The organism is Streptomyces asoensis (genome assembly GCF_013085465.1).
Taxonomy (GTDB): Bacteria; Actinomycetota; Actinomycetes; order Streptomycetales; family Streptomycetaceae; genus Streptomyces; species Streptomyces cacaoi_A.
In genome coordinates, this window is sequence record NZ_CP049838.1 from 9,210,654 (window position 1) to 9,325,996 (window position 115,343).

At 71.4% G+C, this 115,343-nt stretch carries 85 protein-coding genes and 2 pseudogenes (2 of these 87 cut by a window edge); 38 read left to right on the top strand and 49 right to left on the bottom strand.

Translation table 11 applies throughout. The annotated features are described in order from the left end of the window. Positions 1–750: the 5' portion of a serine hydrolase gene (locus G9272_RS40890; protein WP_171401252.1), read on the bottom strand. 846 nt of this gene lie to the left of the window's left edge; the window shows 750 of its 1,596 coding nt (coding positions 1–750); it begins with the start codon at positions 748–750; its stop codon lies beyond the left edge, outside the window. Here G9272_RS40890 and G9272_RS40895 point away from each other — a divergent pair. Continuing rightward, complete coding sequence (locus tag G9272_RS40895) at positions 740–901, top strand: hypothetical protein (protein ID WP_171401253.1); 162 nt, start codon at positions 740–742, stop codon at positions 899–901. The two genes, G9272_RS40890 and G9272_RS40895, sit on opposite strands and share 11 nt — an antisense overlap. 54 nt (positions 902–955) lie before the next feature. Here the strand turns inward: G9272_RS40895 and G9272_RS40900 are convergent, their stop codons facing one another. The 5 genes from G9272_RS40900 to G9272_RS40920 all read right to left on the bottom strand — a co-directional run bounded on the left by G9272_RS40900 (position 956) and on the right by G9272_RS40920 (position 9,935). Continuing rightward, positions 956–1,921, bottom strand: coding sequence for a DUF1152 domain-containing protein (locus tag G9272_RS40900; protein ID WP_171401254.1), 966 nt, complete (start codon positions 1,919–1,921; stop codon positions 956–958). Positions 1,922–2,057: 136 nt separating this feature from the next. Beyond that, positions 2,058–3,422 carry an FAD-dependent oxidoreductase gene (locus G9272_RS40905; RefSeq protein WP_171401255.1) on the bottom strand — a complete coding sequence of 455 codons (1,365 nt, stop codon included), beginning with the start codon at positions 3,420–3,422 and terminating at the stop codon, positions 2,058–2,060. 132 nt (positions 3,423–3,554) lie between these two features. Continuing rightward, entirely contained in the window at positions 3,555–6,257 is a 2,703-nt protein-coding gene (locus tag G9272_RS40910; protein ID WP_171401256.1) for a SpoIIE family protein phosphatase/ATP-binding protein, read from the bottom strand. Between the two features lie 51 nt (positions 6,258–6,308). Then, positions 6,309–8,903 carry a SpoIIE family protein phosphatase gene (locus tag G9272_RS40915; protein WP_171401257.1) on the bottom strand — a complete coding sequence of 865 codons (2,595 nt, stop codon included), beginning with the start codon at positions 8,901–8,903 and terminating at the stop codon, positions 6,309–6,311. 369 nt (positions 8,904–9,272) lie between these two features. Next, positions 9,273–9,935 (bottom strand): lipoprotein, encoded by a 663-nt coding sequence (locus G9272_RS40920; protein WP_171401258.1) that lies wholly within the window; start codon positions 9,933–9,935, stop codon positions 9,273–9,275. A gap of 211 nt (positions 9,936–10,146) precedes the next feature. Here G9272_RS40920 and rpmG point away from each other — a divergent pair, with 211 nt between their 5' ends. From rpmG to G9272_RS40935, 3 genes are all read left to right on the top strand, one after another. Next, positions 10,147–10,311 carry a 50S ribosomal protein L33 gene (gene rpmG, locus G9272_RS40925; protein ID WP_020129621.1) on the top strand — a complete coding sequence of 55 codons (165 nt, stop codon included), beginning with the start codon at positions 10,147–10,149 and terminating at the stop codon, positions 10,309–10,311. Positions 10,312–10,465: 154 nt separating this feature from the next. After that, the gene (locus G9272_RS40930; RefSeq protein ID WP_171401259.1) at positions 10,466–11,002 is read left to right on the top strand and encodes a cysteine hydrolase family protein; all 537 of its coding nucleotides are present in this window, start codon (positions 10,466–10,468) and stop codon (positions 11,000–11,002) included. 438 nt (positions 11,003–11,440) lie between these two features. After that, on the top strand, positions 11,441–12,868 hold the full coding sequence (locus G9272_RS40935) for an alkaline phosphatase family protein (protein WP_171401260.1): 1,428 nt from the start codon (positions 11,441–11,443) through the stop codon (positions 12,866–12,868). Positions 12,869–12,890: 22 nt separating this feature from the next. Here G9272_RS40935 and G9272_RS40940 read toward each other — a convergent pair whose 3' ends face one another. Further along, positions 12,891–13,298, bottom strand: a complete 408-nt coding sequence (locus tag G9272_RS40940) for a cupin domain-containing protein (protein ID WP_171401261.1) — start codon at positions 13,296–13,298, stop codon at positions 12,891–12,893. Positions 13,299–13,636: 338 nt separating this feature from the next. On the opposite strand from G9272_RS40940, the gene G9272_RS40945 reads away from it, so the two are divergent. The 5 genes from G9272_RS40945 to G9272_RS40965 all read left to right on the top strand — a co-directional run bounded on the left by G9272_RS40945 (position 13,637) and on the right by G9272_RS40965 (position 20,615). Continuing rightward, on the top strand, positions 13,637–14,440 hold the full coding sequence (locus G9272_RS40945; RefSeq protein ID WP_171401262.1) for a hypothetical protein: 804 nt from the start codon (positions 13,637–13,639) through the stop codon (positions 14,438–14,440). Between the two features lie 193 nt (positions 14,441–14,633). Further along, entirely contained in the window at positions 14,634–16,649 is a 2,016-nt protein-coding gene (locus tag G9272_RS40950) for a DUF1996 domain-containing protein (protein WP_171402389.1), read from the top strand. A 189-nt stretch (positions 16,650–16,838) separates the two neighbouring features. Further along, a complete protein-coding gene (locus G9272_RS40955; protein ID WP_171401263.1) occupies positions 16,839–18,599 on the top strand; it encodes a tetratricopeptide repeat protein in 1,761 nt (586 codons plus the stop codon). Between the two features lie 59 nt (positions 18,600–18,658). Beyond that, positions 18,659–20,050: a diacylglycerol/lipid kinase family protein gene (locus tag G9272_RS40960; protein WP_437184345.1), complete on the top strand. Its 1,392-nt coding sequence runs from the start codon at positions 18,659–18,661 to the stop codon at positions 20,048–20,050. Next, positions 20,043–20,615, top strand: a complete 573-nt coding sequence (locus G9272_RS40965) for a phosphatase PAP2 family protein (protein ID WP_171401264.1) — start codon at positions 20,043–20,045, stop codon at positions 20,613–20,615. The genes G9272_RS40960 and G9272_RS40965 overlap by 8 nt, the downstream gene beginning before the upstream one ends. 24 nt (positions 20,616–20,639) lie before the next feature. Here G9272_RS40965 and G9272_RS40970 read toward each other — a convergent pair whose 3' ends face one another. Then, entirely contained in the window at positions 20,640–21,317 is a 678-nt protein-coding gene (locus tag G9272_RS40970; RefSeq protein ID WP_437184346.1) for a class I SAM-dependent methyltransferase, read from the bottom strand. A gap of 149 nt (positions 21,318–21,466) precedes the next feature. Between G9272_RS40970 and G9272_RS40975 the strand changes: the two genes are divergently transcribed. Beyond that, positions 21,467–21,640, top strand: a complete 174-nt coding sequence (locus tag G9272_RS40975) for a hypothetical protein (RefSeq protein ID WP_171401266.1) — start codon at positions 21,467–21,469, stop codon at positions 21,638–21,640. 10 nt (positions 21,641–21,650) lie between these two features. Here the strand turns inward: G9272_RS40975 and G9272_RS40980 are convergent, their stop codons facing one another. The 3 genes from G9272_RS40980 to G9272_RS40990 form a co-directional block, all read right to left on the bottom strand. Next, the gene (locus G9272_RS40980) at positions 21,651–22,838 is read right to left on the bottom strand and encodes a cytochrome P450 (RefSeq protein WP_171401267.1); all 1,188 of its coding nucleotides are present in this window, start codon (positions 22,836–22,838) and stop codon (positions 21,651–21,653) included. Between the two features lie 138 nt (positions 22,839–22,976). Further along, positions 22,977–24,656, bottom strand: a complete 1,680-nt coding sequence (locus tag G9272_RS46510; protein WP_437184347.1) for an NlpC/P60 family protein — start codon at positions 24,654–24,656, stop codon at positions 22,977–22,979. A gap of 239 nt (positions 24,657–24,895) precedes the next feature. Next, positions 24,896–25,243, bottom strand: coding sequence for a helix-turn-helix transcriptional regulator (locus G9272_RS40990; RefSeq protein WP_171401268.1), 348 nt, complete (start codon positions 25,241–25,243; stop codon positions 24,896–24,898). A gap of 125 nt (positions 25,244–25,368) precedes the next feature. On the opposite strand from G9272_RS40990, the gene G9272_RS40995 reads away from it, so the two are divergent. Next, positions 25,369–26,136, top strand: a complete 768-nt coding sequence (locus G9272_RS40995) for an ANTAR domain-containing protein (protein WP_171401269.1) — start codon at positions 25,369–25,371, stop codon at positions 26,134–26,136. Between the two features lie 231 nt (positions 26,137–26,367). Here the strand turns inward: G9272_RS40995 and G9272_RS46290 are convergent, their stop codons facing one another. Beyond that, a complete protein-coding gene (locus G9272_RS46290) occupies positions 26,368–26,724 on the bottom strand; it encodes a CAP domain-containing protein (RefSeq protein WP_367398573.1) in 357 nt (118 codons plus the stop codon). Between the two features lies 1 nt (position 26,725). Here G9272_RS46290 and G9272_RS46295 point away from each other — a divergent pair, with 1 nt between their 5' ends. Next, positions 26,726–27,016, top strand: a complete 291-nt coding sequence (locus tag G9272_RS46295; RefSeq protein WP_367398574.1) for a hypothetical protein — start codon at positions 26,726–26,728, stop codon at positions 27,014–27,016. A gap of 1,229 nt (positions 27,017–28,245) precedes the next feature. Here G9272_RS46295 and G9272_RS41005 read toward each other — a convergent pair. From G9272_RS41005 to G9272_RS41040, 8 genes are all read right to left on the bottom strand, one after another. Continuing rightward, positions 28,246–29,235, bottom strand: a complete 990-nt coding sequence (locus tag G9272_RS41005) for a zinc-dependent alcohol dehydrogenase family protein (protein WP_171401271.1) — start codon at positions 29,233–29,235, stop codon at positions 28,246–28,248. Beyond that, positions 29,232–30,119 carry a carbohydrate ABC transporter permease gene (locus G9272_RS41010; protein WP_171401272.1) on the bottom strand — a complete coding sequence of 296 codons (888 nt, stop codon included), beginning with the start codon at positions 30,117–30,119 and terminating at the stop codon, positions 29,232–29,234. The genes G9272_RS41005 and G9272_RS41010 overlap by 4 nt, the downstream gene beginning before the upstream one ends. After that, on the bottom strand, positions 30,116–31,078 hold the full coding sequence (locus tag G9272_RS41015) for a carbohydrate ABC transporter permease (RefSeq protein WP_171401273.1): 963 nt from the start codon (positions 31,076–31,078) through the stop codon (positions 30,116–30,118). The genes G9272_RS41010 and G9272_RS41015 overlap by 4 nt, the downstream gene beginning before the upstream one ends. 80 nt (positions 31,079–31,158) lie before the next feature. Beyond that, entirely contained in the window at positions 31,159–32,511 is a 1,353-nt protein-coding gene (locus tag G9272_RS41020) for an ABC transporter substrate-binding protein (protein ID WP_171401274.1), read from the bottom strand. 81 nt (positions 32,512–32,592) lie between these two features. After that, the gene (locus tag G9272_RS41025; protein WP_171401275.1) at positions 32,593–33,354 is read right to left on the bottom strand and encodes a DeoR/GlpR family DNA-binding transcription regulator; all 762 of its coding nucleotides are present in this window, start codon (positions 33,352–33,354) and stop codon (positions 32,593–32,595) included. A 533-nt stretch (positions 33,355–33,887) separates the two neighbouring features. Then, on the bottom strand, positions 33,888–35,093 hold the full coding sequence (locus G9272_RS41030) for an aldo/keto reductase (RefSeq protein WP_171401276.1): 1,206 nt from the start codon (positions 35,091–35,093) through the stop codon (positions 33,888–33,890). Positions 35,094–35,139: 46 nt separating this feature from the next. Continuing rightward, positions 35,140–35,838 (bottom strand): flavodoxin, encoded by a 699-nt coding sequence (locus tag G9272_RS41035; protein ID WP_171401277.1) that lies wholly within the window; start codon positions 35,836–35,838, stop codon positions 35,140–35,142. A 68-nt stretch (positions 35,839–35,906) separates the two neighbouring features. Further along, positions 35,907–37,181: an FAD-binding oxidoreductase gene (locus G9272_RS41040; RefSeq protein ID WP_253268093.1), complete on the bottom strand. Its 1,275-nt coding sequence runs from the start codon at positions 37,179–37,181 to the stop codon at positions 35,907–35,909. A gap of 1,086 nt (positions 37,182–38,267) precedes the next feature. Here G9272_RS41040 and G9272_RS41045 point away from each other — a divergent pair. Together G9272_RS41045 and G9272_RS41050 are read left to right on the top strand one after the other, a co-directional pair. Beyond that, positions 38,268–38,879 (top strand): flavin reductase family protein, encoded by a 612-nt coding sequence (locus tag G9272_RS41045; protein WP_171401278.1) that lies wholly within the window; start codon positions 38,268–38,270, stop codon positions 38,877–38,879. Positions 38,880–38,903: 24 nt separating this feature from the next. Then, positions 38,904–39,305 carry a hypothetical protein gene (locus G9272_RS41050; protein WP_367398575.1) on the top strand — a complete coding sequence of 134 codons (402 nt, stop codon included), beginning with the start codon at positions 38,904–38,906 and terminating at the stop codon, positions 39,303–39,305. 36 nt (positions 39,306–39,341) lie between these two features. On the opposite strand, the gene G9272_RS41055 is transcribed toward G9272_RS41050, so the two are convergent. Both G9272_RS41055 and G9272_RS41060 read right to left on the bottom strand, forming a co-directional pair. Further along, positions 39,342–40,316: a helix-turn-helix domain-containing protein gene (locus G9272_RS41055; protein ID WP_171401279.1), complete on the bottom strand. Its 975-nt coding sequence runs from the start codon at positions 40,314–40,316 to the stop codon at positions 39,342–39,344. Positions 40,317–40,636: 320 nt separating this feature from the next. Then, entirely contained in the window at positions 40,637–42,892 is a 2,256-nt protein-coding gene (locus G9272_RS41060; protein ID WP_171401280.1) for an ATP-binding protein, read from the bottom strand. A gap of 772 nt (positions 42,893–43,664) precedes the next feature. On the opposite strand from G9272_RS41060, the gene G9272_RS41065 reads away from it, so the two are divergent. The 4 genes from G9272_RS41065 to G9272_RS41080 are packed head-to-tail and all read left to right on the top strand — an operon-like array spanning position 43,665 to position 50,447. Further along, on the top strand, positions 43,665–45,095 hold the full coding sequence (locus tag G9272_RS41065; protein ID WP_253268280.1) for a hypothetical protein: 1,431 nt from the start codon (positions 43,665–43,667) through the stop codon (positions 45,093–45,095). Further along, positions 45,092–46,486 carry a VWA domain-containing protein gene (locus G9272_RS41070; RefSeq protein ID WP_171401282.1) on the top strand — a complete coding sequence of 465 codons (1,395 nt, stop codon included), beginning with the start codon at positions 45,092–45,094 and terminating at the stop codon, positions 46,484–46,486. The genes G9272_RS41065 and G9272_RS41070 overlap by 4 nt, the downstream gene beginning before the upstream one ends. A gap of 44 nt (positions 46,487–46,530) precedes the next feature. Continuing rightward, the gene (locus tag G9272_RS41075; protein ID WP_171401283.1) at positions 46,531–47,655 is read left to right on the top strand and encodes an ATP-binding protein; all 1,125 of its coding nucleotides are present in this window, start codon (positions 46,531–46,533) and stop codon (positions 47,653–47,655) included. Then, on the top strand, positions 47,652–50,447 hold the full coding sequence (locus tag G9272_RS41080; protein ID WP_171401284.1) for a DUF5682 family protein: 2,796 nt from the start codon (positions 47,652–47,654) through the stop codon (positions 50,445–50,447). The genes G9272_RS41075 and G9272_RS41080 overlap by 4 nt, the downstream gene beginning before the upstream one ends. Here G9272_RS41080 and G9272_RS45650 read toward each other — a convergent pair. The 3 genes from G9272_RS45650 to G9272_RS41095 form a co-directional block, all read right to left on the bottom strand. Next, positions 50,440–51,417, bottom strand: a complete 978-nt coding sequence (locus G9272_RS45650; RefSeq protein ID WP_253268095.1) for a hypothetical protein — start codon at positions 51,415–51,417, stop codon at positions 50,440–50,442. The genes G9272_RS41080 and G9272_RS45650 overlap by 8 nt on opposite strands. A 686-nt stretch (positions 51,418–52,103) precedes the next feature. After that, the gene (locus G9272_RS41090; RefSeq protein WP_171401285.1) at positions 52,104–57,290 is read right to left on the bottom strand and encodes a family 43 glycosylhydrolase; all 5,187 of its coding nucleotides are present in this window, start codon (positions 57,288–57,290) and stop codon (positions 52,104–52,106) included. Between the two features lie 230 nt (positions 57,291–57,520). Continuing rightward, positions 57,521–59,041: a glycosyltransferase family 39 protein gene (locus tag G9272_RS41095; protein WP_171401286.1), complete on the bottom strand. Its 1,521-nt coding sequence runs from the start codon at positions 59,039–59,041 to the stop codon at positions 57,521–57,523. A gap of 128 nt (positions 59,042–59,169) precedes the next feature. Here G9272_RS41095 and G9272_RS41100 point away from each other — a divergent pair, with 128 nt between their 5' ends. Together G9272_RS41100 and G9272_RS41105 are read left to right on the top strand one after the other, a co-directional pair. Beyond that, entirely contained in the window at positions 59,170–59,850 is a 681-nt protein-coding gene (locus G9272_RS41100; protein WP_171401287.1) for a response regulator transcription factor, read from the top strand. Further along, the gene (locus G9272_RS41105) at positions 59,837–61,306 is read left to right on the top strand and encodes a sensor histidine kinase (RefSeq protein ID WP_171401288.1); all 1,470 of its coding nucleotides are present in this window, start codon (positions 59,837–59,839) and stop codon (positions 61,304–61,306) included. The genes G9272_RS41100 and G9272_RS41105 overlap by 14 nt, the downstream gene beginning before the upstream one ends. Before the next feature lie 78 nt (positions 61,307–61,384). On the opposite strand, the gene G9272_RS41110 is transcribed toward G9272_RS41105, so the two are convergent. Continuing rightward, positions 61,385–62,530, bottom strand: a complete 1,146-nt coding sequence (locus G9272_RS41110) for a PucR family transcriptional regulator (protein ID WP_171401289.1) — start codon at positions 62,528–62,530, stop codon at positions 61,385–61,387. Positions 62,531–62,759: 229 nt separating this feature from the next. On the opposite strand from G9272_RS41110, the gene G9272_RS41115 reads away from it, so the two are divergent. Continuing rightward, positions 62,760–64,541: an FAD-binding dehydrogenase gene (locus G9272_RS41115; RefSeq protein WP_171401290.1), complete on the top strand. Its 1,782-nt coding sequence runs from the start codon at positions 62,760–62,762 to the stop codon at positions 64,539–64,541. A 130-nt stretch (positions 64,542–64,671) separates the two neighbouring features. Then, positions 64,672–68,046 carry a pyruvate carboxylase gene (locus tag G9272_RS41120; RefSeq protein WP_171401291.1) on the top strand — a complete coding sequence of 1,125 codons (3,375 nt, stop codon included), beginning with the start codon at positions 64,672–64,674 and terminating at the stop codon, positions 68,044–68,046. Positions 68,047–68,064: 18 nt separating this feature from the next. On the opposite strand, the gene G9272_RS41125 is transcribed toward G9272_RS41120, so the two are convergent. After that, positions 68,065–69,036 (bottom strand): STM4015 family protein, encoded by a 972-nt coding sequence (locus G9272_RS41125; RefSeq protein ID WP_171401292.1) that lies wholly within the window; start codon positions 69,034–69,036, stop codon positions 68,065–68,067. Positions 69,037–69,421: 385 nt separating this feature from the next. On the opposite strand from G9272_RS41125, the gene G9272_RS41130 reads away from it, so the two are divergent. Next, complete coding sequence (locus G9272_RS41130) at positions 69,422–70,579, top strand: M23 family metallopeptidase (RefSeq protein ID WP_171402394.1); 1,158 nt, start codon at positions 69,422–69,424, stop codon at positions 70,577–70,579. 33 nt (positions 70,580–70,612) lie between these two features. Here G9272_RS41130 and G9272_RS41135 read toward each other — a convergent pair whose 3' ends face one another. Further along, on the bottom strand, positions 70,613–72,643 hold the full coding sequence (locus G9272_RS41135; protein ID WP_171401293.1) for a trypsin-like serine peptidase: 2,031 nt from the start codon (positions 72,641–72,643) through the stop codon (positions 70,613–70,615). 1 nt (position 72,644) lies between these two features. Beyond that, positions 72,645–74,498: a peroxidase family protein gene (locus tag G9272_RS41140; protein WP_171401294.1), complete on the bottom strand. Its 1,854-nt coding sequence runs from the start codon at positions 74,496–74,498 to the stop codon at positions 72,645–72,647. Between the two features lie 417 nt (positions 74,499–74,915). On the opposite strand from G9272_RS41140, the gene G9272_RS41145 reads away from it, so the two are divergent. Further along, the gene (locus tag G9272_RS41145) at positions 74,916–75,779 is read left to right on the top strand and encodes a leishmanolysin-related zinc metalloendopeptidase (protein WP_171401295.1); all 864 of its coding nucleotides are present in this window, start codon (positions 74,916–74,918) and stop codon (positions 75,777–75,779) included. Between the two features lie 48 nt (positions 75,780–75,827). Here G9272_RS41145 and G9272_RS41150 read toward each other — a convergent pair whose 3' ends face one another. Next, entirely contained in the window at positions 75,828–76,754 is a 927-nt protein-coding gene (locus G9272_RS41150; RefSeq protein ID WP_171401296.1) for a GNAT family N-acetyltransferase, read from the bottom strand. Positions 76,755–76,952: 198 nt separating this feature from the next. Between G9272_RS41150 and G9272_RS41155 the strand changes: the two genes are divergently transcribed. Then, complete coding sequence (locus G9272_RS41155) at positions 76,953–77,675, top strand: FAD binding domain-containing protein (RefSeq protein WP_171401297.1); 723 nt, start codon at positions 76,953–76,955, stop codon at positions 77,673–77,675. 24 nt (positions 77,676–77,699) lie between these two features. Here the strand turns inward: G9272_RS41155 and G9272_RS41160 are convergent, their stop codons facing one another. Both G9272_RS41160 and G9272_RS41165 read right to left on the bottom strand, forming a co-directional pair. Continuing rightward, on the bottom strand, positions 77,700–78,752 hold the full coding sequence (locus G9272_RS41160; protein ID WP_171402395.1) for a DUF6745 domain-containing protein: 1,053 nt from the start codon (positions 78,750–78,752) through the stop codon (positions 77,700–77,702). A 42-nt stretch (positions 78,753–78,794) separates the two neighbouring features. Further along, positions 78,795–79,121, bottom strand: coding sequence for a hypothetical protein (locus G9272_RS41165; protein ID WP_171401298.1), 327 nt, complete (start codon positions 79,119–79,121; stop codon positions 78,795–78,797). Positions 79,122–79,310: 189 nt separating this feature from the next. Here G9272_RS41165 and G9272_RS41170 point away from each other — a divergent pair, with 189 nt between their 5' ends. The 5 genes from G9272_RS41170 to G9272_RS41190 are packed head-to-tail and all read left to right on the top strand — an operon-like array spanning position 79,311 to position 84,575. Then, on the top strand, positions 79,311–80,270 hold the full coding sequence (locus G9272_RS41170) for an STM4015 family protein (RefSeq protein ID WP_171401299.1): 960 nt from the start codon (positions 79,311–79,313) through the stop codon (positions 80,268–80,270). Between the two features lie 11 nt (positions 80,271–80,281). Next, the gene (locus tag G9272_RS41175; RefSeq protein WP_171401300.1) at positions 80,282–81,451 is read left to right on the top strand and encodes an STM4014 family protein; all 1,170 of its coding nucleotides are present in this window, start codon (positions 80,282–80,284) and stop codon (positions 81,449–81,451) included. A gap of 7 nt (positions 81,452–81,458) precedes the next feature. Further along, positions 81,459–82,286: an STM4013/SEN3800 family hydrolase gene (locus G9272_RS41180; RefSeq protein ID WP_171402396.1), complete on the top strand. Its 828-nt coding sequence runs from the start codon at positions 81,459–81,461 to the stop codon at positions 82,284–82,286. Continuing rightward, positions 82,283–83,647: an STM4012 family radical SAM protein gene (locus tag G9272_RS41185; RefSeq protein ID WP_171401301.1), complete on the top strand. Its 1,365-nt coding sequence runs from the start codon at positions 82,283–82,285 to the stop codon at positions 83,645–83,647. The genes G9272_RS41180 and G9272_RS41185 overlap by 4 nt, the downstream gene beginning before the upstream one ends. Positions 83,648–83,657: 10 nt before the next feature. Next, positions 83,658–84,575 (top strand): STM4011 family radical SAM protein, encoded by a 918-nt coding sequence (locus G9272_RS41190; RefSeq protein ID WP_171401302.1) that lies wholly within the window; start codon positions 83,658–83,660, stop codon positions 84,573–84,575. 6 nt (positions 84,576–84,581) lie between these two features. On the opposite strand, the gene G9272_RS41195 is transcribed toward G9272_RS41190, so the two are convergent. The 5 genes from G9272_RS41195 to G9272_RS41215 all read right to left on the bottom strand — a co-directional run bounded on the left by G9272_RS41195 (position 84,582) and on the right by G9272_RS41215 (position 92,184). Then, entirely contained in the window at positions 84,582–86,609 is a 2,028-nt protein-coding gene (locus G9272_RS41195; RefSeq protein WP_171401303.1) for a glycoside hydrolase, read from the bottom strand. A gap of 124 nt (positions 86,610–86,733) precedes the next feature. Then, entirely contained in the window at positions 86,734–88,779 is a 2,046-nt protein-coding gene (locus tag G9272_RS41200) for a beta-galactosidase (RefSeq protein ID WP_171401304.1), read from the bottom strand. Positions 88,780–88,899: 120 nt separating this feature from the next. Next, positions 88,900–90,237, bottom strand: coding sequence for an ABC transporter substrate-binding protein (locus G9272_RS41205; protein ID WP_171401305.1), 1,338 nt, complete (start codon positions 90,235–90,237; stop codon positions 88,900–88,902). A 92-nt stretch (positions 90,238–90,329) separates the two neighbouring features. Then, positions 90,330–91,253 carry a carbohydrate ABC transporter permease gene (locus G9272_RS41210; RefSeq protein ID WP_171401306.1) on the bottom strand — a complete coding sequence of 308 codons (924 nt, stop codon included), beginning with the start codon at positions 91,251–91,253 and terminating at the stop codon, positions 90,330–90,332. 4 nt (positions 91,254–91,257) lie between these two features. Next, positions 91,258–92,184: a carbohydrate ABC transporter permease gene (locus tag G9272_RS41215; RefSeq protein WP_171401307.1), complete on the bottom strand. Its 927-nt coding sequence runs from the start codon at positions 92,182–92,184 to the stop codon at positions 91,258–91,260. A 293-nt stretch (positions 92,185–92,477) separates the two neighbouring features. On the opposite strand from G9272_RS41215, the gene G9272_RS41220 reads away from it, so the two are divergent. Then, positions 92,478–93,470 carry a LacI family DNA-binding transcriptional regulator gene (locus G9272_RS41220; protein WP_216377902.1) on the top strand — a complete coding sequence of 331 codons (993 nt, stop codon included), beginning with the start codon at positions 92,478–92,480 and terminating at the stop codon, positions 93,468–93,470. A 114-nt stretch (positions 93,471–93,584) separates the two neighbouring features. Here G9272_RS41220 and G9272_RS41225 read toward each other — a convergent pair whose 3' ends face one another. From G9272_RS41225 to G9272_RS41245, 5 genes and pseudogenes are all read right to left on the bottom strand, one after another. Continuing rightward, positions 93,585–94,238: a lysophospholipid acyltransferase family protein gene (locus G9272_RS41225; RefSeq protein WP_057606716.1), complete on the bottom strand. Its 654-nt coding sequence runs from the start codon at positions 94,236–94,238 to the stop codon at positions 93,585–93,587. A 102-nt stretch (positions 94,239–94,340) separates the two neighbouring features. Further along, positions 94,341–94,742, bottom strand: a pseudogene (locus tag G9272_RS41230) (response regulator transcription factor); the annotation flags it as partial. Between the two features lie 27 nt (positions 94,743–94,769). Further along, positions 94,770–94,922: pseudogene (locus tag G9272_RS41235) on the bottom strand (twin-arginine translocase TatA/TatE family subunit); the annotation flags it as partial. Positions 94,923–94,938: 16 nt separating this feature from the next. Next, positions 94,939–95,514, bottom strand: coding sequence for a TerD family protein (locus G9272_RS41240; RefSeq protein ID WP_020129565.1), 576 nt, complete (start codon positions 95,512–95,514; stop codon positions 94,939–94,941). A 231-nt stretch (positions 95,515–95,745) separates the two neighbouring features. Beyond that, a complete protein-coding gene (locus G9272_RS41245; protein ID WP_171401310.1) occupies positions 95,746–96,390 on the bottom strand; it encodes a hypothetical protein in 645 nt (214 codons plus the stop codon). Positions 96,391–96,686: 296 nt separating this feature from the next. Between G9272_RS41245 and G9272_RS41250 the strand changes: the two genes are divergently transcribed. After that, entirely contained in the window at positions 96,687–97,667 is a 981-nt protein-coding gene (locus G9272_RS41250; RefSeq protein WP_171401311.1) for a threonine ammonia-lyase, read from the top strand. Positions 97,668–97,798: 131 nt separating this feature from the next. Here the strand turns inward: G9272_RS41250 and G9272_RS41255 are convergent, their stop codons facing one another. Both G9272_RS41255 and G9272_RS41260 read right to left on the bottom strand, forming a co-directional pair. After that, complete coding sequence (locus tag G9272_RS41255) at positions 97,799–100,699, bottom strand: poly(A) polymerase (protein WP_171401312.1); 2,901 nt, start codon at positions 100,697–100,699, stop codon at positions 97,799–97,801. Then, complete coding sequence (locus G9272_RS41260; protein ID WP_171401313.1) at positions 100,699–102,420, bottom strand: RNA ligase family protein; 1,722 nt, start codon at positions 102,418–102,420, stop codon at positions 100,699–100,701. The genes G9272_RS41255 and G9272_RS41260 overlap by 1 nt, the downstream gene beginning before the upstream one ends. Before the next feature lie 173 nt (positions 102,421–102,593). Here G9272_RS41260 and G9272_RS41265 point away from each other — a divergent pair, with 173 nt between their 5' ends. Further along, a complete protein-coding gene (locus tag G9272_RS41265; RefSeq protein ID WP_171401314.1) occupies positions 102,594–103,172 on the top strand; it encodes a chloramphenicol phosphotransferase CPT family protein in 579 nt (192 codons plus the stop codon). Positions 103,173–103,238: 66 nt separating this feature from the next. Here the strand turns inward: G9272_RS41265 and meaB are convergent, their stop codons facing one another. The 3 genes from meaB to G9272_RS41280 are packed head-to-tail and all read right to left on the bottom strand — an operon-like array spanning position 103,239 to position 108,201. Further along, complete coding sequence (gene meaB, locus G9272_RS41270; RefSeq protein ID WP_171401315.1) at positions 103,239–104,225, bottom strand: methylmalonyl Co-A mutase-associated GTPase MeaB; 987 nt, start codon at positions 104,223–104,225, stop codon at positions 103,239–103,241. A 5-nt stretch (positions 104,226–104,230) separates the two neighbouring features. Continuing rightward, positions 104,231–106,405: a methylmalonyl-CoA mutase gene (gene scpA, locus G9272_RS41275; RefSeq protein WP_171401316.1), complete on the bottom strand. Its 2,175-nt coding sequence runs from the start codon at positions 106,403–106,405 to the stop codon at positions 104,231–104,233. Continuing rightward, the gene (locus tag G9272_RS41280; RefSeq protein WP_171401317.1) at positions 106,405–108,201 is read right to left on the bottom strand and encodes a methylmalonyl-CoA mutase subunit beta; all 1,797 of its coding nucleotides are present in this window, start codon (positions 108,199–108,201) and stop codon (positions 106,405–106,407) included. Before G9272_RS41280 ends, scpA begins: the two co-directional genes overlap by 1 nt. Before the next feature lie 176 nt (positions 108,202–108,377). Here G9272_RS41280 and ppk2 point away from each other — a divergent pair, with 176 nt between their 5' ends. Continuing rightward, entirely contained in the window at positions 108,378–109,268 is an 891-nt protein-coding gene (gene ppk2, locus G9272_RS41285; RefSeq protein ID WP_171401318.1) for a polyphosphate kinase 2, read from the top strand. Between the two features lie 27 nt (positions 109,269–109,295). On the opposite strand, the gene G9272_RS41290 is transcribed toward ppk2, so the two are convergent. After that, entirely contained in the window at positions 109,296–110,714 is a 1,419-nt protein-coding gene (locus G9272_RS41290; RefSeq protein WP_171401319.1) for an amidohydrolase family protein, read from the bottom strand. After that, complete coding sequence (locus G9272_RS41295; protein ID WP_171401320.1) at positions 110,711–111,901, bottom strand: CoA transferase; 1,191 nt, start codon at positions 111,899–111,901, stop codon at positions 110,711–110,713. The genes G9272_RS41290 and G9272_RS41295 overlap by 4 nt, the downstream gene beginning before the upstream one ends. Before the next feature lie 205 nt (positions 111,902–112,106). Between G9272_RS41295 and G9272_RS41300 the strand changes: the two genes are divergently transcribed. The 4 genes from G9272_RS41300 to G9272_RS41315 form a co-directional block, all read left to right on the top strand. Continuing rightward, positions 112,107–112,421 carry a DUF6400 family protein gene (locus G9272_RS41300; protein WP_171401321.1) on the top strand — a complete coding sequence of 105 codons (315 nt, stop codon included), beginning with the start codon at positions 112,107–112,109 and terminating at the stop codon, positions 112,419–112,421. Continuing rightward, positions 112,408–112,665 carry a hypothetical protein gene (locus G9272_RS41305; RefSeq protein WP_171401322.1) on the top strand — a complete coding sequence of 86 codons (258 nt, stop codon included), beginning with the start codon at positions 112,408–112,410 and terminating at the stop codon, positions 112,663–112,665. Before G9272_RS41300 ends, G9272_RS41305 begins: the two co-directional genes overlap by 14 nt. A gap of 224 nt (positions 112,666–112,889) precedes the next feature. Next, on the top strand, positions 112,890–114,638 hold the full coding sequence (locus tag G9272_RS41310; protein ID WP_171402397.1) for an enoyl-CoA hydratase-related protein: 1,749 nt from the start codon (positions 112,890–112,892) through the stop codon (positions 114,636–114,638). 73 nt (positions 114,639–114,711) lie between these two features. Next, a protein-coding gene (locus G9272_RS41315) for a hydrogenase expression protein HypE (protein ID WP_171401323.1) crosses the window boundary here: on the top strand, positions 114,712–115,343 show its 5' portion. The gene runs 442 nt beyond the window's last position; the window shows 632 of its 1,074 coding nt (coding positions 1–632); the start codon lies at positions 114,712–114,714; its stop codon lies beyond the right edge, outside the window.

Sequence of the window (115,343 nt, forward strand, 5' to 3'; positions counted from 1 at the left end):
CGCGGCCTCGTAGTCGGCGAAGAGGGAGCTGGTGGAGTCCATCCCGGCGGGCTTGTAGAGGGTGTCCTCGGAGAGCTTCTCCCAGGTCGTGCCCTCGGCGTCCGCGACCGCCTGACCGGCCGCCGTCGGGCCGTAGTTGGTGTAGGCGTAGGAGGCGCGGAACGGGGCCAGTGGCTCGTACCGGAGGTGGTTGAGAATGTACCTGCGGTCGTAGCCGAGGTCCTCCAGCAGATCGCCCGCGTGGTCGGGCAGGCCGCTGCGGTGGGCGAACAGATCGGCCACCGTGACGTTCCGCGTCACCCACGGGTCCTTGAGGGCGAAGCCGGGCAGATGGGCGGCCACCGGGTCGTCCCAGCCGATCTTTTCGTCGCCCTCGCCCACCGCTCCGGCGACGACGGTCGACGCCAGTGGCTTGGACAGTGACGCCAGCTCGAACACCGTGTCGGGGTCGATCCGGGCGGACCGGCCTTCGTGGCGGACGCCGAAGCCCTTCAGGTAGACGACCCGGTCCTTGTACACGACGGCGACCGAGACCCCGGGCACGCCCGTCCGCTCCATCCCGTCCCGCACGATCCCGTCGAGCTTCCCCACGGCCGCGTCCACCTCCGCCGCCGTCAGCTGCGGAGGCGGCTGGGGCGGGGGAGCGGCGGCGAGGACACCGGGGACGAGCAGCAGCGCGGCCACGGCCAGGGCCGCCCGGGCCTTCCCTCGGTGGCGTGTCGTCGTCTGCCGAACACCCATGCAGACCATTGAACGCCTCGCCGGGAACGGTGTCCTGCCGAGACGTGCGCACCCGGCCGGGCGCCGCCGGCGCACCGCTGCCGCTCAGTGGGGCATGTTCATGTCGGGGTTCACGGGCGAGGGGGCGGTCGTCGGCGGCCGCGACCTCGCCGCCCGCTGACGCCCGGCGCACCGCCGCCCGCGCGGCACCGCCGGCCGTACCGAGGGGCGAGGCTCAGTGCGGGAAGGCGCGCGGCTGCCGCAGCAGGGGGAGTTCGTCGCGGAACTCCTCGATGCGGGAGCTGATCTGCCGCATCAGGACCGTGCCGGCGAGGCGGTCGAGGTAGAGGTTGCGACGGGCCAGGCCGGGCGCGTCGACGCAGAAGTACAGCGCCATGAGCGGATTGACGAACAGCTCGCTGTCCTTGGTCCGCTCGGTGAACCGTACGTCGCCGAAGGCACCGCGCACGGCGGCGGCGACAGAGCCGTTGACGATGCTCGGGTGGCCCGGGGTGCAGGCCTGGGCGTCGGCCACGGCGTCCAGGTAGAGGGCACCCTCGGGGCTCTGGTGCGACAGCGAGAACGCGCCGAGGTAGGCGCCCTCGCGGTCCAGCGCGGCCAGGTTCTCCAGGACCAGGGAGTGGTTCACCCCGTGGTGGGCGTCCACGCCGAAGCCGAGACAGGCCACCAGCCGGTGGGGGACGTCGTCGAGGTCGTGCACGGCGGCGAGGCTGGCCATGTCCTCCTCGGGCGTGCCCAGCCCGTGCTCGTCGCCGCGCATCAGGATGTCGGTCCCGCCGTCCACCAGGACGACGGCGTCCACTCCGCCCAGGTGGTCGAGGAGCGCGCGGTAGGCGGCTCGCAGGGGTTCCACTCCGGTGCGCGGGAAGGCGTACACCGTGGCGGGGAGGTCGTGCCGGTCGAGCCAGCGGGCCAGGGTGCGCTCGGGGAAGTAGTCGCCGCGGGTGGGGATGTCGGGGTGGATGGCCGCGACGTCCGGCTGGAGCCAGACCTCGGAGGGCAGCCCGTACAGGTCGGCGAAGGAGAGGTTGGCCAGATGGACCTCCTTGCCCGCCGAGCGCAGGGCGAGTGCCAGCGGCAGGCCCGCGTACACGTCGAAACCGCCGCCCGCACCGGCGATGAGCACCCGGCGCGCGTCGCGCAGCCGGGTGAAGAGGGCAGGCTCGTGGAGGGAGAACACCCGGGGACGCTAACAGGTGTCGATCATGCGGCCCAACAGGATTACGTCAACCGCCCTGAACCGTGGGCGGGTTGGGGTTCGGCCGCCGACCGTGGCCGGAGTGACCCGCCGTGGCGACCGAACCCCACGCCCAGGACTACGCGCCGCTCTCCCGCAGCATGTCCTCACGCTCGACGATCTTCACGCGCTCGCGGCCCTGCGGCTCGCCCAGCGCCTTCTCGGCGGCGTCCAGCTTGTACCAGCCCTCCCAGGTGGTGAAGCGGACGTCGCGCTCGGCGAGGAACGTCTCCACGGCCGCCGGCTCGGGCGAGGCGGGCGTGTGCAGACGGCCGTTCGCGTGGTCGTCCAGCAGGTTCGACACCGTCTCGTTGGCGTCGCCCTTGGTGTGGCCGATGAGGCCGACCGGACCGCGGCGGATCCAGCCGGTGACGTACGTCGACTGCAAGTGCTCGCCGGACTCCTGTATGACGCGGCCGCCCTCGTCCGGGACCGTGCCCGAGTCGAGGTCCCAGGGCAGCTTCGGGAGCTTGTCGGAGAGGTAGCCGACGGCGCGGTAGATCGCCGTGACGTCCCAGTCCTTGAACTCGCCGGTGCCCTTGACGTTGCCGGTGCCGTCGAGGGCGGTGCGCTCGGTGCGCAGACCGACGACCTTGCCGTCCTCGCCGAGGATCTCGGCCGGCGACTCGAAGAAGTGCAGGAACAGCTTGTGCGGGCGCTCGCCGACGTCGCGGATCGCCCAGTTCTCCAGCGTCTTGGCGACCATGTCGGCCTGCTTGTTGCCGCGCCGCGTGGCGATGGAGCCGTCGTCGTAGTCGATGTCCTCGGGGTCGACGATGACCTCGATGGTGGGGGAGTGGTCCAGCTCCCGCAGCTCCATCGGGGAGAACTTCGCCTGCGCCGGGCCGCGGCGGCCGAAGACGTGGATCTCCAGCGCCTTGTTGGCCTTCAGGCCCTCGTGGACGTTGGCCGGGATCTCCGTCGGCAGCAGCTCGTCCGCCGTCTTGGCCAGGACGCGGGCCACGTCGAGGGCGACGTTGCCGACTCCCAGGACCGCGACCTTCTCGGCCTCGAGCGGCCAGGTGCGCGGTACGTCCGGGTGGCCGTCGTACCAGGAGACGAAGTCCGCGGCGCCGTAGGAGCCGTCCAGCTCGATGCCGGGGATCGACATCTCGCGGTCGGCCGTCGCGCCGGTGGAGAAGATCACCGCGTCGTAGAAGGCGCGCAGGTCGTCCAGGCTGATGTCGGTGGGGTAGTCGACGTTGCCGAAGAGGCGGATCTGCGGCTTGTCGAGGACCTGGTGCAGGGCGTTGACGATGCCCTTGATGCGGGGGTGGTCCGGGGCGACGCCGTAGCGGATCAGGCCGAACGGGGCCGGCATGCGCTCGAAGAGGTCGATGGAGACACCCGGGTCGGCGGCCACATCGGACTTGAGCAGCGCGTCGGCGGCGTAGATCCCGGCGGGGCCGGCTCCGACAATGGCTACCCGCAGGGGGCGGGGCATGATCAGGTTCCCTTCGAGTGGCGACAGATCGACTCGGGGGAAGCCTAAACTAAGGCAAACCTTACCCGGTACGCGGGTCCGGTCTATGGACTCATAAACATCATTTATGAGTGGAGTGGCGGCCGACTCGCCTCACGGCAGCGGCTGTTCGGCCCAGATGACCTTGCCCTTGGCGGTGTAGCGGGTGCCCCAGCGTTCGGTCAGCTGCGACACGAGGAACAGCCCGCGGCCGCCCTCGTCGGTCATGGCCGCGTACCGCAGGTGCGGTGACGTGCTGCTGCTGTCGGCGACCTCGCAGATCAGGGTGCGGTCGCGCAGCAGACGGACGCGCACCGGGGCGCTGCCGTAGCGGATCGCGTTGGTGACCAGTTCGCTCAGGATCAGTTCCGTCGTGAAGGACAGGTCCTCCAGGTCCCAGCGCGCCAGCTGCCGCGCCACGGCCGCCCGCACCTCGCCGACCGCCGCCGGGTCCACCGGCACGTCCCACTCGGCGACCCGGTCGGCGCCCAGCGCCCGGGTGCGCGCGACGATCAGCGCGATGTCGTCGTTGGGGCGGGGCGGCAGAAGGGCGTCCAGGACGGCCTGGCAGGTCCCCTCCGGCGGACCGTCGGCGCCCCGCTCCAGGGCGGTGCGCAGCAGCTCCAGACCGGTGTCGATGTCCCGTTCCCGGTCCTCCACCAGCCCGTCGGTGTACAGCACCAGCGAGCTGCCCTCGGCGAGCTCCAGCTCGACCGTCTCGAACGGCAGCCCGCCCAGCCCGAGCGGGAGTCCGGCGGGCACCTCGAGGTACTCGACCCGGCCGTCGGGGTGCACCAGCGCCGGCGGCGGATGGCCGGCGCGGGCGATCGTGCAGCGCCGGGAGACCGGGTCGTAGATGGCGTACAGACAGGTCGCCCCGGAGACGGGCGCGTCGGTGCCGTCGTCGGCGACCGCCTCGTCCTGGTCTATGCGGGCCACCAGCTCGTCCAGCAGGCCGAGGAGTTCCTCCGGGGCCAGGTCCAGGGCGGAGAAGTTGTGCACCGCGGTGCGCAGCCGGCCCATGGTGGCCGCCGCGTGCAGCCCGTGGCCCACCACGTCACCGACGACGAGGGCGACCCGCGCTCCGGACAGGGGCAGCACGTCGAACCAGTCGCCACCCACACCCGCCTGCGCGGGCAGATAGCGGTAGGCGATGTCCAGGGCGTTCTGTTCGGGCAGGGTGCGCGGCAGCAGGCTGCGCTGGAGGGTGACCGCCATGCCGTGCTCGCGGGTGAACCGGCGCGCGTTGTCGATGGAGATCGCGGCCCGCGCCACCAGCTCCTCCGCGAGCACCACCTCGTCCGGGTCGAACGGATCGGGCCGTTCCGAACGCCAGAAACTGACCACGCCCAGAATCAGGGACCCGGCGCGCACGGGCACGGTGATCAGCGAGTGGATGCCGAACTCCACGACCTGCTCGGTCCGTTCGAGGTCCTGGGCGCGCCAGCCCGGCGCCTGGGCGAGACGGGCCTCCAGCACCGCCCGCGCCTCGCCGAGACTGCGTGCCTGCGGGGCGGAGTCCACGAACCGGATCCGCTCGCCCACCGCGTACAGCGGCGCGCCCTTGCGGATCGCGCTCACCGCCGTGCGCCGCAGCGTGCCCCGGCCCCCCGGCTCCTCGCCCTCCAGGACGGCGTCGAACAGATCCACGGTCGCGAAGTCCGCGAACCTCGGCACGGCCAGCTCCGTCAGCTCCTCGGCGGTCCGGGCGACGTCCAGGCTGGTCCCGATGGCCACGCCGGCCGCGTACAGCATGTCGAGGCGCTCGCGGGTCGCCTCCGCCCGGCCCGACAGGGCGCGCAGCTCCGTGGAGTCGCGCAGGGTCGCGACACTGCCGGCCGGTCCGCCCGCCAGGTCGGTGGGCCGCTGATTGATCGCCAGCAGCCGCTCCCCGACCAGGTGTACCTCGTCGGTGACCATCCGCCCGGAGGCCAGCAGTTCGGCGGTGTCCCGGTCGAGTCCCAGATCGAGGACCTGGCGTCGTTCGGCGTCCGGGGGCAGGTCGAGCAGACGCTGCGCCTCGTCGTTGGCGAGCAGCAGGTCGCCCTCGCCGCCGACGATGATCACCCCTTCCCGTACGGAGTGCAGGACCGCGTCGTGGTGCTCGTACATCCGGGTCATCTCGCGCGGGCCCAGGCCGTGGGTCTGGCGCAGCAGACGGCGGCTGACCAGCGCCGTGCTCGCCGTGGCCAGGGCGAGGGCGACCGCGGCGCTGCCGAGGACGAGCGGCAGCTGCCGGTCGGCGTTGCCGCCGACGTGCGCGGTGGTGATGCCGGACGACACCAGGCCGACCACTGTCCCGTCGGCCGTCTTCACGGGCACCACGGCCTGGACCAGCCGGCCGATGGTCCCGTTGACCTCTTCGACCACGACGCCGCCGTCCAGGGCCGGCTGGAAGTTCCCGACGAACTTCTTGCCGATGCGGTCCGGCTTGGGATGCGTGTAGCGGATGCCGTCGGTGTTCATGACGACGAGGAAGTCCATGTCGGAGGCCTTGCGGGCGGCCTCGGCCTTGGGTTGGAGCACGGCCGTCGGGTTGGGGCTGTTCAGCGCCTCGACGATGCCCGGCGAGTTGGCGAAGGTCTGCGCGACCGCGACGGAGCGGTTACGGGCCTCCTGGGTGGTGTCGTGGCGCACCTGGAGCAGCAGCGCCACCACGGCGGCCACGACCAGCAGCAGCACGATGACCACTTGGAGAACGAACACCTGCGCGGCGAGACTGCGCCCGCCCAGTGCGGACTCAGGCGTACGCCGGACCCGCAGGCTCCGGGGTCGACGGGCCGGCCGGGCATCCGAGCGCCCCAGGAGTCGGACCATGTGCCATGTCTACACTGCCGGGCCGCGCGAGGCGAGGGGCGTCACGCACGGTCACGGACCGTGTCCCGCACGCTTGCCGTGGGTGACTTCCGCCGCCCGCCGGGTGGCCAGCAGCAGCGCGATGTCGTCCGCCCGGTCCGCGGCCTGCCGGGCCGTCGCGGTGAGCCGGTCGGCGACGTCCGCGAGGGAACGGCCGGGAGGAGCGTCGGCCGCGGGCCCGGCAGTGTCGGTCTCGGCCGGCGGACCCCCGGCCCCGGCCAGGGCCCGGCGCAGATCCGTGATGCCGTCGTCGATGTCGTGGCCGGGACGCTCGACCAGCCCGTCCGTATAGAGGGCGAGGATCGCGCCCGGCTCCAGCCGCAGCTCCGTCACCGGGTAGTGGGCGCGCGGGTCCACCCCGAGCACCACGCCGCCGGGCAGTTCCACGACCTCGGTTCGGCCGTCGGGGTGGCGCAGCAGCGGCGGCAGGTGCCCGGCGCGGACCGCCCGGGCCAGACCGGTGGCCGGGTCGAGCCGGACATAGCAGCAGCTCGCGAACTGGCCGGGGTCCAGGTCGATGAGCAGGTGGTTCGTGCCGCCCATGACCTCCTCGGGCGGCCGGTCGCCCAGGGCGAACGCCCGCACCGCGCTGCGCAGCTGTCCCATGGTGGCCGCCGCCTGCACGCCGTGCCCCTGTACGTCCCCGATGACCAGGGCCAGCCCGTCCCCTGCCTCCACGACGTCGTACCAGTCGCCGCCCACGTCCATGCCCTCGGTGCCCGGCAGATAACGCCCTGCGGTCTCCACGCGCGCGTGCTGCGACAGCCGCTGGGGGAGGAGGGCCTGCTGGAGCCCTCGGGCGAGGGCGGCCTCGGTGTCGTAGCGCTGCGCCTTCTCCATCGCGTGGGCGATCAGCCCGGCGAGCGCGGTCAGTACCGTGCGTTCCTCGGAGCCGAAGCTGCGTGAGCGGTCGAAGCCGAGGATGCACGAGCCGACCGGGCGGCCCGAGGCGATCAGCGGGAGGAAGGCGCGGGCGCCCTCCGACGCGTCGAGGTCGATGCCCGGATAGGCGTCCGCCAGCTGCTGCATCGAGTCGAAGAAGAGCGGTCGGCCCGTGGTGAGGGTCTCCACGCCGGGCAGCCGGGCGTCCAGCCCCACCCCTTCGAAGGGGGCCAGGAAGCCTTCGGGGAAACCGGACTCCCACGCCAGATACAGGTGCCGCTCCTGGAGCAGGTAGATGGCGAGCCGGCGGCCGCCGAACGCGGGCAGCAGCTCCTGCATCACCACGGCCGACACCTGGCGGGCGGTCACCGCCTCCGTCAGCGCGATGGCCAGGACGATGGGCCGGTAGAGCGAGGCGGTGGTGTCGGGGGCGGGGGTGTCCGCCTCCGAGGGCTCGGGGACCGTGTCGTTCGGCACGCGGTTCGACGGGACCGCCTTGCAGGTGACGAGATCCGCGCCCGGGTAGAGGGACACGCGCAGCCAGTCCCCCTCGTACGGCCGGGGGACGGAGGGGGGGTCGGTGGTGACGGGAAGCCGCACATGGAAGTGTGCGGGCTCCGGCGACAGCAGGGCGCCGCGCAGATGCTCCTCGAACGTGGGCTGGTTCAGCCACGGTACGGCCTCCCACAGCGACCGGCCGACCAGCTCGTCCCGCGGCACGCCCAGGAGGTGCCCGGCCCGCGCATTGGCGTAGACGACGAGCCCCAGCCGGTCGAGACAGAACACCCCCTCCGGGAGGAGGTCGGCGGCTCCGTCGGCGAGGGCGCCCGGGCCCGGATCGAGGAGGACGCCGGCGATGGGGCGGGGCAGGGCGGAAGACGCGGCGGGCGCATCGCCCGGCGGGTCGGTCGCCACGCCCGTCGCATCCCACAGCTCGAGGAGCCGCAGCCCGCCCTCGGTGGTGCGTACCTGGAGCGGCAGCGGCGGCGGCCGGCCCCGGGCCGTCCGGTGCAGCAGGCCCGGCAGCCGGTGGGCGTCCGTCGGGTCGACGGCCCGGGCCAGGGCTTCCAGCGTGCCCGGGAACTCGTCCGGGGGCAGACCGAGCAGGGTGCGTGCCTGCTCGTCGAGCGTGACGACGTCGGTCGCCGGGTCCCAGGAGAACCGCCCGACGCGCCCCGGGGCCGGTCCTGCGGCCGGCGGCCGTACGCACAGCGGCTCCTCGTCCCAGGTGACGGCACCGCCGTCCGCCCCCAGCCGCAGCAGGGCCGCTCCCAGCGCGTCCGCCACCGCCGTCAGCCGCTCACGCTCAGCCTGCACCTCCGCCGCGTCGGCCGCCGCCGGGCGCAGGACGGCCAGCACCCCGAACGACCGCCCGTCCGCCACGACGGGTACGTACAGCGAACCGAACTGGAAGGGCAGGCCCGCCGCGAGCTGCGCATAGTGGCGCATCATCTCGGTGGCGTTCGCCAGCACCACCGGCACACCCGTCCGGTAGACGTCGGCCACCGGGAACGGCCGGTCCATGTGCACCCTCCACCAGGGGCGGAACAGCGGACCGGGCAGCCCCGCGAGGACCGCGAGGCGCAGCAGCCGGGACGTGGTCGAGCACAGGTACACGCCACCGGTGTGGCCGCCCGTCGCCCGCAGCGCGTCCGCCACGGTCCCGGTCAGCAGCGCGGGCGGTGGCCCGGACGGCTTCCGCTCGTTTCCGGCGCTCCCAGTCATTCGGCCCTACCTCGTCCGTGCGCCGCCGCTTGGGCGACACAGTAAGAATGCGCCACACCTGGCCGGATGTGCATCCGCGCGACCTCGGAGAGAACGGATCCGGGCGGGATGACCGGCACGCCCTGGGCGAGATTCTGCCGGGCGCCTGCTCCTGGACGGCGCGGAGGGACGGTTACGCCACTACGCCGAACGCACTGTGGTCGCGCCTGCCACGGGGTGCGGCCGGCCCGGCCCCGGCCCGGTCGACCGCCCTCGACGGGTTCTCCACCGACGGGCGGCTCACCGGGGCGCGCGAGCACGGTGGTCGTGCCTGCGTCGGGGCGCGGCCCGCCTCGGGGTCCGGTCCGGCCGGGTCCGGGTCCGGGACGGTCAGCCGGTGGTGGTGTGCAGGGTGCTCTTGGCCAGTTCGTAGGCCGGGAGCATCGCCTCGTGCTCCGCGGTGTCCATGCCGCCCAGGTGCAGGACGACGGGACCCTCGGACGTGGTGACGGCGAGCGCGTGCTCCTTCTTCGTCTCCTCGAGGAGTTCGCTCGTGGTGACGTACGCGACCTCGGTGCCGGTGATGTCGCCCGCCTTCACCGTGCTGTACCGCGCCCCGCTCGCCCCCTGCTCGGCGGCCACGAAGTCCTCCAGTACGGCCCGCGCGTCGGTGTCGCCCGGCTCACCGGTCCACACGCGCAGGAACCCGATCTTCCCCGCGGGCTTGGCGTCGACCTCGCAGGCCATGGTGACCGGGCCCTGACGCAGGAAGGCGTCGGCGAGGTCGGCCAGATCGCCGGTGGCGGTGCTCGTCCCCTCGGCGTCGACGGCCTCGGCCTTCCAGAACTCGGCGATGTCGAAGGTGACGGGAAGTTCGCAGGCGGACCCGGAGGCCCCGATGGACCCGCCGCGCTGCGCCACCTTCGCGGTCGTCGTCGCCGACGCCCCGGACTCCCCCGACGCGGCGTCCGGGTCGGCCTCCTCGGCCGCGCATCCCGTCATCAGCCCCGTCAACAGGGCCGCCAGCGTCAGCCCCTGCCCCACGTTCCCCACGGTCCCCGCCCCAAAGCGCACTGCTGTGTCTCCTCTCGACGCCGGCGCGATACCGGCGGAGCACTGTAACCGAGGAGGTCGTGGCCCCCGCCACCGAGATTCGCCGCCAGGGCGGCCGCTGCCGGGGAATGTCCCGGCCCCGCCCCCTGTTGTAGCGCGTGACTGACATGCACCGATCAGTTGGTGCGAGTCGGTGTGAGAGGAGGTCCCCATGGCCCGCAGTACGGCGCGCCCCGTCATCACCCTCAGGTCCACCGCCGGAACCGGTGTCACCTACGTGACGCGCAAGAACCGTCGCAACGACGCCGACCGGCTGGTCCTGCGCAAGTACGACCCCGTCGCCGGACGGCACGTCTCCTTCCGAGAGGCGCGATGAGGCCGGCGTCGGCCCGGCAGGGCTGAGCGGCGCCGACCCGAGACAGCAGAGCGGCCGGGGTCCCGGACAGGGACCCCGGCCGCTCTCTCGCGCGACGTCGCGCGGACGAGTGACGTGCCGTCATATTCACGCTCCGCTGGGAATCCATAGCGGCATGAGCAAGACCGCGCTGATCGTCATCGACATGATCAACACCTACGACCACCCGGATGCCGACCTGCTCCTGCCGTCGGCCCGCAAGGTGGTCCCGGTGGCCGCCGGTCTCCTCGACCGGGCCCGCCGCGCCGGCGAAGCCGTCGTCTACGTCAACGACAACTTCGGCCAGTGGCGCTCCCACCACGGCGAACTTCTCGACAAGGCCCTCTCCGGCCCGCACGCCGGACTGGTCGAACCGCTGATGCCCGACGAGGGCTCGCTCTTCGTCGTCAAGGCACGGCACTCGATCTTCTTCGAGACCCCGCTGTCCTACCTGCTCCATCAGGAGGGCATCGACCACCTCGTCCTGTGCGGACAGGTCACCGAGCAGTGCGTCCTGTACTCGGCCCTCGACGCCCACATCCGCCACTTCGACGTGACCGTCCCCCGGGACGCCGTCGCCCACATCCACGCCGATCTCGCGGACGCGGCGCTGGTGATGATGGAGCGCAACATGGGGGCGAGGGTGGCCGACAGCGGGGATCTGTGGACCTGAACGCCCCCGCGCCGCAAGCCGTCTGACGGACGGTCCGTTCGGTGCCGCGGCCGCGATCTCCGCGTTCCGGCCCGGGCGGGCGGAGAGCGAACCGGGCGCCCGTTGCGCACGGGGCACGGGCCGCCGCCTTTCTCTGCTTCCCGCTTCCGCGACTTCTCCGCCTCCGCAAGATCCACCGGCTTCCGCGACTTCTCCGCCTCCGCAAGGTCCACCGGCTTCCGTGACTTCTCCCCTCCGCAAGGTCCACCGGCTTCCGTGACTTCTCCGCCTCCGCAAGGTCCACCGGCTTCCGCGACTTCCTCCGCTTCCGCGACTTCTCCGCCTCCGCTATCTCCCCGCGGCCGCTACTTCCCCGCTTCCCCGCTTCCCCGCTTCCCCGCTTCCCCGCTTCCCCGCTTCTCCGGTTCCACTTCCTCCGCTCACCAAGGGGCACCACACATGGCCGAGTTGACCCGTCGCAGACTTCTGGGCTCGACCGCGGGCGCGCTGGGCGCCGCCGCAGCTCTCTCCCTCCTCCCGCCGAGCGTGCAGAAGGCCGTCGCGGCCGGACCGTCCCGCCGTGGCTCACTCGCCGATGTCGAACACGTCGTCCTGTTGATGCAGGAGAACCGCTCCTTCGACCACTACTTCGGCACCCTGTCCGGTGTGCGCGGCTTCGCCGACCCCGACGCGCTCACCCTCGAGACCGGCCGTTCCGTCTTCTACCAGCCCGACGCCGAGAACCCCGCGGGCTACCTGCTGCCCTTCCACCTAGACACCCATACCTCCAGCGCCCAGGCCATCCCGTCCACGAGCCACGCCTGGTCGGTGCAGCACGAGGCGTGGAACGGCGGCCGGATGGACCGCTGGCTGTCTGCCCACCGCACGGCCGACGGCGACAACGCCCCCTACGTCATGGGCTACCACACCCGCGAGGACATTCCGTTCCAGTTCGCCCTCGCCGAGACCTTCACCGTCTGCGACCACTACTTCTGCTCGGTCCTCGGCCCGACCTGGCCGAACCGCCTGATGTGGATGACCGGCACCATCGACCCCGACGGCGCCCAGGGCGGGCCCGCCGTCCGCAACTCCGCCCCGACGCCGTTCAGCTGGACGACCTACGCCGAGCGGCTCCAGGCGGCCGGGGTCGACTGGAAGGTGTACCAGCAGGAGGACGACTACGGCTGCAACCTGCTGGAGCAGTTCGACACGTTCAGGAACGCGCGACCGGGCTCCGAGCTGTACGAGCGGGGCGTCCGGCCGCAGCCGGAGGGCACCTTCGAGGACGACGCCCGGGCCGACCGGCTGCCGACCGTGTCCTGGCTGGTGCCACCGGGGCACCAGTCGGAGCACCCCGACTACCTGCCGGCGGCCGGCGCGGACTTCGTCGCCTCCAAGCTCGAGGCCATCGCGGCCAACCCCGAGGTCTGGCGCAAGACCGCGTTCATCCTCAACTACGACGAGAACGACGGCCTGTTCGACCATGTGCCGCCGCCGACCCCGCCCGTGGGCACGCCCGGCGAGTTCGTCGGCGGGCTGCCGATCGGCGGCGGCTTCCGGGTCCCCGCCATCGTCGTCTCGCCCTGGACCGTGGGCGGCTGGGTGGCCACGGAGTCCTTCGACCACACCTCGACCCTGCGGTTCCTGGAGAGACTTACGGGGGTCATGGAACCCAACATCAGCGACTGGCGGCGCAGCGCCTTCGGTGACCTCACCTCCGCCTTCCGCTTCGCGTCCACCAGTCCGCTCGCGCCGACGCTGCCCGACGACACGGCGGAGCAGCTGCTGAAGGCGAAGGAGGAGGTCGCCACCCTGCCCAAGCCCACGCTGCCGGGCGCCGAGCAGTCGTTCCCGTTCCAGGAGACGGGCCCCAGGCCGCAACTCTGACCTGGACGAGGCACGCCGAGCGTCAGCGGTACGCGACCCGGGCGGGCGGTTCTGCGCGCGTAGACAGCGGACTGCCCTGCGGAAGGAAGAACAGGGCGCAGATGCGCAGCGGTTCCGGCTCCCGGTTCTCCGCCATGTGCACGCCCCGCGGCCCCACCGGTTCGACGATGCATCCGCCGGTGGGTGTCACGCACTCGGATCCGTCCGCCAGGGTCCGGGTCAGGACGCCCGCAGTCACCACGGCGACGACCCGGCCCTCGTGGTAGTGCCAGGGCAGCGAGTGGCCCGGCGGGATCTCGTAGTCGGCGACCACGACCCTGGTGTTCTCCGGTGCGGCCAGGGCGAGCCGTTCGGTGAGCAGACCGTCGGCGAGCAGGGTCGGTACGGGTTCGGCGGTGGGGCGGGCCTCGACGGGCGACGATCGGTTCACGCGGCGGTCGTCCGGGGCGGGCGGGGGCCGGGGGCGCCGGGGCCGGTCGGGCCCGCTGTGCGACGTAACCTGGCCGGGGTCATGTTCCGCTGGTCAGTGCGTTCCACAGAAGTGACATTAACCCACTTGAGTTACGGTGACGTGACCGGGTGTCATCGAGCGCACCGGTGGCCTGCCGCCCCGCGCGCCTCCCCCGGATCTCCCGGCCGTCCCCGACCGGGGCCTGGCCGAAATGTGAGGTAGACGGCCTGTGCGGGAGTGATCCTCGCAGGCCGGCTTTGCGTCCTCCAGAGCGTGAATCGTATGAGACATCATGCGACGAGTGTTTGGGGGAGACCTTGAGCATCCTGCGTCCGGACGTGGAGCGGCCTCGCGAAAGCCGTGCCGGGGACGAGCCGCGCGCCGGCCGTTCCGAGGGTGGGCCGCGCGGTGGCGCGCTCGCCCGTGCCGCCTGCTTCGTCGGCCGGACGCTGCGGGGTGAGTGGTACGGCATCGTCGTCGACCCCCTGCGGCAGTTGCGCCGACGCGGGCCCGCCGCGCTGCTGCTGGCCTTCGTGGCCTGCGCGGGCGTGATCTTCTTCCACGCCATTGCCCAGCACCCCCTGGGCGAGACGGTGGTGCGCGTTCTCGGCGGGGTGCAGGGCGACCTGCCGCTGTGGCTCGCCCTGCTGCGCACCCCGGTCTCCCTGTACGTCCCGGCCCTCGATCTGCCGGTGTGGGCCGGCATCACCCAGCTGTTCCTCGCCTTCGCCCTGGCCGAACTCGCCCTCGGCCGCCGCAGGACCCTGCTGATCGCCTACGCGTCCACCCTGGCCGGCACCCTCACGGTGCGGGTGATGCTGGCGATGGGGCCGGGATGGTGGGGCCTCGGACTGCCGCCCGAGGTCGGACAGGTGCTCGACACCGGCCCGTCCGCAGCCGTCGTCGGACTGTTCACCTATCTCTCGGTCGTCCGCCGCGCGCCCATCGTGTTCACGCTCACCGGCGGTTCGATGGTGTTCGAGTCGATCGCCAAGCCCAACCTCGCCGGCGGCGAACACCTCATCGCGGTGGCCGCCGCCATCGTCCTCGGCCTGCTGCACGAGCGGGGCCGCCACCGACGGCAGACCGCCACGAACGCGCAGGACACGGCGTCCGCCTGAGATCTTGCTATGAATTCGTGGTGCGGTTGAACACTCCTGCGTCCGCTTGCGTATAGGGCCGGGGGATCTCATGCCCATGGCCGCCGACGACGCGTAGGAGCACTCCTTGGTACAGAACAGGCGCAGACGCCAGACGGGCGGGCGACGCGCGACTTTCGCGGCGCTGGCGCTCATCATCGGCGGCGGTGGGCTGATGGGGGTGAACGTCTATGCCTCGGCCACCGAAGACGGCTCCGACGGCAACTCCGGACAGGGCGGCAACAGCGCCGTCACCATCGACTGCCCGGACGTCGGCGACAAACTGACCACCGTCCCGGACCAGGCCTCGGCCGAGGTCGACGGCGAACTCGCCCAGCTGGACGAGCAGATCGCCGCCGCCTACCGCCAACTCCAGGAGTCGGCGGAGTCGGTGCGACAGGACGCCGACTTCGCCGACAACGCGGTCATGAACCCGTTGAAGGAGAAGCGCGGCGCGACGATCCAGCGCATCGCGGAGGCCATCGACCGGGCCGGTGACCGCCCCGAGGGCCTGGAGGACCTCGCCGCCTGCACCCTGCGCGCCAACGACGACCAGGCCGACGAAGGCGCCGACGGCAACGGCGACGAGAACCAGAACGGCGACCAGGCGGGCGACGACCAGAACGGCGGCGGCGACCAGCAGGGCGACGAGGGTCAGCAGGGCAACGGCGGTCAGGCCGGAAACGGCCCCGTCGCCGCGGACTACGCCGACATCAACGCCGTCCAGCCGACGCAGCAGACCCCGGATCCCAGCTCCGGCCCCTCCCGCGGCACCTTCGCCACCAGCTGCGGAGTGAACGCGAACGGCTTGTTCAACTCCGACAACGTGATCGTCGCCCCGGGCGTCACCAACGGCGCCCACCACTTCCACGACTACGTCGGCAACCAGTCCAACGACGCCTTCGCCTCCGACGACGACCTGGCGAACGCCGACACGAGCTGCGTCGACCAGGGCGACAAGTCCACCTACTACTGGCCCGTGCTGCGCCTTCAGAACGGCAACCAGGAGCAGGACGCGCAGAAGCCCGGCGGTGGCATCGAGGGCAACGCCGGCGAGATCGTCACGCCCAAGGAGGTCACCCTGACCTTCGTCGGCAACCCGCGTGAGAAGGTCACCGCCATGCCCCGGCTGCTCCGGGTCATCACCGGCGACGCCAAGGCCTTCGTCAACGGCACGGCCAACGCCAACGCGTCCTGGAGCTGCACCGGCTTCGAGGACCGGCAGCTGAAGGACAAGTACCCGATCTGCCCGTCCGGCAGCGACGTGGTGCGCACCTTCCGTTTCCAGAGCTGCTGGGACGGCAGCAACATCGACAGCGCCAACCACCGCACCCACGTGGCCTTCGCCGCCGCCGACGGCACCTGCCCGAACGGCTTCAAGGCCGTTCCGCAGCTGGTGCAGCGCATCGTGTACGACGTCGACGCGCCGAGCCTCCAGGACGGTGGCAAGACCACTCCGTTGTTCGCGGTGGACTCCTTCCCGGAGCAGCTGCACAAGCCGGTGACCGACCACGGCGACTTCATCAACGTCTTCGACGAAGACCTGATGGGCGAGATGGTCGACTGCATCAACGACGGCCGCACCTGCGGCGCCGGCACCGACCCGGGCTCCGACGACGGCGCCGGCAACGGTGACGGCAACAACGGCGGCAACAACGGCGGTGCCGGCAACGGCGACGACAACGGCGGTGTCGGCAACGGCGACGACAACGGTTCCGGCGACGACGGAAACGCCGGAAACGGCAATGGAAACGCCGGCAACGGCGACGACAACGGTTCCGACGAGGGCACGCAGGAGCCGTCGCAGGCCCCCGAGGCGCCCGCGACCACCGAACCCGCCGACAACACCGAGCCCGACGCGGGCGACAACGGTTCCGGTGGCGCCGCCGTGACCACCGACCCCCGCGTCTACACGAAGCCGTCGGCCAAGGCGGCCACCTCGGCGCCCGCCGCCGGTTCGGGCGGCGAGATCGGCTCCCCGGCGACCGCCGCCCCCGCGGCCACGCCCGAGCAGTCGCAGACCCCGGCCGGCACGGGTGCCGACACGACCATCCCGGGCGGGACCGAACCCCAGGCGGTCCAGGGCGGTCTGGCCGAGACCGGCGCCAACCTCTGGCCCGCGGCCGCCGGCGGGCTGCTGGTGATCGCCGGCTTCGGCGTTCTGTTCCGGAACGCACGCCGCAAGTACTGAGATTCCGTACTGGGATTCCGTACTGGGATTCAGCCACTCCACCGAGGGCCCGTCGGACTGCCGACGGGCCCTCGGTGCGACCCATGAGTCCCCGCGCCCCCGTACGGGTGCTCCCGCACCCGAGCCACCGCCCCCGCGCCGGACCGCGCGGTATACGTCGTTCGAAGCGCGCGCGACGATGGGAGACCCATGGAGCACACGGCGTCCACACAGCACACGGAGTACGCGACGTCCGGGGAGTACTACGACCTCGGCACGCACGGCCGGTCCGTGACGACCTCGTCCGCCGAGGCCCAACTGTGGTTCGACCGCGGACTGGTCTGGTCGTACGCCTTCCACCACGAGGAGGCCGTCGCCTGCTTCGAGGCAGCGGTCCGCGCCGACCCCGACTGCGCCATGGCCCACTGGGGCATCGCCTACGCGCTCGGCCCCAACTACAACAAACCCTGGGAGTTCTTCGACGACCAGGACCTCGCACGGACCGTCGCCCGTACGCACGACGCGGTCGAACTCGCCCACCGGAAGGCCGAGGCCGCCGCTACCCCCGTCGAACGGGCCCTGATCGGCGCGCTGCGCGCCCGCTACCCGCAGACCCGCCCCGCCGAGGACTGCTCGGTGTGGAACGAGCCCTACGCCGACGCCATGCGGGCGGTCCACGAACTCGCCCCCGACGACCTCGACGTCGCCGCCCTGTACGCCGACGCCCTGATGAACCTCACCCCCTGGCAGCTGTGGGACCTGCGCAAGGGCCGGCCCGCCGAGGGCGCCCGCACAACGGAGGCGAAGGCGGTGCTCGACCGTGCGCTGGCCGACGGGGCCGCGGCCGTACATCCGGGCGTCCTGCACTTCTACATCCACCTCATGGAGATGTCGCCCACTCCCGAGGCCGCCCTCCAGGTCGCCGACCGGCTGCGCGGCCTGGTGCCCGACGCCGGTCACCTCCAGCACATGCCCTCGCACCTCGACGTGCTGTGCGGCGACTACCGGCGCGTCGTCACGGACAACACCGCCGCGATCGCCGCCGACGAGAAGTACCGGACGCGCTCCGGCGCGATGAACTTCTACACGCTGTACCGCTCGCACGACTACCACTTCAAGATCTACGGCGCGATGTTCCTGGGCCAGTACCGGACCGCGCTGGAGACCGCGGAACGTCTCGAAGCCTCCATCCCGGAGGGGCTGCTGCGGGTGCAGAGCCCGCCCATGGCCGACTGGCTGGAGGCGTTCCGCACCATGCGGTTCCATGTGCTGATCCGCTTCGGCCGCTGGCAGGACGTCCTCGACGTGCCGCCGCCCGCCGACCCGGTCCTGCACAGCGTGACCACCGCGATGCGCCACTACGCCCGCGGTGTCGCGCTCTCCGCCACCGGCCGGGCCTCCGAGGCCGAGGCCGAGCGCGCCCTGTTCCGCTCGGCGGCCGACCGGGTGCCCGAGACCCGGATGCTGTTCAACAACACCTGCCGGGACATCCTCGCGATCGCGTCCGCGATGCTCGACGGCGAACTGGAGTACCGCAAGGGCAACCACGACCTCGCCTTCGCCGCCCTGGAGCGGTCCGTCGAACTGGACGACCGCCTCCCCTACGACGAACCCTGGGGCTGGATGCAGCCCACCCGGCACGCGTACGGCGCCCTGCTGCTGGAGCAGGGGCGGATCGAGGAGGCCGAGGCGGTCTACCGCGCGGACCTCGGACTGGACGACACACTGCCCCGCCCGTCCCAGCACCCCGGCAACGTGTGGTCCCTGCACGGCTACCACGAGTGCCTGGTCCGGCTGGGCAAGGAGGCCGAGGCGCGGATCGTGGCCCAGCAGCTGAAGTTCGCCACCGCCCTGGCCGACGTACCCGTCCGGGCGTCCTGCTTCTGCCGTCTCGACACCGACACGGGCACCGGCACGGACACCGGCACCGGGACCTCGGTCACATCCGGGTGCTGCGCCATGGACAATTGATCGAGATCGTCGGCGCTGTCGACGCACAAGAGGGGGCCTCGGAGCATGGCGGGCGCACGGTGAACGAGACACGTGGGAAGAAATGGTCGCTGCCGCACATCGGCCCGGCGCAGCGGGACGCCGTCGCCCGCGCGCGGGGCTGGGCGCGGCTCGCCCTGGTGCTGGTCGCCGCCTGTGTCGCGGTGGTGATGGCGGGTGCGGGATCCGGCGGCTGGCTGGTTCTGTTCATCGGGTTCGTCCTCCTCGCGCTGGCGGGGGCGGGCGTGTGGTGGATGCTGGCGCACCGGGGCGGAGCCCGGCTGCTCGGGGGGCTGGTGGCCGTCACCGCCCCGGTCGGCGTGGTGGTGATGTACGCCTTGTCCGGCCTGTGGCCGGTGGCGGTGGGCGCGCTCGCGCTGTGGGCGGGGGCCCTGGCCTCGGCGCGGGCCTCGCTGCGCAGCGTGCGCCGTCCCAAGGGCATGCACGGCCGGAAGACCCCGCCGCCGCGCCGACCGGTCCTGATCATGAACGTGCGCTCGGGCGGCGGCAAGGTCGTCAAGCACGGCCTCGTCGAGCGTGCCGAGGCGCTCGGCGCCCGGGTGGTCGTGCTCGGCGCCGACGACGCCTACACCGACCCGGCGGCGGAGGCCCGACAGGCCATCGCCGAGGGCGCGGACCTGCTCGGTGTCGCGGGCGGTGACGGCACCCAGGCACTGGTCGCGGCCGTCGCCGCCGAACACGACGTGCCCTTCCTGGTGATCGCCGCCGGCACCCGCAACCACTTCGCCATGGACCTCGGCCTCGACCGCACCGACCCCACGCGCAGCCTCGACGCCCTCACCAACGGCGTCGAACTCCGCGTGGACCTCGGGGACGTCGGCGGACGGGCCTTCGTCAACACCGTCTCGTTCGGGGCGTACGCGGAGATAGTGCAGAGCCCCGACTACCGCGACGCCAAGGCCGCCACCGCACTCGACCATCTGCCCGACCTGCTTCAGGGCGAGGCCGGCCCGACCCTGGACGTCCAGACGGACGACACCCATGTGCACGCGCCGCAGGCCCTCCTGGTCAGCAACAACGCCTACGCCCGCGCCGACCCGCTCGGCGGCGGACGCCGGCCCCGGCTGGACGCCGGACTGCTCGGGGTGATCGGCGTCCGGGTGGAGGGCGCGGCCCAGGCCGCCGAACTCGCGCTGCTCGGCGAGCGCGCGGGCAGCATCACCTCGGTGACGTCCCGGCGCGTCGTCGTCGAGGCGGACCGCGAGCGCATCGCGGTGGCCGTCGACGGCGAGGCACTCGAACTGGCCACCCCCGTCGTGTGCACGGTACGGCCCGCCGCACTGCGGGTCCGGGTGCCCCGGCACCGCCCGGGCGCGGCCTACGCGCCCCCCACGGTCGACTGGCGGCGCATCGTCCGCCTCGCGCTCGGCCATCCCGACCCTCGCACGATCAAGGAGGCCTACGATGTCTGACCGTCTGCCGAAGCTCCCCACCTCGCATCTGGTCCGTGACCTCGCGACCATGGACCAGGCCCTGTACGAGACGGTCAGTGTGACCAGAACGCCCACCCTGGACAGCGCGCTGCGCCGGCTGTCCGCGGCCGCCGACCACTCCAAGCTGTCCTTCGCGGTCGCCGCCGCGCTCGCCCTGCGCGGCGGCCGCCCGCGTCGCGCCGCGGCGCTCGGTGTCGCGGCCATCGGCGTCGCCTCGGCGACCGCGAACCTGCTGGGCAAGCAGCTCGTACGCCGCCCGCGACCGCACCGCGCCGAGGACTCGCCGTTCCCGGGGCGGCACGTGCCGATGCCGCACTCGGCGTCCTTCCCGTCCGGGCACACCGCCTCGGCCGTCGCCTTCGCGGCCGCGGTCGGTCCGACCCTGCCGGTCTCCGCGGTGCCGCTGGGCCTGCTCGCCTGCGCGGTGGGCTACTCGCGGGTCCACACCGGGGTGCACTACCCGGGCGATGTCGTGGCCGGAGCGCTGCTGGGCACGGGCTCGGCGGCGCTGGTCCTGGCGCTCACCGCCCGTAAGGACGCCTGAGAGAGCCGGGAGGCCCGAGCGGGCCTACTGCCTGCCGCAGTGGAGGAAGAGGTGGGGCTCCGGCACGGCCTCGGGATGGTCGGGGGTGAACAGCACGTTCTCCTCGGCCAGCACGGTCAGACCGGCCCCGGTGACCACGTCGACGAGATCCTCGCCGGCGAAGCTGGTCACCCGCACGGGCTGCCCCATGAACACGGCGTCGACCCCCACCACGTCCAGCGGCACGGTGGCGAGCGCGAGACTGCCTCCCGGCCGGAGCGCCCGGGCCAGCCGCCCGATCAGCTCGGACTGCTGCGCCCGGTCCAGCTGAAGCAGCGAGAAGTACACGCAGACCGCGTCCAACGAGCTTTCTTCCAGCGGAAGTTCACGTGCGTCGAGACACCGGAACTCCGCGTCGGGCACCTGCCGGGCGGCCAGCTCCACCATGACGGGGGAGACGTCGATGCCCAGCACGTGGTGGCCCGCCCGGACGAGGGTCTCGGCCGTCGGCCGCCCCGTCCCGCTGCCGACGTCCAGCACCCGACCGCCCGGGGCGAGCCGCCCCAGCAGCCACTCCAGGGATCTGCGGTGCGCATCCGAGTGCGCGAACGCCTTCTCGTACACGGGCCCCAGCGCGTCGAACACCCGCGCCGCACGCTGCCCGCCGTCCTCGCCGACCAAGCCGGTTCCCTTCGTGGTGGTGTGTGATTCCCGCGCCGTCATGGTGCCCCGGCCGGGGCCTCCTCTTCTCGGAAACGGCCGGAATCGTATTTTCCGCTACCGTAAGTAACATGATGCAATCCTCTTGACGCGGGCCCTACTGGTGAGTAGCTAAGGCCCCCGGGTAACCGTCGCTTCGTTCGGAGGACCCCATGCCCTCGCTTGAGGACGCCCTGCAAGAATCCCGTACCGCCTATGAGGAGCACGTACGCACCTGCCGTCAGTGCCACTTCGACATGTCGCCCTGTGCCGTCTCCAAGCACCTCCTGCGCGCCTACAACAACGCCCGGCGGGCTCAGGCGCGCCCGAACTCCGCGATGCGCTGAGGGTGGCGGCTCACTTCGCCGACCTCGGCACGGTCACCGTCAGTTCCCGGATCTCGTAGCCGCCGATCTCGTCCTTGAACGACACCCGCGGCCTGCCGGTCATCCGGAGACCGTCCAGCGCGAAGAGCCGACTGAGCAGGACGTCCGCCTCCAGGACGGCGACAGCGGCGCCCGGACATCGGTGGGCGCCGTCGCCGAAGGCGAACCCCGCCGGCCCCGGCCCCAGGTCCCGCAACCGGCCGGGCCGCAGCAGGTCCGGGTCGCGGCCCACGACGTCCGGGTCCGCGTTGGCCTCGTCGACGAAGACCGTGAGCAGCTCACCGGCGCCGATCGACGCCTCACCGACCCGCATCGGCGCGGTGGCCCGGCGGGACAGGCGTCCCACGACGGGCTCGAGCCGCAGGATCTCCCGGAGCAGATCCAGCCGCTCCGGCTCCTCGGCCGCGCGGTACCGGCCGAGCAGCTCCGGGTCGTCGAACAGATGCCAGGCGGCGACGCAGATGAACTCACGGGTGGTGACCATGCCCGCCGCCGCGTACGTCAGGCACTCACCGAGGATCTCCGCGCCCGAGCATCCCTCGGCCAACAGATGGGAGATCAGGTCGTCCCGCTCCCGCTTCTGGTGCGCACGGATCGCCGGGCGGACGTCGGCGAGATGGATGCGCAGCCAGTTCGTGTTCTGGCGCAGCAGCCAGTAGAGACCCCGGAGGCTGGTCAGCCCCGGCTGCCCGAACTCCTCGGGGAAGAAGCGCTCCAGCCTGGACTTCAGACCCGGGCGGCTGTGGGTGAGTCCGAGAATGTCGCTCACCACCTCGACCGCCATGGTGAAGCCCAGGTCGGACAGCTGTGCCGTACCGGCGGCCCGGAGAGCCGCCGTCTGCTCCTCGGCGACCCGAGTCATCAGCTCGCGGTAGTGCTCGTCCACGTGCCGTGGCGTGAAGAACCGGGCGGTCTGCCGCCGCTGTTCGCGGTGTCCGGGACCGTCCTGGTAGAGCACGGGACGGCGGATGCGCGCCGGCAGCTTCTCCACGGTCTCGATGCCGAGTCCGGCCTGCACCGTGTCCGTGGCGCGCAGCACCTCACGGGCGGCCGCGTACCCACGGACCTCCCAGGTGCCGTCCGCGCCACGGCGCACCGGGCAGTCCGGCCCGCCGCGCCCCCGCTCGACCTTCCGCACGCTCTCCCGCGCGTCCCCCATCGCGTCCCCATTCGCCGCACCGGACGCCAGTGTCGCCGCGTCGGCCGCCCCCGCGATGCCCTATTACCGGCCACGCACGCACCGACAGGCACGCACGACGGGCGCACACCCCTCCCGTCCGGCAGGGCGCGCCGGAACTCAGGCGGGTCGGACGGCGCCGCGCAGGGCGCCCTCCCCGAACGGCAGGATCGCCTCCTCGCGGATGAACGTGCCCGGGCCCGGGGCGTGGATCATCATGCCGTTGCCCGTGCACAGGCCGGTGTGGCTGAGATCGTCGAAGAAGAAGACGAGGTCGCCGGGGCGGAGTTCGGCCAGGCTGATCCGGGTGAAGGCCTTCGCCTGGTCGATGGCGGAGCGCGGCAGCGTCACCCCGGCGGCCCGCCACGCGGCCTGCGTGAGGCTGGAGCAGTCGTAGGACTCAGGTCCCGTCGCCCCCCACAGGCTGGGTCGGCCGATCTGTGCCCGGGCGAAGGCGAGGGCCTTGTCCGCCTTCCCCAGGTAGGCCGTCCCGGTGGTGCTGACCGTGACATCGCTGGGTGCGACGGCCGGGGGGACCGCCTCGGGGAGCGGGGCGGCGGGGGCCGGGTAACCGGCACCGGCGGTCAGTACGTCCGCCGCGGGGGCCTGATAGCTCGGCATGGGCGCGGAGGGTGCGAAGCCGGACTCCGGTGCGGAGAGCGGGAGTTCGGACGTCGGGTAGCCCGACGGCGGTGTGGTGAAGCCGAGTTCGGATGTCGGGTAGCCGGGCGCGGGCACGACCGGGGCGGCGACGCCGGGCGTCATGAAGCCGGACTCCGGTGCGGGCAGACCGAGTTCGGGTATCGGATAGCCGGACGGCGGTGTGGTGACGCCGAGTTCCGAGGCCAGGTGGTCCGGCGCGGGTGCCGGAGAGGGCATGGGGAAGGCGGCTTCGGGTGTCATGAAGCCCGACACCGGTGCGGCGAAGCCGAGTTCACCGGTCGGGAGAAGCTCGTCCGTGCCGATCGGTGACGCCGTGCCGGGTGCGGCGACGGGCGGCCGTCCCGCCCACGCGGCCGAGATCTCCGCGCGGAACGCCTGCTGTTCCGCCGTGTCCCAGGGCTGCTGGACCTGCTGCGACTCGGTCGGCTGCGTCCCGATCGTGGGCAGGACCGACGTGGGCAGGGCGGACGTGGGCAGGGAGGGGGTGGGGGCGGCCGGCGCGGGCAGGGACGGCATGGGCTGGGCGAGAGCGCGCGCCAGCACCTCCCGGGCCGTGGTGAGCTTCCGCCCGATCTGCTCCTTGGTGTTCTTGAGCGAGGTCTGCCGGTCCGCGGGAGCGGAGGCGGGGGGCGCGGCCTGGGCGGGGACGGCGGCCTGGGCGGGGACGGCGGGCAGCAGGGCCCTGGGCTCCTGGCGAGGCTCGGGTGCCGCGGGGAGAGCGGCGACGGCGCGCGCGGTCAGCTCCGGGACGCGCCGGGTGGCCGCTTCCAACTCCCGTACGACGGAGCTGTCGGCGGGCCGCTCCGGGCCGCTCGCCGGGCGCGCGGCCCGGGCCGGACGGGCGGGTTGGCGGTCGGCCGGCAGGACGGCGGGCGTCACCGGCCCGACCCTGCCGCGGGCCACGTCGAACCACTGCTTGGCCACCGCTTCGAGCGACGGATCGGCCGACCCGCGCCCGCTGTTGGCGACGGACGTGACCGTCCCGCGGGTCCGGCTCGACTGGGCGCGCGTGATGTTGTAGGAGCCCGTGTCGCTCTCGGCCCGGTCGTAGAGCGAGCTGACCCGCTGCTGGATCTCCGCCCGGCTCGGCTCATCGGTGTTGCTGCCCGGGGAGCGCGGGCTGCGATCCGTCGCCATGGAAGACGTACTCCTTCCGTCCTCCGCCTGCCTGTCGGCGGCGGAATCCGGGCGACCCTTGTTGCCAGGTGCCCCCAAGCCCCCTGCCCTGACGGGCAGTCGTACGGCCTGGCGTCAACTTAACCAACTTGTGTGGCTGGCGTGAAGATTGAAGTGCCAAATGTCCGATACGTATTCGTGACCTTCGTCTCTCGTGGCCGCCACCAGGTTTGCTCGCTGCACGGACCGTCGCGGACCGGTCACGAACGGGGGTCGGCCGCCTCGGTCGCCGGGTGCCGGACGCGGCCCGCGTCGTCCTGGGCCAGCAGGGAGAGCAGGGCCGCCACGCTCAGCCCCGCCTCGGCGGGGTGACGCAGCACCTTGCCGGGTTCGACCCGGTAGGTGTTGCCGCGCCCTTCCCTCGTGTGGGACAGATAGCCGTCCTGTTCCAGGTCCGCGATGATCTTCTGGACGGCTCGTTCGGTGAGCCGGCAGTGTGCGGCGAGGTCCCGGATGCGGGCGCTGTGATTGTCGGCGATGGCAGCCAACACGCGGGCGTGGTTGGTGAGAAACGTCCAACCGTTGTGTGACTCGGGCACTCCATCCATGGGGCGATTGTACGGCTGGACATTCACGTATACAAAGGCCGGAACTTTATTTCGTGTATTGGTTGACGTGTGACGGGCTGCGGGTGAATCTGGAGGTGAACAGTGGACTGACCGGGGAGGCGGTCATGTCGGACCCAGCTCGTGGCGCGAAGGCCGGAGGCGATGCCTCCATCGGCGCGGAAGTGAGCGGTGCGCGTCCCGTTCGCCCGGGCCCCGCACCCCGGATCGGCGTCCGTCCCGACGGCGACCGTGTCGTCGTGGAGATACGGGGCGAACTCGACCTCGACTCGGCCGACCGGCTGGCACAGGCCCTGCGTGCGGCGCTCGGTGTCTCGGTGGGCGGCGTGGACCTGGAACTCGGCGGCGTCGAGTTCTGCGACTGTTCCGCACTCAACGTCCTGATCGCCCTGCACGAGCAGAGCCTGAAGCAGGGGAAGACGGTCGCCCTGCGCACGGTCGGCCCCGCGGTCGAACGGCTGCTGACCCTCACCGGCACCCGGATGCTGTTCGACGCCCCACGTTCCCACGCCCCCAGCCCCGAAGGCGCCGGGAGGGCCCGCGAGGGCGAGGCGGACGGTGGTGACGCGCACGCCGAAGCCCCGGACCGCAGCGCCCTGGAGGACCTGCGCATCGAGGTCGTCCAGCTGCGGCGCGCCATGCAGACCCGTCCGGTGATCGATCTGGCCCGCGGCATCCTCATGGCGTCCTTCGGGCTGAGCGTCGAGGAGGCCTGGCGGGTCCTGGTCCTGGCCTCCCAGAACACCAACACCAAGCTGTACCACCTCGCCCGCGACCTGGTCGCCGCGGTAATGGGCGAACCGCCAGTGGACGCCGTACAGGAGCAGGTGGCCGCGGCGGTGGCCAAGGTCAGGTCGGAGGCCGCCTCGGCGTGACCGGACGACGCCACCGAGCGGGCCGACCATGCGCCGGTCCCCTCCGTCTACCGGCTGCTGACCGCCGTCGTCCAACGGTGGCGAGCTCAAGCGGTCAGCGCAGCGCCGCCGTTCAGGAGGTCGGCGCGGACTTCTGCCCGTCCGTCACACGACAGAAGCGGGCTCTCGGTGAACCGTACGACTCTGCGCACTGCACAGGCGTATGCCGAGAGCCCGTTGCCTCTGTGTCGTCTACCGCGCAGTGGCGAAGTCCTGGGTCCAGTAGCCGCCGGGCTGTGCCAGTCCGACGCCGATTTCCTTGAACGCACAGTTGAGGATGTTCGCCTTGTGGCCGGGGCTGGACATCCAGCCCGCCATGACCTGCTCGGGTGTGGCGTAACCGTAGGCGACGTTCTCGCCGTAGGTGCTCCAGTCGTAGCCGGCACGCGTGATCCGGTCGCCGGGGGAAGACCCGTCGGACCCGGTGTGCGACATGTTCTGGTGAGCGGCCATGTCCTTGCTGTGTGCCTGTGCGGCCTTGGTCAGGACCGCGTTCAGCCTCAAGGCCGAGCAACCGACCTTGCTGCGCTCGGCGTTGACGAGTTGCACGATGCGAGCGCTGGTTCCGGACGCTGGGGCGGCGGCGTTCGAAGTGCTGGGCGGCGTCGGGGTCGCGGCGGGGGAGGGGGTGGTCTTCGGGGTGTTCGAAGGTGAGGTGGTCTTGGGCTTCGGCGTGCTGGCGCTCGGAGCGCTCGCGGAGGCGGTCGGCGTCTGCGATGCCGCCGGCCTCGGCTCGCTGTGCTCGGTGCCGCCCAAGTCGCGGCCCCGGTCGACGCGCCCGGCTCGATGCCCGGCGGCGTCGCTCCACCAATCCCCGGATCTGTTCTCCTCGGCGCTGTAGAGAGGATGTTTTCCGCTGTCCCGCCAGTCGGTACAGGCCAGTGCGACGGATGGCACACCCACGGTGCCGATGGTGACGGCAGCGATGACTATTCGCCGGTAATGATGCTTTTTACGATGCTTACCCATGTGTGACCCCACTCGGTATTCGCCGAGCGCCCCTGTCCGGTCGGCTGTGCCGGACTCGGCTCCTGAACTGCGGAGACGCCCTGCGGGTCGTCATTCTCAGGACGGCTTCCGACAGAGGGCAATGGGCCCTCGTACTACGTCGCTTCGTAGAGCTGGCCGACCCTTGCCATAGGTGTGGAGGCGTGCTGGTCCGGGTCCCGCACATGCCGAGGATTTCTGTCGCTCCGTCAGAAGCGCTCCGCCCGCAGGTGCGGGAGGGAGGTGCCGAGCGGCCGGAATGCGTCAAAGCCCGGCGTGACGCATGGGCATACCAAGTCGGACAAATCTTATTTGTCCTCTGGGTGGCATCTACTATTAGGGACGCTTAGTTCTCCTGGTCGGCGTGAGGGATGTCACGAAGTCTCGACTCTCGTTCCCGATTGGCACCCCTGCGTCGCCCGTCAGGTTGCTCAGGCGCAGGAACGCGGCGCGCTTGCTGAGCGCGGTCCCGCGGCCGTGCCCGGTGGGCGACCGCGTCGGACGTCTCGTCCAGCGTGCTGCGCAGCGACAGGCTGCTGGTGTCGTCGGCGGTGCGCGGGAGAGGCCGTGATCAGGCCTCGGCTCCCGTGCCTGGTCAGCCGCCGGGGCGGCGGCGCCTCCGGTGAGCAGCGCGAAGCGGTCCTTCAACCGGTCCACCATCTGTTCGACGCTGAGCGTCCGCAGCCGGAACGCTGTCAGCTCGATGGCCGGCGGCAGGCCGTCCAGGGCCGCGCACAGCCGGGTGACCGTGTCCCGGTCCGCGTCGGGTGATCCGGAACTCGGTCCGCATGGCGGAGGCCCGGTCCCGCGGAAGTTCGACCGGGTGATGCGAGCTGTCGCTCCGCGACTTCCGACTCGTGATCGGACGGGGTCCGCCGGTCCCGCTGTGGTCGAGTCGCCAGGAGGCTCCTGGCTCGAAGAGTGAGAGAAGGTCCAGGACGGACACCGCGACAGGGCGGCCATCCAGGGGCCGCCCTGTGTGTGGGGTCGCGGTCCTGGACCTGGTCCGGCACCCGAACGTCCCGAGAACCACCGGTTCGGAGAGCGAAGTCGACCGGGAGGTCCGGCCGTGCCGGCGAGCGGTCAGGGCAGCACGATGATCTTGCGGCCCTGACCGGCGGCGAACTGGTCCAGTGCCTGCGGGTACTCCGTCAGCGGCATCCGGTGGCTGATGAAGACCTGAGGATCGAGCACCCCCGTGGCGAACAGTTCCGCCGCACGCTCGTAGCTGTGCAGCACAGCCATGGAGCCGGTGATGGTGATCTCCTGGTTGTAGATGCGGTACGGGGAGATGGTGGCCGTCGTGGCGTAGTCGGAGACCCCGAACTGGAGGAACGTGCCGGCTTTGGCGACTCGATCGAGGCCGTCCTGGATGGCGGCGGCGTTGCCGGTCGCGTCGATCACCACGTCCCAGCCGGCCGGCCGCCCCAACTCGTCTGCCGAGAGCGCCGACTGGGAACACCCCAGCTTCTCAGCCGTCGCCAGTCGCTCCGGGTTGATGTCGACGACGTCGACCGAGGAGGCGCCGGTGCGCTTGGCCAGCTCCAGCATCATCAGGCCCATCGTCCCGCTGCCGTAGATCAGCACGTGGGCGCCGAGCCGGCTGTTGAGCACGTCGTAGCCGCGTACGGCGCAGGACAGCGGCTCGATCAGCGCCGCGTCCTGGACATCGACGTGGTCCGGCAGCCGTACGCAGTTGGCGACGGGTGCCACGGCGTACTCGGCGGCGCCACCGGCCACGGTCACGCCGATCGCCTGCCACCGGTCACAGAGGTTGTTGCGTCCGACCCGGCAGTAGCGGCACTCGTTGCAGTACAGCGAGGGGTCCACAGCGACCCGGTCGCCGATCTTGAGTTCGGTGACCTTGCTGCCGAGGCCCACGACCTCCCCGGCGAACTCGTGGCCCGGCACGACCGGCAGGGTCGGTGCGAACTCCCCCTGGAGGATGTGCAGGTCGGTGCCGCACAGTCCGCAGGCCGCCACATCGATCACGACTTCGCGCGGTCCGGGTGTGGGGTCGGGCACCGTGGTGACGGTGACCTTGCCGGGAGCTTCGATGAGGGCGGCTTTCATTTGACTGCTCCTAGGGAGAGGCCGCGGACGAGTTTGTCCTGGGCGGCGAATCCGGCGATGAGGACGGGCAGGGAGACCAGCGTGGCGGCGGCGCAGAGCCGGGCGAGGAAGAGGCCTTCGTTGGTGATGAAGCCGACGAGGAAGACGGGTGCGGTGGATGCCTGGGTGGCGGTGAGGTTGACGGCGAACATGAACTCGTTCCAGCTGAAGATGAAGCAGATCAGCGAGGTGGCGGCGAGTCCGGGCATGGCGACGGGTGCGACGACCCGCCACAGCACGGTGAGCAGGCCGGCGCCGTCGACCTCGGCGGCCTCGAGGATTTCCTTGGGGACCTCGGCGAGGAACGAGCGCATCATCCAGACCGCGATCGGGAGGTTCATGGCGGTGTAGAGGACGACCAGTGTCCAGACGTTGTCGAGCATTCCGGCGTCTTTGACGATCAGGTACACCGGCAGCAGGGCCGCGATGGCCGGGAGGAACTTCGTGGACAGGAAGAAGAACATCACGTCGGTCCACTTCTCGACCGGCTTGATGGACAGCGCGTACGCCGCCGGCACCGCCAGGGCGAGCACCAGCACCGTCGAAAGGATGCTGGCCATGGCCGAGTTGAGGAGGAAAGGCGTGATGTCCCGGCTGAACAGCAGCTTGTACTGGTCGAAGGTGACGGGGGCGAAGGGGGTGGGTGGGTTGGTCGCCGCGTCGGCTTCCTGGTGGAAGGAGGTCAGGACCATCCAGGCGACCGGTGCGAAGAACGCGAGCGTGGCGAGCCAGGCGACGAACGTCCACAGCGGCGACAGTTTCGGCGCACCGCCGTGGTCGTCCTTGCGGCGCAGGAGCTTGGTGAACCTGTTCCCGGGGGTGGCGAGGGCTGCGTGAGCGGTCATCGGGATGTCTCCTCGCGGAACAGTGACGCGATGGTGCGCAGGGCGAAGGTCGCGATGACGATCGCGCCGAGGACGACGACGACGCCGGCGGCGGCTGCCTCGCCGTATTCGTATTTGCGGAACATGGTCAGGTAGATCTCGTAGGGCAGGTTGGTGGTCTGGGAGCCGGGGCCGCCCTGGGTGATGGTGTAGACGGCGTCGAAGGTCTGCACGACGTAGATCGTGCCGAGCAGAACACCGAGTTCGATGTACTGGCGCAGGTGCGGCAGGGTGATGTGGCGGAACGTCGCCAGGGCGGAGGCGCCGTCCATGCGGGCTGCTTCCAGGACGTCGCCGGGCTGTGCCTGGAGGCCGGCCAGGAGGATCAGCATCATGAACGGGGTCCACTGCCAGACCAGCGAGACGACGACGGCGGGCATGGGGTAGGAGGAGATCCAGTCGATGGTGGGCCCGTTGTCGGCGCCGAAGAGCCGGTAGACGGCGTTGAGGGTGCCGTTGAGGAGTCCGTAGTCGGGGTTGTAGATGGCGTGTTTCCACAGCAGTGCCGCGGCGACCGGCATGACCAGGAACGGGGCGATGAGCAGGGTGCGGGCCAGGCCCCGGCCGGCGAAGCGGCGGTCGAGGAGCATCGCCAGACCGAGTCCGAGGACCACGCTGATGACCACCACCGACGCGGTGAGCACAATCGTGTTGAGGACCGCGGTGCGCAGGCGTTCGTCGGTGAAGACGAACGTGAAGTTGGACAGGCCGACGAAGTGCTTCTCGCCCGGCTTGAGGATGTTCCACTGGAAGGTGGAGATGACGATCGTGGCCACGAACGGCAGCTGCGTGACGACGATCGTGAAGACCAGTGCCGGCAGCAGGGGGATGCGGCGCTTCCATTTGGTGATGCCGGTGGACGTGCGCGCGCGGCTGGGCGGTGGTGGGGCGGTTTTGGGGGGTGCGGTGAGCGTGGTCATGAAGGGTTTCCTCTGCCGGTGAGGGCCGGGGTGGGGGAAGCGGCGCCCGGCCGGCGGGAGCACCGGCCGGGCACGGGAGGTCACTTCTGGTAGGTCTTGGCGACGTCCTCGGCGAGTTTCTGGCCGTCGTCGAGGGCCTTGTCGACGGATGTCTTGCCGGCGATGGCGGCGGAGATCTCCTGGGTGACCTTGGTGCCCAGGTCCTGGAACTCGGGGATGGCCACGTACTGGATGCCGACGGTCGGGCGGGGCTGGACGCCGGGGTTGGCGGGGTCGGCTGCCTCGATGGACTTCAGGGTGATGTCACCGAAGGAGGCGGCGGCCTTCCGGTATTCGGGGATCGTGTAGGTGCTGGCGCGCTTGCCTGCCGGGACACGCGACCAGCCGAGCTTGGCGCCGACCAGGTTCTCGTACTTCTTGCTGGAGGCCCACAGCATGAACTGCGAGGCCGCGTCGGCGTTCTTCGTGGTCTTGGGCATCGCCCACGCCCAGGCCCACAGCCAGCCGCTGCTCTTGGTGGCGACGGTCGGCGCGTAGGCGTAGCCGACATGACCGGCGATCTTGCTGGAGGCGGGGTCCTCCAGCGAGCCGGCGGCGCTGGTCGCGTCGTACCACATCGCGGCCTTCTTCTGGCTCAGCGCGTTCAGGCACTCGGTGAACCCGGCCTGCGGAGCGCCCGCCTCACCGTGCTTCCTGACCAGATCGACGTAGAAGTTGGTGGCCTTCTTGAAGGCGGGGCTGTTGACCTGGGCCTTCCAGTCCTTGGTGAACCAGGTCCCGCCGAACGTGTTGACCACACTCGTCAGCGGTGCGCCGAGTTCGCCCCAGCCGGCCAGACCGCGCAGGCAGATGCCCTTCATGCCGGGCTCGGCGCCGTCGACCTTGGCCGCGATGTCGGCGATCTGCTGCCAGGTCGGGTGCTCGGGCACCGTGATGCCCTTCGCGCTCATGACGTCCTTGTTGTACATGAGCATCGAGGACTCGCCGTAGAACGGCATCGCGTAGAGCTTGCCGTCGGATCCGGACAGCGACTGCACCATCGGCTTGAGCAGGTCGGCCTTGTCGAAGCCGGTGTCCTTGTCGGCGTAGGAGCCGAGCTCGTGCAGCCAGCCGTTCTTCTCCCAGATGGGTACCTCGTAGGCGCCGATGGTGGCGACGTCGTACTGGCCGGCCTGGGTGGCGATGTCCTGGGTGACCTTGTCGCGCAGCTCGTTCTCGGGCAGCACCGTGAAGTTGACCTTGATGCCGGTGTCCTTGGTGAACGTGCTCTTGGTCAGCTTCGCGATGTCCTCCATCTGCGGGTTGCCGACCATCAGCACGTTGATGCTCTTACCGCCGCCCGAAGACCCCCCGGCTCCCGCTCCGGAACAGGCGGTGGCGAGCAGGGCGGTGGCGGCGGCGCCGGCAATGAGGACATATCTGGTGGAACGCATGACTGACTCCAGGGAGTGTGCGAGGGCATGGGAAACCAGGACCCCGGCCTTACGGGGTGGGATGGGGCGATGAACTGCGGCTCAGGCCTGGATGACCTGGGGACCCAGCAGTGCGTAACGGTGGGCCTCGGAAGTGGGCAGTCCCGTGTCGGTGACGATGGCCTCGAAATCCATGACCTTCGCGAACCGGCAGAAGCTCACGGCACCGAATTTCGTGTGGACGCCGGAGAACACCCGGCGTTTGGCGACCCGCATGACCTCGGCCTTCACCTCGCTGACCGCGGGGTCGGGGGTGGTGAGGCCGTACTCACGGGATATGCCGTTCGCGCCGACGTACGCCAGGTCGATGACGAAGCCGGACAGCATGCGGGTCGCCCAGTGGTCGACCGTGGCCAGCGTCCCACCGCGCACCCGGCCGCCGAGCAGCAGCACGGCGATGTTCTCGGCGGAAGCCAGGGCACCCGCTGTGGACAGCGAGGAGGTGACCACGGTCAGTGGCCGGTCGCGGGGGAGGGCGGCGGCGATGAGCTGCGGGGTGTAGCCCTCGTCGATGTAGACGGTCTCGGCGTCTCCGAGCAGTCCGGCCGCGGCGGCCGCGATCCGGGACTTCTCGGGAACGTGCATGGTGGTACGGAAGGCGAGCGTGGTTTCGAAGCCCGCACTTTCCACGGGATGGGCACCGCCATGGGTACGCCGGACCAGCCCGTGCTCCTCCAGTAGCTTCAGATCTCGCCTCACGGTCTCCTTGGAGACCCCCAGTTCAGCGGCGAGCTTTCCGACATCCACGGATCCGGTACGGCGTGCCGTTTCGAGGATTCCACGTCTGCGCTCATCGGCGTCCACGGCGACACCTCCGTTTCACGGCTCCGCATGCTCTGCCAGCCGGCGTCGGCTGTTTCCGGAGCCCTGCCCGTTCGGGCTCCTGAGGCAATTTCTACAAGGCGGCCGCTCGGCTGACCAGGTTCCTCGCACAGCACTTCATGACCGAATGTGCCCGTTTCTCGAAGGCTGGAGACCCTGGACGATGCGGCTGAAGGGGTGCGGGCGAAGGGGTCCGCTGCCCGTTCTTCTGCCGGGCGTGCCCGTGTTCCGCCCGTTTCCCAGCCGGATCCGGACGCCGGACCGGGATCCGGTACGGCGTTCCAGCCACCTGCGGACGATGCCCTCCAGCCGGTACAGGCGAAGCCTCCAGGACGGCCGTCCTGGAGGCTTCCTATGCGTGGTTCAGTGTTGGACAGGCCTCGTCGTGCGGCGGAGGTGTTTGCGCGGGACTCCCAGCCGCTTGAGTATCGGGCGAGTACCGTTCCCGGCAGCAACTTCCCGTCTGTGTAGGGGAGTTCGGCCGGTGGCGGGACGTGACGGGCCCGCGTGATCGGTCAGCGGGGCGGTGCTTCGACGCCCGTCATCGCGAGGGCCGCCGGCGGAAGCCGGTCACCGTGGATGGTGATGCGTGCGACGTCGGCGTTCAGCTCCTGGAGTTCGTCGGGGCTGAACCTGACTTCTTCGGCGCCGATGTTCTCCAGGAGGTGGGACAGCCTGGTGGTGCTGGGTATCGGGACGATCCACGGCTTCTGGGCCAGCAGCCAGGCTAGGTCGATCTGGGCAGGCGTGGCGCCCTTGCGTACGGCCCAGTCCTGGAGCAGCTGCACCAGTGGCATGTTGGCGGCCAGGTTGTCCCGGCTGTTGCGGGGGAACGCGGTCCGGCGGTCTCCCTCCGTGAACCGGAAGTACGGACTCATCGTGCCGGTGGTGAAGCCCATGCCCAGCGGTGCCCAGCACACGAAGCCGATGCCGAGTTGCTCGCAGAGCGGCAGGACGTTCTCCTCGGGGCCGCGCCACAGCGTGGAGTACTCGTTCTGGATCGCGGTGAGCGGCTGGACGGCGTGGGCACGGCGGATGGTCTGGAGCCCCGGCTCGGACAGGCCCCAGTGCAGCACCTTGCCCTGGGCCATGAGGTCCTTGACCGTGTCCGCGACATCCTCGATCGGGACGGTGGGGTCGACGCGGTGCTGGTAGAGCAGGTCGATGTGGTCGGTCCTGAGGCGCTTCAGCATGCCGTCGACGGCCCGGCGGATGTGGTCCGGACGGCTGTTCAGGCCGATCCGGGCCCCCGTGTCCGGGTCGATGTCCCAGCCGAACTTGGACGCGATCACCACGTCGTCGCGGACGGGCCGCAGAGCGTCCCCGACGATCCGCTCCGACTCGAACGGCCCGTAGGCCTCTGCCGTGTCGAAGAGCGTCACGCCCTGATCGACGGCGGTCCGGATGAGGGCGACCATGTCCTTGCGGCTGGTGACCGGGCCGTACAGATCGCCCGGCATGGTCTGGGTGCCGAGGCCGATGCTGGAGACCTTCAAAGATCCGAGCCTGCGGCGACCGGTCTGTGTGATGGCCGCGGTCACCGGGTTACGACGGACGGCGGGGCCCTGGGCGACCGTGGTGGACGGTGCCGCTTGCGCCTGTGCCAGGGTGGCCGGCGCGGCCACCACGGAGGCGGCCGCCAGACCGGCCGCGCCCATCAGGAAGCCGCGACGGCCGCGGTCGGTCGAGGTGCCGTTCGGCGTGCTGTCGTGTTCGTGCATCGGTTACATCCCTCATGGTCGTCGGTTGGGAGCACCCTCGGTGCCGTCATGAAACGCCGAGGCTGTCGAGCCAATTGCCCACTTCTGCCTCGGCGTCGTCCATGTCGTCTCGCGAGATGGTGAACGCATTACTTATCACGGTGGAATCGGTAAGCGTTTTGGTGATGATTTCAACAGTTCCCGACAGGCGGCTTCCGCCGTGGGTGCTGAACAGAATCACGTTCTTTTTGCTGAAATCGTGCTGCTCAAGGAATGTGTACATCGGCATCGGCAGGTCGTACCACCAGATCGGATAGCCGATGAAAACGGTGTCATATTCTTCGAGGTTCGGGATCTGGGCTTTCAGTTTTGGCCTTTCATTGCCCTCCTGTAGTTCGAGTGCGAAATCTGACAGCTTTTCGTGATCGAGAGGAAGTGATTCCGCTGTTTCGATGCGGAACACCTCGGCGCCAGTGCGCTTCTCAATGATCCGAGCGACGTGCTGGGTGTTTCCGAGAACCTTGCCGTCAACGATGTGAACGCTGTTCTCCTCGTTGTCGGTCATGTTGGCCGGGTCATCGGTTTCCGGCACCGAAAAATAAGCGATGAGAGTACGTGAGTCATCCAGCGGAGGGACAGTCTCCGAGGATTCTGAGCCGGTGATCGCTTCGCCTGCCCCTCCTATTATCGAGCAGCCTGTGGCGCTGCCTCCCGCCAATGCGGCGGTGGCCAGCGCGAGAAATTTTCGGCGTGTGGTGCTTGTCATCTCAGTAGACTCCGTGGCGTCGGCGATGTCGATTTTTCCGGGACCGCGTGGAACTTTGGTCGCACCATCTACATGGTGAGGCGCTCTTGGTGTATTCGCCGTGCGGAAACTCCTATGCGCCGCAGCAGACGCTGGTTTGCCAACACGGCGGGATTCGGCCCCACGATGAAGAAAGCACCCTTTGCGATTGCCTCCGTGGACAGTGTGCTCACAATATCTTCGCGGCGGAACCGACCCACGCTGATGGTGACCTTCAAACGGTTTCCGGACGTCGCCTGGTATTCCTCCAGCACATCACGGTAATAGGCGTCTTCTGGGCTGCGCACGGCCCACAACAGATGAATCCTCCGCGTGGTGTGGTGGGCTGCTGCCAGGCTGAGCAGCGGCGCCACACCCGCACCCATCCCCACGAAGACCAGCGGAGCTTCACGCTCCCGACCCTGGATGATCGATTCGAAGCGGCCGAACGGCCCTTCCAGACGGACTCGGGTTCCCACTTCGACATCGTCGAGACGGCGAGTGAAGTTTCCGTGCTGCCGTATCGTGAAGGTCAGGGTTTTCCGGTCGTCGTCGGTGACCGAGAAGGGGTGCCATTCCCTGCTCACCGAAGAAGACCCCTCGAAGCTGAGGAAGAAGAAGTCGCCCGGCCGCAAGGTCGCCGCTTTGCTGTCGAGGCCCACCGACACCCTCCGGGTTGCTGCACCGCGCGCGTCGTTGCTTGTGACGGTCCCCATCAGAAAGGTGTCGGGTGCGATCCATTTCTTCCAGACATAGATGCCGAGCGTCATCACCGTGTACAGGTCGAAAAGCGCCATGAACGCAAAGTACTGATTGACTCGCACGAGTAGGTGGGCGTGCAGCCAGATCATCGCCACGATCACCAGGTTGAGTCGATGAATCCATACGGAGAGCTGGTGGCGGAAGACAGTCTCCAGAAGCCCTTTCACCGTCAGCAGAAATCTCGACCTGTCGACGAACCACCCGCTCATGAAGAATGCCGAGAAGCACAGCACTACGAGTGTCCCGTAGAAACTCCAATCCCCCATGGTGCGCGCCAGACGGCTCGGTGAGTAGGAGTAGTCACGGTGCAGATAGGCCGCGCCGACTGCCAGTAGGCCGAGTACCCCGTGCAGGCCGTAAATGGACGGCAGTCCCACGAAACGGTGCAGCCAGGACGGCCGCACGCTGAGCGCGATGGACAACAGCCACCAGGTATATGCAATCAGGCCGAGGAAGATATAGAACTTCAGGAGTGGGGGCTCATCGGCCAAGGAATCGTAGGTGAGCACCAGCGGGAGTGGAAAAGCAACCGGGAGGCTCCAGAACAGCAGCTTGCGTAGCATCGCTAGAATCCCACCCGGGCTGTCCGGTCCGGCCCGCTCGTCCGGCCCGTGTCCCGCACATTTTGTAGGTTGACATGGATGAGTGCCGCCATGGTCAGGACAGCAACAGTGATCAAGGTGATCACTTTGCGTTTCGGGTTCACGCGTAGGGCCTTTTGGTCTGTGGGGGTTCATTCGCGCAGGGCACGGGGTGTATGTGACGCCGAGTACCTCCGCCGCGCGGTGCGAGCGCAGCGCGCCCGTGGGCAGGGGGCCATGGCCCCCTGCCGAAGCACCCGGTGAACGAGGTGCGGGTGGGGCATGGCATCGGCTCGGCCGCAGGCCGACTCAGCAGCGGAACAACTGAAGTGCTGCGAGTGAGTGGGTGGCCGGGGATCTCGACGCGAGGTGTGATGCGTCGAGGCCGCCTGGAGACAGTGCGACGCGGTCGTCCCCCCAAGCACCGCCGGCAGAGGGCCCCGAGTCGAGTTCCACGGCATGGCGGCGGTCACGGCCCGCAGGCCAGGAGGTCAGGTCCACGATCGGCCGGACGTCCCCGCAGGGGGCGTACTCGTCGGCGCGTTCGGTGACGACCACATCCGTGGACCGATCCAGGGACGCAGGGGCGGAGCCGTAGGCGGCGTGCGCAGACACGCCGGGCACCAGCACACCGATGAACTGTAGGGCTACGAGGAGAGCGGCCAGAGCGAGCACGAACCGGGGTGTCCTGTCTCGCGGCATGCTCCTCCTTCCGGCCGGGCTCAGCACTGGGCACCCACCTTTCAGGAAGGGCTTGCCCCACGCCAGGCCGTGCTGTGCCAGGGAGCGCTGATCAGGGTATTGACAGGGCTCCCAACATCCCGCAAAGCCAGATCACTTGTCTGCTATGGAACTGCCGTCCGCGTCGAAGAGGACCCCCACCGGTCAGGAGAAGAAGGTGGGAATGCGCGGAACGCGTACGGCACCTCAAGGGCGCCGCCCTCGTCGTCGATGAGCTGGATGTCGAGCGCGGCTTCCGACACTCGGGACCTTCCTCGGCCTTCGCGGCTGCGCCATGCCGCTGACCTGGCGATATGGGCTGCGGCTCGCCGCGGGATACTGATCGACATGCGCATCGACTTCGATCCCCGGGCCATGGACGTCAGCGAGTTCTACCGGCTGCTGACCGCAGTGGTGGTGCCCAGGCCGATCGCCTGGGTCTCCACGGTCTCGGCAGTAGCCCCCTTCAGTGCGAACCTTGCACCGCACTCCTTCTTCACCGTCGCCTGTACCGACCCGCCGATCGTCCAGTTCACCTCCGTCGGACGCAAGGACTCGCTGCGCAACGTCGAGGCCACCGGCGAGTTCGTGGTCAACTTCGCGTCCGAGCCGCTCTTCGACCAGATCAACGCCACCGGCACCGACTTTCCCGCGCACGAGGGCGAGTTCGACGCGGTGGGCATCGAGCGGGAGCCCTCGCTGCGGGTGAAGCCGCCCCGTGTGGCCGCCTCCCCGGTGGCTCTGGAGTGCCGACTGCACTCCACGCTCCGCATCGGCAACTCCACGCTGGTCCTCGGCGAGGTCGTGCACGCCGCCGTGCGCGAGGACGTCGTCGTCGACGGCCACCCCGACATCCGGCTTCTGCGGCCCCTGGCCCGGCTGGGCCGCAACGAGTGGGGCACCGTCGGAGAGATCCACGACCGGGCCCGTATCGCCTACCGCGACTGGCCGCCCTCCTGACCCGTCCGCTCCTATGATCGAAGCATGACCAGATCCAGCACGAGATCCGGGACGAGGGCCGCGACACGGGCCGTGACCGAGGGTGCCGGGGCCGAAGGTTCCTGGCGTTCGCTGTGGTCGAAGAACTCGGCGCTGTCGATCGGCTCCGTCGACTCGTTCCTCTCCATCGGCTCCGTGGGCAGCTCCCTGTCCATCGCCTCGGTCGGCAGTTTCCTGTCCGTGGGGTCGGTGGGCTCCGCCGTGTCCTTCGTCTCCGCGGGCTCCTGGCTGAGCGCGGGGTCGGTGCTGTCCGCCCACTCGACCGGCTCGGTACTGTCCTGGCGCTCCCGAGGCGGCCTGTGCGCCGTAGGCACGGCCGCGGCCACGGTCGCCGGGACGGCGCTGCTGTACACGTGGGCGTCCGGCCGAAGCCGTACCCCGAGGTGACGTGAGCCGTTCCTGATCGCGCACGAGGCCGGCCGGTCAGCCGGTCGGGAGCAGCTCCTCCCGCGCCCCGCGCCACTCCCGTGGGGAGCGCCCGTAGGCCGCGCGGAAGACCCGGCTGAAGTGGGCCGGGTTGGCGAAACCCCAGCGCTGGGCGACCGCCGACACCGTGGGAGCCGTCGTGTCGGGCCGGTGCAGCTCCCGGGCGCACCGCTCCAGACGGCGCCGCTGGATCAGCCGCGCGACCGTGATGCCCTCGCCCTCGAACAGCCGGTGCAGATAGCGCACGGAGATGTGGTGCGCGGCCGCGACGGACTGCGGGGAGAGGCCCGGATCGCCGAGGTTGCGGTCGATGTGGTCGCGGACGCGCAGGACGAGGTGGTCTCCCGGGTTCGCGTCCGGCGGCGCGTCGTCCTGGGTCCGCTCCTGCACCAGGGTGGCGAAGAGGTCCACGACACCCGTGGCCAGCCTGGTGGCGACTGCCGGGGCGCAGGGCGGGACGGAGGCGGTCAGTGTGGTCAGGAAGTTCACCAGCAGGGCGCCGAAGCCCGCCGTCCCGGCGATCGCGGTCCCGGTCACCCGGCGCAGGCCCTCCTCCGGCAGGCCGAGCGCCCGCCGCGGCAGGTGGACGACACGCGCGACGAAGCGCCCCGGGAAGTCCAGGGAGTACGGCCGCCCCGTGTCGTAGACCATGAGGTCGCCCTCGCCCACGAAGGCACGCCGGCCGTCCTGGACCAGGGTCGCCGTACCCGCCGTCTGGACGCCGACCGCCACGCACGCGACGGCCGGGACCGCGTCGGTGAGGTGCGCCGCTGTGCGGCTCAGGCGCTGCGCGTCGGCCTCGATCGTGGCGATACGCAGGTATCCCAGCCGCTCGGTGGAGACCCGGCCCTCGAACGGGCCGTCCTGCCGTGCGGTGACGGCCATCGGCACCAGTGCTCTGCCCAGCGCGTCCCGCCAGTGGGCGAGCCTCTCCCCGTCGGGAACCGAATCAGTCGTCAGCACCAGGGCCACCTGGCTCTCCTCTCCACCCGTGCGAAACCGGCGGGGAACGGGCGGACGGCGGCCCGTTCTCCCCGCCTTGACCAGCCAACCAGCGGTCCTCGGCGGGCTCCAGGCAGGAAGCAGGCAGAAACGCGGACCGCGCCGGTACGGTCGTCCACCGTGCGCTGAGAGAACAGCGCCGTGCGCTCCGGGACAAGACACGGGGGAGTCCGCGGGAGCAGGATGGGCGGCACGGCGAGGGGCCTCGCCCGTCGACGGCGCGCGCCGCCCCCGCCCCTGTCCCCGTGTCGCGGCGGACCGGGGACGGGGCGCGGGGTCAGGGCGCGGGGTCAGGGCGCGTCGAGACGGGCGAGGACGCCGCGGGCCTCGTCGACGGGTCGTGGGTCGGCATGGACACCGAGGGAGACACAGCGCGCGAAGGCCGCACGTGCCTCCGCCGGACGTCCGGCGGACAGCAGCGCGTTACCGAGGTGGACCAGCTGACGGCTCTCCAGGGCGGTGTTGCCGCTGGCCCGGCAGATCGCGACGGCGGTGGTCAGGTGGTCCACCGCCTCCGTCCAGCGCTCCAGCACACCGAAGCTGCTGCCCAGGCCCGCGTGCAGCCCGATCCGGGTGACGTCGGCGATGTGCGGTTCCAGCCGGTCGCTGACCTGCTCCAGCAAGGCGAGCGTGTCCCGGTAGAACGCGTGTGCCTCCTCGGTCAGACCCAGTTTCGCCAGGACGATGGCCCGCCCGTGCCGGGCCTGGAGGCCGCCGTGCAGGTCACCGACGGTTTCGAACAGGTGGGCGGCGCGCTGCATGTGGTCGGCGGCGGGACCGAGGTCGGTGATCTGCTGAAGCGCCCAGCCCTGGTACATGTGGGCCCAGGCCTGCTGGCCCGCGTCGCCCGCCCGTTCCGCTGCGGCGAGGGCCTCGGCGGAGCGCAGCAGACTGTCCTGGTGGCGGCGCTCGCACACGAGGAGCGCCCAGGCGTGGTAGTTGAGCTGGGTGGCTTCCAGGGCCGGATCGCCCAGGGCCCGCGCGCAGCGGGCGGCCGTGCCGAAGACCTCGGGCCAGTGGCCCCAGAAGATCCACTGGTCGGAGAACCAGTGCAGCGACTCGGCCACCTCCACCACGGTCGCGTGCTCACCGGCGGCCTCGGCCGCGCGCAGAGCGGCCAGCCAGTTGTCGCCCTCCGCCTGAAGCCATGCGCGGGCCAGGCCCGCGGTCGACAGGTCCACCGTTCCCCTCCAGGTGGACGGCGGAGCACCGTGGCCCGGCTCGAACCAGCGGCCCGCGACGACCGCGGTGTCCAGCAGCCAGCGGAAGAGTTCCGCGCGGGCCCGGTCCACGTCCCGCGCGCTCTCCTCGGCCTCCAGCCGGGTGCGGGCGTACAGCCGCAGCAGGTCGTGCAGGCGGTAGCGGTCCCCGTCCGTTCCCAGCAGCCCGGTCTCGACCAGTTCCTCCAGGGTGTCCTCGGCGTCGAACACCGGCTGACCCGTGAGCCGGGCGGCGCCGGGTGCCGCCGTGTCCTGGCCGGGGACCAGGGCGAGACGCCGGAACAGCCGGGCGGCCGCGGGAGTCAGCTGGCGGTAGGACAGGTCGAAGGCGGCGGCCACCCGTACGTCCCCGGCGGCCAGTGCGTCCAGCCGCCGCTCCTCGACCGCGAGGCGGTCCGCGAGCCGGCGAACGCTCCAACCGGTGCGGGTGGCAAGCCAGTTGCCCGCCACCCGCAGGGCGAGCGGCAGGTGTCCGCAGCGCTCGGCGACCGCACGGAGGGCGGCCGGATCGGCAGCGGCCCGATCGGCTCCGACGAGGGAGGTCAGAAGCTCGGCGGCCGCGACGGGGTCCAGTTCACCGAGCGGCAGCCGGTGCACACTGTCGAGCCCGGTCAGCATGCGACGGCTCGTCACCACCACCATGCCCGCTCCCGCGGCCGGGAGCAGCGGACGCACCTGAGCCTCGTCGCGTGCGTTGTCCAGCACCAGCAGACAGCGCCGCTCCGCCAACAGCTGCCGATACAGCTCCGGGTGACCCTGCGGCCCGGCCTGGGCGAGATCCCGGTCGGCCACCTGAAGGGCCTTCAGCACCCGCAGCACCAGTTCGGCGGGACCGGGCGGATCGTCGTCCGTGCCGCGCAGGTCCAGCACCAACTGCCCGTGCGGAAACCGCTCGGCGAGACCGCGGGCCGCGTGCAGCGCCAGCGTCGTCTTGCCCGTGCCCGGCGGCCCGGACACCGCCACCACCACCGGCTGGGCGACGGCCTCGCGCTCCGCGAGCGCCGCCAGCCGCGCCAGCTCCCCCTCCCGGCCGACGAAGTCGTCGACGCCGCGCGGGAACGCCCGCACCCCCACCGGGCGGTAGCCTCCGTCACGCCCGGCCCGCGCGGCCGTGAGCAGCCGCTCCCGTGGCGCCTCGGCCAGGCCCAGACCGTCCGCGAGCGCGGCGACCGTCCGCCGCTGCGGAGCCGCCCGCCGCCCGCGCTCCAGGTCCCCGATGCCCCGCACGCTCACACCCGACGCCTCCGCCAGGCCCTCGATGGTCTGCGACGCGGCCAGCCGAAACTCCCGCAGCAGCGCCCCGAACGCCGCCTGCTCCCCGCTCAACCCCGCCCCTTCGCACCGACACGCCCCCGCCGTCGCCCCCGGGCATGATCATCGGAATTCTAGAAGAGCCGGAACGCCCGGGCCCGCGCCGACCGGCATACGGACGGGGCCCTCCCGTGGTCGCGTACGGCGTCCTCCCGTCGACGCGGACGGCGTTGTCAGTGGTCGCCGGTAAGTTCGTTGTTGTCGCCGCCGATCCGGCGCGGCAACCCCCCTGCGCTGCGCCGATTCGGCGTGCGGAGCCCTGTGCCGCAAAGGAGCTGGTGTGTTGTCCGACTGGGAGAATTCGAGTACGGCCCGGGTGGTGCCGCCCGCACGGCCCCGCAAGCTCGCCAAGGTCCCCTTCGTCGAACTGGCCGACGGACGCCTCCAGGGTGTGGTCTCCAGCGGCTCGGACATCGAGCGGGTGTACGTCTCGTCGGTCGCCGCCGGCACCTACGCCTTCGCGTGCAGCACCAACAACAACCGTCCCTGCGGCGGCGCGCGGGGCTCGTTCTGCAACCACATCCGCGCGCTGATCACCGAGGCCGTGCTCCAGTACGGCGCCGACCGCGTCGCCCGCTACCTGCGCGTCGAGCCCATGGGCGCGGAGCCCGACGCCGCCGCCCTCACCGCCGCGATGACCGGCACCCACCCACCACAGGCGGACGGCAAGGCGGCCGCCGCACCCGTCTTCAGCCGGTTCCTGCGCCACCTGGCCTACCTGGAGCTGCCCCCGGTCACCGCCCCGCTCCCGGAGCTCCAGTGGTTCCCGCCGACCCGGGCCACGGACATCCCGCAGGCGCCCCGGAGCGAGCGCGGCACGAGCACGGAGGAACGCGCCGACCTGCTCACCGCACCCGTCGAGGGACTCGACGAGGCCCTGGCGGCGGTCGACGCCTTCGACCGGACCCTGCTCGCCGGCCTGCTGCGCCCCCGGCCCGAACGGGTGGACGATCTCACCGTCCTCGCCCGAGCCGTCGCCGGCAGCCCGCTGGCCGCCCGGGTCGCCGAGGCCACCGCAAAGGCCGCGGCCGGAGCCGCGAGCGAGGACCACTTCGTCACCCTCGCCGCCGCCCGCACCGCCCTGTTCGGTGCCGTGCACGACGCCCTCACGGTCGGCGCCGACGAGGTGACCGGCCGCACGCGCGAGGAGCGGCCAGCCGAGGCTCCCGCCGCACGGCCGGCGGTGAACCTGCTGGCAGCCGCCCGCACCTGGCTGTCGGACCTCGCGCGCACCGGCTGGCAGGGCATCGACCACGAGCTGGCCGGCGGAGCCGCGCCCATCGTCTCCGCGATGCTGCCCGACCCCGAGCTGCGCCGACTGGCCACCCTGCTCGACGGATTCGCCGCCGAACTCGCCGCCTCCTGCCCCGGCGCCGCCCTGGACCGGATCCCCGCGCGCCGCTGGGGCGACCTGTGGTCCCGCGCCCTGCTGCTGACCATGCCCGGCGCCGCCGACCGGCCCGCCGTCACGGCCGCCACCGGCCGTCTGCTGCCACTCGGCCTCGACCTGCACGAACACGCCACCGCCGCGCAGGCCCAGATCCACGCCGTGTTCGAACCCGCCGACGGCACCGCGCCCCGGCTGGTCCGCGCGAGCGTCTCGGTGCCCAAGCCGGACACCGTCGTCGCGGCAGGCGTCTGGCAGCTGCTGCGGCCGCACCTGTCGCTGCTCACCGCCCTCGGCGAAGGCCGGGCGATGGACCTCGACGCCATGCCCCTCACCGACGAGGGCGACCTCATCTGGGACGACGCCCGGGCCCGTGCGGGCGAGCCCGCCGATGCCCTCGCCACCGCACGGGTCGTCCTGCCGACCGCCACCGCCCTGCCCACCGCGCCCCTGGACCGCCACCCCGCGCGCATCGCCGAGCCGGTGTTCCTGGAGGGCTACGACCGCGGACAGGACGGCGACACGCTCACCTTCACCGTCGCCGGACACACGCTCCCCGTCGACACCGACCGCATCCCGACCGCGAGCCCGCTCACACCCGAGGCCGTCGCGGCCTCGCGCGCCTGCGTCGGCCTGCTGCGCTGGGACGGCGGCGGCTTCCGTCTCCAGCCGCTCGCGGTGGAGACCACGGTGCGCAAGAAGGCCGTCGCCCTCCACGCGGGCGCATGGGCAGGCGGCACCACCGACAAGGCCGGCGTCCGGGCCGAGAAGGCCGCCACCGACGCCGTGACCGTCCTGCGCGAGCGAGCGGGAAGGCTGCTGCGGAAATGAGCGACCCCACGCCGGAAGCCGTACCCGACGACAACCGCCGCCAGGTCCTGTACTGGCGGCTGCTGGCCCGCCTCTTCGACCCCGAGGAGCAGGCCGGCCTGGAATCGGCGAGCCTCGCCGTCATCGACGACATCGGCCTGCCGCCCGCGCTGCTGGACCCGCAGACCTCCGTCGACTCGATCGTCCAGCGCCACCCGGAACTGGCCGCGGAGTTCGACGGGTTGATGGTTCCCGACCCGGACACGGACACGGACACGGGCACGGACACCGAGGCTGCGGCCGACGGCGACGCGCGTGATCGTGCGGCGGAGGTGCGGCGCGCGGCACTCGTGTCCAAGGTGCTGCTGAACGTCTTCTCCACCGGCTCGGGAGCCGTCAGCGCCGGACAGCTGTCCCGCTGGCAGAGCGACGCCGGCTGGCTGGAGCGCGCCCTCGGCTGCCGGCCGGGGGAGTTGCGCGGCGGTCGTGGCACGACACCCGACACCGGCGAGATCGTCCCCGCTCTCGGCCCGGAACTCGGCGCCATCGAGGCGGACCTCGTCCGGCGCATGCATCTGCGCGAAGTGCTCGCCGACCCCGTGCTCGCCGCGCGGCTCACCCCGAGCATGTCGCTGATCGAGCAGTTGCTGCGCGACAAGAGCAATCTCTCCGGGGTCGCCCTCGCCAACGCCAAGTCGCTGATCCGCCGCTTCGTCGACGAGGTCGCCGAGGTGCTGCGCACCCAGGTGGAGAAGGCCACGGTCGGTGCGCTCGACCGCTCGGTCCCGCCCAAGCGCGTGTACCGCAACCTCGACCTCGACCGCACCATCTGGAAGAACCTCACCAACTGGAGCCCCGAAGAGGAACGCCTCTACGTCGACCGCCTCTACTACCGCCACACCGCCCGCAGGACGACACCGCAGCGGCTCATCGTGGTCGTCGACCAGTCGGGCTCGATGGTCGACTCCATGGTCAACTGCACCATCCTGGCGTCGATCTTCGCCGGACTGCCCAAGGTGGACGTGCACCTCATCGCGTACGACACCCGAGCCATCGACCTCACCCCCTGGGTGAACGAGCCGTTCGAGGTGCTGCTGCGGACCAAGCTGGGCGGCGGCAACGACGGCCCCATAGCCATGGCCATGGCCCGCCCGAAGATCGCGGAGCCCAAGAACACCGTGCTGGTGTGGATCTCGGACTTCTACGAGTTCGACCGCTCCCAGCCGCTGTTCGAGGGCATCGAGGAAGTCCACCGCTCCGGCGTGAAGTTCATCCCCGTCGGCTCGGTGACCAGCTCCGGCCGGCAGGAGGTCAACCCCTGGTTCCGGGAGCGGTTCAAGACCCTCGGCACACCGGTGATCTCCGGCCACATCGACAAGCTCGTCCACGAACTCAAGACGTTCCTCACCTGACCCACCCCGTCCCTCGACACACGCATCTCTTGGAAAGGCCCTCGATGACCGACCTGCTGCGCGCCCCCGCCGAGCTCAAGTACGCCGAGGAACTCGACTGGCTGGAGTCGATCGACGACAACCCCAAGCCGTTCTCCTGGCGGCTGTCCCCGAAGATGGTCCGTCTGTTCGTCCTGGGCTCCGAGCGCGCCGACGGCCTCGACCGGGAGATCGCGCCGAAGTGGTTCGGCGACCGCAGCTTCGTCGAGCGCTCCATCGTCACCCTCGCCTCCGACCGGGGCCTGCTCCTGATCGGCGACCCCGGCACCGGAAAGAGCTGGCTGGCCGAGCTGCTGTCCGCCGCGATCTCCCGCAACTCCACGCTGGTCGTGCAGGGCACGGCGGGCACCACCGAGGACCACATCAAGTACTCGTGGAACGTCTCGATGGTCATCGCCAAGGGCCAGTCACGCGAGTCGATGATCCCCTCGCCGATCATGACCGCGATGGAGACCGGCTCGATCGGCCGCTTCGAGGAGCTCACCCGCTCCACCAGCGACGTCCAGGACGCGCTGATCTCGATCCTCTCCGAGAAGTACATCTCCGTCCCGGAGCTGGGCAGCGACCAGGACAGCGACAACATCGTGTTCGCCAAGCCCGGCTTCTCGGTCATCGCCACCGCCAACAGTCGGGACCGGGGCGTCAACGACCTCTCCTCGGCACTCAAGCGCCGCTTCAACTTCGTGCGCATCCCGGTGGTGACGAACAAGAAGAGCGAGGCGGAGATCGTCCGGTTCCGCACCGAGGAACTGCTGCGCCGCCACCGGATCGAACTCGACGTCCCGCCGACCCTGCTGGACGTGCTGCTGCGCAGCTTCGCCGACCTGCGGGCCTCCTCGGCCGCTGCCGGCAGCGACGACGAGAAGCTGGAGTCCGCCCTGTCCACGGCCGAGCAGATCGGCGTCCTCGAGGACGCCATCCTGCACAGCAACTTCTTCGGCGAACGCGCCCTCACCGCCCACACCCTCGCCTCCTCCCTCGTCGGTTCCCTGGCCCGGCGGGCACCGGAGGACCTCGCCATCCTCAACAAGTACCTGCACGGTGTCGTCGAACCGCGCAGCAAGGAGGAAGGGGGCTCCTGGCCGGAGTTCCTCGAGGGCGGCCGCGACGCGATCGCGACCCTGTCGTGACCGGGACCCCCGAGGGCACGTTCACGGCCCTGCGCACGCAACTCCAGGACGCCGCCACCACGTTCGCCGACGGTCCCGCGGCGCTGGAGGGCATCCTGCGAGGCATCGTCGACGACGTCGAACGCGCGGTGAGCGAACCCCTGGAGATCTTCCCCGTCTGCCACCACTCACCGGCCTCGGCCATCGCCATGGCACGCCGACTGCGCGAGAAGCAGCCGAGGACCGTCTACCTCGAGCTGTGCGAGGACATGGCGCCCCTCCTCACCGAGCTGCGCAACTGCCGTCTGCCGGTGGCGGTCCAGTCCTTCGCGAGCGAGATCGAGGGCTTCCCCGCCGACTGGGCACCGCTCTCGGTGGTCGCCCCGGTCACCGAGGCCTCCGCCGAGTACCAGGCCATCGCCTACGCGCTCGACACCCCGGGCGTCGAACTCGTCCTCGTCGACCGCTCCTCGGACCATGTCTTCCAGTGGGAGACCGGACCCGACGGCGAAGGCGATCCCGACGCGCCCGAGGCGGCGGAACAGACCGCCCTGCACGGCGACGCCGTCGGCGTGGAGATCGGCGACCTGCGCCCGCGCTTCGCCGAACTGGAGGAGCACCTGCTGCGCCACGGCCGGGTACGGCACTGGTCGGAGTGGTGGCACCAGTACGTCGAACTGCCCCTCGGCGACAGCGACCACGACACCTACCGCCAGGTGATGCTGCTCATCGGCAGCCTCTTCCGGCGCCTCGCCCCCGGCGACCCCCGCAAGGTACGGGTCGACGAGGACCGCGAGCGGTACATGTGGACCCGCATGCGCGAGCACCTCGCCGCCACCGGCGCCGACCCCGCCGACTGCCTCTACGTCTGCGGCGCCTTCCACGCGGCCAGCCGGGTCGCGGAGTTCGGCGTGCACGGCAGCGACACCTTCACCATCAGCCCGCCGAGCGGCACCAAGTGGCGGCACGGCCTGATCCCGTCCAGCCACGGCGCGATCGAGGCGCAGTTCGGACTGGCCGCGGGCTCGGTGTCCATCGCCGCGACGGAATGGGCGAAGAACGTCAGGCGCACCGGCGTCCGCCCGTTCCGTCTGGAGGGCCAGGCAGGCACGAAGAAGAGCACGAAGCCGAGGAAGGCCCTCGCCCCGAGGGCCCCCGCATCGGCCGGCCCGGCCGCCGACCGGCTCACCGGTTTCCTCCAGCGGCCGCCCGCCCTCGACGCCCTCGACGAGGCCGAACTGCTCGGCTGGTCCGTGGAGATCGTGCGCGCCGCCCGCCGTAACGGCTACCTCGCCTCCACCGCCGATGCCATCGCCGTCTTCGAGACGTCGATCCTGTTGGCCGGGATGCGCGACCGCGCCAAGCCGACGCCGTACGACTTCCAGGACGCGGCCGTCACCTGCATCGAGAAGGACGCCGTACCGGGCCGGCGGGACGTGGGCCGGCTGGTCGAGATCATGATGGGCGGCGACCGCGTCGGCCAGGTCGGCTACGACGCGCTGCCGCCGCTGGCCCGCGATGTGCACGACCGGCTAGCACCGCTGGACCTGAAGCTCCAGCAGCGCGGAGTGCAGCGCGCGCTGCTGGACATCGCCTCGCGGCCGGAACTCGCGCGCTGCTCCGACCTGTTGTGGATGCTGCGCCGGCTGCTGCCGCAGGGCGCGGCCCGGCCCATCATGGGCGAGCGCCGCCTCGGCGAACACCCCATCCAGGAGTCCTGGGACCTGGCCCTGGGCACCCACCAGCGCGCCCTCATCGAGCTGGGTTACGAGGGCGTCAGCATCGAGCAGGTTCTCGAACAGCGGCTGCGGCGCGCCGCGTACGCCCCGCAGGCGACGGCGGCGCAGGTCCTGGAGGCCGTCGAGGACGCCACGCTCTATCTGCGCAGCCGCCGTCTCGCCGACGAGCTCGGTACCCGGGCCCTGGAGGTCCTGGCGAGCGAGCGCAGTGTCGACGGCGCGCCGGAGGTGCTGCGCCGGGTCCGTCGGCTGCTGGCCCACTACCGCACCGCCGAACCGGTGCTCCCGCCCTGGATCGAGTCCTTCGTCAAGACCGGCTACGCGCACTACTGCACCCTGCTGCCGACGGCGTTCACCGACGACGACGCGACCGTCCGCCAGGTCGCGGCGATGCTGGGCTTCCTGTTCGGCATGGAGGGCCTGGCGCTGTCCCTGGGCTGCGACCGCACCCAGCTCGAACTCGCCCTCGCCCAGTCCCACCCGACCGAGCCGTCCCGCACCGCCCTGCTGTGGGCGGCACAGACCCACCTGGGCACCCTGCCGAGGACGGCACTGCGGGCGCGCTGCGCGGAACTGCTCGGCAACCCGTTGGTGGTGCCCGCCTACCCGCGCTATCTCAGCGGGTTCGTGCACGCCCTGGAACCGGTCCCGGGCCTGGCCGACTTCGTCGTCGAGGCCGTGTCGAACGCGTTCGCCCTGCTCCCCGACGCGGTGCTGCTGCCCTGGCTGCCGACCCTCATCGGCACCCTGCGGGCCGGTGGTGCCGAACAGGCCCCGCTGCTGATCCGCGAGGCGGGCCGGGTCTTCCCCGCCCGGCTCACCGAGCTGGACACCTGGGTACCGCCGTGGCGGCTCCCGCAGGAACCGCCACGCATGCCGGTGGAGTCGGCGGCGAGCACCGCGGGCGGCCTGCCGCTCCTCGCCGCGCACCCGGCGACCTGCGATGCGCTGGCGGACCTGCTGGGCTGCGACGGGGCGTGGGAGAGCCCCGACGTCGGGTCGTCGGGAGCGGCCCTTCTCGCCCGGTATCCGCAGACCGCGCGGGCGTTGGAGGCGCTGGAGGCTGTCAGCTGACCGGCAGCGCCCCCACCAGGGCGCGGAGGGTGCCCTCGGCCAGGGCCGGGTTGGCGGCGGCGTGGTGGGCCAGCTCCTCGTCGTCGAGGAGTTCCGCCAGCAGGGAGGGCGGCAGGTTCGGGTGGCGGGCGAACGCCGCCCGGACGGCGGGTTCGGGGTCCCGGGTGAGCCGTGCCACGGCGGCCGGCGGGGTCCCGGGGTCGCGGGCGGCGAGGGCCCGGACGGCGGGATCCTCGTCGTCGGCGTGGGCGGCCAACCCGTCCGTCGGAAAGTTCGGCCGGGTGACGAGATGGGCGCGCTCGGGCCCGGTGTACTCCAGGAAGCTGCGCAGCAGGAGGGCCGCCGGGACGTCCGGTTGGTTCTGGGCCAGCAGGACGCGGACGCCGAGGTCGTCGTCGGCGGCCAGCCGGGTCACGAGGTCGGGCGGCAGGGTGCGCTCCCGCGCCGCCTCCCGGCGCAGCATCGGGTGACCGGAGAGCGCGTCCCGGCGGACGGCCTCGGGGTCCCGCGGGTCCAGCCGCTCGGGGTAGAAGCAGAACGGCTCGTCCAGGGGGACCTCGTAGTCGATCGCGGCCCGTTCCTCCTCGGTCCACGTGGGGTGGAGGGACACGGACAGCCGGACCTTCGGGTCGGGATCGGCCGCGAGGACCCGGAGCTCGTCGTGGTCGAGGTCGCGGTGGCGGGCGACCATCCGGCGTACGTCGGGTTCGGGATCCGTGACCAGCGCGCGGCGTTCGACGGGACCGAGGTCGGCGCGGCGCGCGATGTGCCACCGGACCTCCGGGTCCGGATCGGCGGCCAGCAGGGCCACGACGTCGGGCGGGAGACTGGGGTTGCCCGCGATCATCTGTCGGTCCTGGGGACCGGCCGGAGCGGTGAGGACGCGGTCCACGACGGCCCTGCTGAGAGCGTCGTGGAGCAGTGCGCCGGTGCGGGCGTGGCAGGGCCGGTCGGGCAGCACGCTCTCCACCCACACCGGATCCTCGTGGCGCAGCCGGTCCTGTGCTCGCTTCCGTACCTCGTCGTCGGGTCCGCCAGCAGCGCGGCCCGTGTCTTCGCGTCCTGCCATCCCCACATGCCGACTCCCCAGGCGCGGACCTTCGCGTCCGGATGCGTTGCCATGGAGCGGCGCAGCGTGAGGGAGAACTGCCGGTAGAAGGTGCCGCCCAGGTGCTCCGGATCGTAGGTGTTCATCATGCGGACGACGGCGTCGTCGGGCAGCGGCCCGGGCTCGGCGGGGGCGGTCACCCGAGGGGCCTCGGCGAGATGGGCGCGAACGAACCAGTGCGGATCGTCCACCAGCCGCACCCGCTGGGCCGGGTCGACGTGAGGATTGCGGGCGAAGAAGCTACGGGTGCGGTGGTCGGGATGTTCGATGACGGCGTCGACGACCGCCTCGGGCAGGACCCGGTCCCGGCACAGCACCATCCGTACGGCGAGCGGCGCCTCCGCCAAAAGGTGCAGCAGGACGTCCTGCGGAGTCGAGGGGTTCAGGGCGACTCCGGCCAGGCGCCGGGTGGCGAGATCGGCGTCCTCCCAGATCTGCTCGGGTGTGGGCACGCGGCGAATCCCCCCAGGTCACGATCGGGCCCCCTGTCGAGGACAGGGGGCCCATGACCTTAACCGCCCGGCCGGATCGAGGGCCAGGCGTCCGAGCTACCGGCGCCCGTAGCCGACCGTGATGACGCCGTTGACCTTCGCCGGGGTGCCACTGTTGTAGACCACCTCCCCGCCGGCTTTCTTCCAGATCTTGATGAGGAAGGTGTCCGGGCTGTCCGTCGTCGTGACGCGGAAGCCGTAGCCGCTCTTGCCGTTGAACGTGCCCGAGCCCTGGAGGACGGCCGTGGAGCCGGAGACGACGAGCCAGTCGAGGCCGGTGGAGCGGAACTTCAGGCGGGCCGGCCTGAAGTCGAAGGTGACCCCTCCGGCCGGGGCGGTGGCCCCCGGCAGATAGCCGGCCGTGAGCGAGAAGAACGCCCGGCCCGTCAGCTTCGGCCCGACCTTGGCAGCGACGGTGCCGGCGCCCACCACCGGTCCGGCGGCACGGTCGTACACGATCAGCTCGGGGAGCGTCGTGGCGGCCGAGGCACCGTCGTCGTCGGTGACGGTGATCACCGGACGGCGGATGCCCGCCGAGGTGTAGGTGTGCTCGGCACGGCAGCCGGACGAGGTGACCGTGCCGGTGGTCGGCTTGCCGCCGTCCTTCCAGTCGATCACGCAGGTGTGGGTGTCACCGGCGCCCGGGTCGCCGAACCGGACGGTGACGGCCGTACCGCGGCCGGCCGCGACCGGGCCCGACGGGCCGGTGGCGGATGTGATGGCCGGGGCCGCGTTCGTCACCGTCACCACGGCCGAGTCGGTGCTGCGGCCGCCGGTCAGGGTGGCGGTGTAGGTGCCGTTGTCGGTGCAGGTGAGCGTGGTGTGGGCGGCGGCGGGGTCCTTGACCGTGCAGGGCGCGCCCTTCTCGAGGGTCCATCGTGCGCCGCCCGCCCCGGAGACCGTGCCGTTCAGGGCGATCGCGGCGCCCTCGACGCCCTGGGCGTCCGGACCGGCGTGGACGATGGTGACCGGGTCGATGCTCGTGAGGGTGGGCACGACCTTCTCGATCAGGCCGTCGGCGTCGAACTCCAGCTTGTCGACGGTGGTTTCGCGGTGCGTGCCGTCACCGCCGGGGATGGCGAAGCGGTGGTAGGCGATGTACCAGTCGTCCGTTCCCGGCACCTGGACGACCGAGTGGTGGCCGGTGCCCTTGATGCCGAGGGAGAGGTCCTTCTCCAGGATCACGCCGCGCTTGGTCCACGGGCCGGTGGGCGAGGGGCCGGTGGCGTAGGCGACGCGGTAGTTCTCGTCCCGGGTGTCGTTCTCCGACCACGTGAAGTAGTAGGTGCCCTTGCGCTTGACGACGAAGCTGCCCTCGTTGTAGCCGCTCGGGGTGATGTCCGTGATCTTCGAGGCGTCGAAGGAGACCATGTCGTCGCCGAGCGGGACGACATAGGCGTGGCCGTTGCCCCAGTAGAGGTACGACCGGCCGTCGTCGTCCGTGAAGACCGCCGGGTCGATCATCTGGCCGCTGTACTGGCCGGCCTTGAGCAGCGGCTTGCCCAGGGCGTCCGTGAACGGGCCGGTGGGCGAGTCGGAGACGGCGACACCGATGTTGGCGTCGGCGCAGAAGTAGAAGTAGTACTTTCCGTTCTTCTCGGCGATCGCCGGCGCCCAGGCCCTGCTGTCCGCCCAGCTCACGTCCGGCCCCAGGTCGAGGATGACCCCGTGGTCCGTCCAGTGCACCAGGTCGGTCGACGAGTACGCCTTGAACTGCGTACCGCTCCAGCCCTCGAAGCCGTCGGTCGTCGGGTACAGGTAGAAGGTGTCACCGAAGCGCACGATGTTCGGGTCGGCGTTGAGACCCGGCAGCACCGGGCTCTTCATGACCAGCGCCGACACGGTCCAGGTGCGCTTGGTGCCGTCCGAGCCGGTCACCTCGTACGTCACCGGCTTGCTGAAGTCGTGCACGCTGCCCGAGGCGGGGCTGATCGCCGCGCCGTGGGCGAGGGTGAACTCCGGTGCCAGCGCGGTGAGATCGGTGCCCTCCTTCAGCGGCAGCGTGACCTTGCTGGCCGCGTTGTCGAGGAGGGCGTCGACCTTCAGCGCGGGGTGCGTCGCCTTGGCGATGCCCGCGGTGTTGCCGCTGAGCTCCATGACCTCCGCGGCCGACAGGGCCCGGTCGTAGACGCGGAAGTCGTCGACCTCGCCGCCGAAGTACGGGTCGGCCGAGTACAGCGACCTGCCGATGTAGCCGCTGTGGTCCTTGGCGGAGTCGTACAGCTCGGACGGCTTCACGGTGGTCGTCGTGCGGGCCGCCTCGACGCCGTCGACGTAGAGGACCATCGTGCCGGTGGCGCCGTCGAGGGTGACCGTGACATGCCGCCACTCGCCGGGGGTGAGCTGCGAGCCGGCCGTCAGCTTCGACTCCGCCGACCAACTCGCCTTCGTGATCGCCGAGTACAGGCTGGATCCGCCGTTGGAGGGGGTGGCGAAGAGGTACTTGTCGCTGTCGGGTCCGAGCCCGAACAGCCACTGGAAGGAGGAGCCGCCCTTCCACTTGGCGTACGTGGACACGGTGACGCTGTCGGCGCCCTTCAGCACGCCGTTCGGGATCTTGACGTACGGGGAGGTGGCGGAGTCGCCGGACATCTTGAACGAGCCGCCGTCCACGCCGGTCCCGAACTCGGGCGTGCGGACGTAGGTGCCGTGGTTGCCGTGGCCGCTGGAGTCGACGGCGATGTTGCCGGACGTCTCGTCGAAGCCGTAGTGCAGCAGCAGGTCGGCGGGCACGTCGGCGCCCTCCTCGGAGACCGTCACCCGGGCCCGGACGGGAAGCGCGGCGCCGTCGGGCAGGCTTCCGGTCACCGTGAACGTGCCGGCCTGCGCGTACGCCGAGGCCGGTACGTCGTCCCAGGCCACCGCCACCGGGCGCGGGACGCCGTCGGCGTAGGTGGCGATCACGGTCGCGGGCAGTACCGGGGCCTGGCCGATCCGTGTCTTCACCGACACGTCCTCGACGCTCTCGACCAGCTGGTCCGGCTGGTAGGCGCGCAGCAGCCGGTCGTACTCGGCCTGGGTGACCGGCAGGACGGTGCCGTGCCGGGGCTTCGACGGCAGGTCGTAGCCGGTGGAGGGGGTCCAGGTGCCGGAGGCGAGGTCCGTGGTCTCGAACGGGAGGTAGCCGCGGCCGCCGAACTCGTCGAGGAACGCGTACCACTTCTCCTCGGTGTTGGACTTGAACACCAGCGGTCCCTCGGCCGCGTTCATCGCGCCCTTGCCGATGCCCTCGGCGACCGCGTCCCAGGAGAGGTTCAGCAGCGAGTCGCTCTTCTCCTCGAAGATGAACTTGCTGTTGGGGGTGGAGGAGCTGTTGTTGCGCTCGTCCTTCGACAGGCGGAAGTACGTGCCGTCGTGCTGGATCACCGTGGAGTCGATGACCGAGTAGCCGCGGTCGATCCACACCTTGGGCTCGCTGAACGTGTAGAAGTCGCGGGTCGTGGCGTACATCATCCGGTTGTACGTGTCGCCGGAGTGCGCCGCGTTGTCGTACAGCTTCGACGCCCAGAAGACCACGTACTCGCCGAGATCGGTGTCGTAGTACGCCTCGGGCGCCCAGGTGTTGCCGGCGCTGTCGGGGGAGACCTTCACCAGACGCTGGTCCGTCCAGTGGACGAGGTCGGTGGACTCCCAGATCATGATGGACTTGCTGCCGGTGCGCTGGGCGGCGTCCCAGTCGCCGTTGCCGTAGATCCTGAGGTCGGTGGCGATCTGGTAGAACTTGTCGCCCTCGGGAGAGCGGATGATGAACGGGTCGCGCAGGCCCTGCTCACCGAGGGTGGAGGTCAGGACGGGTCGCTCGTCGTTCAGCTCCCGCCACTTCAGCGGGTCGTTGCCCTTGCTGAGCGCGGCGTAGAGCTGCTCGCCGTCGGACGTGCCCTCGCCGGTGAAGTAGCTGAACATGTAGCCCTTGAGGGCTTCCTTCACGGGGAGTTCGGGGACCTTCGCGGTGAACACGCGGGTCGCCTTGGCCTCGCCCTTGGTGACGGTCGCGGTCAGGTCGACGGTGGCGGCGCCGGTGCCGTGCGCGGGGCGGTGGACCACACCGTCGGCCGAGACGACGTCCGCTTGCGCGGAGGCCCAGGTGACGTCGGTGCCGTAGGAACCGGTCGCCGGGAGGCTGAGGTTGCCGCGTACGTCGTCGAGGTTGTGGACGGCGAGGGCGTCGGCGGCCTGCCGGGCGGCGGTCGCGTCGTCGAACGAGGCGAGGACCGTGACGTCGAACGACTTGGTGGCCGTGACCGTCCCCTTCCTGAGGGTGGCCGTGAGCGTGGCGTGGCCGTCCGGCTCGCCCGCGGCGGGACGGGTCACCTTGCCCGCGTCCGACACCAGGGCGGTGTTGTCGCTGGCCCAGCTGATCGTGGCGCCGCCGGCCGTGCCGGTCTTCGGCAGGTCCAGGTCGGCGACGACGGCACCGGTGTCCCCGAGGCTCAGTGCGGCCTTGTCGTCGGCGACGCCCTGCGTGGCCACGGGGAGGGCGAGCTGTTCCACGTCGGAGGCGGGCAGCGCGTGGTCGTACACCCGGAAGTCGCGGATGTCGCCCTTGAAGAGCTTGTCGCCGGAGTACACCGACTTGCCGAGGTAGTTGGCGGTGGTGATGCCGGAGCCGATGGCGCCGGGGGTGATGGTGACCGATGTGTTGCGGGCGACCTCGACGCCGTCCTCGTACAGCACACCGGTGGTGCCGGACTGCGTGTAGGTGAGGTGCTTCCACACCGAGCGGCTCAGGTTGTGGGAGTCGGCGGGCTTGGTGGTCTGCTCCGTCGACCAGTTGCCGGTGGCGATCGAGGTGCGCAGGGAGTTGCCCGTGGTGAACAGGTAGCCGTTGCCGTTGCTGCCGCTGGAGTTGCCGAAGCCGTACAGGAAGTACGGCGTCGACTGGGCGGCGTCGATCCGCACGTCCATGGCGACGGTGATCGCGTCCATGCCCTTCAGCACGTCGTTCGGCACCTTGACGTAGGTGTCGGAGCCGTTGAAGGCGAGGCCCTGGCCGGTGGACGACCAGCCGGCGGTACCGGCCACCGTGCCGTCGCGGCCGTGGCCGGAGGCGTCGGTGACCGTGGTGCCGGACGTGGCGTCGAGCTTGTACCAGAGGGCCAGACCGTCGGTGACGTCGGCGGCCTCGTCGGCCTGGACGGGAGTCGCCGCCCCGACGAGGCCGACGAGCAGGGACACGGCGGTCAGTGCGGCCAGTTGTCCCGCCCCCCGTCTCGCACGGTCGCCGAGTCGATGTCTGTGCGTCATGGGCAGGGACCGCCGTTTCAACCGTGTGACGTGATGTTGCGAGAGTGTCAAACGGTGTACACGGCCGCGTCAAGACTTCTCGAACAACGTCCGACAGGTCGAACAAGGCGGAGCGGCCCGCGAGGTCCCTGAGTGGGTTGTGTTCCTCTTGAACGTGCAGGTCATGGGGGTGGCATGGGTGGGTGAGGTCATGCTCGTGCCGGTCGGCGGCACCAGTCGCGGTCACCTCATCACCCCACCGCTTGCCCGGGGCTGTTGGATCCAGGACCGGCCTTCGGAGACGGGGCGTGGTCTCGGACATAGACGGTGACTCGCGCCCCGTTGACGTGAGTTGTTCCGTATTCGCGGAAGTGGCGCCGCAGGGTGTTTGTTTTCGCTTCCTCCTGAGGGTTGGTCAGCGAGTGCACACCCACCGCGCGGACCACGACGATCCGGTCGAATTCCAGCATGCGTGCCGCAATTTCCTGGGCGGGAAGCTCGAAACCTGCAAGTGTGTTCGACGAAACGGGGTCCTGTGCCAGGGCGAGATCTGTCAGGAAACGGGTGTCCTCGGGGTTGGCCGCAGTCAGGATCCGGTGCCGGCCGGTGAGATAGAGCAGCCCGTCGCCGGGACGGCCTTCCTTGCGTACGGCGGCGCCGATGGCGGTGACGTCATTGCTCCGGCTCTGGGGCGTCCTCAGCGAAAGGCTCGGCTGGACGAGCGCGGCCAGTACGGCAACCGCCGCGATCCACACGTAGCGGGAAAACCGCTGCCGCCGGAGGAGGTGATCCATCCAGGCGCCCAGCAGCAAGGCGACTCCGATATTGCTGTAGAGCACATATCGGTCGACGAAAAGGGGCTTGACCGGTGAGGCGATCAGCAGCAGAAGGCCGGGAAGCACAAGAATCGGCACAGCCAGCGCGGAAAGCCGAACGGGCCCGCTCACCCTCAGGGGCGCCAGGGCACACACCACGCCCACGACCGCCACCACCAGGAAATAACCAGGCCGCACCGGTCCGCCGATCCAGGACACCTGCTCCGACTGCCCCGCACTGCGGATCGCCAGCGGCAACAGCCCGGCCACAACGCCCGCGGCTGCCACACTCCACGCCCTCAGTACCGGTCGTGGAACACGGGAGACGACCAGTGTGACGCCGTGTGCGACCAGGGCGAGGACCGCGAACTCATGGAGCAGACAGGCCAGCAGCATGGTGGAGCCATAGACCGCCCACCGCCACCGGGCGCGATGCGGGACGCTGACCACGAGCGCATAGGTGGCCCAGGCGACCAGGGCGCAGACCATGGCATACGAACGGCCTTCCTGCGCGAACTTCTGTACCTGGGGAAGGAGCGGAAACACCAGCCCGGCCAGCAGCCCGGCACGGGGTCCCGCCAGGCGTAGTGCCAGAAGCCCGACTCCGCTCGCCGCCGCGGACATCGCCAGCACGGACGGCAGCCGCAACGTCAGCAGCCCTCCGCCGAAGAGACCGAAGATCTCGTGCATCACGGCGTAGTAGAGGGCATGGACCAGATCAATGTGCTGGGCGGTGAGCCATATCTGCGAAAGATCGCGGTGCGCGAGCTGATAGGTGACGGACTCGTCCCCCCACATGGTGTTCTGCCTGCGGACACCCCAGAGCCCCAGAGCGATGGTCAGCGACAAGGGCGCGATGACGACAACGGCCTTGGCCGGGCTCGGTGATGGTCGACGGGCGGGTACGGGAGGGGAAACCGTCCTGGCCGCGGCGGGGGCACGTTCATCAACGGACATCGGCGACAGGGCCTTTCAGCAGTGGCGAAGACACTCCGCCAGCGTGCCGGGACCTCGTTGACCGGTTGCTGACCCAACCTGACCGGCCGATCAGGAAGGCGGGCCGGCGCTGTGCGAGGCTGCACCACATGCGCATCCTGGTGGTCGAAGACGAGGTGGACCTTGCCCACACCCTGCACACCGGTCTGACCGCCGAGGGCTACAGCGTCGACCTCGCCCATGACGGCCGGCAGGGACTGTGGATGGCCCGGACCGGCGAATACGCCCTTGTCGTACTGGACTTGATGCTGCCCGGACTCAACGGCTACAAGGTCTGCGCCCAGCTGCGCCGGGAGGGCAACGCGACCCCCATCCTGGTACTCACCGCCAAGGACGGGGACTGGGATCAGGCAGAGGCCCTGGACACGGGGGCCGACGACTACCTGGCCAAACCCTTCTCCTACGTGGTGCTCGTCGCACGGCTGCGGGCCCTGGTCAGACGAGCCGCCACGGTCGCCCCGCCCGTCCTTGCCGTGGGCGACCTCTCGTTGGATGTCGCCGGCCGGGTCTGCCGCCGGGCCGGGGCCCGGGTGGAACTCACACCCCGGGAGTTCGCCGTGCTGGAGCTGCTGGCCCGCCGGGCGGGCCAGGCGGTCTCCAAAACGGATCTGCTCTATCACGCGTGGCCCGACGAAGCAGAGGATCCCAACCTGGTGGAGGCGCGCGTCAGCGCCCTGCGCAAGAAGGTGGACGCCGCGTTCCACCGGCAGTCCCTCCAGACCGTACGGGGTACCGGCTACCGACTGGTGGACGACCGTGAACGCGACTGAGCCGCGACGCCGCTGGTGGCCGCGTTCGGTACGAGCCGGCGCGGCCCTGGCCGCCGCCTCGACCGCCGCCGTCATCCTGGTCGGCATCGGCTGGTGGGTCCACCACGACGTCTACCGCCAGAGCACACAGATCGCCGAAGATCAAGCCAAGGGTCAACTCTGGTCCCTCTGCGACAAGTTGGAACAGGGTGTCATTCCCGACTCCACAAGCACTGTGCCGTACGAGGTCGTCGCGACCGACCGACGCACCGCTGTCGCCTACGGCGGAGGCATGGACGACTTCGCTCCCGGCACCCACCACGTGATGCCCGCCCCGCCGAAAGCCTTGAGGGCCGAGCTCATCACCACCGTCCGCCTACCTGCGAACCCCGACTACGACCCTAGTGACAAATTCTCAGTAGCCGGCGGGAGCAATCAGGTCATCACGGCCGATATCCGGGCCGATGGACTGAGCAATGACAAAGCCGCCGCTCTGGGCGTCGCCGCCCACGCCAACCTGCGGGTCTATGTTGTGGTGCTCCCGCACACAGCCGAGGCAATCACCGAGACCACCGACCGTCTGCTGCTGCGGGCCGGGCTCGTCGGCCTCGTACTGATCGCCGCCGCCGCCTACTTCGCCGTCCGCATCGCGCTGCGGCCGGTCGAAGCCATCCGCGTCCTCACCGCCTCGGTCACCGCGAGCGACCCCCGTGAACGCGTCACCGTCCCCGCCACGGGACACGAGATCACCGCCCTGGCCACCACCATCAACAGCACCCTCCAGCGCCTCGACGACGCCGCCGCCCAGCAACGTCGCTTCGTCGCGGACGCCGCCCACGAACTACGCAGCCCCCTCACCACGCTGCTGGCCAGTCTGGAAGTCGCGCTCGCCTATCCGGAACGCACCGACTGGCCCGCCGCGGCCACCACCGCCGCACGACAGACCCGCCGCCTCCACGCCCTCGCCGAAGACCTGCTGCTCCTCGCCCGCCTCGACACCCGCACCCCCGTGGCCGGCTCCGAAACCGTCGACCTGACAGCCCTCGCCTTGCGGCTGACCGAGCAGTACCCCCTCACCGAACGACCGTTGACCCTCACCTGCGACAGCACCGCCCCCGCACACGCACACGGAAACCCGGACGAATACGAACGGCTGCTGCGCAACCTCATCGACAACGCCGCCCGCCACGCCGCACACCGCATCCAGATCACCATCCGAAACCAGGACGCCTGGGTCGTCCTCACGGTGCACGACGACGGACCGGGCGTGCCCACCGAGGACGCCGAGCGCATCTTCGAACGCTTCGTCCGGCTCGATGACGCCCGCTCCCGCGACCACGGCGGCACCGGCCTGGGCCTCGCCATCGCCCGCGACCTGGCCCACCGCCGCCGAGGCACCCTCACCCTCACCCCCCGGCCCCTCGGAGCATGCTTCCAGCTACGCCTTCCCCGAGCCCCCACCACGGCCGAGAAATGACGCGCTTCGCCGCGGCAGCCCTTCGACGGTGGTGGCGACGACAGCAGTGACCCGGCGGTCATCACCGGCCACAGGAACTCAGCGACGTGTTGACGACTCCAGCCATGCGGTCAGGGCCCACCACCAGTGCAATGCGGCCAGCGGGCCGTCGCCGTCCGCGAGGGACGTGGAGGTGATCTGCCGGAGTCGGCCGAGCCGGTAGCGGACGGTGTTGGGGTGGGTGAACAGCGCCGCGGCGGTCTGGTCGAGACGGCGGCCGTTGTCCAGGAACGCCAGGGCGGTCAGGGCGAGCTGACGGTGGAACGCGTCCGCCGGATCGAGGGAGCCGAGCAGCTTCCGGCTCAACAGCTCGCCCAGGGAAGGCTGTTCGGCCAGCGCGATCCGGGCGGCGAAGTCCGTGACGTCGTACAGGCCGTGCAGGCCGTGTTGCCGGCCGAGATCCACGGCGCGCACGCACAGCCGGTACAGCGCGGGCAGCTCCGGCAGGGGTGCGGCGGGCGCGATCACGACGAGCGCCTCGGGATCGACCTCGTCGGCCTCCGGCGGCCGCGGGCACAGTCCGGCCGTGCGGCCGTCGAGCGGCACGGTCACCGCGTGCGGGGAGCGCACCGCCCGCGCGGGCGCGGGAGCCGCGACCAGGCAGTGGTAGTGCCCGGCGGCGTCCGCCCGGACTCCGGCGCGCGCCAACTCCTCCTCACGCGGCGGGACTTCGCCGAGCAGCGCCTGGTGCAGCAGCCGGGTGCGGACGGCGCCCAGCGCGCGTGGCGACTCGTGTTCGGCGGCGCGGTAGCCGTGGATCACCTGCCGTTCCATCGCCGCGCCGTACTCCTGGAGCCGCAGGACGACCGACAGCAGTGCCCGGTCCGAGACCCCCGCCGAACGGCACCGGTCCACCACGATCTCCGCCGCGCGGCCCAGCGCCGCCTGCACGCCCCGCAGGACGACCGTCATCGGCACGCCCTGCACGGCACGGTCGGCGCCCAGCAGGAGGGCGGCCGTGAAGTCCTGATCGTCGACCGACCCGGTCCGCTCCGGTGCGGTGAACCAGGGGTCGGCCGCGCGGAGCATCGCCGTCACATGCGACCGGGTCGCCTCCTCGGTCAGCCGGGACAGTTCGGGGGAGCGGCTGCGGGCGGCGTGCACGAGCTCGACGCACACATCGACGTCGGCGGCCATGTCCCGCAGGACCCTGGCGACCGGCTCCGGTCCGTGGACGACGGTCATGGTCCCCCCTCCGCCCGGACGCTGTCGCCGAGCCACAAGCGAGCGGCGCTCACATTGACGCCCGCGCACTACCGGAGCCGTGTGACGACCTGGTTTCCTGTTGGGCTACCGACGGTAACAGTGCAGCTGTCGCAGGAACACCCCTCAGTCACGCCACCCATGGACCGACCAAGGCTTTCCCGAGCACGGTCCAAGCACCGCCCCCGCGAAGCCTCCAGGAGGGCCGCTCATGGACACCCCCGAAGCCGATGGAATCACCCGTCGCCACGCCCTGACCGTGGCGGGCGGAGTCCTCGCGGGCGCGACCCTCGCCGCACAGGCCTTCCCCGCGTACGGCGCCACCCAGGACGCCGACGCGATCGTCGTCGGCCACGGACTCGCCGGACTCGTCGCCACCGCCGAACTCGCCGCGGCCGGACGCAAGGTGCTCCTCCTCGACCAGGAACCCGAGGCGAGCATCGGTGGCCAGGCGTTCTGGTCCTTCGGCGGACTGTTCTTCGTCAACTCCGACGAACAGCGCCTGATGGGCGTCAAGGACACCTACGACCTGGCCTGGCAGGACTGGCAGGGCACGGCCGGCTTCGACCGGGGCGTCGACGACCCCAAGGGCCAGGACTACTGGGCGTACCAGTGGGCCAAGGCGTACGTGGAGTTCGCGTCCGGCGAGAAGCGGTCCTGGCTCTCCGGACTCGGCGTCCAGTGGTTCCCGATCGTCGGCTGGGCGGAGCGCGGCGGCGGTCTCGCCACCGGACACGGCAACTCCGTACCCCGCTTCCACGTCACCTGGGGCACCGGACCGGCGGTCGTCGAGCCGTTCGAGAAGAAGGTGCGGGCCGCGGTCGCCGACAACAAGGTGACGTTCAAGTTCCGGCACCGCGTGGACGAGATCGTCACCACCGGGGGAGTCGTCACCGGCGTCCGCGGGGCCGTCCTGGAGCCCAGCAGCGTGGCCCGCGGCAAGCCCAGCTCCCGCACGGTCGTCGGCGACTTCGAGCTGCGCGCCCCGGTCGTCGTCGTCACCTCCGGCGGCATCGGTGCCAACCACGACCTGGTCCGGCAGAACTGGCCCGCCCGGATGGGCACCCCGCCGAAGTTCATGGTCACGGGCGTTCCCGCGCATGTCGACGGCCGCATGCTGGGCATCACCGAGAAGGCGGGCGGGCGCATCGTCAACCCCGACCGCATGTGGCACTACACCGAGGGCCTGCGCAACTACGACCCGATCTGGCCCGGCCACGGCATCCGTATCCTCCCCGGCCCGTCCTCGATGTGGTTCGACGCGACGGGCAAGCGGTTCAACACGCCCGACATCCCGGGCTACGACACCCTGCACACCCTCAAGACCATCACCGACTCGGGCTACGACTACTCCTGGTTCGTCACCACCCAGAAGATCATCGCCAAGGAGTTCGCGCTCTCCGGCTCCGAACAGAACCCCGACCTCACCAACAAGAACGTCTGGCAGCTGCTGTCCCGGATCTGGCAGACCCCGGAGCCGATCGAGAAGTTCAAGAACAAGGGCGAGGACTTCGTCGTAGCCTCGACGCTCACCGACCTCGTCGCCGGCATGAACAAGCTGACCGGCACCTCACTGATCGACCTCGCCGACCTCAAGCGGCAGATCGAGGCCCGGGACCGGGAGATCGACAACGCGTACACCAAGGACGTCCAGGTCATGGGCATCCGCAACGCCCTGAACTACACCGGCGACTCACTCAGCCGGACGGCCGCCATCCACCGGATCCTCGACTCGAGCGCGGGACCGCTGATCGCCGTACGCCTCAACGTCCTCACCCGCAAGACCCTCGGCGGTCTCCAGACCGACCTCTCCGGCCGGGTCCTGAACGCGGCCGGGAACCCCGTGCCCGGTCTGTACGCGGCCGGAGAGGTCGCCGGCTTCGGCGGCGGCGGTGTCCACGGCTACCGCTCCCTCGAGGGCACGTTCCTCGGCGGCTGTCTGTTCTCCGGACGCCAGGCGGGACGGGCCGCCGCTGCGGCGACGGCGACCTGACCGGGCGTCGAATGTAGTCGGGCACGGTCCGATCGAGCGAGACATGGGCCGAGTGGCCCGACTCACATGGCCAACCCGGTCACGCACCGACACGATGGTCCTCGTCACCGCCAGGCTGAAGGGGTCCCCGATGTTCCGCAAGGTGCTGGTCGCCAACCGTGGTGAGATCGCGATCCGTGCGTTTCGCGCCGGCTATGAGCTGGGTGCGCGCACGGTCGCGGTCTTCCCGCACGAGGACCGCAACTCACTCCACCGGCAGAAGGCCGACGAGGCCTACGAGATCGGCGAGCAAGGGCACCCGGTGCGCGCTTATCTCTCCGTCGAGGAGATCGTCGGCGCCGCGCGCCGGGCGGGCGCCGACGCCGTCTACCCGGGCTACGGGTTCCTCTCCGAGAACCCCGAACTCGCGCGTGCCTGCGAGGAGGCGGGCATCACGTTCGTCGGCCCCGACGCGCGCACCCTCGAACTGACCGGGAACAAGGCGAGCGCGGTGGCGGCGGCCCGCGCGGCGGGCGTGCCCGTGCTCGGCTCGTCCGCGCCCTCCAACGACATCGACGAACTGGTCCGGGCCGCCGAGGAGATCGGCTTCCCCCTGTTCGTCAAGGCGGTCGCCGGAGGCGGCGGACGGGGCATGCGCCGCGTCGAGGACCCGGCCGTGCTGCGCGAGTCCATCGAGGCGGCCTCCCGCGAGGCCGCGTCCGCCTTCGGTGACCCGACCGTCTTCCTGGAGAAGGCCGTCGTCGACCCGCGCCACATCGAGGTGCAGATCCTCGCCGACGGCGAGGGCAACGTCATCCACCTCTTCGAGCGCGACTGCTCGGTCCAGCGCCGTCACCAGAAGGTGATCGAGCTGGCCCCCGCGCCCAACCTCGCCCCGGAGCTGCGCGACCGCATCTGCGCCGACGCGGTGCGCTTCGCCCGGCAGATCGGCTACCGCAACGCCGGTACCGTCGAGTTCCTCCTCGACCCCGCGGGCAACCACGTCTTCATCGAGATGAACCCGCGCATCCAGGTCGAGCACACGGTGACCGAGGAGGTCACCGACGTCGACCTCGTCCAGGCCCAGCTGCGCATCGCCGCCGGCGAGACCCTGGCCGACCTCGGCCTGTCCCAGGAGACGGTCACCCTGCACGGCGCCGCCCTCCAGTGCCGGATCACCACCGAGGACCCCGCCAACGGCTTCCGCCCCGACACCGGCCGCATCAGCGCCTACCGCTCGCCCGGCGGGTCCGGCATCCGTCTCGACGGCGGCACCACCCACGCGGGTACCGAGATCAGCGCGCACTTCGACTCGATGCTGGTCAAACTCACCTGCCGGGGACGGGACTTCGAGACCGCGATCAAGCGGGCCCGGCGTGCCGTGGCCGAGTTCCGGATCCGGGGTGTGTCCACCAACATCCCGTTCCTCCAGGCCGTCCTGGACGACCCGGACTTCCAGGGCGGGCGCGTCACGACGTCGTTCATCGAAGAGCGCCCGCACCTGCTCACCGCACGCTCCTCGGCCGACCGCGGCACCAAGCTGCTGACCTACCTCGCCGACGTCACGGTGAACAAGCCGCACGGCGAGCGGCCCGAGCTGATCGACCCGGTCACCAAGCTGCCGTCGGTGCCCGACACCGAGCCGCCCGCGGGCTCCCGCCAGCGCCTGGTCCAGCTCGGCCCCGAGGGCTTCGCCCGCCAACTGCGCGAGTCGCCGACCATCGGCGTCACCGACACCACCTTCCGCGACGCCCACCAGTCCCTGCTGGCCACCCGCGTCCGCACCAAGGACCTCCTCGCCTCGGCCCCGCTGGTCGCCCGCACCCTGCCCCAGCTGCTGTCCCTGGAGTGCTGGGGCGGCGCCACCTACGACGTCGCCCTGCGCTTCCTCGCCGAGGACCCGTGGGAGCGGCTGGCGGCCCTGCGCGAGGCCGTCCCCAACATCTGCCTCCAGATGCTGCTGCGCGGCCGCAACACCGTCGGCTACACGCCCTACCCGACCGAGGTGACCGACGCCTTCGTGCAGGAGGCCGCCGCCACCGGCATCGACATCTTCCGCATCTTCGACGCGCTCAACGACGTCGGCCAGATGCGGCCCGCCATCGACGCCGTACGGGAGACGGGGACGGCCGTCGCCGAGGTCGCCCTCTGCTACACCTCCGACCTGTCCGACCCGAACGAGCGGCTCTACACCCTCGACTACTACCTCCGCCTGGCCGAGCAGATCGTCGAGGCGGGCGCCCACGTGCTGGCCGTCAAGGACATGGCGGGCCTGCTGCGCGCCCCGGCCGCCGCGAAGCTCGTATCGGCGCTGCGCCGTGAGTTCGACCTGCCGGTGCACCTGCACACCCACGACACCGCCGGCGGCCAGCTCGCCACCTACCTGGCCGCGATCCAGGCCGGCGCGGACGCCGTCGACGGCGCCGTGGCCTCCATGGCGGGCACGACCTCGCAGCCCTCGCTGTCCGCGATCGTCGCCGCGACCGACCACTCCGAGCGGCCCACCGGCCTCGACCTCCAGGCCGTCGGCGATCTGGAGCCGTACTGGGAGGGCGTCCGCAAGATCTACGCCCCCTTCGAGGCCGGCCTGGCGTCCCCGACCGGACGCGTCTACCACCACGAGATCCCCGGCGGACAGCTGTCCAACCTGCGCACCCAGGCCGTCGCGCTCGGCCTCGGCGACCGCTTCGAGGACATCGAGGCGATGTACGCCGCCGCCGACCGCATCCTCGGCCACCTGGTGAAGGTCACCCCGTCCTCCAAGGTGGTCGGCGACCTCGCCCTGCACCTGGTCGGCGCCGGAGTGTCCCCGCAGGACTTCGAGGCGTCGCCCGACCGTTACGACATCCCCGACTCCGTCATCGGCTTCCTGCGCGGCGAACTCGGCACCCCGCCCGGCGGCTGGCCCGAGCCGTTCCGCAGCAAGGCGCTGCGGGGCCGCGCCGAGGCCAAGCCCGTCCAGGAACTGACCACCGAGGACCGCGAGGGCCTGGAGAAGACCCGCCGCACCACCCTCAACCGGCTGCTCTTCCCCGGCCCGACCCGCGACTTCGAGACCCACCGCCAGGCCTACGGCGACACCAGCGTGCTCGACAGCAAGGACTTCTTCTACGGTCTGCGTCCGAGTAAGGAGTACGCCGTCGACCTCGAGCCGGGCGTCCGGCTCCTGATCGAGCTCCAGGCCGTCGGTGAGGCCGACGAGCGCGGTCTGCGCACGGTCATGTCCTCCCTGAACGGCCAACTGCGGCCCATCCAGGTCCGGGACAAGGCGGCGGCCTCCGACGTACCGGTGACCGAGAAGGCCGACCGCGCCAACCCCGGGCATGTCGCCGCGCCGTTCGCGGGCGTGGTCACCCTCGCGGTCGCCGAGGGGGACGAGGTGGAGGCCGGCGCGACCGTCGCCACCATCGAGGCGATGAAGATGGAGGCCACGATCACGGCTCCGAAGGCCGGCACGGTGTCGCGGCTGGCCATCAACCGGATCCAGCAGGTGGAGGGCGGCGACCTGCTGGTCGAGGTGGGGTGAGGTGACGGGCCGCGGACGTCACTCGCCCGCGGCCACGTACCGGTCGTCCGGGCCGTCCGCGTCCTCCCGGCCCGACACGTCCACCTTCACGCCGTAGGGCTCCAGAGCCTGCCGTATCCGCTCCGCCATCGCCTCGGACAGGTAGTGGTGGTGCAGGTCCAGCTCCTGGAGATGCACCAGCGGCTGACCGCTCAGCAGAGCCGCGGCGCCCGTGTCGGACAGGGTGCCGCGGCCCAGGTGCAGGGCCGTCAGCCGGGCCACCACGGGCGCCGCGGCTACGGCGGCGGCCACCTCGTCCTGATTGTCGCCGTTCTGGAGACCCAGGCGGCGCAGGGCGGGCAGCCGGGAGCCGTCCAGGATCGGCGCGAGGTCGGCCACGGTGGTGGTACGGCCGTACCACTCCGCGCCCAGCCACAGGTCCAGATGCTCCAGCGCGGGCAGCTCCGATGCGGCGACCCCGTGCACCACCTCGGCCGGCAGCCCGCCGTTCTCGAAGCGGAGGATCCGCAGACTCTCATGGCGCAACGGTGTGAACTCCAGCCCCGGACCGCCGCCGAAGCCACCGCCCGAACCGCGAACGGCGAGCTCCTCCAGCCCCGGGTAGGCGGCGAGGAACGGGCTGACGTCGCCCTGGACGATCCAGGAGAGCTCGCACTCCTCGAATTCGAGGTCCGCGAGATAGAGGGCCCGAAGGCCGGTCAGCCGGTCCGCCGCACCGGCGAGGCGCTCCGCTACCTCCTCGGGCCCGTCGCCGGCGTCGTGCTCGCTGCCGTAGGCGCCCGCCCCGAGGACGAGGGCGCGCACCCGCGAGGGGTCCACGGTGTCCAGGAAACGGTTCCAGCACTCGTCGAAGTCCTCCGGTTCGTTCTCGTGCCGGAAGATTTTCCAGGCGACGGTCTCCTCCGCCGGCAAGGCCGCGGCGTCCACGCCGGGCAGGGGGAAGTCGTAGACCGGCAGGCCGTGCAGTTCCGAGATGTGGCTGATGGTCAAGGCAGGAACCTTCCGAGAGCGGACGGCGGCCGGCACCTCACAGCCCGGCCTGTGCGGCGTCCTTCTTACCAACTCCCACCGACAGTCCCCCGGGGGGCGCTGCCCGCATGGGCAGCAGGTCTGCCCTCGCGTCCGGTGACGCGCGCCGGGTCACCCGCTAACGTCCGTCCGTGAACAACTGCACTTTGCCGCAGCGGCCGTTGACCCGTCGTCCGGAGTCCGCCGCGTGAGCGACGAGCCCGCCGTCGAGACCCCTGCGCACGAGGCCGTCATCGCCCCGGAGGCCCCCGCCCCGGAGGCCCCCGCACCGGTGGCACCGGCTCCGGAAGCACCGGCTCCGGAGGCCCCCGCCCCGGAGGCCCCCGCCCCGGAGGCCCCCGCACCGGTGGCACCGGCCCCGGAGGCACCGGCTCCGGAAGCACCCGCCCCGGAAGCGCCCGCACCGGTGGCACCGGCCCCGGAAGCGCCGGCTCCGGAAGCACCCGCCCCGGAAGCACCCGCCCCACGCCCCCGTCGGCGCGGCCCCGGCCCCTTCACGCTCCTGGTGCTGCCGGGCCTGGTCACCCTCACCACGGTCGCCGGGTTCCTCGCCCTGACCGGCGGGCTCCCCGACGACTGGAGTCCCGGGGAGAGCACATCGCAGGACGCCGCCGGCGGCGTCGACGCGAGCTACGGACCCTGGCTGCGCAAGTCCGCCGACGCCTGCACGGTCGTCACCCCGTCCGCCCTGGCCGCGCAGATCGACCAGCTCACCGGCTGGAGCAACGACAGTGCCACCACCTCCGGCGCGCAGGGCATCGCCGCCTTCACCGCTGCCGACTGGAGGACCTGGGGCAAGGACGACGACGGCAACGGCCGCTCCTCACCGAGCGATCCGGCCGACGCCATCATGGCGCTCGGCCGCCAGGACTGCTCCCTGGCCCAGCAGGTCACCGGTCTCAGAACCGACGGCACCGTCAACGGGGACCTGGTCGACCTCACCCTCGCCGCCTACGCGGTCGGCACGGACGCCGTGACGAAGGCGGGCGGCGTGCCCGCCGCGGCGCAGACCTACCTCACCGAGGTCAAGGCCCTGTTCGCGAAGTACGAGGCCTTCGACCGGGAGGACACGAGCGGCGGCGGTGTCCTGGCCGACGCGATCCTGGCACCGCCCGTCACCACCCTCACCATCACCTCCCCCTACGGCTCCCGCCAGCACCCCCTCACCGGCGTCACCAAACTCCACACCGGCGTGGACTTCGGCGCGCCCCAGGGCGCCCAGGTCTCCGCCGCCCGCGCGGGCACGGTCGTCTTCGCGGCCATGACCACGGCCTACGGCAACCGGGTCGTCGTCGACCACGGCACGATCGAGGGCAAACGGCTCCAGACGACGTACAGCCACCTGTCCGCCATCGACGTCACCGTGGGACAGACCGTGCAGACCGGGACCCCGCTCGGGCGGGTCGGCTCCACCGGCCTGTCCACCGGCCCCCATCTGCACTTCGAGGTGATCTACGACGGCTACTACGCCGACCCGCAGCCCTGGCTGGCGCTGAACGGCTGACGGCACCTCACGAGGGCCGGTGCCACGGCCGGCTCAGAGCGCGAGGCGGCTGCCGACCGACCGGGCGACGTCGGTGTGGGAGAGGTACTCCACGATGCTGTGGGCCCGGTCGCGGGCGTTGATGACGGCGAGGTCGGTCAGGCCGTCCGCCCAGTCGTCGGCCAGCGGGCATCCGATGGCGACCGCGTCGTTGGGGCACCACACGTTGAACCAGTCGGCGACCATGTCGGGACGCTTGGGCCCGCCCACGAGGAGCCTGCTGTACACACTGTCCAGGCCGAGGGGACTGCCGGCCGTGGTCAGATGGACGACGCTCACCCCGGGGGACAGCCGTGTGGTGAGGTCCAGGCCGACGACCGTGCCCAGGCTGTGACTGACGAGGACCACCTCGCCCGAGTCCGGCACCGCCTCGAGCACACAGTTCAGGATCTCCTCCCGGACGGGCCGGGCGTCGTCGAGGTACGCGGCCACGTCACGGAAGATCAGGGCGATGGCCCACGCGTCGAGGTCGCTCCTGGCGGCGAGCCAGCTCAGCCTCTTCTGGAGGGCACCGACGAGGTCGCCCAGGCCGAAGCCCTCGGTGGCCAGTTGCCGCTCCTGCGGCATGTTCCACTTCAGGGCCGCCTCGCCGATGATCTCCTCGTACACCGCGCGGGCGGACGGAGCGGAGGGCGCGACCACCTCCGCTGCCGTGGCGGTCGGCGCCTCGACCACGTGGGGGACGGCCTCGTGCGCGGTGAGGGCCTGCGCCAGCCTGTCGCCGTAGTAGGGGAACCAGACGTCCGCCGGGTCGACGGGAGGAAGCCCGGCGCGCACGAGCCCCTGGTTGAGCCCGGCCGCCCATGCGCGGCGCAGTTTCTCGGGGTCCTTGCCCTCCTGGGAACGACCGTGCAGGAAGACCAGGTGCCGGTCGCCGCCGAACGCGCCGTCCCGGGCGCGCAGGCCCGCCCGCGCGGAGGCCCGCTCGGGCGCCGGTGGCGGCGCGGCGACGACGGGTGCCGGGGCGGGCGCGGCGGCGGCCCGCGCCTGGGCCAGGCCCGCTTCGGGGCCGAGGCCGTCCAGCGGCGACGGCTGCGGGGAGGTGCGCGGGAGTGCGGCGAGGTGCTTGAGGATCGAGCTGATGCGCACGCCCTCGTTGGCCACCCAGTCGATGGCGTCGTCGCCGTCCCCGGGGCGCCAGACCTTCCCGTCCTGGCGCAGGACGCGGCCCTGGTCGTCCGTCCTGGGTACCCCGCTGTGATGGAGCGCGACGACCTCCCACTGGTCGTTGAAGACCGGGGAACCGGAGTTTCCGGGCTCGGTGTCCGTCCGGTAGTGGAGGAAGTCGTCGAGGCGCGTCTGGAGCATGTTGTCGCGTACGGCGATCTCCTTCAGACGGCCCATCGGGTGGCCGATGACGTTGACGGGCTCGCCGATCACCAGTTTCCCCGTCTGGGCGCTGAGCCGGTTCCAGCCGAACGTCTCCCCGGGGGGCCGCCCGTCCGGGCCGGAGGCGACGAACACCAGCGCGAAGTCGAGGCGTTCGTCCGCCGCGAAGAAGGCGTCGGGGTCGAGCTCCAGCCGTGTCGGCGCCTGGGGTGTGTTGTCGACGGTGACCTGGGCGTCGAACTCCACGAAGCACTGCCGGGAGGCGTCCGCGTCGGTGAGGACATGATGGTTGGTCATCAGCAGGCTCGGCGAGACGAGGAAGCCGGTGCCGAGCGGCAGCTCACGGCCGTTCTCCCGGACCGAGATCCGGGCGACGGTACGTGCGGCGCGGCTGCCGCGCGGCAGGAAACTCCAGGCCTGAAGCTCCTTGGACACCCCGAGGATGCGTTCGTACGCCGCGGTCGCGGCCAGCGGCTCCGCGCGGACGGCCTCCACCACCATGGCGGGAGACACCGCGTGCCGTTCGAGCAGACGGGCCGCGCGGGCCGCGAGTGCCTCCTCGGAGTCCGGGAAGGCGACCCCGGCGTCCTGCTGCCGCTCGACCGCGCGCCGCTCGTCGCCGGCCGCGCCGTACCGCACGGCGGCCGCCGCGACCTGGCGCTCCCGCTCGTCACGGGACCTGTCCGTCGCAGCCACGTCAGTTCACCGTCCTTCCGGCGGTGTGCCACGGCTGGAACGCGTTCGTCAGGCCCGCGAGCGCCGTGCGCAGCTCCGGGTGATGGCGCAGCAGCACCGTGATCATGCTGTTGTCGTCGATCCAGGCCATACCGGCCTTGGAGTACACCTCGGGCGTGTAGTACTCGGTGAAGAAGCGATCGCTGTTCAGCCGGCGCGAGGCCATCAGCACGAAGATGCGGAACGCCGTGTCGCTGAAGGCGAATCCGGCCGGCAGCCGCTCCGCGTACAGCCCGACCGTGAGATCGACCTTCTCGACGTCGCCGTCGTAGAGCCGCTCGATCTGCTCAGCCCACCGCGGATTGTCCGTCAGCTCCGCGAAGGTCTTCGCCGGCCTCAGCCGCAGCAGTCGCCGGAACTCGTTGTAGCGAGGGACGCCCAGCTCACGGGAGCGCAGGATGTCGGTGGCGGCGAGGTCCTGAAGACGGCCGTCGGGACGCTCGAACTCCTGGAGGAATCGGGGGAAGTTGTGCAGGGTTACCAGTCCGGGGTGCAGGGTGCCGAAGCTGTAGAGCAGATCGGCCGTCCCGGTGGTCTCCAGGACCTTCAGCGCACCGGGGCCCGAGATGTCACGGAGGGTGCAGTGCCGCAGGGTCGCGTCGTCGGCGGCGGAGCGCAGGTGCCATTCGTCCCGGATCAGGGGGTGCATGCGGTAGACGGCGACGAACTCCTCCGTGAGGGAGTACGGGACGCCGTAGTGGTCGGTCTCGCCCCCGGGTATACCGCTGACGACCTCGCTGCGGCTGATCCGGCCGAAGAGGTTGTGGACGCGCTCGCCCGCGAGGCCCCACCAGTTGGCGCGCAGGGCCGTGACGGTGGTGGGGTGACTGATCACGGCAGGGGTCCACTCCACGGTGTGGATCTTTGCGAGCAGTGCGGCGTTGATCAGACGGGCGCGCTGGAACAACTCCTCATCGCCCCAGGACGGGTACGCGCCGTGCAGGTGGTCGCAGATCGCGTTGTGTTCCCTGGCGAACAGGTGCTGCATCATCGCCAGACCCAGCCAGAAGCCGGGCACCCGCGAGGGATCGCGGGAGGGGTCCGAGGGGAACGGGGACTGCTCGTCGTCCCACAGGTGCACCTTGCCCAGCTCGCCGGTGCGCATCAGGCGCTGCTCGGTCTCGTTCGACCCGTAGAGCTGCGAGGCGTCCCACCAGTGGGAGGAGACGTTCACCCGGGTGTCGGGCGTCCCGGCCGGCGCCGCGGGGTCGCGGGTCGGGTCGTCCGGTGTCCGCATGATCCGCATGGGCTGTTCCGGCCACGGGTCGTCGTCCATGAGCGGGAGTTCCCAGGGCCGCTCCGTGGGGCTCGTACCGTGGCTGAACCAGTCGCGGACCATGAACTGGAGCCAGGCGGCGACCAGCGAGTTGACCGACTCCGCCGGGGTCAGCCCGTCCCGGGTGAGCAGCGCGCGGCTGACCTCGCGGGGGCTCGGCCGCGACAGGACGTCCTCGGGCGCGGCCGGGGCGATCCGGTCCAGCGGGATGTTCCGGCCGAAGCGGGTGCCCGCCATGCCCGTCCGAGGCTCGCCGAGGTCGTTGTGGCTGCCGTCGGCGGTCCGGTTGACCTTGTGGCTCTCGGACGGGGGCGCCGGATCGGGGAGATCGGCCGAGGGCAGACGACCTGTGTCGTGGAGGTTCTTCTGCCGGAGCCTGACGCGCAGCCCGAGAAGGGTCAGCAGACCCGGCAGCACGGGCAGCCTGTCCCAGCCGACGCGCCGGTCGACGTACTCTGCGCCGCCGGTGACGATCCGCCAGGGCAAGGACGTACGGTATCCGGCCGCGGGGCGCCGTGCGGCGCGTCGTCGCTCGCTCATCACGTTGCTCCTGTTCCTGCACGAAAACGGCGCACGCCGTCGTGGACAACGGCCAAGGAACGAAGGGGCGAAGGAGCGAAGGAGTCGAAGCCTGCGGCAACCGCCTGTCCTGGCCGATCGGCCGGGGTCGGGCGAGGGCCGCCGACGGCGACCGGCCGAGCCCACCTTCGGTACCGGCGCGCAAATACCCTCAAAACACTCCGAATACCATGTTATGAGAGCCGCCGCTCACCCGCACCTCAAGGACCGGAGTCTGCGCACGACGGCGGTACCGTCAATTGTCCGATTTGCCTCGGGGGCGGGCAACTCGATCACCCGAAATCGGCAGGGGGCGCCGACGCGCACCCCGCCACCCTGTCGGCCTAGTGTGGGAAGAGGGGTGACTCTTCGTCCGGGCCGACATGGAGGACAGCCGTGATGAGCAAGGTCGCCACCAACACCTTCCAGACGTATCGAGCGGTCGCCAGTTTCGAGCGGGCCAGAGAGATAGCCCGCACGACGTCACCGTTCACCATCGAAATCCGCTTCCTCGGCGGACTGACGGGCACTCAGCAGGACGCCTTCGCCGCGGCGGCCGACCGTTGGGCGAAGGTCATCGTCGGGGATCTGGACACCGCGCTCGTCAACGGCGACGTCATCGACGACCTGCTCATCGAGGCCGAAGGGGTCACCATCGACGGTCCCGGCCGCGTACTGGGGATGGCCGGTCCCACCGACTTCCGCGACGACTCCGCGCAGTTCGGCGCGTTCCTGCCGGCGAAGGGCGTGATGAGGTTCGACGCCGCCGATCTCACCCAGATGGAAGCGGACGGCACGCTCGTCGATGTGATCACCCACGAGATGGGACACGTCCTGGGTATCGGCACCCTGTGGACGGCGTTCGGCCTCCTCAAGGGCGCCGGCACCCAGAACCCCACTTTCGTCGGTGCCCGCGCGATGGCCGAGTTCGCCGCACTCCTCGGTGAGGAGGACCCGGCCCCGGTGCCGGTCGCCAACTTCGGCGGGCCCGGTACCCAGGACAGCCACTGGCGTGAGGCGGTTTTCGTCAACGAACTCATGTCGCCGTTCATCTCCGGAGCCGGCAACCCACTGAGCCGGATGACCGCGGCGAGCCTCGGCGACCTCGGCTACCAGGTCGACCTCGACGGCGCCGAACCCTACACACTGCCGATTCTGCTCCAGATCGCCAGGGAGGGCGCCCTCGTACCGCACACGGCGCCACTCGGTGACGGCATGATGCTTCCGGTGGTGCCGACGCGGTTGCCCGCCGCGACTCCGTAGGCGTTCCCGCCCGAAGAGGTCCGCCGTGGGCGGACCGAGCCCTCGCGGTCATCCCAGGACGGCCTCCCAGGTGTCCACGGCGTAGTGCAGGGCCATGCCGTGGCGCGCGTACAGCCCGGGCGCGCCGGTCGCGTTGGAGGTGTCCACACCGAGCCCGACGGTGTCCCGGCCCCGGGCGGCGAAGGCTGCGAAGGCGTGCCGCAGCAGCAGCCCGGCCAGCCCGCCTCCCCGGTCCTCGCGCAGCACGCCGATGCTGCGGATCCACCCCATCGCCGCACGGTCGTCACGGGCCATCAGGAACCCGGCGTCCCCGGACGCGTCGGTGCCGGCGATCCACACGAGGGACCAGTCGAGCCCCGTCGCGTCCACGTCGTGCAGCCACTGCTCGTAGCCGCGCGGCTGGAAGTCGAAGTGCTCGGCGAAAGCGGCCTGGTAGAGCTCGTGGACGCGGACCCGGTCCGCCTCGGTGGCGCAGGACCGCAGCCGGACCCCGGCGGGCAGCGCCGGCGGCTGGTCCCCGGCCCGGTCCAGGGGGCGGCGCAGCACGTGATACCGCCGTACGACGGACCAGCCGCGGCCGCGGAGCAGTGCGGTGTCGAGTGTGGGCGCCGCGTTGAGATGCAGATGCACCACGGCCCGCCCGGCCCCGTTCTCCCGCGCCTTCTCCAGCGCCCGGGTCTCCATCGCCGCCAGGACGAGCTGCCCCGCCTCCTGCCGGTCGGGCAGGACGTAGTGGTCGATGTCGACGCGTTCGCCGCCCGACTCGTCCCACAGCAGCCCGTAGACGACCAGCCGGTCCCCGTCGAACGCGAGCCAGGAGTCCCGCTCCAGATCCGTCTCGGGATGCCTCAGATCGGCCTCGACGGTGTGCAGGTCCGTCTCGGGCCGGCCGATCTCGATGAGGTCGATCTCGTTGAGGAGACCGGTGACGGCAGGCGCGTCGGCGAGGGCGGCGGGACGCAGGAGGTAAGGCATGGCGCCAGGGTCCGGGGGAGGGGAGTCGGCCGCAACGCAATTTCACGTTGCGCAAGGTGCAGCCATGAGCCCTGTATGCGCCCCCGCGCGCCTGGGCAGAATCCGTTCTGCCATTGATCATGCGGGTGAGTGACACGGGGACACACGATGACACCGTGTCACTCACCACGAACTTCCAGGGAAGGCAGGTCGGTTGTCGTGCAGTTGCGTCTTCCCTCCTCCATATCCGAAGCCCAGCGGTGTCTGGCCGAGGGAGCGGTACCGGTAGGAGGCGCCACCCTCGTGTGGGCCGGCTGGCAGCGGGACGGCTTCCCCGAGCAGGCCGTGTCGCTGCGCAACGTGCCGGAGGCCGGCACGGTCGGCCCCGAGGAACTCGGCGGGGCCGTGCTGCTGAACCGCGTCGACGCGACGGTGCCCGAGGCGCTGCACCGGGCGGCCTCCGGCGTGGGCACGGGCGCCGTGCGCCGGGCCGCCACGGTGGGCGGCAACATCGTCGGCAGCACCCTGCGCTGTCTGCTCCCGGCGGCCCTCGTCCTCGACGCCCGGGCCACCGTCCTGGAACCCGACAGCGTCTACGACACCGATCTGACCGAACTGCTGGCGAAGCGTCACGTACTGCTCGCCCTGCGCTGGCGCGCACCCCTGGTCAGCGGCTACCGCAAGCTGGAGGGCGAGGCGGGCGGCCCGCCGCCCCTCGTCGTCGCCGCCGCGGTGCACGCCGACGGCGACAGCCCCCGTGACCTGCGGGTGGCCGTACGCGACGGCTACGAGGTGTTCAGCGAGAGCACGCCGTACGACCCGGACCCCGAACAGGTCCTGCACGCCCTGGCGGGCACCGACCTGGATGCCCTTCCCGCCACCGCCCGGGACGCGGTCCACGCCCAGATCACCGACGTACTGGCCCGCGCGGCCGAAGGCTGAGGCCCGGCCACGAGGACCTCCGGATCACGTCTCCCGCTCGGGCGCGTACACCTCCGCCGCCAGTCCGAAGGTCCAGGCGACCCCCGCCCGCGCCGTGCGGGTCGCCGGCGGTACCCGCAGCCAGTAGGTGCGTCGCGTCCCGTCCGGCTCCGGTGTGGAGTTGAGGACCTCCACCATGACGACGGGCTCGTCATCCGGGAGGTCGATACGCCATAGGGTGCCCGTCTCGTCGCGGTGGACGTGACGTGCCCCGGAGTCCGCCAGATAGCGGTCGTATCCGTAGTACTCCAGCATGACCCGGCGAAGTTCGGCGTTCTCCTCGGACCGGATCCGGTCCGAGGTGAGCGTCGGCAGTTCGGCGAGGAACCCGGCCGGGACCGGCATGCCGCGCCAGGCGTGCAGGGCGAAGCCGTCGGGGTACGCCAGTGCCGGACCGTCCCCGTGGTCGAGCCGGCCCGCCTCGTCGCGGTGCAGGGCGACGGGACGCTCGCAGACCACCGCCACCCGCGCGAACGGCCACCACCAGCCGGCGTGGCGACTCACCTCGGCCAGCCCCTCGAGCGGGCCCCGGTCCGTCGGGAACGCGGCGAGCCACGGCGCGTCGTGCTGACCGAGCACGGCGTCCAGCAGCACCAGCCGGACCTCCGCGGCCTCCTTCCCCGTGTCCCCGCCGGCCAGTTCCTCCAGCACCCCGGCGCGGATCCGGTCGACGAGCGCCTGCGTCGTGTCCCACAGGAGCCCGCCGGTCGCCGCCCAGTGCGCCGCCCAGCCCGCCGCGCCCAACCGGGTGTGCAGCCGCTGCCGTTCGCCGGCCCACGGAGTGCTGCGGACCGCCTCACGCACACTGGCGCCCTTGTCCGCCAACTCCCGCACCAGCGTGACCGCCGCCCGCGGTGAAGCGGCCCACACCACGCGCTCCGGATCCGGCAGACCGGCCTGGCGGTAGGCCCGGCGCACGCCGTCCTCGGCGGCCGCGCGGTCGGCGGGCACGGCCGCCGCGGCACAGGCGCGCCAGCCACGGACGTCGTCGAAGGACGTACCCTCCACCGCTGCCCCGGGAATGTCCGTGGTCGTCATCTGCCCCTCCGTCACCTCGGTCACCCGCTCCTCACCCGCTCCTCAGTCCGCGACGATCCGTACGGATCCGGGCACGTACTCCCGCTGCCGGATCACCCGGTACCAGCCCTTCGGCAACGCGATCGCCGCGTGCTCCTCATGGACCACCCGGCCGCCCTGGGGAAGGTGCAGCAGCAGCGGACCGAACGGCCCGGGCTCCCGCACCAGATCGCCCGGGCCCACCACCGCGTGGGCGTGCCCGGTGACCTCGCCCAGTGCCAGCACGAGCCGGCCCCGCGCGTCCCGCCGCTCCTTCGGCGCGACCGCCACGTGCGGTGGCACCGCCTCCTCAGTCACGGGCACGATCAGCACGTCTCCCTGCCGGAACATGGCTCTCCCCTCCCCGCCGGATGCTTCGCGCACCGGCCTCATGACGAAGACGGTACGGACCACCACTGACAACGCCCCCGAACCGATGTTCCGAACCGAGGCCCCGCCGAGGGGTGTTGTCAGTGCCGCTTGGTAGAACTGCGGACACATCACGGACCGCGCATCTTTTTTTCTCCCGGGAGCAGCCGCATGACCGTCACCGACCACCTGCAAGCGCTGTACCGGCTGCCCGCCCACACCTTCCCGGGCCCCGGCGGCAGGACGGACGGACTGCCCGACCCGGAGGCCTTCGCCTGGCGCGTCACGAGCGACGTCTACGACGCCGAGGAGGACTGGACGAAGGCGTTCGCCCGTTTCTGCTCCGCCGTCGACACCACGCGCGTGAGGGCCCTGATCGTCGGCGCCTGGCAGGAGGCGTACGACACGGACGCCTCCGACGTCATCGAGGCGCTGGTGGCCGCCCGGGACCGGTTCCCCGCGCTGCGGGCGGTGTTCCTCGGCGACATGGTGGGGGAGGAGTGCGAGATCTCCTGGATCAACCAGACCGATGTCACCCCGGTCCTGGCCGCGTTCCCCGCTCTGGAGGAGTTCGGTGTGCGCGGCGGATCCGGGCTCGTTTTCCCCGCCGTGAGTCACCGCGCGCTGCGCAAACTCGTGATCGAGACGGGCGGGCTGCCCGCGGAGGTCGTGCGCGGGGTCGGCGGCAGCGACCTGCCCGAGCTGGTCCACCTCGACCTGTGGCTCGGCACCCCCGAGTACGGCGGCGACAGCGAGGTCGCCGACCTGGAGCCGATCCTGTCCGGCGCCCGTCTGCCGAGCCTGCGGCACCTCGCCCTGCGCAACAGCGAGATCCAGGACGCGGTGGCCGCGGCCGTCGCGTCCGCGCCCGTGGTGGCCCGTCTGGAGGTGCTGGACCTCTCCATGGGCGTGCTGACCGACGAGGGCGCGGCCGCCCTGCTCGGCGGCCAGCCGCTCACCCACCTCAAGAAGCTCGACCTGCACTACCACTACCTGAGCGAGTCCCTCCAGGAGCGCGTCCGACGGACCGTGGAGACCGCGGGCGTCGAGGTGGACCTCGACCGCGACGACGCCGAGGAGGACTCGGACGACGACGGCACGCCGTGGCGCTACGTCGCCGTCGGGGAGTGAGCACACCACCCATGGGTCACCGTCCCTCCTCCCTCGACGAGTTCGACGAGTTCCGCCCGGAGCGCGCGTCCGAGCCGCGCCTGGCGGTGGTCGGCAACCCGGAGAACCGTCGGGTCGCCCTCTTCGAGGACGCGGTACGCGCGGCCGGCCTGCCGGCCCCGCGTGTCGTGCCGTGGGCGGATGTACTGAGCGCCGGCGGCGCCGACTTCGCCGCCGAGGAGATCGTCCGCCTGGACTCACCCGGCGAGCACCCCGAGGTCGACCGGCTGCTGCGCGGTGCCACCGACCCGACGCGGGTCGAGGGCTCGGGCCGCTGGTACACCCGCTTCACCACCGCGGTACGCAGCCTGCGCGGCGGCGTCCGCCTCGACGACCCGGACGAGCTCGCGGTGCTGTTCGACAAGCGGCTCTGCCACGCCGTCCTCGACGAGGCGGGCGTCCCGGTGCCCGCCTCACCCACCTCGGGCCCGCAGGGCGCGCCGGTACGCGGCTGGGCCGACGTACGCGCGGCGATGCGCGAGCACCGGATGCCCCGGCTCTTCGTGAAACCGGCGCACGGATCGTCCGCCTCGGGCGTCCTCGCCGTCGAGTCGGGCGGCGGCGGCCGGATCAGGGCCACCACCTCCGTGGAACTCGCCGCCGACGGCGGCCTGTACAACTCCCTCAGGGTGCGCCGCTATGAACGCGAGCAGGACATCGCGGCCATCGTCGACGCGCTCGCCCCGGACGGACTGCACCTCGAGCGCTGGCTACCGAAGGCCTCCCAGGACGGCCGGGCCGCCGACCTCAGGGTCGTCGTCGTGGCCGGTCGCGCCACCCACGCGGTGGTCCGCACGAGCCGCTCGCCCCTGACCAACCTCCATCTCGGCGGCCGCCGAGGCGACCTGGACGCCGTCCGGGAGGCCGTCGAGGCGGCGGGCGGCCGCTGGACCGACCTGCTGGGCGTGTGCGAGCAGGCCGCGGCCTGCTTCCCGCGCACCCTGTGCGTCGGTGTCGACCTGCTGCCGGCCATCGGCTGGCGCAGGGCCGCCGTCGGCGAGGTCAACGCCTTCGGCGACCTGCTGCCCCGGCTCACCGGACTCCCCGGCAGCGGCGCGGAGGGCCTCGACACCTATGCGACCCAAGTGGCCGCCGTCCTGGGTGACCTCGCCCGGTACAGAACAGGAACACCGCATGCCTGAGCCCGACATGAACGAGGTGGTGGGCAGCCACGACCTCCTGCTCGTCACCCTCGACACACTCCGCCACGACGTCGCCGCCGAGCTGGCGGCCGCGGGCCGCATCCCGCACCTGGCCCGCCACCTGCCCGGCGGCCGCTGGGAGGAGCGGCACGCGCCGGGCAGCTTCACCTACGCCTCCCACCAGGCGATCTTCGCGGGCTTCCTGCCGACCCCGGCCGCCCCCGGACCGCATCCGCGCCTGTTCGCGGCGAGCTTCGCGGGCAGCGAGACCACCGCGGGCGGAACCTACGTCTACGACTCCCCCGACCTCGTCTCGGGCCTCGCCAAGGACGGCTACCACACCGTGTGCATCGGGGGAGTGGGCTTCTTCAACAAGCAGGGCCCGCTGGGCTCGGTGCTGCCCGGCCTGTTCCACGAGTCCCACTGGGCACCGGAGTTCGGCGTCACCTCACCCGAGTCCTTCGAGAACCAGGTCGCCCACGCCGAGCGCGTCGTACGCGGGCTCCCGCCCGAACAGCGGCTGTTCCTCTTCGTCAACGTGTCCGCCCTGCACCAGCCGAACTGGTTCCACCTGCCCGGCGCGACCCGCGAGACCGGCGACAGCCGGGAGGCGCACGCCGCCGCGCTGGAGTACGTGGACCGGCACATCGGGCGCCTGTTCGCCGCCGCGAGCAGCAGGCGCCGCTGCTTCGCGATCGTCTGCTCCGACCACGGCACCGCCTACGGCGACGACGGCTACACCGGCCACCGCCTCGGCCACGAGTCCGTGTGGACCGTGCCGTACGCCCACTTCTTCCTCGACCCCGCACCCCGTCCGACGGAGGCCGGCCGATGACCACCGCCGAGCCGGTCACCCGTACCAGCCCTTACCAGCACTACGTCTACGCCTACCCGCACAAGACGGCCTACCGCCGGCTTCCCGACCGCCCGTCCCTGAAGGCCCTCTGGGCGGCGGAGCCCAAGGACACGCTCTCCCTCTACCTGCACATACCCTTCTGCGAGGTCCGCTGCGGCTTCTGCAACCTCTTCACCCGCATCGGCGCCCCCGACGGACTGACCGGCGCCTACCTGGACGCCCTGGAACGGCAGGCGGCCGCCGTACGGGAGGCACTGGGGGAGACGGACGACGTCCGCTTCGCCACAGCCGCCTTCGGCGGCGGCACCCCCACCTTCCTCACCGCCGCCGAGCTGGACCGGCTCTGCGACATCGCCGAGCACCGCATGGGCGCCGACCTCCGCGCGGTCCCGCTGTCGGTCGAGGCCTCGCCCGCCACGGCCACCGCCGACCGCCTCGCCGTCCTGGCCGCCCGGGGCACCACCCGACTGAGCCTGGGCGTCCAGAGCTTCGTCGACTCCGAGGCCAGGGCCGCCGTCCGCCCGCAGCGCCGCGCCGAGGTCGAGGCGGCTCTCACCCGCGTCCGCGACACCGTCATCCCGGTCCTCAACATCGACCTCATCTACGGCATCGACGGCCAGACCGAGCAGAGCTGGCGGCACTCCCTGGACGCGGCCCTGGCCTGGCGGCCCGAGGAGCTCTACCTCTACCCGCTCTACGTCCGTCCCCTGACCGGCCTCGACCGCCGCGGCGGCGCCCCGGGAGCGGCCGCGGGCCCCGACCCGGCCTGGGACGAGCAGCGGCTGCGGCTGTACCGCGCGGGCCGCGACCACCTCCTCGCGCACGGCTACACCCAGCAGTCCATGCGCATGTTCCGCCGCACCGACGCACCGCCGCAGGGCACGGACGACTACGCCTGCCAGACCGACGGCATGATCGGCCTCGGCTGCGGCGCCCGCTCCTACACGGCCGGCCTGCACTACTCCTTCGACTACGCCGTCGGCATGCACCAGATCCGGGGCATCATCGACGACTACGTCGCCACCGACGCGTCCGACTTCGCCCACGCCGAGGTCGGCCACCCCATGAACCCCGAGGAGGCGCGCCGCCGCCACCTCCTCCAGTCGCTCCTCCAGGCCGAGGGCCTGCGCCTCGCCGACTACCGGGCCCGCTTCGGCGGGGCGCCCGCCGACGACTTCGGCCCCGAACTCGAAGGGTTCGCCGACCGCGGCTGGCTGACCGACGCGGACCCGACGACCCTCAGGCTCACCCCCGAAGGCCTCGCCCACTCCGACGCCATCGGCCCCGAGCTGTTCTCCCCGGCCGTCCGGGCCGCCATGACCGCCTACGAGCGGAAGTGACCCGGCCGCCATGGATCTGACCCTGCTCTACCGCGGCCCGCTCGCCTCCTGCGACTACGACTGCCCCTACTGCCCGTTCGCCAAGCGGCGCGACAGCACGGAACAACTGCGCGCCGACCGGGCCGCCCTCGAACGGTTCGCGCAGTGGGCCGCGGCCCGCACCGACGACCGGCTCTCCCTCCTCTTCACCCCGTGGGGCGAGGGGCTGGTCCGCTCCTGGTACCGGCGCACCCTCGCCGACCTCTCCCACCTCCCGCACATCCGCCGGGTCGCCATCCAGACCAACCTCAGCTGCCGCACCGACTGGCTCGCCGAGGCCGATCCCGACACCCTGGCCCTGTGGTGCACGTACCACCCGGGCCAGACGCCGTACGACCGCTTCCTCGGCAAGTGCCGCGAACTGTCGGAGCGGGGCATCCGCTTCAGCGTCGGCGTCGTCGGACTGCCCGAGCACCTCGACGCGGCCCGCCGGCTGCGCGCCGACCTGCCCCCGCACGTCTATCTGTGGATCAACGCCGCCGAGGGCCACACCTACGAGGACGCCGAGGCCGACCGGTGGACCGCCCTCGACCCGCTCTTCCCGTACAGCCGCCACCCGCACACCAGCGCCGGCCTGCCCTGCCGCACCGGCGACTCGGTGATCTCGGTCGACGGCGAGGGCACCGTGCGGCGCTGCCACTTCGTCCGCGCGGAACTCGGCAACCTCTACGACGGCTCGTACCGCGCCGCCCTGCGCCCCCGCCCCTGCCCGCTCGCCGTCTGCGACTGCCACATCGGCTATGTCCACCTCGAGACCCTGCCGCTGTACGACGTCTTCGCGGGCGGGGTCCTGGAGCGGATCCCGGCCCCCGCCCCCGCACAGCACTCCGCCCGCATCACGACGATCGCGATGCGGGCGGAGACGACGGGCCAGGAGGACGTGGACTGACAGGAGCTACGGAGTCACGTCCGTGACCCTCCAGCGCTGGTTGGAACCGGAGTTGGCCTGCCAGGTCGTGACGGCCGCGCCCTCGTTGGTCGCCTGGCCGCCGACCTCGAGGAGGCGTCCGGTGGCCACATTGACCAGGGTCCAGGTCCCGTCGCCGGTGGTGGACATGATCCACTCGGTGGCCGGGTCACGCTTGCCGGTGTCGGGTTCGACCACCGGCACGTTGTCGCGGACGGCGAGGCGCTCGCCCTCGGCCGGGTTGGCGAAGACGTAGTGCTGGCGGGCGCCCGTCTTGCCGTACCGGGCGTCCAGCTGCCACTGCTGCGCGGTGGTGCCGTTGGCCGAGCCGATGACCAGGTTCGTACCGTTGGCCCCGACGGTGACCGCCTTGCCGCTCTGCACGCCGGTCAGCGTGTAGGAGTGGCCCTTGCTGAACAGCCCCGCGTTCTTCGCGACGCCGGAGACGCCCTTGACGGCGAAGGAGGTCACGGACTGGGCGGGGACGGTGTAGGTGGCCCTGCCGTCGACGACCTTGACCGGGGCCTGCTGCTTGAGCTTGCCGTCGGCGCTGGTCACCGTGGGCGTGACGGTCGCGCTGCCCTTGACGCTGCGGAACTTGGACAGGTCGATGGTGACCGTACGGGCCTCGGTGGTGCTGTTGACGTGGACGACCGAGGCGCCCTTGCCGTCCTGGGTCACGGCGGCGGCGCTGGAGGTGTCGTCCACCTTGATCAGCTTGTCGCCGGGCTTGATGAAGTGCGTGAAGTTCCGGGCCGTGTCGAACTTGGTGTTGGTGTAGATCGGGCAGGACTGGAGGGTGTCCGCGCTGGTGCAGCTGAACGGGAGCTGGATGGAGCCCCAGTTGCCGCCCTTCGCGGACTCACCGCCCGGCTTCATGTTGTCGTAGTCCTCGACCGGCTGCCAGAACACCCAGGCGGTGGGCTCCAGTTCACGCAGGTCGTTCACCATCTGCTGGGCGAGCCCGAGGCCCGGACGCATGTCCGTGAAGCTCTGCCCGTCGCCCCAGTCGCCCTCGACCTCGCTCATCCACAGCGGCTTGTCGGCGGCCTTGGCGAGGTCGCGCACGGTGGTGCGCTGCCCGGTGCCGTAGGTGTGGACGTTCATCTGGTCGACGAGGTCCTTGGAGGCCTGCGAGTAGGAGTTCCAGTTCGTCGCGAAGATGGACGGGTTGGTCTCGTCCATCGCCGAGATCTGCGCCTTCGTCTTCGCCTTCTTCAGCGCGGGCGCCAGCGCGGCGAGCACCTTCTGCTGGAGCTCGGGGCCGATGTGGGCGCCCTCCTGGCGGCCGCCGACGGGCTGACCGTTCGCGTCGAGCCGGGTGCCCCAGTAACCGGTGTTGGGCTCGTTGAACGGGTCGACGGTGTCGACCTTGATGCCCTCGGCCTTCTCCAGCCGCTTGGTCGCGCCCGCCACGTAGGCGGCGAAGTCGTCGACGGAGTCGGCCTTCAGCTGGTCGGTGTTGGCGTTGAAGCCGCCGGAAACGTAACCGCTCTCGGTCATGAACCACGGCGGGGAGTTGCTGAACGTCTCCCAGTGGGTGATGTCCTTCTTGATGCGGTCCACCCACCAGCGCTGGGTGGCGTCGGCGTCCTTGTTCCAGTCGGCCGGGTCGTCCGCGCTCCACCAGTCGGTGTCCTCGCGGGTGGTGCCCTCGGGCGCCTTCCACCAGCCCTCGACGGCACCGCCGGCCCGCAGATAGTCCGTGACGTCCGGGGCGTTGCCGCCGCCGATGTTGTACCGGGCGATGTTCAGCGCGAGGCCGTCGTCGCCGAAGAGCAACTTGGCGAGCTTCTCGCGGATCGCCGGGGGATAGTCCCCGGTGGCATTGGCGAACCAGACCAGGCTGGTGCCCCAGCCCTCGAACTTCTGCTGCTGGTACGACGGATCCGGCGTCACGGTGACGGCGGCCTCGGCGTGCGCCTGCACGGGGACGCTGAGGAGGGCGGCCCCGGTGGCCAGCGCGGTGAGTGCGGCGGCCCCGAGGTTCCGTCTGCTGCGGGTACGGCGTGCCATCTGTGCTCCCAACTGCGGTGCGGTCGCTGTGGTGGGCCCCTCCTGCCGCGCGGACAGGAGGGGATGGCCCTCGGTACGGGTGCGTGCCGTGCCGAGGAGTCGTGGGTGGTGCGGGTGTGTGACGTCAGCCGCCGGGCCGGCGCAGTACGGCGACCTCCCGCGGCCCGAGGACGAGGGCGCCCTCCGTGCCGCCGGTGCCGACCAGCACCTCTCCGTCCAGCCCGGTCACCGGTACCGTGTCGTCGGTCCGGTTGACCAGGAACAGGAACCGTCCCTCGGCGCCGCGCCGGACGGTCAGCTCGACCGACCCCCGGACGTCCGCCGGGAGTTCACTGCCGACCCCGGCCGGCTCCAGCAGCCGGGGCAGCAGCGAGGTGAGCCCGTCGACGCCGAGCCGGGTGGAGACGTAGGAGGCCGAACCGCCGCCGGTCGGGCGCCGGGTGACGGCGGGGCGTCCGGCGTGCACACCGGTGCGGTAGTGCGCCAGCACCTCGGTGTCGCCGTCGGTGACGGTGATCCGGTCGGTCCACACGCTGCCCGAGGTGGCGTCGTCCAGTTCCACGGACTCCCCGGCGAGCAGCGGACCGAACTCCTCGATACGGATACCGAGCAGGTCGCGCAGGGCGCCCGGGTATCCGCCGAGCCAGACGTGGTCGTTCTCGTCGACGACCCCGGAGAAGTACGTGGTGACGAGGTGGCCGCCCTGTTCGGCGTAGCGCGTGAGGTCCTTGGCCAGTTCGGCCGGCACCATGTGCAGCACGGGCGCGATCAGCACCTGGTGCCGGGAGAGGTCGGCGCGGGTGGTGACGAGGTCGGCGCGGACGCCGAGGTCGAGCAGCGCCGAGTACCAGTCGAGCGCCTCCTGCCGGTAGTCCAGCAGGGTGGTGGGGTGGGAGTCCTGCTCACTGGCCCACCACGACTCCCAGTCGTAGAGGATGCCGACGGCCGCCGACTCCCGCTCCGAACCCGCCACCGGGGCAAGGGCCTTGAGCGTGGCGCCGAGGTCGGCCACCGCGCGGAACAGGTCGCTGTCGGCCCCGGCGTGCGGGACCATCGCCGAGTGGTACTTCTCGGCGCCGGCCGCCGACTGCCGCCACTGGAAGAAGCACACCGCGTCCGCGCCGTGCGCCACGTGCAGCAGCGAGTCACGGGCCAGGTCGCCGGGCCGCTTCGCCACGTTGACGGGCTGCCAGTTGACGGCGCTGGTGGAGTGCTCCATCAGGAACCAGGGCCGGCCGGCCGCGATGCCGCTGGTGAGGTTCGCGGAGAAGGACAGCTCGTCGCGGTCCTGCGGGCCGGGGTGGACGTAGTGGTCGTTGGAGACGAAGTCGATCTCGCTCGCCCAGTCCGGGTAGTTCATGCCCTTGGTGTTGCCCATCACCATGAAGTTCGTGGTGACCGGGACGTCGGGCGTGATCTCCTTCAGGATCTCCCGCTCGGCGATCAGGTGGTCCTTCAGGGCGTCCGAGGAGAACCGCTTGAAGTCCAGCTGCTGGGTCGGGTTGGGGTGCGAGGCGGCCAGCCGGGGCGGCAGGATCTGCTCCCAGTCGCTGTAGCGCTGCGACCAGAAAGCGGTGCCCCAGGCGTGGTTGAGGGCGTCGAGCGACCCGTAGCGGGCACGCAGCCAGACCCGGAAGGCGCGGGCCGCGTCGTCCGAGTAGTCGTAGATGTTGTGGCAGCCCAGCTCGTTGGAGACGTGCCAGGCGACGAGCGCCGGGTGGTCCCGGTAGCGGTCGGCGATCTTCCGGACCAGGCGCAGGGCGTACTCACGGAAGACGGCAGAGGTGGGCCGCCAGTGCTGGCGGGCGCCCGGCCAGAGCGTCTCGCCGTTCGCCGTGACCGGCAGGATCTCCGGGTGGGCGGTGGTGAGCCAGGGCGGCGGGGAGGCGGTGGCGGTGGCCAGGTCGACGCCGATCCCGCCTGCGTGCAGCAGGTCCATGACCTCGTCGAGCCAGCCGAAGTCCCAGGTGTCCGGACCCGGCTGGATCCGGGCCCAGGAGAAGATCCCCACGGAGACGACGGTGACGCCGGCCTCCCGCATAAGCCGCACGTCCTCCTCCCACACGTCCCGGGGCCACTGCTCGGGGTTGTAGTCGGCGCCGTACGCCAGACGCGGAGCGGGGTCACCGTCCGCCCCGCGCAGCATGCGGGACTGGAGGGTGGAGATCATGGCGGTCCTTCCGAAGGTGGTGCACGGGGGCGGCGCGGCCCGGGTGCCGCGCCGCCCGGCGTTTTGTGCTTCTCGACTGCCTGTCGAGTGCGTGTCGAATGTCTGCCGACTGCCGGCGGACTACTTCTCGACGGTGAAGCCCTGCTCCTCGCCGTACTTGATCGAGGCGTCCTGCCAGGCCTTCAGACCGTCCGCCAGCTTGGTGCCGGAGACGTAGGCCTTGCCGACGGTGTCGTTGAAGATCGAGTTGGCGTACGGCTGGAACGGGAGGTACGACCAGTCGCTCGCCACGTTCGCTGCGGACTCGGCGAAGATCTTGTTCGCTTCCTGGCCGCCGAAGTAGTCGAACTTCTTGCTCTGGAACGCGGCCGACTCCAGCTCCGCCTTGGTGGCGGGGAAGGCACCCTCGCTGACCCGGGAGGCGACACCGGCACCGGCGTTGGCGTACTCGGTGAAGGCGTAGGCGAGTTCCTTGTTCTTGGCCAGCGCCGGGACGGCCAGCGAGCTGCCGCCGTTCTCCGCGCTCGCCTTGTCGCCCGCGGTCCAGGCCGGCATCGCCGCCGCGCGCCACTGGCCCTTGGCGTTCGGGACGCCGGTGGTGAAGTTGGCGGGCATCCAGGCACCGGTGGCCAGGGTGGCGATGGTGCCGTCGCCCAGGCCCTTGTACCAGTCGTCGGTCCAGCCGTTGACCGGGGCGAGCAGCTTCTCGTCGATCAGCTTCTGCCAGACCGTCTCGAACTTCTTGGCGCCCGCGTCGTCGAAGTTGATGGCGACCTTGGTGCCGTCGACCTTGTAGGGGCGCGAACCGGCCTGCCACAGCAGGGAGGTGGTGAAGCCAGGGTCACCGAGGTCGTTGGCTATGTAGGCCTTCGGGTCGGCCTTGTGGAGCTTGCGGGCCGCGTCCAGGTACTCGTCCCAGGTGGTCGGGACGGCGATCTTGTACTTGTCGAAGACCGTCTTGTTGTAGAACAGCGCCATCGGGCCCGAGTCCATCGGCAGGCCGTAGACCTTGTCGCCGTCGCTGACCGCGTTCCACGGGCCGGGCGTGTACTTGGAGGCGAGCTTGTCGGCGCCGTAGGGGGCCAGGTCGGTCAGGCCCTTGGTCAGGGAGTACTGGCCGAGCGCGAAGTACTCGACCTGGGCGACGTCCGGGACGCCCTTGCCGGCCGAGATCGCGTTGGACAGCGCGGTGTAGTGCTTGTCGCCGGAGCGCTCACCGACCAGGTTGATCTTGACCTTCGGGTACTTCTTCTGGAAGTCGGCGGCCACGGTCTTCAGGGTGGGCTCCCAGGCCCAGACCGTGATGTCGCCGCCCTTGTCCAGGGCAGCCTGGATGTCGCCGGCGGAGACGGCCTTCGTGTCGGAGTCGTCGTCCGAGCCGCCGCAGGCGGTGACGCCCAGGGCGAGGGTGGAGACGAGGGCGATGCCGCGCAGGATGCGGCTCGTTGTTCTGCGCATGGGGCTGCTTCCACTTCTTCGTGGGTGGGACAGGTGAGGGTGGGGGTGGTGCCGGTGGTGCTCAAATGTGGGGCTTGGGGGCGCTGCCCAGGTCACTCCTTGACACTTCCGGCGGCGAGGCCGGACTGCCAGTACTTCTGGAGGAACAGGAAGGCGGCGATCAGCGGGAGGATGGTGAGCAGGGACCCCGTGATCACCAGGTTGAAGATCACGTCGCCACCGATGGTCTGTGCCTGGGAGCTCCAGGCGCTCAGACCCAGCGTCAGCGGGTACCAGTCCGGGTCCTTCAGCATGATCAGCGGGAGGAAGTAGTTGTTCCAGGTGGCGACCGTGGTGAACAGCAGCACGGTCACGATTCCGGGGGCCAGCAGCGGCAGCGCGACCTGGAAGAAGGTCCGCACCTCGCTCGCCCCGTCCATCCGGGCCGCCTCCAGCAGCTCGGTCGGGATCGCCTCCGCGGCGAACACCCACATCAGATAGAGGCCGAACGGCGACACGAGCGACGGGATGATCACCGCCCACGGGGTGTCGGTCAGCCCCATCTTGCTGAACATCAGGAAGGTCGGCACGGCGAGCGCCGTAGCCGGCACGGCCACCGCGCCGATCACCACGGCGAAGATCGCACGCTTGCCGGGGAACTGGAACTTCGCCAGTGCGTACCCGCCCAGCACGGCCAACAGTGTCGCGCCGCCCGCACCGAGCACCACGTACAGCAGGGTGTTCAGCAACCAGCGGCCGAAGATGCCGTCGTGGTAGGTGAAGGTGGTCCGGATGTTGTCCCACAGGGCGAAGTCGTGGGCGAACCACAGGCCGTTGGAGTCGGCCAGGCCCGACTGGGTCTTCGTGGCGTTGATGACCAGCCAGATCAGCGGCACCACGGTGTAGACGGCCATCAGGGCCATCAGCACCGTCAACAGCACATTGCGCTTCGGCTTGCCCGGGGTGTGCTTCTTACGGGGGGTTCGTAGCCTCGGGGCGGTGTTCTTCACGGGGGAGGCGGTGACAGAGGTGCTCATCGGGTCACGCTCCCTTGCGCATGCCGCGCAGCTGGACGGCGTAGGCGACGATCATCGTGATGACGCCCATGATGATGGCCACCGTCGCGGAGTAGTTGTGCTGCTGGCCGTTGAAGGACAGCGAGTACGTGTAGAAGTTCGGCGTGTAGTCCGTGGTGATGGAGTTCAGCGCCAGCGGACGCAGGATGCTCGGCTCGTTGAAGAGCTGGAAGCTGCCGATGATCGAGAAGATCGTCGCGATGACGAGCGCGCCCCGGATCGCGGGCAGCTTGATCGAGCTGATGATCCGCCACTGGCCGGCGCCGTCGATCTCCGCCGCCTCGTACAGCGAGGTCGGGATGACCCGCAGCGCCGAGTAGAAGATCAGCATGTTGTACCCGACGAACTCCCAGGTCACGATGTTGCCGATGGAGGCGAGCACCCAGCCGGGGGAGAGCAGGTCGGGCAGTGAGACACCGAACGCGGAGTTGATGTCGCCCACCAGGCCGTACTTGGTGCCGTACATGAAGCCCCACATCAGGGTGGCGACCACGGCGGGCACGGCGTACGGCAGGAAGATCGTGATCCGGAAGAAGCTCTTGCCGTAGAGCCGGCCGCTGTCCAGCGCCAGCGCGACCAGCAGGGCGATGCCCAGCATGATCGGCACCTGGATCGCCAGGAAGAGTGCCACCCGGCCGACCGCCGACCAGAACGCGTCGTCCTGGAGGGCTCGCGTGTAGTTGTCCAGGCCGACGAACTGGTTGCCGCCGATGAGCTGGTCACGGAAGAGGCTCAGATAGATCGAGTACACGATCGGGGCCAGGAAGACCAGGGCGAACACGGCCACGAAGGGACCGATGAAACCCCACCCCGTCCAGGAGCGGCGGTCCCCTTTCGCCGGAGGAGGTGCCGGCCGCGGCTCGGCGGCCACCGGCGGTTGCAGCGTCGTCATGTCGTTCCTCGCTCGTCCAGTCCTGGAACCGGGGCGATGTTGCGCGGAGATTTCCGAACGCCCCACCGCCACCATGATGTTTACGTAAACATCAGCCACGCAAGAGGCTCGGCAAGCTGTTATGTTTACGTAAACATCTGATGGCGGCATGTCTACACTGCCCCGATAACGATGGTCAAGGGTCCTCCGGGGAGACCGTGGCACCTGCGCCGACAGAGAGGTGGGCACACCGAGTGGACATGGCTGAAAGATCACCGGCCAAAGCGCCGGGACGCACCCGGGCCACGGCCTCCATGGCGGACGTCGCGCGGCTCGCCGGGGTGTCCTCGCAGACCGTCTCGCGGGTCTCCAACGGTTACGCGGGTGTGAACGAGGAGACCCGGCAGCAGGTACTCGAGGCCATGAAGGAACTCGGCTACCGGCCCAACAGCGCCGCCCGCGCCCTCAAGCGCGGTGAGTTCCGCACGATCGGCGTCATCACGTTCACGCTGTCCACGACCGGCAATGTGCGCACCCTGGAGGCGATCGCGACCTCGGCGGCCGCCGAGGGCTACGCGGTGACCCTGCTCCCGGTGGCCGTGCCCACCACCGACGAGGTGCGCGGCGCGTTCTCCCGGCTGGAGGAACTGGCCGTCGACGCGGTGATCGTCATCATGGAGGTCCACCTGCTGGACGCGGCCACCGTGAAACTCCCGCCGCACGTCCAGGTCGTGGTCGTGGACTCCGACGCCGGCGACCACTACACCGTCGTGGACACCGACCAGGCGGGCGGCACCAGGACCGCTGTCCAGCATCTGCTCGACCTGGGCCATCGGACCGTCTGGCATCTCGGCGGTCCCGAGGGCTCGTTCGCGGCGCAGCGCCGCGCGGACGCCTGGCGGGCCGCCCTCACCGAGGCGGGCCGCACCGCGCCGCCCCTGGTCAGGGGCGACTGGTCGGCGGAGTCCGGCTACCTGGCCGGCCGCGAGCTGGCCGCCCGCGAGGACTGCACCGCCGTCTTCGCGGCCAACGACCAGATGGCCCTGGGCCTGCTGCGCGCCCTGCACGAAGGCGGGCGCCGGGTGCCCGAGGACGTCAGCGTGATCGGGTTCGACGACATCCCCGAGGCGGGTTCCTTCCTGCCCCCGCTCACCACCCTGCACCAGGACTTCGCCGAGGTCGGCCGGCTCTGCGTCCAGGCCGTGCTGCGCAAGATGCGTCCGGACGGCTCGGAACACGGAACGACGCTCGTACCGACGCGGCTGGTGCTGCGACAGAGCACGGCGCCACCGCCCGCGGAGCGGTGACGGCCGCTTCGGGGCCGGGTGCCGGGCCGTGGGCCGTGGCCGCTTCGGGTGTCCGAGCGTGACCGCATCGGGGGCGAGTGTTCGACCCTGACCCTTTCCGGGGTCCGTCCGTGACTACCTCGGGTGTTCGCCCACGGCGCGGGCCGCCGTTCGCCAGGCCGCGGTGACGGCGAGTCGGGCGGCCGCCGTGCCGCGTTCCGTCTCCGCGGGCAGCCGCAGCGGTGCCCCGAGGTGGACGTGGCAGTGCGGACGCCTGACCGGCGCCGTCAACGTGCCCGCCAGCTGCTTCGCGGCCGACCCCGAGGCGATCCGCCGGGCGCCCGCGTGGCCCACCGGCACCACCAGCGCGCCGGTCGCCTGCGCCAGACGGGCGAGCCCGGTACGGAACGGCTCGGGCGCGGTGGCCGCCGCGTCCCTGCGGCGCGGCAGTCGGCCCTCGCCGTAGAGGAGCACGTGCCGGCCGCCGGCCAGCGCCTCGGCGGCGGCGTCGAGAGCCAGCGCCGCGTGCGCCGTACGGCGGTGGACCGGGATGTGACCGTCACGGCTCAGCGCCCTGCCGAGCAGCGGTATGCGCCACAGCCCCGCGGTCGCCATCACCACCGGCTCGAGCTCCAGCCGCCGCAGCGCGGCCATGACGACGGCGGGGTCGGCCATGGAGTCGTGGTTGGCCACGAAGAGGGTCCCCGCGGGCAGGCGCAGCTTGATCTCACTGGTGACGGTGAGCCGCCCGAAGAACGGTGTCAGGGCGATGACGGCACGGCTGAACACGAGGGAACCTCCGGTATGGGCGATCGGAGCCCCAGTGTCGTGCCGCGGGCGAGGATCGCGCCTGAGTACGGATACTCAACGAGCACACCGGAACGACAGGCCCTAGATCAGTCGGGTGGGGCTGACCAGTCCCGTCCGGTAGGCGACGATCACCGCCTGGACGCGGTCGCGCAGTCGGAGCTTCGCCAGGATGCGGGAGACGTGTGTCTTGACGGTCGTCTCGGACAGGTGGAGCCGGGCGGCGAGTTCCGTGTTGCTCAGACCCTGGGCGAGCAGACCCAGGACTTCGAGTTCGCGCGGGGTCAGCGCGGTCAGGTCGGGGTGGCGATCGCCGGTCCCGGCGGCCGGTGCGGGCCGGCTGCCTTCCCGGTGTTCGCCGCCCGCACGGTGCCCGTGCCCGCCTCTGCCGTGACGCTCCACCAGACGGCGGGTGATGGACGGGGAGAGGAGGGCGTCTCCGGTGCGGATCAACCGGACGGCGGCCACCAGGTGTTCGGGCTCGACGGATCAGCCGGGGTGTCGACTCTCCCCACCGGGCGACGGCTCCTCCTCGGCCGCCCGCGCCTCCGCCTTCAGGATGCGCGCCGACTTTCCGGCGGAACGGGCCAGTTCGGGCAGCTTCCTGGCGGCCAGGACGGCAATGACGACGACGAGGATGATGGCGAATTCGCTCAGTCCGAACATGACGAGTCCGCCCCGGTCAGACGTTGACGCCGAAGTCGGCGGCGATGCCGGCCAACCCGGAGGCGTAACCCTGGCCCACGGCCCGGAACTTCCACTCCGCGCCGTTGCGGTACAGCTCGCCGAAGACCATCGCGGTCTCGGTGGAGGCGTCCTCGGAGAGGTCGTAGCGTGCGATCTCCTGGCCGCCCGCCTGGTTGACGACGCGGATGAACGCGTTGCGGACCTGGCCGAAGCTCTGGCCGCGGTTCTCGGCGTCGTGGATGGAGACCGGGAAGACGATCTTGTCGATCTCGGCGGGCACGGCGGCGAGGTTCACCTTGACCGACTCGTCGTCGCCCTCGCCCTCACCGGTGAGGTTGTCGCCGGTGTGCTCGACCGAACCGTCCGGGCTCTTCAGGTTGTTGTAGAAGACGAAGTGCTGATCGGACAGGACCTTGCCCGACGCGTCCAGGAGCAGGGCGGAGGCGTCGAGGTCGTAGTCGGTGCCCGTGGTCGTACGCACGTCCCAGCCCAGGCCGACCAGCACCGCGGTCAGGCCCGGCGCCTCCTTGCTCAGGGATACGTTGCCACCCTTGGACAGGGAAACTCCCACTGTCTTCCTCCTGCTTGAGACTGGTCGAGACCGGCCGAGATGTCGTGTGCGGTCGCACCGAATCGAATCTACATCACTGTAGAAATGATGGGGAGGTGGCAGCATCACGACGTCCTGTGGGACGTCGTCGATCCCGATGACACGCTCCACCCGGCGCTCCTCGATCGGTCCTCTGCCCTCCAGTTCCAGCAGGCCGTTCTCGACATCCTCCGAGACACGGAACGGAGGGTGTCATGCGTGGGCCGGCGCGGGCTGTTCCTCGGTCTGTGCGGTTGCGGCGGACGGGGATGAGTCGGCGGCGGTGTAGAAGACGGACGAGCCCTGCTTGGAGCGCTGTGCCTGGGTCTTGGCGACGAGGCCTTCGAGGGTGGTGCGCACCACGGTGGTCTTGATGGCGCGTTCAGGGTGGGCCTGGCCGAGGGCGGTGGCGATCTCCGCTGCCGAGCGCGGTTCGCTCTGCTCGGTGAGGTGGCGGCGGACCAGGTCGACCAGGGTCGGCTGCGCCGTCTGCGCGACTTCGGCCTTGCCCGCGCTCGGGTTGCCGGCCGCCTTCCCGGTCGGCCGGGCGGGCTGGGCGGCGGTCTTCTTCCTCGGCTGTGTCCGCTTGCCCGGGCCGGATCGGGCGGCCTTCTTGCGCGGGGCGGGCACGGACGTGGCCGGCGGCTGTGCCGTCGTGTCGGGCGCCGGCACCGCGTCGATGGCCTGCTGGATGCTGACGAGCACCGTGTGGTCCCGCTGGAGGGATGCCAGCTGCTCTTGCAGGGCGGCGATTTCCGCGCCGACACGTTCCTGCTCCTTGGTGTTGCGTTCCAGGTCGGCGGTCACCTGAGCGGTGTACTGCGAGGTGAGTTCGGTGGCGGAAGCGTTCTCGGACATGAAGCGCACAACCTTTCCTCGGTGTGAGGCGGCAGTCGACGGACCTGCCGAGCCCGCCGTCCGGGCGGGTTGATGCCTGCCGGGCACACACTGCAAAGCCCTGTGCAGAGCACTGATGGAGAGATAGTACGGACAAGCGGAGGAGATGGTTCTCCTCAAGTGTCCGCTGGGCCGGGTCCACCCGGCCCACGTCGTCGAGCGCCCCGAGGCTCACGCAGCCGGATCGAGCTCAACCGACCCGCAGGAATGGACAATTGCTCGATGGCGCAGCGCCGACGGCACTACGCTGCCATGTCGTGCAGGAGACGCGCCTCGACATCGCTCGTATCCGGGCGGCTCGCCGGATGATCGACCCGGTTTTCCTCGACACTCCGCTCTACCGCTGCGAGGCGCTGGAGCCCTCCCTCGGGTGCACCGTGAGCATCAAGCTCGAAACGGCGAACCCCGTCCGGAGTTTCAAGGCCCGCGGCACCGAGGTCGTCGCGAGCCTGCTCGCCGACCATGGCCCCCGAGCCGTGGTGTGCGCCAGCGCGGGCAACCTCGGCCAAGCCCTCGCCTGGTCCGGTCGCGGCCGGGGGCTCGACGTGACCGTCGTGGCATCCCGCTGCGCGCCTGCGGCCAAGCTTGATCGCATCCGCGCGTTGGACGCCGGGTTGGAGCTGGTGGACGGCGACTTCGAGATGGCTCGCGAGCGGGCGGCGGCTGTCGCGCGGTACGACGGCATCCGGCTGGTCGAGGACAGTCTGGACATCGAGACCTGCGAGGGCGCGGCGACCATCGGCCTGGAACTGGTGGACACCGTGCCGTCGTTCGACACCGTCCTGATCGCTCTCGGCGGCGGGGCCCTGGCCACCGGGGTGGGCCATGTGATGAAGGCCTTGGCACCCGAAGTCGAGGTGATCTGCGTCCAGCCGCTGGGCGCACCGGCGATGACCCACTCGTGGCGCCGACGGAGCGTCGTCACCACCGACTCGACCGACACCATCGCCGACGGGGTCGCCGGCCGGCGCCCCATCCCGGCCGTCCTGAACGACCTCCTCCTGGTCGCTGACGACGCCGTCCTGGTCGAGGAGGCGTCGATCATCGCCGGTATGAGGATGCTCCTCGACCACGCCGGCCTCGTCGTCGAACCGTCGGCCGCGCTCGGCATCGCGGCGATCCTCGAAGACCGTGACCGCTTCGCCGGCCGGCACGTGGTCACCATCGTGTGCGGCAGCAACGTCGACGTGGACGCCTATCGCCGCTGGGTCGATGCGCCTCTCAGCCAGGGGCCTTGACACTTTCCCGCCCGGACGCCCCGCCCTCGACCCCCTGCCGGACCTCGAGGATCTGCTGCGCGGCGGGCGATGCGCCGTGCGCAGCCTTACGTGGACGCGGAAGTGCCCGGCGCGACGGCCGTCGTCGTACGTCAGCGCACGGTGGGAATCGCCCCGCCCTCGACCCATGTCACCCGCACGCCCGGCAGGCCGGTGCCCCACCGTCCGGCGATGCCCGCGAGCCGCTCCGCGTCGAGCGGTGTGTGCCCCAGCCCGATGGCGTAGCGCGCGCTCGCGGGTCCCTCGGCGGACGTGGGCCCGGGGGCCAGGGGCCGCGGCCAGGCGTGCGCGTCCTGCACCCCCGCCTCCTCCAGCGCCCTGAGCAGCGCGCGCATACGTCCGCGTACGCGCCCGTTGAGCTCGTCGAAGACCTCCTCCTGCCGGCGCGGGACCGTCACGACGGCCCATGCCGCGTGCCGTCGGTGCAGGGGCGGCGGGCAGAGGAGCTCGGGCCAGGGATCCGTCCCGGAGGCGGCCGCGGCCTCCACTGTCTCCCAGGCCCTGTAGAGCTCCTGACTCAGCAGGTCCCGGCCGTGTGGGCCGACCTGTTCGGTGCAGGAGCGCACGGGAGCGCTGGGCGTCAGCACGGTCACGGCCGCGTCGGTCTCGCGACCCTCCGGGGTGAGACCGACGGGCTCCCGCCAGTCCCACGCGGCCCAAGTGCCGAAGAACCGTCGCAGCAGCTCGCCGGAGTCCACGAGGTCCGGGGACCGGCGGACCGTGAGGGCCGCGAGCACCGCCCACGCCACTCCGGGCAGGCCGCCGAAGGGTGCCCCGTCCAGGCCGCGGGCCCGCGCCCACGCCTTCACTCCTCGTGCCAGCACCACGAATTGCGGCCTTCGGTGGGCGCCCACGGCCGTCAGGACAGCCTCCGCGTCGGAGACCGAGCTGAGCGCGATCGCCGCGGCCTCCCCCAGTTCGGCCCGCCGGGCCGTCGCGTCCTTCGCCGGCATCGACCCCGTGGCCACGACCACCAGATCCACGTCGAGCCCGCCGACGTGGAACCGCAGCCCCGGCACGCGCGCGCCGACGACCTCCCGCATCCGCTCGGCGCCCGGCAGCGCCGCCGTGACCCGCTCCCGCACGGCCGCGAGGTCCACGGCGCCGGGCAGCGCCGCGACGACGTCCACATCGGATCCGGCAAGCGCGCAGCCCAGGTGCCGCGACCCCGCGAGGCGGACGACACCCTCGCCGAGCGCGTCCGTCAGGCGCCGCACGACCTGCTCGGCCGCCGCGTCGTCCGTGGCGGGCAGGACGGCCGCGTCGGCGGCGGGCGCGGCCCACTCCTCCCACCCCCGGTCGGGCCGGCCGAGGGCGGGCTCGGGGAGCCACCGCACCTCGCCGGTGCCGAGGGCGACCGTGGCCCGCGGTCGCATCGGTTCGTCGCCCCGCCGGGACAGCAGGACCAGTTCGCCGATCCGCGCGCTCATCGGGGAGAGACGGGCCGCGCAGTCGACGGCGACGGCCTGCGGGTCGCCGGTCCGGCCGAGGCTCAGGTGCGGGGTGAATCCGTCGTGGCGTCCGCGACAGCGCGGGAAGCGCCGCTCGAGTGCCTGCCACAGCTCCGCCCACGGCGTGTCGTCGTCGGCCGCCGGGTCCAGCCACACCGTGGCGCCGTCCCGGTGGCCGAAGGTGTGCAGCCCCTCCAGCCGCGCGGTGAACGGCGCGACCTGCGCGGCCGCCGTGGCCAGCAGCGGGGCCGCCCGCTCGAAGTCCGACTCGGGGACGAACCCGAACAGCACGTTCACGTGCGGCGGCCAGCGCCGGATCTGCACGTCGTGGTCGCGGCGCACGTCCTGGACCGCCGGCCACAGTTCGCGCGGAGGGACCCAGGCCAGTGCCGTACGAGGTGTCGGCGCGACGTCGAGCACGTCGACGGGCGCGTCGGCGCCGCAGTGCAGGTCGGCGGCGACCCCGTAGTGGTCGGAGACGTACAGCCCCGCCGTGGTGGGCGCGTCGCCCAGCAGTGCCGCCCCGGTGACGCGCGGACCGTCGCCGGGGCGGACGAAGACGCGGTCGAGACGGGAGACGCGGCCCGACAGGGACGAGACGGCGGCCAGCGGATTGACGCCGGGATCGAAGGTGGGCGTGTGATCGTGCGGCCCGTGCGTCTCGGTCCAGGCGTCGCGCATGCCGAGCGTGCGCGCCGGGCCGAGGCCGCCGTCGTTGAAGTCGCCGACCAGGACCAGGCCGCCCGCCACACCGGACAGCCCCTCGGCGAGCCGGGTCAGTTCGGCGCCGCGCCGGGTCGGCCCGTCCTCGGAATGGTCGCTCGTCAGATGGGTGGCGGCCACGGTCAGCGGTCCGGACACCGTGTCCACGACGACGGCGGTGACCGCCTTGTGGTGGCCGAGGACGTGCAGGGCCGCCTCCCGCACCGGCAGCCGACTGAGCAGGAGGAGACCGCAGTCGTCGACGTCCTTCCCGTAGGGGTCGGTGCCGACGGTGTAGTGGGTTCGTACCCACGCGGCGTCCAGCAGCATGGCCAGCAGCTCCGCCTCGACCTCCTGGAGGGCGATGACGTCCGCGTCGGCGCGCTCGAGCGCCTCCAACAGCAGCGGGCGGCGCAGGGCGGTGTCGATGCGGTCGCTGTCGTAGCGGTCCCACAGGGTGTTCCAGGTCAGCACCCGTACCCGGTCCCGCCCCGTCTCCCCCTGGGCGGACGCCGCGGGCATCCAACGGCCGGCGGACGCGTCCCACGCGTGCGGCGGCCGTGCCGTGAAGAAGGGCGCCCGCAGCCGCCGTGCCTCGCGGACCCGGCCGGCGCCGGACGCGTCGACGCGGTCCACGCCCGTGGCGCGGTCCCACACGACCTCGCCGTCCGCCTCCACGAACAGCACCCGGTGCCACGGGATCTCGCCGCCCGGCACGAACATCGGCAGCGGCACCCGCTTGGGCGCCGCGCCGCGCTGGTTGACGCCGAGCACGAACCGCGCGGGGTCGAAGCGGGGGTCCCAGCGCACGCGGTGATAGATCTCCTCGCTGGTACGCATCAGACGTCCTCCCCGTCCAGTGTGCCGTCGCGGTCCTCCACGGTCCCGTCCGCGCCCACGTACCAGGTGCGGTGCGCCTGACCGGGATAGGGCGGTACGAACCGGCGCAGTTGGCCCGCGAGCACGTCCGCCGGCACCGGATGCGCGCGCGTGGCGTTGCGGCGCAGCAGCTCGTCCTCGTCGGCGAGCACCACGGCGTGCGTGACCAGCGCGTCCCGGCGTCGCGCCACGGAGTGCACCAGGGATCGCTGGTGCGGGTTGAGCGACGTGGCGTCCCACACCACCGTGCCACCGGCGCCGAGCGCTCCGTCCAGCCGCTCCAGCCCCTCCCGCAGCACCTCTGCGTTGGCCTTCTGGTCCGCCCGCGAGCCACGCGCCGCACGCAGCCCGTCCAGTTCGACGCGCGCCGAAACGTCCTTGAGTCGCGCCGCGAAGGCGCTCTTGCCGCTGCCCGACGGCCCCACGAGGTGCACCAGCCGCGGGAAATCCCCGCTCCGCCACCGCCACGTCGCCGCGACGGCCTCCTCCACCGTGGAGACCCGCCCCTGCGCGTACAGCTCCCGGGCCTCCGCCCAGCACCGGTCCCCGACTGCACCGCCGATCGCTTCCGCCGCCAGCGCCTGGCGCAGCCCGTCCCTCAGCGGCCCGAGCGGCGTCTCGCCGAGCAGCCCGGCCTCCTCCGCGTGCAGAGCCGACCACTGCGTCTGCTCCCGCGCCTGCTCTTCCCCCGCGACCGCCCCCGCCACGGCGTGCAGCACCGCCAGGTCGGCCGCGAACGACATCCGCGCGAGTCCGGCCCGGCGCTCCGCGTCCGGGTACGGCCGGTGCACGGCGGTGTGCAGCCCCACCAGGTCGGCGACCCGCCTGGCGAGCGGCACTCCCAGGGGCCCGGCGGCGCGGCTCATCAGCCACGCCCGTCGCGTGCGGTGCAGCAGCGCGGCGAGCACCCCCGCGAGCCGCGCCTCCCCGCTTCGCCCCAGCGCGTCCAGCCGCGCACCCACCTCGGCGGCGGCGTCCGCGTCGCCGTCCGCCACGCCCACGTGCCCGGCCAGCGCCACCGCGTCCGGCGCCGCCCCGGACCGCACGGCCCACAGCGCGGCCGCCGGTCCGAGCCCGTTGGCGACGACCGCCGCGTGCATCCAGTGCGTCCCCGTCGTGACGTGCCCGGGCCGCACCCACTTGGCGACCCGCCCGGCGAAGTCCTCCCGCGCGAAGCCCTCGACGGTGCGTACGACGTAACCCTCCTGCCGCCCGGTCTCCACCCGCAGCCGCCGCAGCGCCCGCTCGTCGAACGTCCCCCGCCACAGCACCGGCGGCGCCGGCACGCCCAGCCCACTCAGGAACCGCACGGTCTCGTCCCAGCCCAGGCACCGGTCGCGTTCGTCCCACACGGAGAACCCGTAGAAGTAGCTGTCCAGGACGTCGTACGGGATCGAGTGCCGCGCGTACAGGTTCTCTCCGCAGACCCGCCACCCCGCCGGTATCCGCGCTCCCACCCGCCCATGCAGGGCCTTGACCCACGCTCGCGACGGATGGTGCGCGGAATCCAGCGAGCGGGCATGCAGCCCGTCCGCGTACAGGGTCGTGTTCTCCCCGTCGAGCTTCTCGCTGACGACGATCTCCCGCCCGACGAACCCGCCCAGACCGCCGGCCCGCACATCGTCCGCGGAAAAGCCCGGTGACCAGGGCACATGTGGGGTTCGGGGGTAGGAGGCGCGCATGGCCGCCACTATAGGAGCGCGGAAACGACCTGCTCCAACGGAATATCGACCGGCGGCGATCCCGGTCCGGTCGAACCGGCCACCGTGCCCATCTGTTCCACCCGGGTGTACCCCGCGTCGGGCAGCTCGAGATTCCCCGAACAGGGTTTCGGGCAGCATGTGATCATGCCGACATGGCACCTGGTCGGATCATCTTCCTCAACGGCACCTCCAGCTCGGGGAAGTCGAGCATCGCCCGAGAGCTCCTGGACATCCTGGACGACGGCGTGTTCTTCCACATGGCGGTCGACGGCTTCAACGCGATGCGCAGCAAGCGGGAGCTCGAGGCCGAGGAGCTCGAAGCCGCGCTCCGGCGCACACGGATGGGCTTTCACCGCTCGATCGCCGCCATGGCCGCTGCGGGCAACGACATCGTGGTCGACCATGTGCTGAGCGAGCCGTGGCGGCTGCTCGACTGCCTGACGGTGCTGCGGCCCGAGGACGTACTGTTCGTCGGCGTCCACTGCCCGCTGGACGAACTGGTCCGCCGTGAGCTGGCCCGGGGGGACCGTCCGCCGGGCCTCGCAGCGCACCAGTACGACCGGGTCCACGCCCACGACGACTACGACCTGGAGTGCGACACCGGCGCGGCAGACCCACGCGAATGTGCGCAGCACATCAAGGACTTCCTCCCGCGTCGACCCAGCCCCACCGCCTTCACCCGCCTTCGTCGACGACACCTGACAGGCAGCCAGGAAGTGCTGACGGCGTGAGGCACACCCTCTCGGTCTGCTCGGCCTGCCAGGCCTGCCAGGCCTGCTCGGGGTGCGAGCAGGCCCTCAGTTCTCCTCTCCGCCGAACACCTTCAGGATGCGCTCCGCGGCCAGTGTGGCCGTCAACTCGCCGTCCCTGACCTGTTGTTCGAGGGCGGGTGCCAGGGCCCGGACCGCCGGGGCGGCGTGCAGGCGGCCGAGGAGTTCGTCGCGGACCATGGACCAGGTCCAGTCGACCTGTTGCTCACGGCGCTTGGCGGCGAGCCGGCCGGTGGAGTCGAGCAGGGTGCGGTGCTGTTCGAGGCGGTCCCAGACGGTGTCCAGGCCGGCCACCTCGCGGGCGCTACAGCTGAGGACCGGTGGGGTCCAGGCGGCGTCCTGGCCGTGCATGAGCCGCAGGGCGCCCGCCAGTTCCCGTGCCGCGGCGCGGGCGTCGCGCTCGTGCGGGCCGTCGGCCTTGTTGACGGCGATCACGTCGGCCAGTTCCAGGACGCCCTTCTTGATGCCCTGGAGCTGGTCGCCGGTGCGGGCGAGGGTGAGCAGCAGGAAGGAGTCGACCATGTTGGCGACCGCGGTCTCCGACTGGCCGACGCCGACCGTCTCCACCAGGACCACGTCGTAGCCCGCGGCCTCCATCACCACGATCGACTCGCGCGTCGCCTTGGCGACCCCGCCCAGCGTGCCCGAGGTCGGGGAGGGGCGGACGAAGGCCGCCGGGTCGACGGCCAGGCGTTCCATCCGCGTCTTGTCGCCGAGGATCGAGCCGCCGGTGCGGCTGGAGGACGGGTCGACGGCGAGCACCGCGACCCGGTGGCCGAGCGCGGTGAGCATCGTGCCGAACGCGTCGATGAACGTCGACTTGCCCACGCCCGGCACCCCGCTGACGCCGATCCGCCGCGCCTTACCGCTGTGCGGAAGCAGCTCGGTCAGCAACCCCTGGGCCAGCGCCCGGTGATCGGGCCGGGTGGACTCGACCAGCGTGATCGCACGGGCCACCAGGGCCCGCTTGCCGTCGAGTACACCCTTCACATACGTGTCGAGGTCGATGGCCATGGGGCTTACAGATCGTGCCCGAGGCCGGCCGACAGCCGTTCGACCAGGTCGAACGCCGCGTCCGGGATCACCGTCCCGGGCGGGAAGACGGCCGCCGCGCCCATCTCCAGCAGGAGGGGCACGTCCTGGGGCGGGATCACCCCGCCGACCACGATCATGATGTCCTCGCGTCCCTCCTCGGCGAGTTGCTCCCGCAGTGCCGGCACGAGGGTGAGGTGCCCGGCGGCCAGCGACGAGACACCGACGATGTGCACGTCCGCCTCGACGGCCTGACGGGCGACCTCGGCCGGGGTCTGGAACAGCGGGCCGACGTCCACGTCGAAGCCGAGGTCGGCGAAGGCGGTGGCGATCACCTTCTGGCCGCGGTCGTGGCCGTCCTGGCCCATCTTGGCGACCAGGATGCGCGGACGGCGGCCCTCGGCCTCCTCGAAGGCGTCCACCAGGGTGCGGGTGCGTTCCACGGACGGGGACTCTCCGGCTTCGTTGCGGTACACGCCGGAGATGGTACGGATCTGGCTCGCGTGGCGCCCGTACACCTTCTCCAGGGCGTCGGAGATCTCCCCGACGGTGGCCTTCGCGCGGGCGGCCCTGACGGCCAGTTCCAGCAGGTTGCCGTCGCCGCCGGCCGCCCGGGTCAGGTCGTCGAGTGCGTCCTGGCAGGCCCGCTCGTCGCGCTCCGCGCGCAGCCGCCGCAGCTTGGCGATCTGCTGGGCGCGTACCGAGGAGTTGTCGACCTTCAGCACGTCGATCTGCTCGTCGGTCTCGACGCGGTACTTGTTGACGCCGATCACCGGCTGGCGACCGGAGTCGATGCGGGCCTGGGTGCGGGCCGCCGCCTCCTCCACCCGCAGCTTGGGGATACCGGCGTCGATGGCCTGGGCCATGCCGCCGGCCTGCTCCACCTCCTGGATGTGCTGCCAGGCCCGGCGGGCGAGGTCGTACGTCAGCTTCTCGACGTACGCGCTGCCGCCCCACGGGTCGATCACCCGGGTCGTGCCGGACTCCTGCTGGATGAGCAGCTGGGTGTTGCGGGCGATGCGCGCCGAGAAGTCGGTGGGCAGTGCGAGCGCCTCGTCCAGGGCGTTGGTGTGCAGCGACTGCGTGTGGCCCTGCGTCGCGGCCATCGCCTCCACGGCCGTACGCGTCACGTTGTTGAACACGTCCTGCGCGGTCAGCGACCAGCCGGAGGTCTGCGAATGGGTGCGCAGGGAAAGCGACTTGGCGTTCTGCGGGTCGAACTGCCTCACCAGCTTGGCCCACAGCAGGCGGGCCGCGCGCAACTTCGCGATCTCCATGAAGAAGTTCATGCCGATCGCCCAGAAGAACGACAGCCGGGGCGCGAACGCGTCCACGTCCAGGCCGGCTTCACGACCCGCCCGGATGTACTCCACGCCGTCCGCCAGTGTGTACGCCAGCTCCAGGTCGGCCGTCGCGCCCGCCTCCTGGATGTGGTAGCCGGAGATCGAGATGGAGTTGTAGCGAGGCATCCGCTGCGAGGTGTAGGCGAAGATGTCGGAGATGATCCGCATCGACGGCTTCGGCGGATAGATGTAGGTGTTGCGGACCATGAACTCCTTGAGGATGTCGTTCTGGATGGTCCCGGCCAGCTTCTCCGCCGGTACGCCCTGCTCCTCGGCGGCCACGATGTAGAGCGCGAGCACCGGCAGCACGGCGCCGTTCATCGTCATCGACACCGTCATCCGGTCCAGCGGGATGCCGTCGAAGAGCTGCCGCATGTCGAGGATCGAGTCGATGGCCACGCCCGCCATACCGACATCGCCGGTCACGCGCGGATGGTCGCTGTCGTAGCCGCGGTGGGTGGGCAGGTCGAAGGCGACCGACAGGCCCTTCTGGCCGGCCGCCAGATTGCGCCGGTAGAAGGCGTTGGACTCCTCGGCGGTGGAGAAGCCCGCGTACTGGCGGATCGTCCAGGGCTGGTTGACGTACATCGTCGGGTAAGGGCCGCGCAGATACGGGGCGATGCCCGGGTAGGTACCCAGGAAGTCCAGGCCCTCCAGGTCACGGCCCGTGTACAGCGGCTTGACCGCGATGCCCTCCGGGGTCTCCCACAGTGGTTCGTCACCGCCGGTGGCCTGTTTGACGGCCGTACGCCACTCGTCGGCGCCGCCGTCCACGGCCGGGGTCCCCAGTTCGATCCCGGAGAAGTCGGGGATTCCCATCAGGACACTCCCATGCGGTCGAGGGCGGCGGAGAGCACGGCGACGGCGTCGCAGCCCGCGAAGACGTACGCGTCGACTCCCGGGTACTGCCCCGGGCGGCCCGCGAGGAACACGTGCGAGGCACCCGCGTCCTTGAGTTCCTGGGCCAGGGTCGCCGCCTGTTCCTCGTACAGTGCGTCGCTGGAGCAGAGGACGGCCTCGGTGGCACCGCTGTCCGCGAAGGAGCCGTCCGTGACGGGCTCGATGCCGCCGGCCTGGAACAGGTTCGCGGCGAAGCCGACGCGGGCGGTGTGCGCGGCGGCGGGACCGAGGGCGGCCAGATAGACCCGCGGGCGGGATCCGGTCGCCGCGAAGTGGGCGTCGGACCGGGCGCGCAGCCTCTCGTACGACTCGTCGCGCCTTACCCGGGGCAGCCCGCCGGACCGGGGTACGGGCGCGGGCTCGCGCTCCACCGGACGCTCGGCGAGGTTCGGGAACTCGCTGACACCGGTGACGGGCTCGCGCCGCTTGGCCAGCTTCGCGCTGCGGGCCTCCCAGGTGTTCGCCAGGTCCCGGCCGATCCGGCCCGAGCGCAGACCGGCCGCCTGGCCGCCCGTCCGCTCGATCTCCTGGAAGAACTCCCAGCCCGCATGGGCGAGTTCGTCGGTGAGCCGCTCCACGTACCAGGAGCCGCCGGCCGGGTCGACGACCCGGGACAGGTGCGACTCCTCGATGAGGATCGTGGACGTGTTGCGGGCGATGCGCCGCGCGAAGGCGTCCGGCAGGCCGAGCGAGTGGTCGAAGGGCAGTACGGTCACCGCGTCGGCGCCGCCCACCCCGGCCGCCAGCGTGGCGACGGTCGTGCGCAGCATGTTCACCCAGGGGTCGCGACGGGCCATCATCACCGGCGAGGTCACGGCGTGCTGCACCTGTCCGGCCGCGGCTCCGCATACCTCGGTGACCCGGGCCCACAGCCGGCGCGCCGCCCGCAGCTTGGCCACGGTCAGGAACTGGTCGGCGGTGGCCGCGTACCGGAACTCCAGCTGGGCGCAGGCGTGTTCCACCGGCAGGCCCGCCTCGGTCAGCTCCCGCAGATAGGCCACCGCGGTCGCCATCGAACAGCCCAGTTCCTGCGCGGCCGAACCGCCGGCCTCGTGATACGGCAGTGCGTCCACGGTCAACGCCCGCAGCCCCGGGTACGCCTCGGCGCACGTGCGCGCGAGACCGGCCACCGGCGCGAAGTCGTAACCCCGGCCGGTACGGGCCTCGTGGCCCAGCGGGTCGGCACCGAGGTTGCCGCGCGCCGCCTCCTTGGCGACGCCCCGCTCCTCGTACAGCCGCAGCAACCCCTGTGCGGCGGACTCGACGTCACTTCCGGCGTCCAGGACGACGGGTGCCAGGTCGAGATACACGCCGTCGAGAACCCGGCCGAGCGAGGCGACCGGAATGCCGCCGTCGCCGAGGAGCAGCCACAGCGACGTGACGCCGTTCTCCAGGTCCGAGAGGACCGCGCCGTCGGCCGTGTGCTGCTGTCGCACGTCCCAGCCGCCGACGGAGTTCCCCTCCGCCCGGCCGCCGCGGACGAACGGCGCGAAACCGGGCAGGCCGGGGTCGGGTGCGGAGTCGTGCGCGCTGTAAAGGGGCCGGAGGTGAAGCCCGTCCTCCAGCGCGGTGGACAGGGCCTCCTCGGCTGCCGCGTCCGAGACATCCCTGCCCGACTTGCGCAGCACACCCGCCACGAGGCGCTGCCACTGCTCAAGAGACGCTTCAGGGAACTCGGCGGCCAGCGAAAGCCCGTCGTCGGGCAGGACCGTCATGCTCGGATGCTAGGCCAGACGGGCCGAGCGGCAGCAGAGGGCGCGGCTGTGACCTTGGCCGCTTCCCCGCTGTGACCTCGGCCTCTCATGGCGACACGGGCTTCTGCGGCAGTGCGGACACCTGGGCTTCGCGCGCCGTTCGCCCCCTGTACGGACATGCTTGCTTCCATCGCGGGATGGACCAACTGCTGTCAGGGATGCGCGTCGACTACACGGACCACGACGATCCGGTGCTGATCCGACCCGACGGAACTCCCGTGGACACCTGGCGGGAGAACTACCCGTACGACCAGCGCATGGAGCGCAAGGAGTACGACCTGCACAAGCGGCTCCAGCAGATAGAACTTCTGAAGCTTCAAAGCTGGATCAAGGCGACCGGGCGTCGGCTCGTCATCGTCTTCGAGGGCCGTGACGCCGCGGGCAAGGGCGGCACCATCAAGCGGTTCACCGAACATCTCAACCCGCGCGGTGCCCGTGTGGTCGCCCTGGAGAAGCCGACCGAACGCGAGCGCGGCCAGTGGTACTTCCAGCGCTACGTCGAACATCTGCCGACCGCCGGCGAGATCGTCCTGCTGGACCGGTCCTGGTACAACCGGGCCGGTGTGGAGCGGGTGATGGACTTCTGCACGGACGACGAGTACCGCCGCTTCATGCGCCAGGCACCCCTGTTCGAGCGGATGCTCGTGGACGACGGGGTCGAACTGATCAAGTTCTGGTTCTCCGTGTCGCAGAGCGAGCAGCGCACACGGTTCACGATCCGCCAGGTCGACCCCGTGCGGCAGTGGAAACTCAGCCCGATGGACCTGGCCTCCCTCGACCTCTGGGACGACTACACCGCCGCCAAAGTGGCCATGTTCCGTGAGACGGACACCGAACACGCCCCGTGGACGGTGGTGAAGAGCAACGACAAGAAGCGCGCCCGCGTGGAGGCCATGCGCAGTGTCCTGGCCCGCTTCGACTACGCGGACAAGGACGACGAGGTCGTCGGCCGCCCCGACCCGCGGATCATCGGCGCGGCGGCCACCCTGCTGGAGGCGGGGGAGGACGACCCCACCCCCGGGCGGTGACGGTGACGGGGCGGGCAAATACCGTGGTCAGTGCGGGCGTGACCACACCACGGCACCGGCGATCAGCGTCGCGGCCACCAGGTCCGCGGAAGGCCGCTCCAGCGCCGCCGCTCGGGGCACGCGCAGCAGGACGAGGTCGGCCGGTGCGCCCCGGGTGACCCTCCGCGGCGGGCCGCCGGGATCATCGGGCGGGCCGAGGAAGGCGTCCAGCGCCTGGAGGGCGGTGAGACCTTCCCCCGGGCCGACGACCTGTCCGGACCGGGTACGCCGCCGTACCGCCGCGTCGATCACCCGCCATGGATCGACCGGCCCGTACGGCGCGTCGCTGGCCAGCGCGACCGGCACGCCGCCCTCGACCAGCGACCGCACCCGGTAGAGGTCCTGGTGGTCCGGGGCAGGGACGTCACGCAGATAGTCGTCACCGCGGTCCGCGATGAACCCCGGCTGGGTCACCACGGCCGGGCCGAGGTCCCGCAGCCGGGGAATCGACTCCGCGGGCACCAGCGAGGCGTGCTCGATCCGGTCACCGGCTCGTCCGCCGACCGCGTCGAGAGCGGCGGTCAGGAGGAAGAGGGCCTCGCGGGTCACACAGTGCACGGCCACCGCCCGGCCCGCACGACGGGCCGCGCGGATGCGTTCCACCAGGGCATCGAAGCCCGGGAGGCCGGAGTCCGCGAGGACGATCTTGTAGGGTCCGGCGGTCGGTGACCGCGGGCCGCCGGGCGCGGTCCAGTGCAGGGGCGCGCCCAGGAGCCGGACCCGCTGGGGGAGCGCCCCGGTGCGCATGGCCTCGCCGATCGCGTCGATCGCCGTGGCGCTCAGATCCGGGGTCGCGTCGGTGAGGTGGGTGATGCCCAGGCCGGCGAGTCGGGCGCCGACCGGCCGCAGATCGGGGGGCCGCGCCCCGGAGGTACGGGTGCGGAGCCAGTCGTCGGCGCGCCAGAGCCGCCCGGTGGGACGTCCCCGACCGTCGCGTTCGACGCCCGCGTGATCCGCCCGCGCGAGGTCCAGGGCCTGTGCCCCCGCGCTGTTGACCATCCACAGCGCGCCGCCGCGGTGCTGGACGCGCACCGGACGGGCGGCGTGCAGGCGGTCCAGCGCGACGGAGTCCAGCAGTCCGGCGACATCCTCGGCGTATCCGATTCCGCGGACCCAGCCACGTTCGTCGGCGGGGGCGTGCGCGAGGGCCTCGGCCAGCCCCTCCGGGGTGGTCACGGCAGGCGGGCCGCAGGGGACGGAGCGGTCGGCCGCGGCCATGGCGTGCAGGTGCACGTGGTGGTCGCAGAGGCCGGCCAGCAGGGCCCCGCCCCGGGCGTCGAGCACGTACTCGCCGCGGTGGGCCGTCAGCCGGCCGCCGATCTCGACGACGCTCCCGCCCCTGACCCGTACGTCCGTCACCGTGCGTCCGTCCAGCTCGGCGTCGCGGAGCAGCACTCCCGTCGTCACGGTGAAGGAATCCTCAGCTCGCGCAGGACCTCGGCGGTGTGCTCGCCCGGTGCGGGAGCGTGGCCGGTGACGGTCCGACGGCGGGGCGCGGCGACCGGCACCGGTCCGTCGGAGGTGTCGACCGCCCAGCCGGCGCCGTCCCGGTGAGCGGTCCCGGTGGGGGAGCCCGGGGCGGGGGCCAGGGTGGCGGAGACCACCTGGGACATCGCGACGTCGAACAGCCGTCCCCGGCCGTTCTCGGGCGCCGACAGGGCGAGTTCGGCGGCGAACAGGCCGGTCAGCGGGTCCGCGAGGGCATCGCCGCAGAAGACCGGATCCCCTCGGGTGTCCTGGGCCACCAGCCCCGCGCCCGCGGCCACGTCGTCGCCGAAACCGACGCGCGGGGAGTCGCGGCCGTCCGCCGTGACGGACACCCAGATCGTGCCCTGCCGGGCCGCTGCCTCAGCGTCGAGACCGAACCCGGCCAGCGCCCGCGGCCGGGACGCCTCGATGACGATGTCCGCCGCGTCGACCAGCGCGGACATCGCTCGCCGCCCTCCTGCCGTCGTGGGGTCGAGGAGAACGGCGCGGTGGCCCGCGTGCAGCAGCCGGAAGAAGCCGGGACTGCCCCGGCGCGCTCCGTCGAGGCGCTGCGGCGTCTCCACCTTGACCACACGGGCGCCGGCGAGGCCGAGCAGCTGGGCGCACAGCGGGCCCGCCCACAGCGCGCTGAAGTCGACGACGAGCAGGCCCGCCGGAGACCTGGGGCGACCGGGCGCGGGCAGCGGGAGCGCGGGGGAGGGGTCCACGGGCGCGGCGGCGAGACCGAGCAGCGCGGCCCGCTCGGCCAGCTCCGCCCCGGTGTGCGCCCGTACCCACGCGACGACCGTGGGCCATGGGTCGTCGGGCAGTGCGGCGCCGACCAGCGCCCCCAGCAGCAGTGGATCGTCGGGGCGGGCGCAGGAGACGGCCGCCCAGCCGTCCGCGGTGCGCAGCAACCGGCCCGCTCCGCCCGCCGAGAGTCGCCCCTGCCGGCGGTGCCCGGTGAACGCGGCCCGCTCCGCGAGGAGCGACGCGCCGTGCACCCGCACCGGACGAGCGCTGTCCGCCGTGGCGGTGGCCAGTCGTGCGGAGACCTCGTCGGCGAAGGCGGCCGCGGTCCCGGGGGGCACCAGCGGCGGTCCGTCGAGGTGCCCGGTCAGCGCCATGACACCGCTCCGCGCCCAATCCGCCGCTCCGGCCCCGGCCCGCTCACTCGACACGGCGCCAAGATTACGCCGATCACAGGTGGCGGTGTCATGACCTGAACACAGCCATGAGTCCCCCCGCAGAGGGGAGGGTCGGCCACGGACCGCTGTGACTTCTCCCACCTGCTCTTGTCTGGGCGAGGAAGGCTTACCTACGTTCGGTCACATGTCCCCCCGTGACCGCGCCCTTCCTGACGAGCCGGACGAATCCGGCGCGGCGAGCAGGCCCGCCGCAGGCCCGCCCGACGCCCACCCCTCGGCCGACCTGACCATCGACCTGACCTCACACGAGATGCTCCGGCGCGCCCACGTCCTGGACGCTCTCGGCCCCGACTGGGACCCCGTCGCCGCGCTGCGCGACGAGGAGGCGGCGAACGACCTGCTGTATTCCGGCCTCAGCGCGGAGCAGCAGCGCATGTACGACGAACTGGTCGCGGCCGGTGTGCTTCCGCGCCGAGGGGGTGGCCATGCTGCCGCTTGACCCCCAGGCCGACATCGGGCGCCGGGCCTGGGTGGCCTGCCCCAACTGCGACGACCGTCGCGGCTGCGCCACCTGCGAGCAGGGGCGCACCTGTTCCGAGCACTGGCGCTACCTGCTCTCCAACGTCGGCAGCCTGCTCCACCTCCAGTGCCGGTCGTGCACCCACATCTGGGCGCACGAGACCCATTTCGGCGCCACCCGCTCCCCGTGGGAGCGCATCACCAGCGGCCTGCGCCGCCAGTGATCCCCTACGCCGGCTGACGCGGGAAGCCAGGAAGCCGGGGGGCCGGGGGGCCGGTGCCGCCGCGGGCGAGGCGACGGTCGGTGGGACCGGACGGCGGATGTGTGCCCGCTTTCGGATGATTTCGGATGATCCGACCGTCTGTCGTCGAGGGCGGCGGGCCGAGGTGGCCGAGGATCGCGGCGGCGGTCATTTCTGCCTGCCGTTCGTCCCGCCCGGAGGCAGCCGTGCACATCCTGCTCCTAGCCAGCGCGTTCAACAGCCTGACCCAGCGCGCCCACGCCGAGCTGCGTGACCGCGGCCACCGGGTGGCGGTGGAACTCGCCCTGCCGGGCGGCTCGCTGCCGGACGCCGTGCGGCGGCACGAACCGCAGCTCGTCGTGGCGCCGATGCTGAAGGCGGTGATTCCCGAGGAGGTCTGGGCGGCGTACACGTGTCTCGTCGTCCACCCGGGCCCCGTGGGCGACCGTGGACCGTCCTCCCTGGACTGGGCGATCCACGAGGGCATCGAGGAGTGGGGCGTCACCGTCCTCCAGGCCGACGGGGAGATGGACGCCGGCGATGTGTGGGCCTGCGTGCCGTGCCGGCTTCCTCAGGTGTCCAAGAGCGAGCTGTACCGGGGCGAGATCGCCGACGCCGCGCTCGAGGCCGTCCTGCTGGCGGTGGAGCGCTTCGCCGGGGGAACCCATGTGCCGCGCAAGCAGGACACGGACTGCGCGCCCGACGCCCGCCTGCGTCCGCGTCCGTACCTCGACCAGAGTGTCAGGCGCATCGACTGGGCCGAGGACGCGACCGGGACCGTCCTGCGCAAGCTGAGGGCGGCGGACTCGCAGCCCGGTGTGCTGGACACGCTGCTCGGCGGCGAGTGGTACCTGCACGGTGGTCATCCCGAGAGCGTGTTGCGCGGCCGCCCGGGCGAGCTGCTGGCGACCCGGGCCGGGGCGGTCTGCCGGGCCACCAGGGACGGCGCCGTGTGGATCCCGGAGCTGCGGGCCCGGCGGCTCCCCGGGCAGCCGCCGACGTACAAGCTGCCCGCCGTCCCGGCCCTCGGCGACCGGCTGCCGCCGCTGCCCGAGGCGCCGGAGGCCACCTGGGCGGACATCCGCTACCGGGAGAGCGGTGACGTCGGCTTCCTGTCGTTCTCCTTCCCCGGCGGCGCCATGAGCACCGAGCAGTGCCGCCGGCTGCTGGACGCCTACCGGGAGGCGTGCGCGCGTCCCACGTCGGTGCTGGTACTGGGCGGCGAGCGGGACTTCTTCTCCAACGGGATCCACCTCAACGTCATCGAGGCCGCCGACGACCCCGCCGCCGAGTCCTGGGCGAACATCGACGCCATCGACGACCTGGTCGAGGCGGTCCTGACGACGACCGACCGGCTGGTGGTCTCGGCGGTCGCGGGCAACGCCGCGGCGGGCGGGGTGATGCTCGCCCTGGCGGCCGACGAGGTGTGGTGCCGCTCGGGTGCCGTGCTGAACCCGCACTACCGTCTGATGGGCCTCTACGGCTCGGAGTACTGGACGTACACCCTGCCCCGCAAGGTGGGCCCGGTGGTGGCCGAACGCCTCATGCGGGAGGCGCTGCCGGTGAGCGCGGCGAGCGCGCTGGGCCTCGGGCTCGTCGACCGGGTGGTGGACGGCGGTCCGGGCGCCTTCGCGGCGGAGGTCGGCCGCCTGGCCGCGCACCTGTCCGCCCTGCCGTCGACGCCGACCCGCATCGCCGCGAAGAAGTCGGAGCTGGAGCGGCGGGAGAGCACGACCCCACTGGCCGGCTTCCGGGAACGCGAGCTCGCCCGGATGCGGCGGACCTTCGACGACCCGGACGCCCCGTACCACGCTCTGCGCCGGGCGTTCGTCCGCAAGGAGCGCCCCGCGGGCACCCCGCCGCACCTCTCCGCTTCTCAAACCGATTCGGGCCCGTCTGCCACCGGATTCACCGGAACGGCCCCCCATGACATCCCGTCGCGACCCATCGGCTGATAGCAAGAATCCGATGAACGCAGAAAGTCCCTCAATGGGGCTTTCATTCCTCACCTCCCCAGGAGGCGGTCCCATGACTGAGGCGACGACGAAGACGGTCGGCGCTGCGCCCGCCGACGAGACACCCACGATCCATATTCTCTGGATCAACGCCGGGCTGAGCTGCGACGGCGACTCGGTCGCGTTGACGGCGGCCATGCAGCCCAGCATCGAGGAGATCGTGCTCGGCGTGCTGCCGGGGCTGCCGAAGATCGCCGTCCACTGGCCACTCATCGACTTCGAGTGCGGTCCGGTCGGTGGCTCGGACACGTTCATCGAGTGGTTCTTCAAGGGCGAGCGGGGCGAGATCGACCCGTTCGTGCTGGTCGTCGAGGGTTCGATCCCCAACGAGGCGATCAAGCCCGAGGGCTACTGGTGCGGCTTCGGCGACAACCCGGAGACCGGCCAGCCGATCACCACCAGCGAGTGGATCGACCGGCTCGCCCCCAAGGCGTTGGCGGTCGTCGCCATCGGCACCTGCGCCACCTACGGCGGCATCCACGCCATGGCGGGCAACCCGACCGGCGCCATGGGCCTGCCGGACTACCTCGGCTGGGACTGGAAGTCCCAGGCCGGCATCCCCATCGTGTGCGTCCCCGGCTGTCCGATCCAGCCCGACAACTTCTCCGAGACGCTCACGTATCTGCTCTACCAGGCGACCGGCGC

Bases quoted from the DNA above. Each gene is read 5' to 3' on its own strand.
- G9272_RS40895 (WP_171401253.1), top strand. From the start codon at position 740: ATGCAGACCATTGAACGCCTCGCCGGGAACGGTGTCCTGCCGAGACGT.
- G9272_RS40905 (WP_171401255.1), bottom strand. From the start codon at position 3,422: ATGCCCCGCCCCCTGCGGGTAGCCATTGTCGGAGCCGGCCCCGCCGGG.
- G9272_RS40910 (WP_171401256.1), bottom strand. From the start codon at position 6,257: ATGGTCCGACTCCTGGGGCGCTCGGATGCCCGGCCGGCCCGTCGACCC.
- G9272_RS40915 (WP_171401257.1), bottom strand. From the start codon at position 8,903: ATGACTGGGAGCGCCGGAAACGAGCGGAAGCCGTCCGGGCCACCGCCC.
- rpmG (WP_020129621.1), top strand. From the start codon at position 10,147: ATGGCCCGCAGTACGGCGCGCCCCGTCATCACCCTCAGGTCCACCGCC.
- G9272_RS40930 (WP_171401259.1), top strand. From the start codon at position 10,466: ATGAGCAAGACCGCGCTGATCGTCATCGACATGATCAACACCTACGAC.
- G9272_RS40935 (WP_171401260.1), top strand. From the start codon at position 11,441: ATGGCCGAGTTGACCCGTCGCAGACTTCTGGGCTCGACCGCGGGCGCG.
- G9272_RS40950 (WP_171402389.1), top strand. From the start codon at position 14,634: ATGGGGGTGAACGTCTATGCCTCGGCCACCGAAGACGGCTCCGACGGC.
- G9272_RS40955 (WP_171401263.1), top strand. From the start codon at position 16,839: ATGGAGCACACGGCGTCCACACAGCACACGGAGTACGCGACGTCCGGG.
- G9272_RS40965 (WP_171401264.1), top strand. From the start codon at position 20,043: ATGTCTGACCGTCTGCCGAAGCTCCCCACCTCGCATCTGGTCCGTGAC.
- G9272_RS40970 (WP_437184346.1), bottom strand. From the start codon at position 21,317: ATGACGGCGCGGGAATCACACACCACCACGAAGGGAACCGGCTTGGTC.
- G9272_RS40975 (WP_171401266.1), top strand. From the start codon at position 21,467: ATGCCCTCGCTTGAGGACGCCCTGCAAGAATCCCGTACCGCCTATGAG.
- G9272_RS40980 (WP_171401267.1), bottom strand. From the start codon at position 22,838: ATGGGGGACGCGCGGGAGAGCGTGCGGAAGGTCGAGCGGGGGCGCGGC.
- G9272_RS46510 (WP_437184347.1), bottom strand. From the start codon at position 24,656: ATGGCGACGGATCGCAGCCCGCGCTCCCCGGGCAGCAACACCGATGAG.
- G9272_RS40990 (WP_171401268.1), bottom strand. From the start codon at position 25,243: ATGGATGGAGTGCCCGAGTCACACAACGGTTGGACGTTTCTCACCAAC.
- G9272_RS40995 (WP_171401269.1), top strand. From the start codon at position 25,369: ATGTCGGACCCAGCTCGTGGCGCGAAGGCCGGAGGCGATGCCTCCATC.
- G9272_RS46295 (WP_367398574.1), top strand. From the start codon at position 26,726: ATGCGAGCGCTGGTTCCGGACGCTGGGGCGGCGGCGTTCGAAGTGCTG.
- G9272_RS41005 (WP_171401271.1), bottom strand. From the start codon at position 29,235: ATGAAAGCCGCCCTCATCGAAGCTCCCGGCAAGGTCACCGTCACCACG.
- G9272_RS41010 (WP_171401272.1), bottom strand. From the start codon at position 30,119: ATGACCGCTCACGCAGCCCTCGCCACCCCCGGGAACAGGTTCACCAAG.
- G9272_RS41015 (WP_171401273.1), bottom strand. From the start codon at position 31,078: ATGACCACGCTCACCGCACCCCCCAAAACCGCCCCACCACCGCCCAGC.
- G9272_RS41020 (WP_171401274.1), bottom strand. From the start codon at position 32,511: ATGCGTTCCACCAGATATGTCCTCATTGCCGGCGCCGCCGCCACCGCC.
- G9272_RS41030 (WP_171401276.1), bottom strand. From the start codon at position 35,093: ATGCACGAACACGACAGCACGCCGAACGGCACCTCGACCGACCGCGGC.
- G9272_RS41035 (WP_171401277.1), bottom strand. From the start codon at position 35,838: ATGACAAGCACCACACGCCGAAAATTTCTCGCGCTGGCCACCGCCGCA.
- G9272_RS41040 (WP_253268093.1), bottom strand. From the start codon at position 37,181: ATGCTACGCAAGCTGCTGTTCTGGAGCCTCCCGGTTGCTTTTCCACTC.
- G9272_RS41045 (WP_171401278.1), top strand. From the start codon at position 38,268: ATGCGCATCGACTTCGATCCCCGGGCCATGGACGTCAGCGAGTTCTAC.
- G9272_RS41050 (WP_367398575.1), top strand. From the start codon at position 38,904: ATGACCAGATCCAGCACGAGATCCGGGACGAGGGCCGCGACACGGGCC.
- G9272_RS41070 (WP_171401282.1), top strand. From the start codon at position 45,092: ATGAGCGACCCCACGCCGGAAGCCGTACCCGACGACAACCGCCGCCAG.
- G9272_RS41075 (WP_171401283.1), top strand. From the start codon at position 46,531: ATGACCGACCTGCTGCGCGCCCCCGCCGAGCTCAAGTACGCCGAGGAA.
- G9272_RS41090 (WP_171401285.1), bottom strand. From the start codon at position 57,290: ATGACGCACAGACATCGACTCGGCGACCGTGCGAGACGGGGGGCGGGA.
- G9272_RS41095 (WP_171401286.1), bottom strand. From the start codon at position 59,041: ATGTCCGTTGATGAACGTGCCCCCGCCGCGGCCAGGACGGTTTCCCCT.
- G9272_RS41100 (WP_171401287.1), top strand. From the start codon at position 59,170: ATGCGCATCCTGGTGGTCGAAGACGAGGTGGACCTTGCCCACACCCTG.
- G9272_RS41110 (WP_171401289.1), bottom strand. From the start codon at position 62,530: ATGACCGTCGTCCACGGACCGGAGCCGGTCGCCAGGGTCCTGCGGGAC.
- G9272_RS41115 (WP_171401290.1), top strand. From the start codon at position 62,760: ATGGACACCCCCGAAGCCGATGGAATCACCCGTCGCCACGCCCTGACC.
- G9272_RS41120 (WP_171401291.1), top strand. From the start codon at position 64,672: ATGTTCCGCAAGGTGCTGGTCGCCAACCGTGGTGAGATCGCGATCCGT.
- G9272_RS41140 (WP_171401294.1), bottom strand. From the start codon at position 74,498: ATGAGCGAGCGACGACGCGCCGCACGGCGCCCCGCGGCCGGATACCGT.
- G9272_RS41145 (WP_171401295.1), top strand. From the start codon at position 74,916: ATGAGCAAGGTCGCCACCAACACCTTCCAGACGTATCGAGCGGTCGCC.
- G9272_RS41150 (WP_171401296.1), bottom strand. From the start codon at position 76,754: ATGCCTTACCTCCTGCGTCCCGCCGCCCTCGCCGACGCGCCTGCCGTC.
- G9272_RS41160 (WP_171402395.1), bottom strand. From the start codon at position 78,752: ATGACGACCACGGACATTCCCGGGGCAGCGGTGGAGGGTACGTCCTTC.
- G9272_RS41165 (WP_171401298.1), bottom strand. From the start codon at position 79,121: ATGTTCCGGCAGGGAGACGTGCTGATCGTGCCCGTGACTGAGGAGGCG.
- G9272_RS41170 (WP_171401299.1), top strand. From the start codon at position 79,311: ATGACCGTCACCGACCACCTGCAAGCGCTGTACCGGCTGCCCGCCCAC.
- G9272_RS41175 (WP_171401300.1), top strand. From the start codon at position 80,282: ATGGGTCACCGTCCCTCCTCCCTCGACGAGTTCGACGAGTTCCGCCCG.
- G9272_RS41180 (WP_171402396.1), top strand. From the start codon at position 81,459: ATGAACGAGGTGGTGGGCAGCCACGACCTCCTGCTCGTCACCCTCGAC.
- G9272_RS41185 (WP_171401301.1), top strand. From the start codon at position 82,283: ATGACCACCGCCGAGCCGGTCACCCGTACCAGCCCTTACCAGCACTAC.
- G9272_RS41190 (WP_171401302.1), top strand. From the start codon at position 83,658: ATGGATCTGACCCTGCTCTACCGCGGCCCGCTCGCCTCCTGCGACTAC.
- G9272_RS41195 (WP_171401303.1), bottom strand. From the start codon at position 86,609: ATGGCACGCCGTACCCGCAGCAGACGGAACCTCGGGGCCGCCGCACTC.
- G9272_RS41200 (WP_171401304.1), bottom strand. From the start codon at position 88,779: ATGATCTCCACCCTCCAGTCCCGCATGCTGCGCGGGGCGGACGGTGAC.
- G9272_RS41205 (WP_171401305.1), bottom strand. From the start codon at position 90,237: ATGCGCAGAACAACGAGCCGCATCCTGCGCGGCATCGCCCTCGTCTCC.
- G9272_RS41210 (WP_171401306.1), bottom strand. From the start codon at position 91,253: ATGAGCACCTCTGTCACCGCCTCCCCCGTGAAGAACACCGCCCCGAGG.
- G9272_RS41215 (WP_171401307.1), bottom strand. From the start codon at position 92,184: ATGACGACGCTGCAACCGCCGGTGGCCGCCGAGCCGCGGCCGGCACCT.
- G9272_RS41220 (WP_216377902.1), top strand. From the start codon at position 92,478: ATGGCGGACGTCGCGCGGCTCGCCGGGGTGTCCTCGCAGACCGTCTCG.
- G9272_RS41245 (WP_171401310.1), bottom strand. From the start codon at position 96,390: ATGTCCGAGAACGCTTCCGCCACCGAACTCACCTCGCAGTACACCGCT.
- G9272_RS41255 (WP_171401312.1), bottom strand. From the start codon at position 100,699: ATGCGTACCAGCGAGGAGATCTATCACCGCGTGCGCTGGGACCCCCGC.
- G9272_RS41260 (WP_171401313.1), bottom strand. From the start codon at position 102,420: ATGCGCGCCTCCTACCCCCGAACCCCACATGTGCCCTGGTCACCGGGC.
- G9272_RS41265 (WP_171401314.1), top strand. From the start codon at position 102,594: ATGGCACCTGGTCGGATCATCTTCCTCAACGGCACCTCCAGCTCGGGG.
- meaB (WP_171401315.1), bottom strand. From the start codon at position 104,225: ATGGCCATCGACCTCGACACGTATGTGAAGGGTGTACTCGACGGCAAG.
- scpA (WP_171401316.1), bottom strand. From the start codon at position 106,405: ATGGGAATCCCCGACTTCTCCGGGATCGAACTGGGGACCCCGGCCGTG.
- G9272_RS41280 (WP_171401317.1), bottom strand. From the start codon at position 108,201: ATGACGGTCCTGCCCGACGACGGGCTTTCGCTGGCCGCCGAGTTCCCT.
- ppk2 (WP_171401318.1), top strand. From the start codon at position 108,378: ATGGACCAACTGCTGTCAGGGATGCGCGTCGACTACACGGACCACGAC.
- G9272_RS41295 (WP_171401320.1), bottom strand. From the start codon at position 111,901: ATGGCGCTGACCGGGCACCTCGACGGACCGCCGCTGGTGCCCCCCGGG.
- G9272_RS41300 (WP_171401321.1), top strand. From the start codon at position 112,107: ATGTCCCCCCGTGACCGCGCCCTTCCTGACGAGCCGGACGAATCCGGC.
- G9272_RS41305 (WP_171401322.1), top strand. From the start codon at position 112,408: ATGCTGCCGCTTGACCCCCAGGCCGACATCGGGCGCCGGGCCTGGGTG.